Origin of the sequence: Pantoea sp. M_9, from assembly GCF_008631385.1 — a bacterium.
Lineage (GTDB): Bacteria > Pseudomonadota > Gammaproteobacteria > Enterobacterales > Enterobacteriaceae > Pantoea > Pantoea eucrina.
Genome location: NZ_VWUF01000003.1, coordinates 230,208 through 343,590, shown reverse-complemented (window position 1 = coordinate 343,590; position 113,383 = coordinate 230,208). Strand labels below are relative to the sequence as shown.

The window sequence follows — 113,383 nt, the reverse complement described above, 5'->3', positions numbered from 1 at the left end:
TCCGGACTGACCACGCAGCGCCAGTTAAGGGCGCCCATATCCTGAAAAGCAAAGCGTCCGCCGACCGGGATCGCCTGCGTGGCGCCAATGGCTACGTCAACCCGGCCATCAGCCAGCGCATCCCACACGCCGTTAAACACTTCATAGCTGATGATCAGCTCCATATCGGGAAAGTGGCGATAGAAATCTTTCACCAGCTGGCGCGTGCGCTGCGGCTTGACGATACAATCAACGGCAATAGTGAGCTGGCCGCGCCAGCCGTTGGCCAGCTGCTGACACTGCCGTCGCGTCGCCAGCATTTTTTTGATAACAGAGCGGCCTTCACGCACAAAATGCTCGCCGGCTGGTGTCAGAACCACTTCCCGATGCTGGCGTTCAAACAGCTCCACGGCAAGCCAGCTCTCCAGCTGCCTGATGGTATAGCTGATAGCAGAAGGCACGCGGTGCAGCTCCTGCGCTGCCGCGCTGAAACTGCCGGTGCGGGCGACGGCGTCCGCCACCTCAAGCGCATATTCAGACCACATATTTTTGCCTTCAAAAAATTTAACAGCACTCTGCAAATATTAGCGTTTCACAAAGCTGACTGCACCCTTTTACACTCCTCCGCGTTTCCCTGCCGAATGAGAAAATAGTGATGTCATCTAAAGGATTTCTGCCCTATCTGGCGCTGCTGAGCATGCTCGGCTTTCTCGCCACGGATATGTATCTGCCCGCATTCAGCGATATGCAGCGTGATTTTGCCACCGCTCCGGGTGTTATCAGCGCCAGCCTGAGCCTGTTTCTGGCGGGCTTTGCCTGTGCGCAGGTGGGCTGGGGACTCCTCTCTGACCGAATTGGCCGCAAACCGGTTTTACTGGCGGGCCTCTCAATATTTGCTCTGAGCTGTCTGGCCATGCTGTGGGCCGACAACGTCTGGCTGATGCTGGCACTGCGCTTTATTCAGGCTGTGGGCGTCTGTGCCGCCGCCGTGAGCTGGCAGGCGCTGGTTATCGATCGCTATCCTAAAGCGCAGGCCAATAAAGTGTTTGCCACTATCATGCCGCTGGTGGCTCTCTCTCCTGCTCTGGCTCCGCTGCTGGGTGCCTGGCTGATGAGTCATTTTCACTGGCGCACTATTTTCCTGGTGCTGACGCTGATTACGCTGGTGCTGCTGGCAGGTACCCTCAGACTTCGCTCGCCGCGTATCTCTCAGGCGGCGCGCGGCGATCAGCCTGGCTGGCTGACGCTGCTCGCTACCCGCGCCTACAGTGGCAATGTGCTGATTTACTCCGCCTGCTCTGCCAGCTTCTTTGCCTGGCTGACGGGCTCCCCCTTTATTCTGGCGGCCGCAGGCTTAACCCCGGCCGATATCGGGCTCAGCTATGTGCCGCAGACGATGGCTTTCCTGATTGGCGGTTTTGGCTGTCGTGCGCTGCTTAATCGCTTTCAGGGCGCGCAGCTGCTGCCGTGGCTGCTGCTGATTTACAGCCTGAGCATTCTGAGCCTCTTTGCCGTTGCGCTGCTTCCCGCGCCGTCGCTCTTTGCCCTGCTGCTGCCTTTCTGCGGTATGGCGCTGGCAAACGGCGCTATCTACCCGATTGTGGTTGCCAGCGCGCTGGCGCCGTTCCCGCACGCCAGCGGTAAAGCAGCCGGTTTACAGAATCTGCTGCAGCTTGGCTTATGCTTCCTTGCCAGCCTGATTGTCTCGGCTGGTTTGCAGCAGGCGCTTTATCACACTACGCTGGTAATGGTAAGTACGGTGGTGCTCGCCTGGATGGGCTTCGCCTGGCAGCGCGCAACAGCAAAATCAGCCGATATCGCCCATCCCTGCGAAGACAACGCATAAGCCGGTCTGGTGCTATTTTGCCAGAGAGCGATCTGCCCGCCGTCCGCGCGGCAGGTCGCTGTCTCTTCTGATATTCATAACAAGAACAGCGCTCCCGGTCTTACCGGGACAGCCTCTGCGTGCGGCCAGGCCGCTGCGCATTGCGTGAGTCCGGACTATTCATACCTCTGTTAATGTGGTTTAGCTGCGCACGGCACCACCCTGCGTTCTTTCACAGACCTGATGCAGATCCTTCTGTTTCCCGGGTCCTATTTACAAGGTGATGGAGAAGCTATGAGTTCATCATGTGCAGAAGCAGTCACTCCCGAAGAGAATGCGTGGTTTCGTATTGCCCGGGAGTTACTTGAACAGGCAGATATTCGCGTTAATGGTTCACGACCGTGGGATATTCAGGTTCATCATGCTGACTTTTTTAAGCGCGTGATACAGGAAGGCTCACTGGGTCTGGGCGAAAGTTACATGGATGGGTGGTGGACGTGCGAACGACTGGATATGTTTTTTCAGCGCGCGCTCAGACATCATCTCGATCACCAGCTGCCGCACCACTTCAAAGATACGCTGCGCATCGCCGCTGCACGGCTGACCAATCTGCAATCAAAAAAGCGCGCCTGGCAGGTCGGCAGAGCGCACTACGATTTGGGTAATGACCTGTTCAGCCTGATGCTGGACCCGTATATGCAGTACTCCTGCGGCTACTGGCATCATGCGGACACGCTGGAAGCGGCGCAGGAAGCCAAGCTGGATCTGATCTGCCGCAAACTGCAGCTTGAACCCGGCATGTCTCTGCTGGATATCGGCTGCGGCTGGGGCGGGCTGGCGGAGTTTGCTGCCCGCCGCTACGGTGTCAGCGTATATGGCGTCACTATCTCTCAGGAGCAGCAAAAGATGGCACAGCAGCGCTGTGCCGGGCTGGACGTCACGATACAGCTGCAGGATTATCGCGATCTTGAACAGCAGTTTGACCGCATCGTTTCCGTCGGGATGTTTGAGCACGTTGGCCCGAAAAATTATGCGACCTACTTCAGGGTGGTTAACCGCAACCTGAAACCCGGCGGCCTTTTTCTGCTGCACACTATCGGGGCGGTGAGAACCGATATGCGGGTAGATCCGTGGATCGATAAATATATTTTCCCGAATGGCTGCCTGCCCTCTGTGCGACAGATAGCGGACGCCAGTGAGCCTTATTTTATTATGGAAGACTGGCACAACTTCGGGACCGATTATGACACCACGCTCATGGCGTGGCATACGCGTTTCCTGGCGGCGTGGCCGCAGCTCTCTGCCCGCTATGATGAGCGTTTTAAACGTATGTTCAGCTACTATCTCAATGCGTGTGCAGGTGCCTTTCGCGCCCGGGATATTCAGCTGTGGCAGGTGATGTTCAGTCGCGGCTATGAAGGCGGGCTGCGCGTTGCGCGCTAGGTTAAAAAGGCGCGCAGCGCGCCTTTACTGAAGTTTATTCTGCCGGTCCGGCCGGCGCTGTTGCCGCGGCAATCAGGGCGGCTTCACGCTGCGCCATAACGCGCTCAACGGTATCCACAATCGCCTGCGTTTGCGGATCGATTTCGATATTGACCTTATGCCCCAGCTTTTTGCTTCCCAGCGTGGTGCGCTCCAGCGTTTCCGGAATCAGGTGGACGCAGAATTTGGTTTTGGTTACATCGCCGACCGTCAGGCTGATGCCATCAATACCGATATAGCCTTTGCGCAGAATATATTTTATCTGTTCTGCATCCTGCAGTCTGAACCAGACTTCGCGGTTATTTTCCGACTGAATGATTTTGCAGATTTCAGCGGTGGTCATAATATGACCCGACATCAGGTGTCCGCCAATTTCATCGCTGAATTTAGCCGCACGCTCAATATTGACTCTGTCACCCACCTGCAGCGCACCCAGATTGGTAATGCGCAGCGTCTCTTTGATCAGGTCAAAGCTAACCCGATCCTCTTCGATGGCCGTTACGGTCAGGCAGCAGCCGTTGTGCGCCACAGACGCCCCCAGCTCCAGCCCTGGCAGCAGGGCTGCATCAAGACGTACAGTATGAGTGCGAAACAGCTCTTTCTCTTCAATGGCGACGATTTCCGCCACGCCCTGCACAATACCCGTAAACATAACTATCCTCTCCACGCGTTTGTCTTAGCTTATCACAGCCTGCCAGCACAACTTAATTTGCGCATGCGCAATGGTTGCATAAAAGGCAAATAAATTTGTTATCATTATTTGTTCCGCGTGCGGGCTCTGGCTGCATTGAGCACGCATTCGCCGGGAATAATTTCTCTCTCTCTTAATTAAACAGGTGATACGTGCAGAAGTATTTAACAGAAGCGCGTCAGCTGCTGGCCCTCGCAATCCCGGTGATCCTCGCTCAGGTAGCCCAGACTGCGATGGGATTTGTAGATACCGTTATGGCCGGTGCGGTAAGCGCCACGGATATGGCCGCCGTTGCTGTTGGCACCTCTATCTGGCTTCCCGCCATTCTTTTTGGTCACGGTCTGCTACTGGCACTGACGCCAGCCGTTGCGCAACTCAACGGGTCCGGACGACGTGAACGCATTGCCGAGCAGGTGCGCCAGGGGTACTGGCTGGCGCTGGCCGTGTCGCTTGTCATTATGGTTGTGTTATGGAACGCGGGCTATCTTATCCGCGCAATGCATGACATTGACGCCGATCTGGCCATTAAAGCGGAAGGTTACCTGCATGCGCTGCTCTGGGGGGCACCGGGCTATCTTTTTTTCCAGGTGGCGCGTAACCAGTGCGACGGTCTGTCTAAAACCAAACCCGCCATGCTGCTGGGCTTTCTCGGGCTGCTGACCAACATTCCGCTGAACTACATCTTCATTTATGGCCACTTTGGTATGCCGCGTCTCGGCGGCGTGGGGTGCGGCGTGGCAACCGCCTCCGTCTACTGGGTGATGTTTCTGGTGATGCGCTTCTGGCTCCGGCGTATGCCGGCGATGCGCGATATTCGCATGGCCTCACGCTGGTCAGCGCCCTCGCGCGCTATTCTCACGCGGCTCTTTTCGCTGGGGTTACCGGTAGCGCTGGCGCTGTTCTTTGAAGTTACGCTGTTTGCCGTAGTGGCGCTGCTGGTTTCACCACTGGGCATTGTGAATGTCGCAGGACACCAGATCGCGCTTAACTTCAGCTCACTGATGTTTGTCCTGCCGCTGTCGCTGGGGGTAGCCACCACGATTCGCGTGGGTCACCGGCTGGGTGAAGGCTCGGCGGAAGGTGCACGCACCGCCGCCTGGACCGGTCAGGGCGTGGGCATTGCCATGGCGGCCTGCACTGCCCTGTTTACCGTCACGTTCCGTCACGATATCGCTGCGCTCTATACGGCGAACCCTGCGGTCATTACGCTGGCTGCCCAGCTGATGCTGCTGGCTGCGATCTATCAGTTCTCCGATTCGATTCAGGTTATCGGCAGCGGGATCCTGCGCGGTTATAAAGATACCCGCTCGATCTTTTTCATTACGCTGATCGCTTACTGGGTATTGGGACTGCCGGCAGGCTATATCCTGGCGCTGACTGACTGGATTGTTCCGGCGCTGGGTCCGGCCGGATTCTGGTGCGGCTTTATTGTGGGCCTGACCTCTGCCGCCGCGATGATGATCTGGCGTATTCGCCGTATGCAGCGTCTGCCTGCAGAGGTTATTCTGGCGCGGGCGGCGCGCTAAGTGGCTGAGCGGGCGTTTATCTGGCCCGCAATGCTGAAAAAAGCGACGCTTCGCACAGATGCTGGTCAGTCGTCCCGATTTTCTGTTTTTTTCCCTTGCCAGCTTTCCGGCGTACCGTTAATATTCGTCCCCGCTGTCGCCCTGACAGCGTGTTGCGCTCTTAGCTCAGTTGGTTAGAGCACCACCTTGACATGGTGGGGGTCGATGGTTCGAGTCCATTAGAGCGCACCANGCGCTCTTAGCTCAGTTGGTTAGAGCACCACCTTGACATGGTGGGGGTCGATGGTTCGAGTCCATTAGAGCGCACCACTTCGCTGTATCCTCTTCTTGCGCAACATCACTTTCCCTGATCCAGGTCGATATCCCCTGCTGCTTTTATATTGGTTTTCGCATACTTAGCGATTATACTATGGCTCGTTGTTTCACCTGAAAGGTTTCAGCGCTGACGTGCCTATGCCATCAATGTCTCTGATTTGCGCAACGCCGCTCTGCCGGCCTGCTTCTGCAACGCATAACTTCCCTGCACGCTCAGTTCCTGTCACCTATTCTTACTTCTGTATTATCCGTAGCCACAATCGTCACATTTTCACTTCGGTGCTCCGCGCATCGGATACCGACCTTTATCATCCATCACAACATACAGATATCTGACATGAAAAAGACCAAGATTGTTTGTACTATCGGGCCGAAAACCGAATCAGAAGAGATGCTGACCCAGCTGCTGGAAGCAGGCATGAACGTTATGCGTCTCAACTTCTCGCACGGTGATTACGCCGAACATGGTCAGCGCATCGCAAATATGCGTGCCGTCATGGAAAAAACGGGGCATCAGGCCGCGATTCTGCTGGACACCAAAGGACCGGAAATCCGCACCATGAAGCTGGAGGGTGGCAACGACGTTTCACTCAAGGCGGGCCAGACCTTTACCTTTACCACCGATCAGTCAGTGATTGGTAACCATGAGCGCGTCGCTGTTACCTATGCCGGTTTTACTGAAGATCTGAAAATTGGCAACACGGTTCTGGTCGACGATGGCCTGATTGGCATGACCGTTACTGAAGTCACGGAAAACAGCGTAGTGTGTGAAGTGCTGAATAACGGCGACCTCGGCGAAAACAAAGGCGTTAACCTGCCTGGCGTCTCTATCCAGCTGCCCGCACTGGCAGAAAAAGATAAGCGCGATCTGATTTTTGGCTGTGAGCAGGGAGTGGACTTTGTCGCCGCGTCGTTTATTCGTAAACGCTCTGACGTGCTGGAGATCCGCGAACATCTGAAAGCGCATGGCGGCGAGAACATTCAGATCATCTCTAAAATTGAGAACCAGGAAGGCCTTAACAACTTCGATGAAATTCTCGAAGCGTCTGACGGCATCATGGTTGCGCGCGGCGATCTGGGCGTAGAGATCCCGGTCGAAGAGGTTATCTTCGCGCAGAAGATGATGATCAAAAAGTGCAACAAAGCCCGTAAAGTGGTTATCACGGCCACGCAGATGCTCGACTCCATGATCAAAAACCCGCGCCCTACCCGTGCTGAAGCGGGCGACGTGGCTAACGCCATTCTTGACGGTACTGACGCCGTGATGCTGTCTGGTGAGAGCGCCAAAGGCCGCTATCCGCTGGAGTCGGTCACGATCATGGCCACCATCTGTGAGCGTACCGATCGCGTGATGAAATCACGCATCGACGAGCTGAAAGATTCCCGCAAGCTGCGTATTACGGAAGCTGTCTGCCGTGGTGCCGTTGAGACCGCAGAGAAACTGGAAGCACCACTGATTGTTGTAGCCACCGAGGGCGGTAAATCAGCAAAATCAGTACGTAAGTACTTCCCGGACGCAACCATTCTTGCACTGACGACTAACCAGACAACCGCCCGCCAGCTGATCCTGAGCAAAGGTATCGAGACTCGCCTGGTTGCCCGCATTGAATCAACCGATGATTTCTATCGTATTGGTAAAGAGCTGGCGCTGGAAAGCGGCTACGCGCAGAAAGGCGATGTGGTCGTGATGGTTTCAGGTGCCCTGGTGCCAAGCGGAACGACTAACACTGCTTCCGTGCATGTGATTTGATTTAACGTCACACTTTATTTAAACAAGCGCCTTAACCGGCGCTTTTTTTATTCCATCGCTAATCTATAATCAGAAAAATTCAAATCGAAAATAACTATTCAATATGTTGTGGAATTAAGGTTAATCCGATTAAATCCCTCTGTTTTCGCTAAATATTTTCATCATATTCTGCCAGATGCTGCTTCTTTGAGCGAACGATCAAATTTAAGCATGTTCTCATCAAAAATTTATTCTCAACTTAAAAAGCTTTGTGCAATACTTGTAACGCTACATGGAGATTAACTTAATCTAGAGGGTATAAAATGAAACGTACTAAACTGGTACTGGGCGCGGTAATCCTGGGTTCAACTCTGCTGGCTGGTTGCTCAAGCAACGCTAAAATCGACCAGCTGTCTTCAGACGTTCAGACTCTGAACGCTAAAGTTGACCAGCTGAGCAACGACGTGAACGCAGTGCGTTCTGACGTTCAGGCTGCTAAAGATGACGCAGCTCGCGCTAACCAGCGTCTGGACAACCAGGCTCACTCTTACCGTAAGTAAGAGTTCTGGTTTGAAAAATGGTGCCCTGGTGGCACCATTTTTTTTGTCCTGACTCCAGCGCCCGGTGGCGCTGTCTGACCGGCTGACCTCAGCCCTGTGGCTCTGCTGCACCCTGCTCTGCCGTCTCAGCGGCAACCGGCTCACCGCTGCTGACCAGCACCGGCATACCTGAACGGCGCGTCATCGCCTCCTCAATCAGCGCACTGTCGCTTTTCGCACTGCGGCTAAAGGCTTTCAGAGCGTTGCTGCGCACCAGCGGCTGCGTCTGCGGATCATCTTTTTCACTGCGCGACAGCGGCTGATGAACCTCAATATAGCGTTTACCGTCTGGTTCGATGGCGTACTTCACCGGCTGATTAACAATCTGAACGCGCGTGCCTGCCGGGACGCTGTTGAACAGCGCTTCAATATCAGCGGGACGCAGGCGAATGCAGCCGGAGCTGACGCGCATGCCGATGCCAAAGTCAGCGTTAGTGCCGTGGATCAGGTAGTGTCCCTTGCCATACGCCAGACGCAGGGCGAACAGTCCCATCGGATTATCAGGGCCGGCCGGAACCGTCACCGGCAGCGTCACACCCTCTTTCGCATAGCGCTTGCGAATATTTGGCGTCGGTGTCCAGGTCGGGTTGGGAATTTTCTGGCTGATACGCGTCACCATATCGGGCGTGGCAGCGCCTAACTGGCCAATGCCGATCGGATAGACCACCACGCGGTTTTCTCCCGGCGGATAGTAGTAGAGGCGCAGCTCAGCCAGATTCACCACAATCCCTTTGCGCGGCGCATCCGGCAACAGCATCTGCAGCGGCACGGTGATCTGCGTTCCTGCCGCCGGCAGCCAGGGATCAACACCGGGGTTTGCTTCCAGCAGGCCGAGCAGTCCCGTGCTGTAGCGCGCTGCCACGCTCTCCAGCGGCTGTTTGTTATCAGAGATAGTGGTCAGAACGTTTTCGCCGATCAGGCGGCTGTCGTCGGCAGGGAGAGCATATTCAGTAGCCATTGCAGGTGCAGAGAGTCCGAAGCAGGACAGCAGCAGTGCACCAGCTAAACGTAACGCAGGTTTCATGCAGGTTTCTCTTTCTGGATGGAAAAGACCCCGGCTAAACCGGGGTCTGAAGAGTGTACCTTAGCAGAGCTGCTGAGCGTTATGCCGGATAGCGCGGATCATCGCTTCCAGCCCCTGAGAACGCGTTGGCGTCAGGTGCTGAGTCAGCGCCAGTTCCGCAAACCAGTGGCGCACATCCAGCTCGAGGATCTCCTGCGGTTTCAGCCCCTGATAGAGGCTAAATACTACTGCAATCAATCCCTTAACAATAGCTGCGTCGCTATCCCCTTCAAACGCCATCGATCCGTCCGCCTGCGGCGTCATGCGGATCCAGACCTGGCTCTGACAGCCTGAAATGACATGCTCAGGCTGATGCAGCCTTTCAGAGGATTCTGGTAATTTTGCACCCAGCTCAATGATGTAAAGGTACTTCTCTTCCCAGTTAGCGCAACGATTAAAGTTGCGCACCAGCTTCTCTTTTTCCGGCAGGTTCGCCATCTGTTACTCCTGAAATCTGCTTAGCCCAGCAGGCGATGGATACGCGTCAGGCCAGCGGCCAGCCGATCCGCCTCATCTTCGGTGTTATAAAGCGCGAAGGAGGCGCGACACATCGCCGGTACGGCATAGTGGCGCATCAGCGGCATCGCACAGTGGTGACCGGTGCGAATGGCAATACCATACTGATCGAGGAAGCTGCCAACGTCAAAGGCGTGATGTTTACCCAGGTTGAAGGCGATCACCCCGCTGCGCTGCGCAGGGCCATAAAGCACGATGTCCGGTACTGAAGCGAGTTTGTCCAGCGCATAACGCATCAGCGCGCTTTCGCGTGCATGAATAGCGTCAAGACCCAGTTCACTTACCCAGTTCAGTGCGGCACCCAGACCGATGATACCGCCGGTATTAGGCGTACCCGCTTCAAAGCGCCACGGCGCGCTGTTCCAGGTGGTTCCCACCGGCAGCATGACCTGATCAATCATGGAACCCCCGCCTTCCCACGGCGGCATCTGCTCCTGCAGCGCTTTACGCGCATAGAGCACGCCAATACCGGTCGGACCATAGATCTTATGTCCGGAGAACACGTAGAAATCGCAGTCGATATCCTGCACGTCAACGGCGTGATGCATCACCGCCTGTGCGCCATCAATCAGTGTGATCAGGCCGGCTGCTTTCGCCTGAGCGACCAGCGCCTTAACCGGGTTAACGGTGCCCAGCACGTTAGAGACGTGCGTGACCGCCAGTAGCCGGGTGCGGCTGTCGATAAGCGAAGCAAGCTGTTCTGTAGCCAGTTCGCCGCTATCGTTAAGCGGCAGGACGCGGATCTCAGCACCGGTGCGCTGTGCCACCATCTGCCACGGCACGATGTTAGCGTGGTGCTCCATCTCGGTAATGATGAGATTGTCACCGGGCTGCAGCTGACTGCCGCCCCAGCTATTGGCTACCAGGTTAATGCCTTCGGTAGTGCCTTTAACAAAGATAATCTCTTCATGCGAAGCCGCATTCAGAAATGCCGCGGCCTGCGCACGTACCGCTTCCATATCGCTGGTGGCCTGGGCGCTCAGCGAATGGATGCCGCGATGCACGGCGGCATAGCCGTGCTGATAAAAATGACTTTCCGCGTTGATTACCGCGAGCGGACGCTGTGCGCTGGCCGCGCTGTCAAGGTAGGCCAGCGGGTGTCCGTTGACCTCACGACTCAGGATCGGAAACTCCGCTCTGACTCGTTCGGAATCGAAACTCATGAATGTACTCCAGGGAAACGCTGTGAGATGCGTGCCAGCACCGCCTGACGCAGGATGTCATCATCCAGCGTTTCGGTCAGTTCGGCGGCAAAAGCGTGGATGATCATCTGCTGCGCCGCTTCTTCAGCGATACCGCGCGAGCGCAGATAGAACATCTGCTCATCATCAATACGGCCGATGGTGGCACCATGACTGCATTTAACGTCATCGGCGTAGATCTCCAGCTGTGGCTTGGTATCGACTTCAGCCAGCCGGCCCAGCAGCAGATTGTTGTTGGTCATCTGGCCATCGGTTTTCAGCGCGTGCTGTGCCACTTTGATGTGACCATTGAAGACGGCACGGCCCTTTTCGCGCGAAATGGTTTTATGCAGCTGACGACTCAGGCAGTGGCCTTTGTTGTGCTCCAGATAGCTGCGGGTATCTGCGATTTCGCTGCCCACCGGCAGAACCAGGCTGTTCATTGCCAGCTCGCTGTTTTCGCCATTCAGCTGGGTGCTGGTGTTATGACGTGACAGACCTGCGCCCAGCAGGAAGCTGGTGCTGCTGACGCGCGCATCCTGCCCCATAACAATGTCATTATGCGCAAAGTGATAGCTGCTGCTGGTTTCAAAGGCGAGCTTGGTATGTTTCAGCTGCGCATTATCCGCCACGGCAAAGGTGATTCGTGCGCCGGTAAAGTGCGCCGCGTCATTCAGCGTGACATAGTGCTCAACGATTTCCGCTACCGCACTCTGCTCCAGCTCTACATGATGACGATGGTGCACGGTATTAAGCGCATCTGCCTGACCGCTGGTGATATGCAGCAGGTAGAGTGGGCGGGTAGCTGCTTTGCCGCGCGCCAGACGAATCGTCGTCACCTCTTCTGCCAGGCTCTCCGTCAGATGCAGGAAAATCTCCGGCTGTACCGGCGCCGGCAAATCGCGACGCTCCGCTGCCTGAACGTGCTGGATCTCAAACAGATCGGTTTCCGTGCTGCTCAGCGCAGGCTGGAAGCGGCCATCAACAAATACCAGTCGTACCGCATCCAGCGGCAGCGCCAGCGCATCCGCCTGCTCGCGGCTGAGGCTCTGCGCGGAAGGCAGCACAAAGTGCTGTCCCAGCAGGCTCTCCAGCGACGTATATTTCCAGTTTTCATGCTTGCGGGTAGGCAAGCCTTCACGCATCAGCTGCTGCCAGTGCTGCTGCGCCTGCAGCGAGCGCTGCTCGCCGCGAGACTCAAACAGATGGTGCCACTGCTGCAGGGCATTATCACTCTTCGTCGGTAAGCCAGCCATAGCCTTGCTCCTCCAGCTGTTTCACCAGTGAAAAGTCGCCAGACTTAACGATTTTACCCTGATAAAGAACGTGCACGTGATCCGGTTTAATGTAATCCAGGATACGCTGATAGTGCGTTACGATGATGAAAGAGCGCTTACCGTCGCGCAGGCTGTTAACGCCCTCAGACACGATTTTCAGGGCATCAATATCCAGACCCGAATCGGTCTCATCGAGAATGCAGAGCTCCGGCTCCAGCGCCGCCATCTGCAGAATATCATTGCGCTTCTTCTCACCACCGGAGAAGCCGACGTTAACTGAACGCGTCAGCAAATCTTCCGGCATTTTCAGCAGCTTGATTTTATCTTCGATAAAATCCTGGAAGTCGAAGCGATCCAGCTCTTCCTGCTCGCGATATTTGCGTACCGCATTAACAGAGGTCTGCAGGAAAAACTGGTTGCTGACACCCGGGATCTCTACCGGGTACTGGAACGCCATAAAGATGCCTTCTCCGGCACGCTCTTCAGGTTCCAGCGCCAGCAGATCTTTCTCTTTAAAGGTGACGGAGCCACCGGTGATCTCGTAATCTTCGCGACCCGCCAGCGTTGCTGAAAGCGTACTTTTGCCTGAGCCATTCGGGCCCATGATGGCGTGGACTTCACCTGGTTTAACTTCCAGGTTCAGACCGCGCAAAATCTCTTTATCTTCAACGCTAACCTGTAAATCTTTAATACTTAACATACTTATTCCTTCACATTGCTTCCGGCAACGCGTGTGGCATCAGCCGACACTGTGCTCAAGGCTGATCGCTAACAGTTTTTGTGCTTCCACGGCAAATTCCAGTGGCAGCTCGGAGAAAACATCTTTACAGAAGCCGTTGACGATCATAGAGATCGCATCTTCTTCGCTGATGCCGCGCTGCAGGCAGTAGAACATCTGATCTTCGCCAATACGTGACGTGGTGGCTTCATGCTCAAGCTGCGCTGTGTTGTTGCGCGTTTCCACATACGGGAAAGTATGCGCACCGCAATCGGGACCAATCAGCATCGAGTCACACTGCGTAAAGTTACGCGCATTGGTTGCCGTCGGCATGATTTTCACCAGACCGCGGTAGGTATTCTGGCTTTTACCCGCCGATATCCCTTTAGAGATAATGGTCGATTTGGTGTTTTTACCGATATGGATCATCTTGGTCCCGGTATCCGCCTGCTGGCGACCGCTGGTCAGCGCAACCGAGTAGAACTCACCTACGGAGTAGTCACCGCGCAGGATGCAGCTTGGATATTTCCAGGTAATCGCAGAGCCGGTCTCAGACTGCGTCCAGGACATCTTGCTGTGATCGCCTTCGCACAGGGCGCGCTTGGTAACGAAGTTGAGGATACCGCCCTCACCTTCACCGCCAGGGAACCAGTTCTGTACCGTGGAGTATTTTACTTCAGCATTTTTATGGATGATGACTTCAACGACCGCTGCGTGCAGCTGATAAGTGTCACGCACCGGCGCCGAGCAGCCCTCAATGTAGCTGACATAGCTGTCTTCATCTGCAATCAGAATGGTGCGCTCAAACTGACCTGTTTTCGCCGCGTTGATGCGGAAATAGGTCGACAGCTCCATCGGGCAGCGTACCCCTTTCGGGATATAAACAAAGGTGCCATCGGAGGCGACCGCTGAGTTAAGCGCAGCAAAGAAGTTATCGTTGTGTGGCACGACGGTACCCAGATACTTCTGTACCAGTTCCGGATGGTCATGGATCGCTTCACCAAATGAGCAGAAGATAATGCCCTGTTTGGCCAGCTTGTCGCGGTAGGTGGTTGAGACCGACACGGAATCGAAAATCGCATCGACAGCGACCTCTTTACCTTCACGCACCGGAACACCCAGCTGATTAAACGCGTCTTCCACTTCCTGAGTCAGGTAGTCACTGGAGGCCACGCTGCCCGACGCCTGGGTTGCACCCGGCTCAGACGCGCAGCTGTCGTCGCAGTTCCCGCATGACGGCGCAGAAAAGTAGCTGTAATCCTGGTAGTCGAGCTTGTCATAGTGCGCTTTTAACCAGTGTGGCTCTTCCATTTCCAGCCAGGCACGGAAAGCCTTGAGCCGGAACTCAAGCATCCACTCTGGTTCATTGCGTTTAGCCGAGATCGCACGCACGACATCTTCATTAATGCCGTGTGCCAGCTCATCGGTTTGTAACCGGGTAAAGAAGCCCTCTTTATAGTTGAGCTTGCCTTCCCAGGTCTGTACATCATCAGATGCTTCGCTATGTCGTGACATATTTCACTTACTCGACGCCAAAGCTTTCACCGCACCCGCAGGCGTGCTGAGCTTTAGGGTTATTGAATTTAAAGATCTGGTTCAGGCCTTCACGGACATAGTCCAGCTCAGTGCCGTCGACAAACGGCATTGCCTGAAGCGGCACAAAGAGTTTTGCGCCAAACTGCTCAAACTGCAGATCGTCATCGGCTGGCTCTTTTACCAGATCCATGACATAACCAAAACCGGCACAGCCAGATTGTTTCACGCTCAGCTTCAGACCCTTTACTTCCGGGTCCTGTTCAGCCAGAGTCAGAATCTGTTTCGCTGCCGACTCGGTCAGCGTAAGTCCTTTCCAGACAAAATCGTCAGGAGAAAAGGACGCGGCATTTACTGATGACATCGTTGTACCTCGCAAGTCTGGACCTTCTCAGGCTATCCCCCTATGGTAGTGATATCGCCTATCACTTCAACCTCTTGTTTTGCAGGGATAATCATCTCGTGCTGTTTTTTCTGCTTAATTATTAAGCATAGTCCCTTTAGTACGGCCTGTAGCAGACAGTTTTCATCCGGGACAAATATTACAACCTACTGATATCATAACATTTTATAAAAACCGGCCTTAAAGCAATTAACCTGTATACAGGTTACGCCTTTACCGAATGTAAAGAGATTGTTATTGCCGATTTTAGTAACAGGTTACAGACATCAATATATTTCTTTAGCGGGAATTGCATTCCTGACGCAGTTTAATATGATAATGATTATCATTAACTATTTAGGCGGCGCTATGACACGTACCGTTTCAGCCTGGTTACAACACAAAATCAGCGACTACCGATTTGCCGTGCGCGACATCACCGTAGATTTTTATCTGGCCGAAGCCAGACTCAACCGGCCAGAGTGCTCACTGGAGCAGCTGCGCCGGTTTAACGATACCTGCCTGGATATGGCGGAAATCTGCGATATCAACGGCGACGATCGCAGCTATCTGCACGCCATAGGCAAACTGCACCATCGCCTGATTCAGGAGATGGGCAACGATGACCGTGACCGGCTGTTTCGCCTGCAGGCGTATCAGTTCGCCCGCCAGTCGCTGACACATTTGTGCCAAAAGCTCGCACAAAGCGGCGACTGGGACCAGATAACGGACCTGCAGCGTGATTTTGTCCGCCACGCTGGCTGGATATTCTAATCCAGCTTTGTGACGGCTCCTACATTTTGTTTACATCAATTCCAGCAGCGCCTGTAAAGGATGACGCATGCCGTTGCCTTCGGCGCGTTTCACCTGGCTGCGACAGGAGAAGCCGGTCGCCAGACAGCGCTGGCGCGGCAGCCGCTGCAGCTGCGGATGCCAGGAGAGCGCATAAATGCCGAGCGAGTTCTCCAGATGCTGCGCCTCGTGGCCATATGTCCCCGCCATGCCGCAGCAGCCGGTATTGATATTTTCCAGCCGGGCACCGAAACGGGCAAATATCTTCTGCCATTGATCCGGCGTAGCGGGCAGCGCGGTCACTTCCGTACAGTGCGCAAACAGATACCAGGGCTCGCCGCTGACCGGCTGATTTACGCTATCAGCCAGCGCCTGCTGCAGCCACTCATGCACCAGCAGCACACTGAAATCACCGCGCTTGTTTTTCAGGACCTGCTGATACTCATCGCGATAGCAGAGCACCGTGGCAGGGTCGACCCCGACCATCGGGATCCCCAGTTTTGCCACCCGATTAAGCAGTTCGGCGGTTTTCGCCGCGGTACGGGCGAAGCGCTGCAGAAACCCCTTAACATGCTGCGCTTTCCCGTTGGGAGAGAAAGGCAGCAGCACCGGACGGTAACCCAGTTTTTCAATCAGTGATATAAAGTCGGTCACCAGCTGCGCTTCGTAGTAGCTGGTAAACGGATCCTGCACCACCAGCACGCACTGCTGCCGTGCCGCGCTATCCATCGCTTCCAGCTGCTCCAGCGTCAGGTTCATTGCCGGATGCCCGCTGAGACGCTGTTTAAGGTTAGGTGCGGAGAGCTGAGGCAAATCCACCATACCGATATGCGTTTTGCTGAATTCGCGCATCCACGGCTGCTGCAGGAAGAAATTGAACACCTTTGGCGCTTTGGCCATCAGCGGCGCATAGCTCTCTACGCTGGCCACCAGGTGATCGCTGACCGGACGCAGATAGCGCGTATGGTAAAGCTGTAAAAAGCGCGCGCGGAAATCGGGCACATCGATTTTAATCGGGCACTGGGTCGAACAGGCTTTACAGGCCAGACAGCCCGACATCGCCTCTTTTACCTCATGGGAAAAATCGTACTCTCCGCGGTTAGCGTGCCAGCTGTTACGCGTACGCTGAATCAGCATACGCAGGCTGGCGCCCTGCTGCGGCAGCGCCTGCTCAAGCTGGTCAGGATCAACGCCCTGCTCCGACAGCAGGCGCAGCCATTCACGCGTCAGCGTTGCGCGTCCTTTCGGCGAGTGAATACGATTGCGGGTGATTTTCATCGACGGACACATCGGGCTGCGCACATCAAAATTGAAGCAGAGGCCGTTGCCGTTGCACTCCATCGCGCCGCGCCAGCTGGTGCGTACCGTCAGCGGAATCTGACGATCCAGATCGCCGCGCATCGCGCCATTCACCTGCATCATCGGCGCATCGCTCTCCAGCGGCGTGCAGATTTTACCCGGATTCAGCCGGTTAGTGGGATCGAACGCGCGTTTAATACGACGCAGCTCAGTAAACAGCGTTTCACCGAAAAAAGCCGGACTATACTGCGCGCGGAAACCTTTGCCATGCTCCCCCCACAGTAACCCGCCGTACCGGGCCGTCAGCGCGACCACTTCATCTGAAATCTGCTTCATCAGCAGCACCTGCTGCGGATCGCACATATCCAGCGCCGGACGCACGTGCAGCACGCCCGCATCAACATGGCCAAACATACCGTAGCTCAGGCCGTGGCTATCCAGCAGCGTGCGAAACTCAGCAATATAATCGGCCAGCTGCTCCGGCGGCACCGCCGTATCTTCCACAAACGGAATCGGCTTGGCACGCCCCTGCGCATTGCCCAGCAGGCCAACTGCCTTCTTGCGCATCGCGTAAATACGCTCGACCTCAGCCAGTTCATTACAGATCTGATAACCTATAACGCCCCCCTGCCGCTCAGCCATCAGCGTATCCAGCCGGTCGCAGAGACGGGCGATCTGCTGTTCGATAAGTGCGCCGTCATCGCCGGCAAACTCCACGATATTCAGTCCCAGCATCGTTTTATCAGGGATATCGGTGATCAGCTCCTTAACGGAGTGCCAGACAATATCCTCCCGCGCCAGATTCAGCACTTTAGAATCCACCGTCTCCACTGACAGCGCCTGTGCTTCTACCATAAATGATGCGTTGCGCAGCGCGGAGTCGAATGACTCATATTTGACGTTGACCAGACGACGGACTTTGGGGATTGGCGTGATATCCAGACGCGCTTCCGTAATAAACGCCAGCGTGCCCTCGGCACCGCACAACAGCCGCGTGAGATCGACCTGCTGCATGTCATCACTGAAGACGTGGCGCAGATCGTAACCGGTCAGAAAGCGATTAAGCTTTGGAAATTTTTCCAGGATCAGCGCACGCTGCTCACGACAGCTTTGCAGTACCGTCTGGTAGATACGACCCTCAGGCGTCGGCGTTGCAGCGAGCTGCTCCGCCAGCGCCACCGGTATGGCGCGCGTATCAAGGATATCGCCGCCCAGCAGCACCGCGCGTAACCCCTCAACATGATCGGAGGTTTTACCGTATACCAGCGATCCCTGACCTGAGGCATCGGTGTTGATCATCCCCCCCAGCGTGGCGCGGTTACTGGTGGAGAGCTCCGGGGAAAAGAAGAAACCGTATGGCCTGAGCCAGGCGTTGAGCTGATCTTTCACCACTCCCGCCTCAACCCGCACCCAGCCCTGCTCGGTGTTGATCTCCAGAATGCGGTTCATGTAGCGCGACATATCAACCACAATGCCCTGATTCAGCGACTGTCCATTGGTGCCGGTGCCGCCGCCGCGTGGTGTAAACGTCAGGCTGGCAAAAGCGTCCTCACCGGCGAGCCGTGCAATCAGGGCGATATCTGCGGTCGAGCGCGGAAACAGTGCCGCATCCGGCAGAAGCTGATAGATGCTGTTATCCGTGGAGAGTGAGAGACGGTCGGCATAGCTGGTAGCGGCATCGCCGGTAAAACCCTGCTCTTTAAGCGCCTGCAAAAAGGCGAGAACTTGCTGAACCAGGCCAGGAGCCTGCGGAATTTGTGGGATCATGGTGTCGTGACCGGGATGTTGTAAACGTTTGCGTAGTAAGTTTTTAACGTCTGGTTGTATCACATTTTTTTCCTGCCTGCTGGCATTTCCCTTCCCCGCTTTTGCAGCCCTGCTTTCTCTGTTTAATTTTCAGGAAATAGCGCATGATGATCCCGGGCCAGGGGCCCTTCCTGAAGGATTAACTGAGGTTAAATCGCTGTTATGAAAAGCCTGCAACGCGGTGTGGATCTGCCGCAACTGCTGTTCTCACTGATGTTTATTTTGCTGATGATTATCGCCTGTCTCTGGGTGGTACAGCCTTTTATTCTGGGCTTTGCCTGGGCAAGCATGGTTGTTATCGCAACCTGGCCACTCATGATTCGCCTGCAGCATCTGCTGTGGGGACGCCGCTCCCTGGCCGTTATCGCCATGACAATTCTGCTGCTGCTGCTGTTTATCATTCCGATTGCGCTGCTGGTCAGCAGCCTGATTGACAACAGCGCCCCGGTTATCGCCTGGGCTACCCAGCGCCATCTGCTGATGCCGGAATTCGCCTGGCTGCGGGAGATCCCTTATGTCGGCAGCAAACTTTATGTCAGTTACCATAAGCTGGTAGATGGCGGCGGTTCAGCCATCATGCGTCAGGTGCAGCCCTATATTGGCCGCACCACGGGCTTCTTTGTCGCACAGGCGGGACATTTTGGCCGTTTTATGCTGCATCTGGCGCTGATGCTGTTATTCAGCGTGCTGCTTTACTGGCGCGGTGAGCAGGTTGGACAGGGTATCCGCCACTTCGCCTACCGTATGGGGGGACCCCGTGGCGATGCTGCGGTGCTGCTGGCTGGGCAGGCGATACGGGCCGTTGCGCTGGGTGTTGTCGTCACGGCGCTGGTGCAGGGAGTATTAGGCGGGATCGGACTGGCGATATCGGGTATACCTTATGCCACGCTGCTGACGGTGCTGATGATCCTGACCTGTCTGGTCCAGCTGGGTCCGCTGATTGTTCTGGTACCCGCCATTATCTGGCTCTACTGGAGCGGTGATACGACATGGGGCACGGTGCTGCTGGTCTGGAGCTGTATTGTCGGCACGCTCGACAACGTGTTACGTCCGGTGCTGATTCGCATGGGTGCCGATTTACCCATGATTCTGATCCTGTCAGGTGTGATCGGCGGCCTGATCGCCTTTGGCATGATTGGCCTGTTTATCGGCCCGGTCGTGCTGGCGGTCTCTTATCGCCTGGTTTCAGTCTGGATGCATGAGGCCCCGGCGCCGGATGATGATGTGGAAACGGCAATTGAAGCGCTGACAGAACATGAAGAGCTGCCCTGATAAGCCGGATGGTCGCATCGGCCTGAACATTCATGCCCGGGCATTTTTCAGGCACGCTGTTTTTCATAAACGGTTTTTAAGAAAAAACGTGCTTTTTAGCGCCTGACGCCGTTTCCCTGGCTGAAATGATTATTTTTCATACTGAATTGTCCGGTGCAGCGGGCAAAAAAGGCGACAAAAGATTATCAGCTTTAAACTAATAAGAGGATTCTTAAAGACTATAGCAGGCGCAATAAATAATATGTTTCTCATGTTGGAAATCAACCTACTGATTTTTAAACAACCTTTTTCCCCTGAGTAACGTAAAAGAATTGCTGTGTGTAGTCTTTGCCCATCCCCTGTGATGGGCTTTTTTTTGGCCTGTATTCAGCTCTTGCTGTAGCAGTGCGTGCTGTCTGAACAGGCGGGACGCTTAGCGACTAAAACTCAGGGTTATTGTGCTGAAACAGCGGCTCATCCGCAGCTTAAGCCTGCATTAATCATGGCGCGTACAGTATAACCCTACGCGCCATGTTCAGAGGTTAAGCGCGCTGAGCGGATTCAATCTCAGCCAGGCTCAGCCAGGTTTCCACCACGGTATCCGGATTAAGCGACAGGCTGTCAATGCCCTGATCCATTAGCCACGCGGCAAAATCCTGATGATCTGAGGGACCCTGTCCGCAGATACCGACATATTTGCCCTGTTTTTTTGCTGCCTGAATCGCCATTGAGAGCAGCGCTTTCACCGCTTCATTGCGCTCATCAAACAGAGCAGAAACGACGCCAGAATCGCGATCCAGCCCCAGCGCCAGCTGCGTCATATCGTTGGAGCCGATGGAGAAACCGTCGAAGTGCTGCAGGAACTGCTCTGCCAGCAGCGCGTTTGACGGGATTTCACACATCATAATCACCTTCAGACCCGCCTCACCGCGCTTCAGCCCGTGTTTCGCCAGCTCAGCCACGACCGCCTCCGCCTGATCAACAGTGCGTACAAAAGGCACCATGATTTCAACGTTACTCAGCCCCATCTCATTGCGCACCCGCTTCACGGCTTCGCACTCCAGCGCAAAACAGTCGCGGAAGCTGTCGGCAACGTAGCGCCCGGCACCCCGGAAGCCAAGCATCGGGTTCTCTTCTTCCGGCTCATAGCGCTCTCCGCCGACCAGATTGGCGTACTCGTTCGATTTAAAATCGGACAGGCGCACAATGACGCGCTTCGGCGCAAAGGCGGCGCCCAGGGTAGCAATCCCCTCTGTCAGACGCGCGATATAGAACTCAACCGGATCGTCAAAGCCTTTCATCATCTGGCGGATCTGCTGCTGTAGCTCCGGCGTCTGCTGATCAAACTCCAGCAGTGCTTTAGGATGCACGCCGATCATGCGGTTGATAATAAACTCCAGCCGCGCCAGGCCCACGCCCTCGTTGGGCAGACAGGCAAAGTCAAACGCGCGATCGGGATTACCGACGTTCATCATGATTTTAAGCGGCAGTTCGGGCATTGAGTCGACCTGAGAGCTGGCGATCTCAAAATCGAGCAGGTCATTGTAGACGTAGCCGGTATCGCCTTCGGCGCAGGAAACCGTCACTTTATGTCCGTCACGCAGGTGATCGGTGGCATCACCACATCCCACCACCGCCGGGATCCCCAGCTCACGTGCAATGATCGCCGCATGGCAGGTGCGTCCGCCGCGGTTGGTCACGATAGCCGACGCCTTTTTCATGATAGGTTCCCAGTCCGGGTCTGTCATATCGGTGACCAGCACGTCGCCCTTCTCAATGCGGTGCATTTCGCTGATATCGTGGATCACCTTGATTTCACCCGCACCGATACGGTGGCCGATGGCGCGTCCTTCAACCAGCACCTGGCCCGTGCCCTGCAGGCTGTAGCGCTCCATCACCTGACCATTCGAGCGTACGGTTTCCGGTCGCGCCTGTACGATATAGAGCTTGCCGGTATGCCCGTCTTTTGCCCATTCGATGTCCATCGGACGCTTGTAGTGCTGTTCAATCAGCACCGCCTGGCGTGCCAGCGCCTGCACTTCATCGTCGGTCAGGCTGAAACGATCGCGCGTCGCCTGCTCCACATCTTCAATGCGTACCTGCTCGCCATGCGTCTGAGAATCGGCATATACCATGCGGATTTTTTTAGACCCCATCGTCCGCCTGACAATTGCCGGGCGGTTTGCCGCCAGCGTCGGTTTATGCACGTAAAACTCATCCGGGTTGACTGCACCCTGTACCACCATCTCACCCAGCCCCCAGGCTGAAGTGATAAAGACAACCTGATCAAAACCAGACTCAGTATCAATGGTAAACATCACGCCCGAGGCGGCGAGATCTGAGCGAACCATACGCTGCACCCCGGCCGAGAGCGCCACGCCGCGATGATCGTAGCCCTGATGCACGCGGTATGAGATAGCCCGATCGTTAAACAGCGAGGCGTATACGTGCTTAACCGCCACCAGCACGGCATCGAACCCCTGCACGTTGAGGAAGGTCTCCTGCTGCCCGGCGAATGAGGCGTCAGGCATATCCTCGGCAGTTGCGGATGAGCGGACGGCAAAAGAGGCGTCGGCATCATCAGCAGAAAGTTGCTCATAAGCAGTACGAATAGCCGCTTCCAGCGCCGGCTGAAACGGCGTGTCCACGATCCACTGGCGGATCTGCTTGCCCGCCTGGGCCAGCGCCGCCACGTCATCAATATCCGTGATATCCAGTAGTGCATAAATGCGCTGGTTCAGTCCGCTTTGGTCGAGAAACTGATTAAACGCGTCAGACGTCGTGGCAAAGCCGTTCGGGACGGATACGCCCAGCGACGACAAATTGGTAATCATTTCTCCAAGAGAGGCATTTTTGCCTCCCACCCGATCAACATCATGCATGCCAAGCTGGTTATACCAGAGCACTAGCGATTGTTGGTCTTGATTGGACATTGAGATGATCCTTTTAAATGATTAAGGCACATGGAACATTTTGCTATTCGCCACAGCAGCCTGGCATAACTGGGTTATAAAGACTAAGTGTTGAATCGTTAAAGCAAAAAAAGAGAGACAAAATCAGACTATTACCTGCCGGGGCTGACGTTGCGCAAACGGCGCTATTATTGCTAACAGCTTGCTGCAATAATGAATTTTCCATTTTTATAGCATTATCAGCAGATTGCTGTTGCGCAAACGACATCAGTCAGAGTCTGCGCGTCATTTATGAAACTGTGGCGGGCGCTGGCGTTTATTTATCGCTTTTTCTTTACGATGCTATTAACGTCAGGTATGACCCTATTCCGGTCGGAGCACGGCGGCATATGGATATTTCATTTCGATTTAACTTGAAATGAAATTAGTTAATTCACTATTCATCCAGAGAGCATTTTTTAATGAGCACTGAACGCAGCGTGTTTTATATTTCAGACGGCACCGCCATTACAGCAGAAGTGCTGGGTCACGCGGTGCTCTCGCAGTTTCCGGTCGATACACACAGCGTTACTCTGCCGTTTGTAGAAAACGTGCAGCGGGCCCAGGCGGTAAAAGCGCAGATTAACGCGCTCTGGCAGCGCAGCGGCGTACGGCCGCTGGTCTTTTTTTCCATCGTTACGCCTGAAGTTCGCGACATCATTCTGGAGAGTGAGGGATTTTGTCAGGATATTGTGCAGGCGCTGGTGGCTCCCCTGCAGAGTGAACTGGGCGTCTCCTCTATGCCGGTGGCGCACCGCACTCACGGGCTGACCGCGAATAACCTGGGTAAGTATGATGCGCGTATCGCTGCGATTGACTACACCCTGGCGCATGATGACGGGATCTCACTGCGCGGACTCGAAGATGCTCAGGTGATCCTGCTGGGCGTTTCGCGCTGTGGCAAAACCCCGACCAGCCTCTATCTTGCCATGCAGTTTGGTATCCGCGCAGCCAACTACCCCTTTATTGCCGATGATATGGATAACCTTAAGCTTCCTCCTGCGCTGCGCGCGCATCAGCACAAGCTGTTCGGGCTGACCATCGATCCGGAACGGCTGGCGGCTATTCGCCAGGAGCGGGCGGAGAATACCCGCTACGCCTCGCTGCGCCAGTGCCGGCTGGAAGTGGGTGAAGTGGAAGCGCTGTTCCGTACGCATCAGATTCGCTACCTCAACAGTACCAACTACTCGGTCGAGGAGATCGCCACCAAAATCCTCGACATTATGGGGCTGGAGCGACATATGTACTGACTGACGCGCTAAGCGACCTGCGTATTTACTATCTCTGTGATTTTGCTGGTTGAATTCAGGACGCATTGGTTTATTGTGAACCTCATCACTTCCCGGTATATCACCGCTGCGAAGAACCTGTTTGAGAGCCACTATGAATAAAACTGATGAACTGCGTACGGCGCGAATTGGCAGCCTGATTACGCCCGCCGCGCTGGCCAGCCAGCACCCGCTATCGTCTGACATCGCAGAGAGCGTTACGGCCGCGCGCCAGCGTATTGCGCGCATTCTGACCGGCGAAGATCCGCGACTGCTGGTGATAATCGGACCCTGTTCGCTGCATGACCCGCGCGCTGCGCTGGATTATGCGGCACGCCTGCAGCAGCTGCGCGAGCGGTATCAGGATCGGCTGGAAATTGTCATGCGCGCCTACTTTGAGAAACCGCGTACCGTGGTGGGCTGGAAAGGACTGATTTCCGATCCCGATCTTGATGGCAGCTTTGACGTAAATCGCGGCATTGCTATTGCGCGTAAGCTGCTGCTGGATATCAATGCGCTGGGTCTGCCAACGGCGACTGAATTTCTTGATATGGTCATCGGCCAGTTTATAGCCGATCTCATCAGCTGGGGTGCCATTGGCGCCCGCACCACTGAAAGCCAGATCCATCGCGAAATGGCCTCTGCGCTCTCCTGCCCGGTAGGGTTTAAGAACGGCACGGACGGTAACGTACAGATCGCCGTTGACGCCATTCGTGCTGCCCGCGCCAGCCATATGTTCCTCTCGCCGGATAAAGCGGGCCAGATGACCATTTATCAGACCAGCGGCAATCCGCACGGCCATGTGATCCTGCGCGGCGGGCGTCAGCCAAACTATCATGCGGAAGATGTGGCGGCGGCGGCGGCCAGCCTGCGTGAGTTCAGCCTGTCTGAGCAGATGGTGATCGATTTCAGTCACGGCAACTGCCTTAAGCAGCATCGTCGCCAGCGTGATGTAGCGCGCGATATCGCCGCGCAGATCCGCGCCGGTTCGCGAGCGGTAGCGGGCGTTATGATTGAGAGTTTTCTGCAGGAAGGAAATCAGAAAGTGGTGGCTGGTCAGCCGCTGGTTTACGGCCAGTCGATTACCGATCCCTGCCTCGGATGGGACGATAGCGCGGCGGTACTGGCAGAGCTGGCTGCCGCCGTCGACAGCCGTTTCTGATATCAGCTGGAGCAGCTGACCTCCAGCGTTTTGCTCCACTCCGGCGGCCGCTGGCGCAACGCCGCGCTGCTGGCCGCTTCATCAAAGGGGCGCTGGAGCGCCAGATGCAGCTCTTTAAGGGCCGCAGTTTCGCCCCGCTCCACCTCTTCAATCACCTGCTGGGCGAGATAGTTGCGCAGCACGATCGCCGGGTTGGCCGCCTGCATCACTGCCTGTCGCTCGCTGTCGCTGGCCTCATCCTGCAGCAGCCGCTGCTGATAGCTGCTATACCAGCGATCAAACGCGTCGCGATCGATAAACTCATCGCGCAGCGGCGAGCGCCCCTCCTGCTGTTCGGTATAGCTGAGCTGACGAAACGTAAAGGTGTAATCGCTATGCTCATTGCTCATCAGCGCCAGCAGGTTGCTCAGAATCGTATTGTCCTCTGCCTGCGGCGTCAGCAGGCCAAGTTTCGCCCGCATGCGCTCGCCCCAGACGCGCATCAGTTCAGGCTCATAGTGACTCAGCGCCTGCTTCAGCTGCTCCGTGGTCAGCAATCCCGACAGCGCATGCGCCAGCCGGTTGAGGTTCCACAGGCCAATCGTTGGCTGATTGTTAAAGGCATAGCGGCCCTGATAGTCGCTGTGGTTACAGATAAAGGCGGGATCGTACTCATCGAGAAAGCCGTAGGGACCGTAATCCAGCGTCAGGCCGAGAATCGACATATTATCCGTGTTCATCACTCCATGAGCAAAGCCTGCGCTCTGCCACAGTGCGATCAGGCGGGCGGTACGTTCTGCCACATCCGTGAACCACAGCAGATAGCGATCCGGCTCCGCCTGAAGGTGCGGCCAGTGATGACGAATCGCATAGTCCGCCAGCTGGCGGACCTTATCCGTCTCCCCTGCGTAATAGAAGTGTTCAAAATGACCAAAACGCAGATGGCTCTCCGCAATACGCATCAGCATCGCACCGCGCTCCTGCGTTTCGCGCAGCACCGGTTCGTCACCGATGGCCAGCGCCAGGGCGCGCGTCCCGGGGATACCCAAATGGTGTAACGCTTCTGAAGCGAGAAACTCCCGCACGCTTGAGCGGATCACCGCCCGTCCATCTCCCATGCGGGAATAAGGCGTTAAGCCTGCGCCTTTCAGATGCCAGTCCAGCTTGCGTCCATCTTCCAGCTGCTGCTCACCCAGCAGCAGGCCGCGTCCGTCACCCAGCTGCCCGGCCCAGACGCCAAACTGATGGCCGCTATATACCTGGGCGAGCGGAGCCATGCCTGGCAGCAGCGCCTGACCGCTCCATACGCCGTGACCGTCCCCGGCAAACAGCTCCGCATCCAGCGCCATTTCCGCCGCCAGCGGCGCATTATGATAAAGGAGACGTCCTCCCGTCAGCGGCGTGGGCTGCAGCGATGTGTAATATCCGGTCAGCTCCTGCTGCCAGCTATTGATAAATTGCATATATACTCCAGAGGTGCTTAATAATGCAGCACCAGGATAGCGTGTAGAGAGTAAAGGATAGTCTGGCACGGGGCGCCCGGGAAAAACAGCGCCTGAATTACTGCTGCGAGGGCGTGGTCTGCGTCAGAAAAGGAGTGATGAGATCTTCTAACCGTTCCGCTTTAACCACCGGGAACACGTTACCCTGAATGTGCACGCCGGTCAGATCGCTGACTTTGCTCAGCAGGAGCGCATCATCGATACCAGAAATAATAATTTGCTGCGTATAGCCGCTGAAATTATCGATAACCGTCTGCATAAAAGGGATAAAGGAGGCGCGCTTCGCCAGATTCTGGATAAATAGTTTATCCAGCTTCAGGACGCTAAACAGCGAATCATAGACCGCCGTTGCCGGGGCTTTGCCAGCTCCAAATTGTGAAAGCGATAAACGGAATTGATGATTAAGTCGGGATAAAACCGGATGCGCTTTGCCGGCAGATAATTGCGGAAACGTTTCGCTGATCTCCATTACGATAAATGGCAGCTGTTTAAATTTCCTTAACAGAAGTTCACTCTCCAGCAGCGTTTCAGCCAGCGATTCATCAATTCTCATTAGCGCATCAACATGATTACGCTCAAAGAAAGCGCGGTGCTTTTCCAGGATTGAAAGCTGAGCCTGCAGCAGCCTTAACTGCTGATTTGCATCGAGCTGCGGCAACAGTAAATCCTGTGGCAACGTAATTGGCGCACTGTCATGAACAAACTGTGTAACCAGCTCAACCGCAGTGAGCTGGCCCTCCAGCGTATAAGCCGGATAAAACCAGGTTTCCGACTGATAGTCGGCCGAAATATGGACTTTCATTTTTTACAGCCAGAGGCAGTGGCAATGGACGCATCGTATATCAATGAAAAGAGTCAGGCAATAGCACCAAACGCCGGAAGAGAAGGTGTTTTAACGCCTAATGCAAGCTATTAATCATTAAATTATACTTAAGCCAAATACGCCGGGTTAATATCCACACTGATAAAATCTTTAGCTCTATTTTTAGTATCTATTTGTCAGGTGGTAAAGTACCAATTTTAATGAGAGCTTTATTTCAGCAAAAAAAGAACCCCTGGCGCGAATTAACGCCTCTTTTCACCGCGCTATTTCATTCATTCAGAATGCAACTTGTCATATTCTGCGCGCCTGCCAGAACACCCGCTGCCAGTAAACATTATTGAGTGAAGAGCGAATAACGCCTTTGCTGGTAGAAGCGTGTATGAAGGTATTGTTGCTGGCATAGATACCGACATGCAGCCCGTTTTCGCCGCTGCCGGTTTTGAAAAACAGCAGATCGCCAGGCAGCAAATCACGCGGATCGATACGGTTGCCGATTTTTGTCTGAGCACGCGTGGAGCGTGGCAGCGCGATGTCAAAGCGATCGCGGAACGTCAGCAGGACAAATCCGGAGCAGTCGATCCCACGCGGACTGAGGCCACCATAGCGGTATGGCGTGCCCTGCCAGCGGCTGAGCTGATAGTTAAGCCGGGTCTGCACGGCGGCCGGATCTGAGAGACGGGAATCAGGCGGAGGCGCATGATGACTGCACCCTGTGACCATCAGCACAAATAGCAGAATAAGTAACCGCATAGCCTGTTCCCTGTCAGCCCGATCCGGCAGACACTGTAGCCGTAAACGCGCGCGGTGCGCAAGTCAGGAGAGTAGCAGCAGGCGCCCCTGCGGCGTATCCACCTCTGTCACCTCTGTCTGATACAGCGGCGCAAGCCGGGCGGCCGTCAGCACCTCATGCGCCCTGCCCTGATATTTCAGCTCTCCCTGGTGCAGCAACCAGACACGATCTGCGTAGCGCAGCGTATGATTCAGGTCATGACTGCTGGTTATCACGCCGATGCCGGCGGCGCACAGCTGCTGCAGAAGCCGGGTGACTCCCTGCTGCTGCGCCACATCCAGCGCACTCATCGGCTCATCGAGCAGCAGCAGGCTGCCCTGCGGATTGATGTCAGGATGGATTTGCAGTATCACTGCCAGCAGGCGCACCCGCTGCCACTCCCCCCCGGAGAGCTGCGTCAGATAGCTCTCCAGTTTGTGGCGCAGACTCAGCTGCGACAGCAGACGTGCCAGAACGCTATTCAGCTCTGTGCCAGCACCACGCGGCAGATGCATCTGCAGGTAGTGCCAGACCGGCATCGCGCCGGGCGCAGGCTGCTGCTGAGGCAGCCAGCCACGCTGCTGAGCCAGCGCCTCGCCTGACAGCGCAGCAACAGCGGTGCCGTTAAGCCGCAGCTCTCCGCGCGGCGTCGCAAGACCGCTGAGCGCCTCCAGCAGGGTGCTCTTTCCGGCGCCGTTAGTGCCTACCAGATGCACCCACTCCCCGTGCGCGAGAGCAATATCCAGCGGCGCCAGCCGGCCGGGGCAGCTCAGACCGTGACACGTCAGCAGCATGTCAGGCGGTCAGCGCCTGCTCAATACGCTTAAGCACCTGCGGCGCATCCGGGGCCATATCGGGTGAAAAACGGGCGATAACGTTACCCTGTTTATCGATCAGGAACTTCTCGAAGTTCCACAGAATATCGCCCGGTGCTGCCGGCGCCCGGCCTTTCGCTATCATACGCTCAAGAAAACCGCTGTCTTCAGGACGTTCAGCTTCCGGCTGTGCGCTTATCAGCGTGCGATAGAGCGGATGGCGCTGCGCGCCGTTAACGTCTGTTTTATCAAACAGAGGAAACGTCACGCCATACGTGGTGCTGCAAAACGTCCGGATCTCTTCGTTAGTACCCGGCTCCTGTTCCAGAAACTGGTTGCAGGGAAAGCCCAGCACGCTAAAGCCCCGCGCCTGAAACGCTTTATGAAGCGATTCAAGCTGCTCATACTGCGGCGTCAGTCCGCAGCGGGAGGCGACATTCACGACCAGCAGTACGCGGTCACGCCAGGCCTCCAGCGTAGTGGCGGTACCGTCAAGGGTTTTCAGCGGGATTTGATACAACGTCATGGTGTTCTCCTGTGTCCGTCAGATAACGCCAGCCGCAGCTAGCGTGAAGATTTTACTAAAAGCAGAATGAACAGCGGTGCGCCCAGCGTCGCGGTCACCACGCCTATCGGCAGCTCAGCAGAGGTCAGCAGCAGCCGCGCAAGAATATCCGCCGCCAGCAGCACTGCCGCCCCCGCCAGTGCCGCTGCAGGCAGCAGATAGCGATGATCGCTGATGCCGCTTAACCGCAAAAGATGCGGGACAACCAGCCCGATAAAGCCGATCGCCCCCGCCAGCGCCACGCTGACGCCTGTCAGCCAGCCCATGGCCAGTACCAGCAGGTTACGCCACAGCTGCAGCGGTAAGCCGAGCTGCCGCGCAGACGTTTCGCCCAGCGCCAGCAGATTCAGCGTGCGCGCACTGCACAGCAGCGCGGCGATTACCGGTATCAGGCTGAGTATCAGCCAGCCATAGCGCCAGTCAACGCCGCCAAAGCCTCCCATCATCCAGTACATCAGCTGACGCAGGTCGAGCGTGGTACTGAAGTAGACCGCCCATGTCATCACCGCGCTGCAGATAATACCCAGCGCCACACCGGTAAGCAGTAAGCGACTGCTGGCAAGCTGACGATGGGCAAAATGCAGCAGGATCAGCGTAATCGTCAGGGCGCCAGCCATCGCCGCCAGCGCCAGACTCCACAGGGAGCCGCCGCCGAGCAGCACGCCCAGTACCACTCCCACACCGGCGCCGTTAGAGACGCCGAGCAGTCCCGGCTCAGCCAGCGGATTCGTAAACAGCGCCTGCATAACGGTACCGCAGAGCGCCAGCGCGGCGCCTGTCGCAATAACAGCCAGCGTACGCGGCAGACGGATCTGCCAGACAAACAGCTCGCCCTGCGGGGTAAACCATTCGGCAGGCAGCAGCCAGCGCTCGCCGGCGCACAGGCTGAACAGGCTGAGCAGCAGCAGCAGCGTGGCGAGCAGCAACAGAGTACGCCGGCTGCGGCGACCGGTCTGGCGGGCAAGTTGATCGAGCAGAGTCATAAGCGAGGCAGTAAACAGGAGAATGTCACGATTGTAGAGGGATTATGGCAAAAAGAAAGCTATCCCCTGCAGGCTGGCGCAGCAATAAAAAAGGCCGCTGAGCGGCCTTTTTATCATACTGAAATCAGTCAGCATCCTTCGGTGACGCGTTTTCAACGCGACTTTTCAGCTTTTGTCCCGGACGGAAGGTCACCACACGGCGCGCGGTGATAGGAATATCCTCTCCCGTTTTCGGGTTACGGCCCGGACGCTGGTTTTTGTCGCGCAGATCAAAGTTACCAAATCCGGACAGCTTAACCTGTTCTCCATTTTCCAGCGCGCGGCGAACTTCTTCGAAAAAAAGCTCGACCAACTCTTTGGCGTCGCGTTTGCTCAACCCGAGTTTTTCAAACAGATATTCTGACATTTCAGCTTTTGTAAGCGCCATAGGTTCAATCCCTCAAGGTTGCCTGGAATCGCTCTTTTAATGCTGCTACACATCTGGCAACGGTCGCAGCAATCTCCTCTTCTTCGAGTGTCCGGCTGGTATCCTGCAAAATCAGGCTAATCGCAAGGCTCTTTTCGCCTTCGTTCACGCCTTTACCACGGTACACGTCAAACAAGTTTACGCCAACTACCTGATTTACGCCAACTTTCTTACACTCTGCGATGATATCTGCTGCAGGGACGTTTTCTGCCACCACAACAGCGATATCACGGCGGTTAGCCGGGAAGCGTGAAATCTCACGCGCGTCAGGCAGGACGCGGTCTGCAACCTTATTCCAAAGCAGTTCAAACACTAAGGTACGACCGTTGAGATCCAGCTTGCGTTCCAGCTCCGGGTGAACCACCCCGATAAATCCGATTTGTTCATTGTCCAGCCAGATAGCCGCTGTTTGTCCGGGATGCAGCGCCGGATTGGCAGCCGCGCGGAATGAAATCGCTTCAGATTTGCCGGTTAATTCCAGCAGCGACTCTAAATCGCCTTTCAAATCATAGAAGTCAACCGGCTGACGCGCCAGATCCCAGTGCTCTTCGTCACGATGACCGCTGATTACGCCCGCCAGCATAAGATCCTGGCGAATGCCGAGATCGGCCTGTGTATCAGGTACAAAGCGCAGACCGCTCTCAAACAGGCGCACACGCCCCTGCTGGCGATTCTGGTTATAAACTACTGCGCTGAGCAGACCGGTCCAGAGTGACAGGCGCATCGCTGACATATCGCTGGAGATAGGGCTTGGCAGGATAAGCGCCTCTTCCCCCGGATGCAGCAGCTGCTGCACTTTAGGATCGACAAAGCTGTAGGTGATCGCTTCCTGGTAGCCTTTGTCCGTCAGCAGCGTTTTCGCCCGCTTCAGTGACAGGCTGGCTTCGCGATGCTGCGTCATAATCAGGCTGGCTTTTACCGGCACATCAGGGATGTTGTTGTAGCCGTAGACGCGGGCCACCTCTTCAACCAGATCTTCCTCAATCGCCATATCAAAACGCCAGGTCGGTGCCACCGCTTTCCACTCGCCTTCGCCCTGCGTCACCTCGCAGCCGAGACGGGTCAGGATATCTGTCACCTGATCGTCGGCAATAACGTGGCCAATCAGGCGATCGAGTTTTGTACGGCGCAGCGTAATCGTGGCGCGCGGCGGCAGTTTACTGTCATCGGTCTGATCAATAACCGGGCCGGCTTCACCACCGCAGATATCCAGCAGCAGGCGGGTCGCGCGTTCAATCGCTGTATGCTGCAGCGCCGGATCGACACCACGCTCATAGCGATGTGACGCATCAGTATGCAATCCGTGGCGGCGTGCGCGGCCGGTAATGGCCAGCGGATCGAAGTAGGCGCACTCAAACAGCACGTTACGCGTTGCTTCATTTACGCCTGAGTGCTCACCGCCAAAAATACCACCCATCGCCAGCGCCTGCTGATGATCGGCAATAACCAGCGTGTCACTCTGCAATTTTGCCTCGGTGCCATCCAGCAGGGTCAGCGTCTCATTCTCCTGCGCCATACGTACCACAATGCCGCCGCTGATGCGGTCGAGATCGAAGGCGTGCATCGGCTGACCCAGCTCAAGCAGAACATAGTTAGTGACATCGACCACCGGGTCAATTGAGCGAATGCCGCAGCGGCGCAGTTTCTCACGCATCCAGAGCGGCGTTTCAGCTTTGACGTTGATGCCTTTAACTACGCGTCCCAGGTAGCGCGGACAGGCGTCGGTAGCATCAATGCGAATCGGGAATGTATCAGTAATGGTCGCCGCAACCGGTTCTGCTGCAGGCGCCGTCAGCGGCAGTCCGTTAACCACGGCCACATCACGCGCCACGCCGGCGATGCTCAGGCAGTCCGCACGGTTTGGCGTCACGCTGATCTCGATAGTATTGTCATCCAGCTTCAGGTAGTCACGAATATCGCATCCTACTGGCGCATCGGCTGGCAATTCGATAATACCGTTGTGATCGTCGGAAATACCCAGCTCTGAGAAGGAGCAGAGCATGCCTTCAGAAGGCTCGCCGCGCAGTTTGGCCGCTTTGATTTTGAAGTCACCCGGCAGTACGGCACCCACGGTAGCCACTGCCACTTTCAGCCCCTGGCGGCAGTTAGGCGCGCCGCAGACGATATCCAGCAGGCGATCGCCGCCGACATTAATTTTGGTTACGCGCAGTTTATCCGCGTTCGGGTGCTGGCCGCACTCCACCACTTCACCCACCACTACGCCATGAAACGCGCCGGCAACGGGGTCAACACCATCAACCTCAAGGCCCGCCATGGTGATCTGTTCAGACAGCGCAGCGCTGTCCAGGGCTGGATTTACCCATTCGCGTAACCAGAGTTCACTGAATTTCATTGGATAACCTGCCCTTATTTAAATTGTTTGAGGAAACGTAAATCATTTTCGAAGAAAGCACGCAGATCGCTGACGCCATAGCGCAGCATGGTCAGACGTTCCATGCCCATACCAAAGGCGAAGCCGGAGTAAACTTCCGGATCGATGCCGACGTTACGCAGTACATTCGGATGCACCATGCCGCAGCCCAGTACTTCCAGCCATTTGCCATTTTTGCCCATTACATCCACTTCCGCTGAAGGTTCAGTAAAGGGGAAGTAGCTCGGGCGGAAGCGGATCTGCAGATTCTCTTCAAAGAAGTTGTTCAGGAAATCGTGCAGCGTTCCTTTCAGGTTGGTAAAGCTGATGCCTTTATCGACAATCAGGCCTTCCATCTGGTGGAACATCGGCGTGTGGGTCTGATCGTAATCATTACGGTAAACGCGGCCCGGCGCGATAATGCGGATAGGCGGCTGCTGGTTTTTCATGGTGCGGATCTGCACGCCTGAAGTCTGCGTACGCAGCAGGCGCGTGGCATCAAACCAGAAGGTGTCATGATCGGCGCGAGCCGGGTGGTGACCCGGAATATTCAGCGCGTCGAAGTTATGATAGTCATCTTCAATTTCCGGTCCGGTCACCACGGCGAAACCCAGCTCGCCGAAAAAGTTTTCGATACGGTCGATGGTACGCGTTACCGGATGCAGACCGCCATTTTCGCTGCGGCGTCCGGGCAGTGAGACATCAATCGTTTCTGCCGCCAGGCGCGCATTCAGCGCCGCGCTCTCCAGCGTATTTTTACGGGCGTTAAGATGATCCTGTACCTGCTGTTTTGCTTCGTTAATCACCGCACCTGCCGCCGGGCGCTCTTCAGCCGGCAGTTCACGCAGGGTGGTCATCTGCAGGGTAAGGTGCCCTTTTTTACCCAGAAATTCGACGCGTACAGCGTCCAGAGCGGCGATATCCGACGCCTCGTCGATGGCGGCCGTGGCACGGGCCACCAGGTCTGCGAGTTGGGACATGATTTCCTCTTCTTCCAGCCGGGCTGGTCAGTTCTTGTTGGGATCCGGGATCCGATTAAGTCTCGCCAGAAACAAAAAAGCCTCCACGAGGGAGGCTTTCAGCGCGATTTTTCGTTTCTTTTCTTATGCGCACAAGCCCCTGATGTTCAGGCGCTAAAGTAAAAAAAGAAACGGAAAAGAGCAGCGTGCATGCTTGCATTACCTTGAGAAAATTAAAAACCGCCCTATTGAAATGCCCGGCGGCGAAAATGTCAATCTTTTGCGTGAGTTGCAGGTAATAAAAAAGGGAGCAAGCTCCCTTTTTTACCTGACTTACGCCAGAGCTGATTTCGCTTTTTCTACCAGAGCAGCAAAGGCTGCTTTGTCGAATACAGCGATGTCAGCCAGGATTTTACGGTCAATCTCAATGGACGCTTTTTTCAGGCCATTGATGAAACGGCTGTAAGACATACCGTTCTGACGCGCCGCTGCGTTGATACGCGCGATCCACAGCTGACGGAACTGACGCTTACGCTGACGACGGTCGCGGTAAGCATACTGACCAGCTTTGATAACAGCCTGGAAAGCAACGCGGTAAACACGTGAACGTGCACCGTAGTAGCCTTTAGCTTGTTTTAAGATTTTTTTGTGACGTGCGCGAGCAATTACACCACGTTTTACGCGAGCCATGAGCTCTCCTTAATCATATTCTGTTTTGCCGGTGCTCTGCTGGTGATAAGCCTTACAGCGCGACAGGCGAATTAAAAAAATTTACTTATGCGTACGGCAGGCAGGCAATAACCAGACCCAGATCGCCTTTAGACACCAGGCCTTTTGGACGCAGGTGACGTTTACGCTTGGTAGACTTTTTGGTCAGAATATGACGCAGGTTTGCGTGCTTACGCTTGAAGCCGCCAGAGGCGGTCTTCTTGAAGCGCTTAGCCGCGCCACGTACAGTTTTAATCTTTGGCATTTTTACAAATATCCACTTCGCATTGTTAAAAAAATGAACCAGACAGGCGAATAAATCCCGCACAGCGCGAACGCTGCGCGGCATCATTACTTGAAAGCCTACTGTTTCTTCTTAGGTGCGAGCACCATAATCATCTGGCGGCCTTCGATCTTCGAAGGGAAGGACTCGACCACTGCCAGATCGATATCTTCACACAGATCTTTACGGACGCGGTTAAGCACTTCCATACCGATCTGCTGGTGCGCCATCTCACGACCGCGGAAACGCAGCGTGATTTTGGCTTTATCGCCCTCTTCCAGAAAGCGCATCAGGCTGCGGAGTTTTACCTGATAGTCGCCATCATCGGTACCAGGACGGAATTTAATTTCCTTAACCTGGATAACTTTCTGCTTCTTCTTCTGTTCCTTAGAAGACTTACTCTTTTCATAAAGGAACTTGCCGTAATCCATAATACGGCATACCGGCGGTTCGGCGTTCGGGCTGATTTCAACTAAATCTACGCCAGCTTCTTCAGCTTTCTCAATCGCTTCGCGTAGAGAGACAATGCCAAGTTGCTCGCCGTCAACGCCAGTGAGGCGCACTTCGGTGGCTCGGATTTCGCCGTTAATACGGTTTGGACGCGTCGGTTGTACTCGTTTTCCGCCTTTAATAACCTTATTCCTCTAATTGGTGAAGATGTCGGCTGCGAATCTCTTGTTGCAGCTTCTCAACAAACACATCTACGTCCATGCTCCCGAGGTCTTTACCACGGCGGGTGCGCACGGCAACTTTGCCTGCTTCCACCTCTTTCTCACCGCAAACCAGCATATAAGGGACGCGACGCAATGTGTGCTCGCGGATTTTAAAGCCTATCTTCTCGTTTCTCAAGTCTGCTTTGACACGAATGCCAGCATTTTGCAGTTTCTTTGTCAGTTCACTGACATATTCTGCCTGACTGTCAGTGATATTCATCACTACAGCCTGTACCGGTGCCAGCCAGCTCGGGAAGAAACCAGCGAACTCTTCAGTCAGAATACCGATAAAACGCTCCATAGAGCCCAGAATCGCACGGTGAATCATCACCGGTGTCTGACGGTCGTTGTTTTCACCCACATAGGTGGCATCAAGACGTTTTGGCAGAGAAAAGTCTAGCTGAACCGTACCACACTGCCAGGCACGATCGAGACAATCATACAGGGTGAACTCGATTTTCGGGCCGTAGAATGCCCCTTCACCCGGCTGATACTCAAAGGGGATATCATTCTCTTTCAATGCTTCGGCCAGGTCAACCTCTGCGCGATCCCACATCTCATCAGTACCAATGCGTTTTTCCGGACGGGTAGAGAGCTTCACGACGATTTTTTCAAAACCGAACGTGCTGTACATGTCGTACACCATACGAATACAGCTGTTTACTTCGTCGCGCACCTGATCTTCAGTACAGAATACATGAGCATCATCCTGCGTAAAGCCGCGTACACGCATCAGACCATGGAGCGCACCCGATGGCTCGTTACGGTGGCAGCTACCGAACTCTGCCATACGCAGCGGCAGATCGCGATAGGACTTCAGGCCCTGATTGAAGATCTGCACGTGACCCGGGCAGTTCATCGGTTTAATGCAATATTCGCGGTTTTCTGAAGAGGTAGTAAACATCGCCTCTTTGTAGTTTTCCCAGTGGCCGGTTTTTTCCCACAGCACGCGGTCCATCATAAACGGACCTTTTACTTCCTGGTAATCATACTCTTTCAGTTTGGTACGGACAAAAACTTCCAGCTCGCGGAAAATCGTCCAGCCGTCATTGTGCCAGAACACCATGCCCGGCGCCTCTTCCTGCATATGGTAGAGATCGAGCTGTTTACCAATTTTGCGATGATCGCGCTTTGCTGCCTCTTCCAGGCGCTGCAGATAGGCTGACAGCTGCTTCTTGTCTGCCCAGGCCGTGCCGTAAATACGCTGCAGCATTTTGTTATCGCTGTTGCCGCGCCAGTAGGCGCCTGCAATTTTCTGCAGCTTAAAATGGTGGCAGAAGCGCATGTTCGGCACATGCGGACCGCGGCACATATCCACATACTCTTCATGATGATAGAGGCCAGGACGATCGTCGTGACTGATATTCTCATCAAGGATTGTGGTTTTATAGCTTTCGCCACGCGCAGCAAAGACGTCGCGCGCTTCCTGCCAGCTGACTTTTTTCTTTACCACGTTGTAATTGGTTTCAGCCAGCTGGTGCATACGCTTTTCCAGCTGTTCCAGATCTTCCTGCGTCAGCGTGTGGTCGAGATCGACATCATAATAGAAGCCGTTATCGATGACCGGGCCAATCGCCATCTTGGTATCAGGCCACAGCTGTTTAATAGCATGACCCAGCAGGTGCGCGCAGGAGTGACGGATAATTTCCAGACCCGCTTCATCTTTTGCTGTGATGATTGCTACCTGAGCGTCGTCGGTGATGGGATCAACCGCATCCACCAGCTCACCGTTTACGCGACCGGCGATACAGGCTTTCGCCAGGCCGGGACCAATATCCAGCGCAATATCCATTACGCTGACCGGGTGGTCAAAAACGCGCTGGCTGCCGTCAGGAAGAGTAATTACTGGCATTTTATATCCTTAAATTGCAGTGGTAAGCCACACGAAAGCCTACATGCAACACTGTGTTTGGTGTGTGTACCCGGCGTGATGTCAGACCCACATTGTCGGAATGACGCCGGGCGCATAAAGCGGCCAATATGATAACAGCTTTCACCCTGCAGCAAAACCCGCCCTGCTGGCTAAGTCTAAGCAAACACGAAAAAAAACCGCCGTGCAGCCTGAGCCGGACGGCGGTTTTCTGATATGGCAGTTACATTGCGTAGGAGAGCTGAATCGTGGTTTTAGTATCGGTACGATCGGGCGCAGACTCCGGCGGGTTGTTGTTCCAGGTCACGTTGTAGCCCATCTTCAGCGCAAAGTGCTCATTGATGGCGACCTGCAGGGCCGTTTCTGAGTTCACCGTAGTATCTTCGCCGAAGCTGCTCAGCACGGATACGCCCTGAATGAATTTCGTGGTATCCGTCAGCTGCCACTGATAGCTGACTGCACCATAGCCCAGCGCTTTGGTCTCATGCCCGCCGTCGTGGAAGTCGTCGTAGCGTACGCCCGGACCAAATTCCGCGCGCAGAGAGTGCACCGGACCGTTGAGGAGCTGGCGACCATAACCGGCCGTCAGCACGTCGCGGGAATCATAACCATTCAGACGATCGCTCAGCCAGCTGGCCTGACCAAACAGATAATCAGCGCTGTTCATGTTGTAGCGGCTGCGGCCACCGATATTGTAGGTTTCAGATGAACGCTCATCGTTGGATGAGGTGTTGGCCGCGTTGCCCCACAGGCTGTAAGCCGTTGAGGTCTGATACCAGGTCATGCTGGTTGAGGCCGTCAGCGAAGAGCTGGTGGTGTTACCGGTCTGCGCCAGGTAACCGGCTGATGCGCTGCCCTCAAACGGCTGTTTGGCCGTTGAAGGATCATCCATTGAGGTAAAAACAGCATTATCAGCAAAAGCCTGGTGACAAAATGCTCCGGCAGAGAGCAGGAAAATAGCGGACAGCTTATTAAGAACTTTCATTAAGGGGTGATCCGTGCGGCAATTTAAAAACAGGTGAGTCTGCAGCGTTTTTACCGGCAATCAATGCAATTTACTGTAAGTTTTGTAAAAAATTATGAGACAGCCTCAGGCTGTTACCTGTACCAGCCAGCTTATACACTGCAGACGCGTTCACTAACGGCGCGCATTATAGGTGCCGTTCAGAGAAATAACAGCCCGCAACCACTATGAATTTTATCGCTGCTGACACAGCTTTACGCCGCAACTGAACAAAATTCGCTCTGAGGGGCGTGGTGAACTACGCTGAAATCTGTTTGGTTACAGTGAGGTGAGAAAATGAGCACGCTGGACGTTACGAGTTACGTTGTCACTTTTCACTATCAGGAGTCGGGACTGGGCGACCTGCAGTCGCTGACCAGTGCTATGGTCAATAGCGGATTTAGCACCACCCTGCACGATGCTGATGGGCATCCGCATGAACTGGGAACCAACAGCTTCGGCATTGTCAGTACGCTGGCCCCTGAAGCGGTTTCAGAGCAGGCAGCGCGTATCGCAGAGGTTGCGTTACATCAGTCTCCGCAGACAAAGGTCACAACGCTGCAGCAATTTTTGCAGAACCCTGCCTGATACGCCGGCAAGACTGGTTTTGCTTTTTTTTGCGCACTGTAATTGCAGCGATAACGCGATTAACGAGGAGCCTGCCATGTGGTCAGCCATTAGCCGCCTGTTAAGCGAACAGACTCAGCCAGCAGAGATTACGCAGCGCCAATCCCTGCCCGGCGGGGATATCCATCCCGCCTGGCGTATCCGCTATGGCGATCTGGATGTCTTCGTCAAGTGCAACACCCATGACCGGCTGGATCTGTTCCGCTGGGAGGCCGATCAGCTCAGTTTACTGGCGCGCACGCAGACAGTCCGGGTGCCGGCCGTCTACGGCGTCGGCAGCACGCGCGACGCCAGTTTTCTGCTGCTGGAATATATTCCGCCGCAGCCGCTCAGCGCGGAAGCGGGTTATCAGCTCGGGCAGCAGCTGGCGCGCCTGCATCAATGGAGTGAGCAGCGTCAGTTTGGACTCGATTTCGATAATAATATTACCACTACCCTGCAGCCCAATAGCTGGCTGCGGCGCTGGTCGCTGTTTTTTGCGGAGCAGCGTATCGGCTGGCAACTGCAGCTGGCAGCGGAACGCGGTGTAACCTATGGTGACATGAATCAGATTATTGACAGCGTTCAGCAGGCGCTGGCTCATCATCATCCGCAACCTTCGCTGCTGCATGGCGATCTCTGGCCCGCCAACTGTGCAGATAGCAGCAGCGGGCCATGGATTTTCGATCCTGCCTGCTACTGGGGCGACCGCGAGTGCGACCTGGCGATGCTGAGTTATCATCATGAGCTGCCGCGTGAGATCATGCAGGGCTATCACGCAGAGTGGCCGCTGGCCGAGGGATTCTCACAACGTCAGCCTGTGTATCAGCTCTATTACCTGCTGAACCGCGCGAACGTTTTTTCCGGCCAGTGGCAGGAGGAGGCGCAGTTTGCCGTCAGTCAGCTGCTCAGCGACGACAAACTGGCGCAGGATCGGGCCCGACCGGCCTGATGATTTAAAGCATGCCCAGCAGCGTCAGTAAAAAGTAGCCGGCAACAGCAATAATCACTGGCAGGATATAGAGCGGAAAAATCTGCAGCAGAATAGTGTGGTGCGGGACGCGAATTTTTTCCTCAAGCTGCGCGCGCGTGCGGCCTTCGCTGCTCTTTGCCTGCTCCAGAATCAGCTGATCTTCAATGCCTTCTTTAACATGCCGCGACTGGCGCCACATGCGCGCACCCGATGCCTGTAAAGCCATGCCGATGAAAATCAGCGCATAAACAATCCAGAAACCGATATTTGCCCCGCCGTGAAAATCGGGCACCGGCGAGTTGTGCCAGAACGGATTGAGAAACGACGTATTAAATTTAAGCATGTCCACCATGACATGGATAAAATCCAGTAATACGGCATCCAGTCCGGGCTGCTTTACGCTGTGCTGATATAAATAACCGAGCATGGAAACAATTGTCGACAGCAGTGCCGGAATGAAAATGATCCAGCCAGCCACGCGCTTAAGGATGGCGATTTGGCCAGCCTGTTGGTATGTCATGCAGACTTCCCTATACAGATAATTATTTTGCCCTAAGTCTACCTGCAGTCGGCGATTTTTTCCTGAAAAATGCGTTACCTGTCGCGTGCTGGTTTTCATTCTCTGGCGTGATAAGGTGGCGCAAACCGCTAAAAAGGATATTGTCATGCGCTATCGTCGTCCGGTGTACGCCGCTATTTTTGATATGGATGGTTTACTGATTGATTCTGAGCCGCTGTGGGATCAGGCTGAGATGGAGGTGCTGGCAAGCCTTGGCGTTGACGTCAGTCGTCGCGCGGAGCTGCCTGACACGCTTGGCCTGCGCATCGATCAGACCGTACGCATGTGGTATGAGGCACAGCCGTGGCAGGGTGCGACTCAGGCCGACGTCACGGCGCGTATTATCGACCGCACGCTATCGCTAATCGAAGCGCAGCAGCCGCTGCTGCCCGGCGTCAGTCAGGCGCTGCAACTCTGTCAGCAGCAGGGGCTGCGGATTGCGCTCGCTTCCGCTTCGCCGCTGGCCATGCTGGAGCGGGTGCTGGAGATGTTCCGGCTGCGGCCCTTCTTTTCTGCCCTCGCCTCGGCTGAAGTGCTGCCGCTGAGCAAACCTCACCCGCAGGTCTATCTGAATGCGGCAGCGGCGCTTGATATCGACCCGCTTAACTGTGTAGCGCTGGAAGACTCGTTTAACGGCATGATCGCCTGTAAAGCGGCGCGCATGCGTTCTATCGTAGTGCCTGCAGCTGCACATTACGCGGATGCCCGCTGGGCACTGGCAGATGTGCAGCTGCCGAGCCTGACAGAGTTACGCGCAGAGCATCTGTCTGACTGACCGCATAGTGTTTGGCGCTGTCTGATATAGCAGGCAGCCAGCGCGAAAATAATTCACTGTTCGTTACAGCGTCACCGTTCTCATTTACTGGATAAATCCCTATACTGGATGCATTGACAGTTTTGTATCCGGATTTAATCATGACGGCCGAAGGCCATATAATTTTTGCTATCGCCAGCGCTATTTTTGCCAAGCGTGCTGAGCTGACACCGGTTCTGGCTGCGGCGGACTGGTGGCATCTGGTGCCCGCTACGCTGCTGACCTGCCTGCTGCCGGATATCGACCACCCCCGATCCACGCTGGGCCAGCGTTTTCGCTGGCTCTCTCAGCCCATCGCGCGGGCGTTTGGACATCGCGGTTTTACCCACAGTTTGCTGGCAGTGGCTATCAGCCTGTGGCTGTTTAAAGTGAACGTGCCGGCAGACTGGTTTCTGCCGGCGGATGTGCTGCAGGGACTGACGCTGGGCTACCTGAGCCATATCGTTGCTGACATGCTGACGCCGGCAGGCGTTCCACTGCTGTGGCCCTGCCGCTGGCGCTTTCGCCTGCCCATTCTCAGAAGCCAGAGCGGTAATCAGCTGGAGCGGATGCTTTGTCTGGGACTGGTGGTTGCAGCACTCTGGTTTCCGGCTGGTATGCCTGCTTTTGGTGCAAACGGCTGGCCGCAGCAGCTGTTTGATACGCTGCAATCCAGCGTAAACCGGCTAATTAACCCGCTAAATGGCTAAAAAGCACGCTATATCAAACGAAAAGTTATAATCCATACTTTTTGGGTATAAGGCTGCACTTCATTGTACTGCTAACATCCCTGACATTCTCTGATAGAAATTTACGTTACGCTATGCCGCCTGCACTTTGCAGGGCGGCATCTTTCTGGAGTTAAGTATGGATTTCCCTCTTATTATTAACATAGTGGTCTTTGCCGCTCTGCTGGTGCTGCTTAACCGCATTGGCAACCAGAGCTGGAGCCTGTCAAAGCGCGTGCTGACCGGCCTGGTGCTGGGCGTGCTGTTTGGCCTGGCGCTTCAGGCGGTTTATGGCGAAAACAGCGCAGTGGTCAAGGATTCGATCGGCTGGTTTAATCTGGTCGGTAACGGCTATGTACAGCTGCTGCAGATGATTGTTATGCCGCTGGTATTCGCCTCAATACTGAGCGCGGTGGCGCGTCTGCATAACGCCTCCTCGCTGGGCAAAATCAGCGTGCTGACCATCGGGGTACTGCTGTTTACCACGGCTATCTCCGCGCTGGTCGGCGTGATGGTGACCGGCCTCTTCCACCTCAGCGCTGAAGGTCTGGTACAGGGTGCGCAGGAGACCGCGCGTCTGAATGCTATTCAGAGCAACTATGCGGGTAAAGTCGCCGATCTCAGCACGCCGCAGCTGCTGCTCTCTTTCATCCCTAAAAATCCGTTTGCCGATCTGGCAGGCGCGAACCCGACCTCCATTATCAGTGTCGTTATCTTTGCTGCTTTCCTCGGCGTCGCTGCGCTGCATCTGCTGCGCGATGATAAAGTGAAAGGTGAACGCGTACTGGCCGCGATTGATACGCTGCAGTCCTGGGTGATGAAGCTGGTGCGCCTGATCATGAAGCTGACGCCATATGGCGTACTGGCGCTGATGACCAAAGTGGTCGCCGGCTCTAACCTGCACGATATCGTTAAGCTGGGCAGCTTTGTACTCGCCTCGTATCTTGGTCTTGCGATTATGTTTGGCGTGCATGCGCTGCTGCTGTCGATCAACGGCATCAATCCGCTGCGCTTCTTCCGTAAGGTATGGCCAGTGATCACCTTCGCTTTCACCAGCCGCTCCAGCGCGGCCAGCATTCCGCTGAATGTGGAAACGCAGACGCGCCGTCTCGGCGTGCCGGAAGCGATTGCCAGCTTTTCCGCCTCCTTCGGTGCCACAATCGGTCAGAACGGCTGTGCCGGACTCTATCCGACAATGCTGGCCGTGATGGTTGCACCTACCGTCGGCATCAACCCGTTTGATCCGGTCTGGATCGCCACGCTGGTCGGGATCGTTACCCTGAGTTCCGCTGGCGTAGCCGGTGTGGGCGGCGGTGCTACCTTTGCTGCGCTGATTGTGCTGCCGGCAATGGGGCTGCCGGTGACGCTGGTCGCGCTGCTGATTTCCATTGAGCCGCTGATTGATATGGGCCGTACCGCGCTCAACGTGAACGGTTCAATGACGGCCGGTTCGCTGACCAGCCGCTGGCTGGGTCAGACCGACAAAAAAATTCTGGAGAGCGATGAGCACGCCGAACTGGCGCATCGCTAAGCGCTGACTTCAGCATGAAAAAGGGCCCGTCTCAGACGGGCCCTTTTTTATTCTGCGAAAAAGCGTTACTGCGCAACCTGCGGATCGGTGTCGTACTCTTTGCAGCTCTGGAAGCCGTAGTTCATCACGCGACCGGTGTCGTTGTAGCTGACAAAATAGGTCTGCAGTTTGCCATCGCGCTCGCCGATAACATAAGTCTGGCAGGTGCCGCGCGCGTGCGCCATGGTCACTTCGGTCGAAGCCGGACCCGCAATCTGACGCACCTGTTCACGCGTCATGCCTTTTTTAACATCTTTTACCACCGGTTTGGTGACATAACTTTCCGCGCGATCGTAAGTGGTACAACCAGACAGAGCAGCCAGCGTCATAGCGGCAGCGATACATCCCAGCACTTTATTCATTTTTTGTTCCTCATACTTTGTCCATGTCCGAATAAGCCTGGAACACAAATTCAGATTTATCAACCCGGTGGCGAAGCTTTTAGGTGCGCTCATCGCAATATATCCGGGGTAAAAAAGCTGTGCTGCGGCGCCCTGCTCCGTATAATCGCGCGGTTAACTTTTTACCCGACTCAGAGGCCCCATGACATCTGCACACCCTAACCGGCTGGTTTACGCTATCACGCTCGGACTCCTGGCGGCGCTCGGACCGCTCTGTATCGACCTCTATCTCCCCGCGCTGCCTGAACTGGCCCACGATCTGCACACGCCGACCTCCACCGCTCAGCTCAGTCTGACCGCCGGCCTGCTGGGCCTCGGGGCGGGACAGCTACTGTTTGGTCCCATGAGCGATAAGTTTGGCCGCATCCGGCCCCTGCTGCTGTCGCTGCTGCTGCTGTTTATTGCCTCTGTCGGCTGCGCGCTGGCAAAAGATATCCATTCGCTACTGATTGCCCGCCTGTTTGAAGGGCTGGCCGGCGCTGGCGGTGCCGTGCTGTCGCGCGCTATCGCCCGGGATATGTATAGCGGACACGAGCTGACACGTTTTTTTGCGCTGCTGATGCTGGTCAACGGCCTTGCACCGGTAGGGGCACCGGTGCTGGGCGGCGCGCTGATGACAATCATGAGCTGGCGCGGCATTTTTATCGTGCTGGCGGCGATCGCCATTCTGCTGATTCTGCTGGCGCGCTGGCAGCTGCATGAGACGCTGCCGCCTGCACGCCGTAGCCAGGGCTCGCTTTTTTCCGCCTGGGCGGCGCTGGGCCAGGTCGTTACGCATCGACCCTTTATGGGTTTTTGCCTGACGCAGGGCTTTATGATGTCAGGCATGTTTGCGTATATCGGCGCCTCGCCGTTTGTGCTGCAGCAGATCTACGGCCTCTCACCTCAGGCGTTCAGCCTCTGCTTTGCGGCCAACGGGTGCGGCCTGATTATCGCCTCACAGACCAGCGCACGACTCTGCCCGCTCTGGGGCGAATACCGGGTGCTTAAGGGCGGGCTGACGCTGGCATTTATCGCCTCCGCCACGCTGCTGACCGCCGCGCTGAGCGACGCTGCCCTGCCGGTTATTCTGGTGGCGCTGTTTTTCTCTATCGCCAGTAATGGTGTGATAGCCACTACCGCCGCGTCGCTGGCGATGCAGAGTCAGGGACATCGCGCCGGCAGTGCTTCTGCGGTTATCGGCGTCACCATGTTTACGCTGGGCGCCATCAGCGTGCCGGTTAGCGGCGTGGGCGGGACCTCGGTTATCAGCATGAGCGCCACGATTTTCGGCTGCTTTATGCTGGCGATCCTGATGTTTATCCTGCTGGCGCAGCGGCCTGAAAGCGCCTGATTCAGCAGCAAACCGTCTGCGCCGATCGCCGTTTGGCTTGTTGTTTTGCGGCCAAGGCGTTAGCTTTAGCTGATGTTACGCATCATGCCGTCAGGCTTCTGACTTGAGGAGAGGTTCATGTCACTGCAGCAGGAAATTATTCAGGCCCTTGGTGTTAAACCCGTTATCGATCCGCAGCAGGAGATCCGCGTCAGCGTCGATTTCCTGAAAGCGTACCTGAAAGCGCATCCTTTTCTGAAAACGCTGGTGCTGGGCATCAGCGGCGGGCAGGACTCAACGCTGACCGGTAAGCTGGCGCAGACGGCGGTCAGCGAGCTGCGTCATGAGACCGGCGATAAAGAGTACACCTTTATTGCCGTGCGTCTGCCGTACGGTAAACAGGCCGACGAGCAGGATTGTCAGGATGCGCTGGCGTTTATTCAGCCCGATCGTACCCTGGTGGTCAATATCAAAGAGGCGGTGCTGGCGAGCGAGCGCGCACTGCAGGAAGCGGGTATTGCGCTGTCAGATTTTGTCCGCGGTAATGAAAAGGCGCGCGAACGCATGAAGGCGCAGTACAGCATCGCCGGCATGACCAAAGGTATCGTGCTGGGCACCGATCACGCGGCGGAAGCGGTGACCGGTTTTTATACCAAGTATGGCGATGGCGGCAGCGACGTGAACCCGATTTTTCGCCTCAATAAAGGCCAGGGGAAACAGCTGCTAAAGGCGCTGGGCTGCCCGGATCACCTCTGGATGAAACATCCCACGGCCGATCTTGAAGACGATCGTCCTGGCCTGCAGGATGAGGTGGCGCTTGGCGTAACCTATCAGCAAATCGATGATTATCTGGAAGGCAAAACCATCGATGCCGAATCGGCGAAAATCATTGAGGGCTGGTACACTAAAACCGAACATAAACGCCGTATGCCGGTAACGGTGTTTGACGATTACTGGAAAAAGTAGCCCCTCCCTGCGACTCTCTCTCTGCAGAGGGAGAGTCGCGCCTCGCTTGCCACTGGCGATAAAAGCAGCACGCTGATACACTGTATACAAAACCAGTAAGCGGAGCATTCTTTGGTCAGACGAGCAATCAGCCATCGCCTCGACTTTGACGCGGCGGCAATCTATCAATATCCCGAACACCTGCGCCAGTGGCTTGAAGGGCTGCCTAAAGTGCCCGGCGTCTATACCTTTCACGGCGAGAGTGAAAATCTGCCTCTTTATATCGGCAAAAGCATTAATTTGCGCAGCCGGGTGATGGCACATTTTCGCACCACGGATGAAGCGAGCATGCTGCGTCAGGCGCGGCGCGTAAGCTGGATCCCTACTGCCGGCGATATTGGCGCGCAGCTGCTGGAAGCGCAGATGATCAAAACGCAGCAGCCGTTATTTAATAAGCGCCTGCGTAAAAATCGTCAGCTCTGCTCACTGCAGCTGGGAGAAGGCGCGCCGGAAGTCGTCTATGCAAAAGATGTCGATTTCTCTCGTTCACCCGATCTCTACGGGCTGTTTCGCAGCCGTTTTGCTGCGCTGGAGAAGCTCAAAAGCATGGCCGATGAGCTGCAGCTCTGTCACGGCCTGCTTGGGCTGGAGAGCCTGCGGCCGGGGCGCGGCTGCTTTCGCGCAGCGCTGAAGCGCTGTGCCGGCGCCTGCTGCGGAAAAGAGAGTGTCGAAGCGCACCAGCAGCGGCTCCGCGAGGGGCTGGAACGCTTTCGCGTAGTGTGCTGGCCGTGGGAAGGCCCGGTTGGCATGGTGGAGCGCGGCGCTGAGATGACACAAATCCATGTGATCGATCACTGGTTCTGGCTGGGTTCCGTCGCCACTGAAGCGGAAGCGCGCCAGCTGCAGCGCGCGCGCCAGGGGTTTGATCACGACGGCTATAAAATTCTCTGCCGTCCGCTACTTTCCGGCGAGTTCCCGCTGATAGAGCTATAAAAAAAACCGCCGACGCTGTTCAGGGCGGGACTCTGTCCTGAACAGCGCCGGCGGTCTTGATCCGGATCGGTTACGGTGTGCTTACTCGCCGTCAGCAGGCGGTGGTGGCATTTTACCATCGTGTGGCGCTTTTTCCGTCAGGCGCGTTTCGAAATTGGCGTTGTACTGCTTTTTCTGTTCCGGCGTCAGTACGTTGTAGATCTTGTTCTGGGTTTCCATCATGCGTACCGCATTCTCTTTGGCGTTTGCAGTCATCTTCTCAGCCTGTGCTTCCGCTTTGCTGCGATCGAAGCTGTCGGCGGCAATAATGGCATGGTTCGCGCGGCGTGCTTCCGTCGACGGACGCTGCATCTCTTTATGGCCATCCTGCATGATGGTGCGGATCTGTGTTTTCTGCGCATCGGTCAGAGTGATGCCTTTAAACATCTCCATACCGTGATGGCGCATCGGCTTATGCATCGGCTTTTCAGTACCGGCCGGCGGTGGCGTCAGGTTATCGGCCGCAGCGTGGACGATATTGGCGGCACCCAGTGCCATTGCGGTAGCCAGAAAAACAGAAGTCAGTTTACGCATAATATTGTCCTTTCTTGTCAGTTATATGACGACAGCCTGTGTCGCGTCTTCGGAAACAAGCATACGACGCTGAACGTCAACTACTCAGAACCTGAGTAAAGCCCTGAAAGCATAGAAGATAAATATCGCGCGATCGTGGAGAGATTGCGAAGAATTACGTGAGAAAATGCAAGGAAGTATGACAATAGCGGGAAAATGGCAGGAATTAAGGAGGAGTGTAATGAGTTTGCCCGCGCCGGGAAAGCAAAATGTTAAGCGATCGCTGTCAGCGGGCTGACGCCATCAGGCATCAGCCATGCTGCAGCCGTTTATTGCGCCGGCCTCTGTGCGTTCTCTTCCGTCAGCATCAGCCCGGCGCGTAATCCCGGTGCCACCTGCGGATTAGGAAACAGCACATACTCCTGCGCCTGCTGTACGTAATAGCGCGTGTCGCCCTCTTCTGCCAGCAGCGTGCCCTGAGGAAACGCGGTGAAATTCAGCGTGTCCGCGCTCATATGCAGCGTAAACCCCTCCCCCTGACGGGTGATTTGTTGTGAAACGTGATAGCGCCGCGGCTGCATATGCGGCTGCGGCCACGTTTCTCCCTCCAGCAGCGCAGCAAGCGCCCGCTGCACCGCCCTGAACTGCGTGAGGTCGTTTTCACCAAACGGCAGCGCCTTACCCAGTTCCAGCGTCGAACTCGCCGCGTGATGATGCTCGCAGCTGTAGTGGGTAAAGGTGCCGCCCGGCGCACGATGAAAAACCAGCGCCTCCAGCTCAGCTGCGGCCAGCCACTGCATAAACGTATCCGGCCATGGCCGCACATTCGCGGGCATAACGGCAAAGCGCGGATAATAAGAGCCGCGAATAGCGGTATGCAGATCAAGATGCCAGCGCGACGTCTGCCTGTGGCAGCTGCGCCAGAAGCACTCCATCACCTGTTCAAGCTGCAGGGCGCGCTGTGCTTCACTGGTTTCACTGACCCGCTGCCAGCGGCCACCAAACAGCCGGTTAAGATCGTACTGCTGATAGCGACGGCCGCTGCGCAGCGCCGCCGGATTACCCAGTATCACCAGCAGCCGCACTGCCAGCGGTTTTTCTCCGCTAAGCAGCGGCGCCAGCAGCTGCTCCACTATCTCCACCGGCGCGGTTTCATTGCCGTGGATCCCGGCGGACAGCACCAGCGCCCGGTCGCAGTGCGTCAGCGGCGTCAGCGAGAGGATCCCTTCCGCCTGCCACTGCCAGCGCAGATAAGCGGTCTCTCCCTGCGTGACGGCAGGCGGCGTGCCCGCCAGCGTCTGCTGCAAAAAACTGCGCATGTTTTCTCCTTAATCCTGCCTCAGCCTCAGCGCTGAAAGGCGTAGACGCTGCCCAGCTTCAGCAGCTGCGTCAGCGCATCCAGCGCGTCGCGCCCCTCCTGCAGCAGCGCCGGATCGGCCAAATCTGCCTGCGTGAGATAGTCGCGATAGTAACGCTCTGCCCACTGGCTGAGCTGCGTAAACAGCTGCTCGTTCATCATTACCGCCGGGTTGACCGCCCGCTGCTCCTCTGCCGTCAATACAACCCGCAGGCGCAGACAGGCTGGCCCGCCGCCGTTGCACATGCTTTCGCGCAGATCGAACACCGTGAGTTCGCGGATCGGTCCGCCGCTCTCTGCCAGCTCCGTCAGATAAGCCCAGACGCCCGGATGCTGTCGTGCCTCTTCGGGCAGTATCAGCCGCATACCGCCATCGGGGTGCTGCAGCAGCTGACTGTTGAAGAGATAGGTCGCCACCGCATCGCTGACGGATACGCGCGCGCGCGGCACCACGATGGCGGTAAACCCCGGCACCCGCTCTGCAAGCTGCTCCAGCAACGCAGGCTGATTGACGAAAGCCTCTTCGTGACAGAACAGCACCTGCTGATTACTGACGGCAATCACGTCGTTATGGAAAACGCCCTGATCGATCACCGCCGGATTCTGCTGTACGAAGAGCGTGCGCGCCTCATCAAGCTGATGCAGACGCGCGACCGCCCTGCTCGCTTCCAGCGTCTGGCGCGCCGGATAGCGTTCCGGCGTGATGCCGGCGTGCTGTCCTTCGCGCCCATAGACAAACAGCTGCAGGCCGGCGTCGCCGTAGCGCGCCCCGAAGCGATTGTGATTCGCGGCTCCTTCATCACCAAACAGCGCCACCTGAGGCAGCGCGTCATGCACGCAGAAGCGCTGCGGATCGCGAAAGATCGCCCGCAGCAGGTCAGCCGTTTCCGGGGCTTCAATGGACCGGTGAAACTTATTATTCAGATTGGCAACGGTAAAATGAACGCGTCCGTCACCGCTGTCCGCCGATGGCGAAACGGTGGCCGCGTTAGCAACCCACATCGCCGAGGCTGAACTGGCGGCTGAGAGCAGCTGCGGCGCCTGCTGCGCAGCGCGCGCCAGCACCTGCGCGTCACTGCCGTGAAAACCGAGCTGGCGCAGCAGCGGCAGATTAGGCCGCTCGTGCGGCGGGATCACACCCTGCAGATAGCCGAGATCGGCCAGCGCTTTCATTTTGCGCAGTCCCTGCAGCACCGCCAGCCTGGGATTAGAGGGCTGCAGCTGATTGCGGGTTGACGCCTCATTACCAAATGAGAGGCCTGCGTAGTGGTGCGTCAGGCCAACCAGGCCATCAAAATTGACTTCAGCTGCGTTCATGGCGCGCTCCCTGAGCAGAGAAATCAAGACCCGGCGAGAGTGTATCGGGCAGGGCCAGGCTGCTGCTCTCCAGGGTTGCCATCGGCCAGGCGCAGTAATCCGCTGCGTACCAGGCGCTGGCGCGGTGGTTGCCGGAGGCGCCAATGCCGCCAAACGGCGCGGTGCTGGCCGCACCGGTAAGCGGCTTGTTCCAGTTGACAATACCGGCGCGCGCCTCCAGCAGCAGCTGATCAAACTGCGCCCGCTGCGGTGAGATCAGACCGCATGAGAGGCCATAGCGCGTGGCGTTAGCCAGCGTAATCGCCTCACTGTAGTCGTCATAACGGATGATTTGCAGCAGCGGTCCGAACACCTCTTCATCCGGCAGCGCACTGACGTGGGTCATATCAATAATGCCTGGCGTAATCAGTGCGCGCTGGCGATCCGGCCACTGCATATTCAGCAGCACTTCCCCGCCCAGCGCCACGCGCTGCTGCCACGCCTGATAGATCTGTCCGGCGGCAGCAGGCGAAATGACGCTGCCCATAAATGGCTGTGGCTCCGCATTCCACGCCGCGGGCTGCAGCCGGGCGCTGACGGCCACCAGCCGCTGCAGAAACGCGTCGCCCGCCGCGCCACGTTTTACCAGCAGGCGACGCGCGCAGGTGCAGCGCTGCCCGGCAGAAATAAACGCTGACTGAATGGCGATATGTACGGCGCCATCGATATCCACCGGATCCTCCACAATCAGCGCATTATTACCACCCATCTCCAGCGCAAGCATCTTCTCCGGCTGGCCGGCAAACTGCCGGTGCAGGTGATATCCGGTAGCCGCGCTGCCGGTAAACAGGACGCCGTCAATCTGCTCTGCCTGTGCCAGCGCCTGGCCGCTTTCCCGTCCGCCCTGCACCATATTGATCACCCCCGCCGGGAGCGCTGCCTGCTGCCAGAGCTGCACGGTGCGTTCCGCAGTCAGCGGCGTCAGCTCGCTCGGCTTAAACACCACGCAGTTTCCTGCCAGTAGCGCGGGCACAATGTGGCCATTTGGCAGATGTCCCGGAAAATTATAGGGACCAAACACCGCCAGTACGCCGTGCGGACGGTGGCGCAGTGCGCTTTCACCCGTTTGCTGTTCGCCGGTACGGGCGTGATACGCTTTTACTGAAATGGCAATTTTATTGATCATCGCCTGCACTTCCGTCAGCGTCTCCCAGCGCGGCTTACCGGTTTCCTGAGAGATGATCTCCGCCAGCTCCACCTTATGCTGCTCCAGCAGCGCGGCAAAGGTTTCAATCCCTGCCTGACGTGTCGTAAACGGCAGGCGCGCCCAGTGCGGGAAGGCGGCGCGGGCGGCCGCACAGGCGGCGCTGACCTGAGCCGCAGAGGCGGCATTGCCCTGCCACAGCTGGTCACCGGAGACCGGATCGGCTTTCGTGAAGGCGTCACCGTCGCCGCGCAGCCACTGATTATTAATAAAGTGCGTCATGCCTGTTTCTCCTCACGGCAGAGTGTTACAACCCGTAGCGCATCACCATATTCACAGCACAGCGCCTGACGCTGGCTCTCACTGAGACAGACGTGACCGGCGGCGATATCGACCGGCAGCAGCGTGGCACGAAACTGCTGATAGTTGCTGTTAGCGACCAGGCAGAGCGGCCAGTGCGCCTGCGCATCACCGGCGCCTGCCGGCAGCAGCGTACTTTTGCGAATGGCCCGGATACGATCAATTTCACACTCCAGCGTCGGGCCACCATCAAAGATGTCGACATAGTTCTGATAGCGAAAACCTTCCGCTTCCAGCACCGCGCGCGCCGGCGCCGTTTTCGGGTGTACTTCACCAATGACGCGCTGCGCCGCCTCACTGAGATAGTGAATATAGAGCGGATGTTTTGGCATCAGTTCTGCGATAAACGCTTTCTGACCGGTACCGCTAAGAAAATCAGCCTGGCGAAAGGGCATAGAGAAGAAATGGCTGCCCACGCTCTCCCAGAAAGGAGAATGGCCGCTGTCATCGCTGACGCCGCGCATCTCTGCCACTACGTTGCGCATAAAGCGATCGCGGAAGTTCGCCATAAAAAGAAAGCGTGATTTAGAGAGTAAATAGCCGTTTCTGCCGTCGCGGTAGTCGGGATCGAGAAACAGCGTACAGAGCTCGCTGCTGCCGGTGTGATCGTTGCTGAGCGACAGCACCGGCAGACTGGCATACACGTTCAGCTCTCTGGAGGCGTGTACCTGCGTGCCAACCCGGAAGTTGTACCACGGCTCCTGCAACCCGACCGCCACTTCAATCGCGCAGATCCCCACGGCCCGGTTATCGTCACTGTCGGCCAGCACAAAGACGTAACCCTGTTCAGCGCGCGGCAGCGCCCCCTGCCAGGTCAGCAGTGAACGCTCAATACGCGCCTGCAGCGTGGCGCTGTCTTCCGGCAGCGAGGTAAGCCCGCCGCCGGTTTTGCCCGCCAGCAGGAGCAGCTGCGCCAGGTCATCATGTTCAACCGGGCGGATCACCATCATGATGTGGCTCCTCTGAGAATACGTTCACAGGCGCGCTCAAAGCGTGCCAGCCCCTGCTGCACCTCCTCCTGGCTGATGTTTAGCGCGGGCGCAAAGCGCACGACGCTGGCACCGGCAATCAGGACCATCACGCCCTCTTCGGCGGCCGTCAGGTTGAACTGTTTGGCTTTTCCGGCGAAATCGTCGTTGAGCACAGCCCCAATCAGCAGCCCGAGGCCGCGGATGGTTTTAAACACCGGCAGTCGCTGGTTAATCGCCTGAAGCTGATCAACAAACCACTGATGCCGCTCGGTCACGCCAGCGAGGAAAGCGGGCTGGTTGACCAGCTCCAGCACTTTACCCGCTACCGCGCCTGCCAGCGGGTTACCGCCATAGGTCGTACCATGTGTGCCCACCCCCATCACCTGCGCCAGATCCTCACGCGTCAGCATGGCACCAATCGGGAAGCCGCCGCCCAGCGCTTTTGCGGTACTCAGTACATCCGGCGTAACGCCATAGTGCATATAGGCGTAAAGCGATCCGGTGCGTCCCACACCGCTCTGCACTTCATCAAAAATCAGCAGCGCTTGATGGCGATCGCACAGCTCCCGCAGGCCGCGCAGGAAGGCTACATCGGCAGGCAATACGCCGCCCTCGCCCTGAATCGGCTCAACAATCACGGCGCAGGTGCTGTCGTTAATCAGCGCGGCGGCCGATTCCAGGTTATTAAACTGCGCATGCTGAATGGCCGGCGGCAGCGGTGCAAAGTCGCGCGAATAGGCGGGCTGGCCGCCAGCCGACACCGTAAACAGGGTGCGGCCATGAAAAGCGTTGGTGAATGCCACAATGCCGCTTTTTTGATCGCCGAAACGGTCGTGCGCCACTTTGCGCGCCAGCTTAAGCGCAGCTTCATTCGCCTCAGCGCCGGAGTTGCAGAAGAAAACGCGATCGGCAAAGGTGGCATCAATCAGCTGCTTTGCCAGCCGCAATACCGGCTCGTTGGTATAGCCATTGCCGGTATGCCACAGCTTTGCCGCCTGCTCTGTCAGCGCCTGCTGCAGCGCCGGGTGTGCATGGCCCAGCGCATTCACTGCGATCCCGCCAGCAAAATCGATATACTCTTTGCCCTGTTGATCCCACAACCGCGATCCTTCAGCCCGTACCGGCACAAAAGTTGCGGGTGCATAGACCGGCATCATCCATTGATCAAAATCGTGACGTGTAACCTGCAGTGACATAGCCGGATCTCCTGCCTCACCCCGGGTGAAGCTATTGTTTTAGAATTGTTAAGAGTGCGTAATCAGCAGCCCGACTATAAGGTGCAGCAAGCGTGCCAGCCAGAGGGCATAATGCATAAAAGGGAGTCAGCAACGAAATTTCAATGGGTTACGTCAGGGTGATATTCACTTATTTTGCATAAAAAGTGAATATTATGGTTGCGCCGCCGCTAAGGCAGCAAATTATTTAGCGGATTTATGCATTTATGGAAGGAAATATTGCTTTTGTGATCGCACAGCAAATATTTCGCCATAACAGGGCAGGTGGCGCGCGCTGGCAGCGCAGCACGCGCTATCGTGGTGCGAAAAAGCGCTTTCGCGCCCGGGTACGATCAGGGCGCCATGATATCGAAGCTGTCCTGGTTTTGTGGCTCCAGTGCTACCGGCGGCTGCAGCTGAAGATCGATCCAGTTTGACGTCACCCGCTGCTGTTTGCTGTCTTCAACCGTCACCGACAGACGATAGTGATTCGTTGCGCCTGGCGAATTGTCCCAGGCGGGCATAATAATGCTCCAGCCCTGCGGATCGTCAGGCCGGGTCCCCGGCGTCAGACTCAGCGCCTGCGTGTCGCCCTGCCAGCTTACTTTACGTACCGGATTCGCGCTGCGGATCTGCACTTTCAGCGGCAGACTCTCACCAGGATTCAGCTGCCACGGCGGCGTGGCGAGAAAAACAGAAAAGGTTTTTCGCTGGCGAAAAGCCAGAACCGGCGTCGAGCTGCGCGTCACCGTATCATAGCGGCTGCCGCGCAGCGAACGGGTGGCTGCAACGTTATCCGGGCTGAGCTGCTGACTGAGCGCCACGCCGAAGCGGTAGTTAAGATGCAGCCCGAGCTGATCCTGACTCTCCCCTTCGCTGCTGGTTTTGTGGCTGGCGGAAACGGTGACCAGCGGCACTGGCGTATAGGAGAGACCCAGCGTCAGCGCAGAGGGGTTGTGATACGTGTTGCCGGAGTTGAACAGATCCACGTTGTTGCCCAGGTACTGCTGCCAGCTGACGGAGACGCCCAGCTGACGATAAAAAGGCAGATAGCCGCGCGTGGTCACGTCATAGCCGCGCGCCAGCCGCTGCTGCTGAAACGGATTGCGGTTGCGCCAGCCTGAGAGCGGCGTGTAGTAATTGGCTGAAAAGCGTAAAAAGTCAGACCAGGCTTCCGTACCCACTGATGCCCGCTGCAGTCCGCTGTCAAACATACGATCGACAAATCCGTTATAACCGAGCAGCCAGTTGCCCGCCACCCAGCGCTGACCCAGACCGGCATTACCAATCAGCCCATCATCCGTCTGATGCACGCCCAGCTCGCTAAAGGTCAGATAGTTATAGCGATCGGCCCACGGCGTCAGCAGCGACGCCCCGCTGCCGCTGAAGTTGCCTTCCATGTCGACATTCAGATCGATCTGCGCCTGCCCGTAGGGCGACAGCAGCAGCTGACCTTCATCCGCCACCCGGGTGGCCACCTCATCGCGAAAGTGATTAAACGCCCAGATCCCGGCCTGCTGTCCGAGCGACGTCTCACTGTCACCGTTCTGGCTCGCTTCACCAATGCTCTTTGCAATGGTCGCCAGTTTTTTACTGAAGAGGTCAGTATCGGCGTGATAGCCCAGCGCCGGCAGGTTATCGGCCATTTGCCGGAAGTGAGCGGGATCGGTAAAGGGGGCATCATCCACGCGGGTAGCGGTCGTCAGCGCCAGCGCAGGCAGCGCTACGCCAGTCAGGCAGAGTGGCAGAAGTGTGCGGATAAGCAGTGGCAACATAAAATCAGCTATCGTTTCGGTAATAAAGTAGACGGCGATCACAAAACTGCAGATCTAACCTTATCACACTCTGCTGATTCTGCAGGCAATTTAGGAGGATTTACGAAAAGCGGTGCGGGCGTAGGGCAGAGCAGTGCAGAGACAGACCGGCTGCCTGTCTCTGCGCTGCGGTTAAAAACCTAAGCTGTCCAGCAGGTCATCAACCTGATCCTGACTGGAGACCACGCCAGGGGCATTGGCGTGGATCTGCGGACCGTTCAGCAGGCTGGTGGCCTCTTTGCGCGCCGCCGCGTTTGCCTCCGGCATGTTTTCCAGCAGCACCATCAGCAGCTGCCGTTCAATTTCCTGGATGACATCCATCATGCGCTTGATCACCTGACCCGTCAGGTCCTGAAAATCCTGCGCCATCATGATATCCAGCAGCTGCTTGTTGGTGAATGACGTGTGCTGCGGTACCTCAGCGAGAAACTCACGCGTATCCGAAACCAACTCGCGCGCATCAGCAAGCTCAATCGGGTTTTCAAACCACGCATCCCAGCGCCCTTTTAACTGCGTGGCGCCCGCTTCCATCTTATCCTGATGCGGCTGTGACGCTTCCACGCTATTCAGCGCGCGTTCTGCTGCCTGCGCCGTCATCTGTACTACATAATCCAGACGATCGCGGGCATCCGGGATCGCTTCTGCGGCTTCGGCAATCGCCTGATCCAGCCCGAGTTCACGCAGGCTGTCGCGCAGCATACGCGTCAGCGAGCCGATTCGGGCAATGATGTCGTGTGCCGAGGCTTCTTCAGTTGATTTCGGAAGGTCGCTCATCACATCTCCTTACATGCCCAGTTTTTCGAAAATTTTACCCAGCTTCTCTTCCAGCGTGGCGGCGGTGAAAGGTTTCACCACGTAGCCGCTGGCGCCAGCCTGAGCGGCAGCAATAATATTCTCTTTCTTCGCTTCTGCCGTAACCATCAGCACCGGCAGCTTGCTTAGCGTGGCGTCGGCGCGAATGGTCTGCAGCAGCTGCAGGCCATCCATGTTTGGCATGTTCCAGTCAGAGACCACGAAGTCGAAGCCGCCTGCGCGCAGTTTATTCAGCGCATCAACGCCATCTTCAGCCTCTTCAACGTTATTGAAACCCAGCTCTTTCAGCAGGTTGCGGACGATGCGACGCATGGTGTTAAAGTCGTCCACTACCAAAAAGCGCATATTTTTATCAGCCATATCTACTCCTGTGTTGTCTCGTCCGGCAGGACGGGCTCGTTAAATTCGCAATGCCTGTCCGGCGCTAATTTTTGCCAGCATATGCTGGCTGATGTGGCCCAGATCGACCACTTCGCTGGCGCCGCCCATCGCTATTGCTTCGCGCGGCATGCCAAATACCACACAGCTGGCTTCATCCTGCGCGATGGTCCAGGCACCTGCGCGATGCATTTCCAGCATCCCGGCCGCGCCATCATTTCCCATCCCGGTCAGAATGACGCCCACTGCATTTCGTCCTGCATTGACGGCCACCGAGCGAAACAGCACATCCACGGAGGGTTTGTGCCGGTTAACCGGCGGGCCATCATTGAGTTTTACAATGTAGTTCGCTCCGCTACGCCCCAGCTCCATATGCATCGCGCCTGGCGCGATGTAGGCGTGGCCCGGCAGAATACGTTCGCCATCCTCCGCCTCTTTCACGGTGATCTGGCAGAGCTTGTTCAGCCGTTCGGCAAACGAGCGGGTAAATCCCGGCGGCATATGCTGCGTGATCAGCAGCGCCGGACTGGTCGCCGGCAGCGGCTGCAGTACATGGCGGATCGCTTCCGTACCGCCGGTGGAGGAGCCGATCGCAATCAGCTTTTCACTGCTGAGCAGCGGACCCGCTTTCAGCGTGACCGGCGCCGGCGACACGGCGCGCGTATGCAGCTTCGCCCGTGCCGCACCGCGGATTTTGTCGGCGATCATCTGGCTGTAAGCCAGCATCCCCTCACGGATCCCCAGCTGCGGTTTCGTGACAAAATCCACCGCGCCCAGCTCCAGCGCGCGCAGCGTGACTTCCGATCCCTTACCGGTGAGAGAGGAGACCATCACCACCGGCATCGGCCGCAGACGCATCAGTTTTTCCAGAAAGTCGAGGCCATCCATGCGTGGCATCTCGACATCCAGCGTCAGCACCTGCGGGTTGTACTGTTTGATTAAATCCCGCGCCACCAGCGGATCCGGTGCCGTCGCGACCATCTCCATATCGGGATGGCTGTTGATGATCTCCGTCATCAGCTGGCGCATCAGCGCCGAGTCATCCACGCACATCACGGTGATTTTGCTCATCGTCTTTCCTTAGTCAGCCCATACACGGTCTGCCCGCGCAGCCAGAACTCTTTGCTGATCTGACTGAAGTTTTCTGAATGCCCGGCAAACAGCACTCCGCCCGGCTTCAGCAGCGGAACAAAACGGCGCAGGATTTTTTCCTGAGTCTCTTTATCGAAGTAGATCATTACGTTGCGGCAAAAAATTGCGTCAAACGGGCCAGGCAGCGCCCACTCATTAGCCAGCAGATTAAGCTGCGAGTAGTGCACCATACCTGCCAGTTCAGGGCGGACGCGCACCATGCCTTCATGCGGGCCGGTGCCACGCAGAAAGAAACGCTGCAGCTGCGATTGCGACAGCGTGCGCAGCTCCTCCTGGCGATAGACGCCCGCTACCGCTTTCTCCAGTACCTGCGTGTCGATGTCGCTGGCGTGAACCTGAAATTTGCCCGGCCCGGTGCCCAGCGTTTCAGCCAGCGTCATCGCAATCGAATAGGGCTCTTCTCCGGTTGACGCGGCGGTACTCCAGACGCTGTAGCTGCCGCTGCGTTTCCGGGCGTGCTCTGCCAGGATCGGGAAATGATGCGCTTCGCGAAAAAACGAGGTCAGGTTAGTGGTCAGCGCATTGATAAACGCCTGCCACTCTGCGCTGTTTGGATCCTGTTCAAGCAGCGCCAGATAGCGGCCAAAATCGTCGATATTCAGCGTCCGCAGCCGGCGAACCAGGCGGTTATAGACCATTTCACGCTTATGATCGGCCAGGACAATACCCGCGCGCTGATAGATCAGCTGGCTGATACGGCGAAAGTGCGTATCGGAAAGCGGCAGACGCTGCACCATCTGCGCAAGCAGCGTGGTCGGCTCATTTTGATCGAGGAACGTCGATTTCTTCATCTCGGGCCATCCGGCAACAAACTGTTAAGTGATAGTGCTCTGATTGCTACACTGCTGCCGGTTCTTACCGGGTAAGCGGGCCGCCCAAAGCGGCCCGGCGGCATTAAAAGGTTTCCCAGTTATCATCAGCGCCGCGTGCGCCAGTAGCGGGTGCCAGCGCTTTTTGCGCAACCGGCGATACCTTTTTTAACGCTGTAGATACGTTAACGGCCTGCGCGACAAATTCTTTACCAATATTGAACACGGCAACGGATTGTTTCAGGCGGCTGGCCTGCTCTTCCAGTGCGGCAGCGGCCGTCGCAGACTCTTCAACCAGCGCGGCGTTTTGCTGCGTTACCCGGTCCATTTCCGTCACGGCCACGCCTACCTGATCGATACCTTTGCTCTGCTCATCGGAGGCGGAAGCGATTTCACCCATGATATCGGTCACACGCGTCACGGCGCTGACGATCTCACTCATGGTTTCACCTGCGCTTTCGACCAGCACCGAGCCGGTATTGACGCGGCTGACAGAGTCCTCAATCAGCGCTTTGATCTCTTTGGCCGCCTGAGCACTGCGCTGTGCCAGACTGCGCACTTCACCTGCCACCACCGCAAACCCGCGTCCCTGTTCACCGGCGCGTGCCGCTTCCACGGCAGCGTTCAGCGCCAGGATATTGGTCTGGAATGCGATACCGTCAATCACGCTGGTGATGTCCGCAATTTTCTTCGAGCTGCCGGCGATATCTTTCATGGTGCTTACCACGCCATCGACCACTTTGCCGCCCTGCTGCGCGGTCTCTGAGGCGTTAAGCGCCAGCTGCGATGCCTGACGTGCATTTTCTGCATTCAGCTTCACCGTGGCGGTGAGCTGCTCCATGCTGGCAGCCGTCTGCTCCAGCGAAGCCGCCTGCTGTTCGGTACGTGAAGAGAGGTCGTTATTGCCCATCGCGATTTCACTCGCGCCGGTATAGATAGCGTCGGATCCATCGCGTACGGTACGCACCGTGCGCGCCAGCTCCTGCTGCATCTCTGCCAGCGAACTGAGCAGTTCGCCCACTTCGTTACGTACGCTGACGTCAACGCTCTGGGTCAGATCGCCCCGGGCAATGTGGCGGATATGTTCAATGCTCTGCTTGAGCGGCCGGATTAGCGCCGAGCGCATTCCGCTCCAGACCAGCATAATCACCAGCAGCGTCACCAGCAGGGTGCACAGTACCAGCATAATGGCGTGACGATATGCGCTCTCATTGGCGTCAACGCCCTGCTGCGCCAGGCCAAGGTTAGTAGTGAGCCAGGCGTTGTAATCCTTTTCAAATTTGTCCTGCAGACTCTGCGTAGGCTGATCGACAAACCCTTTGAAGTTGCCTGAGCCGAGAAAAACCACCAGCTCAGCCAGCGCATCGCGGTAGGCTTTATAGTTGGCCTGCAGCGCCAGCACGTTTGCTGCACTCTTGCCCTGCTCCGAAAGGCTGGCATTAAAATCGGCAAAGCCCGCATCGGCGGTTTGCAGCTCCTCATTGGCGAGCGCAACCAGCTCTTTCACCGTGGCCCCCGATCCCGCCATCTGGCTATCCTGTAGATAGCGAATACCGGCGCGGTTCAGCGTATTACGCGCCTGCACCAGCGATACCCAGGAGGTGCCCATGGCGCGCTGCAGGGTACTGAGGCGCTGGTTATAGGCAAAATTATCTTTATCGGCTTTTACCGTTGAGAAGAACATCCCACCGGAAAAGAGCTGCAGCAGCGCAAACAGCGCCAGCACGCAGAGCAGGCCGGAAACAACACGAATACGACTAAACATAAACACCTCATTGGTTGGCGGATCGCTGTAGTTATCGGCGTGGATGAGGGGATCTTTATGCACGTGGCGCGCAGTTTATGCGTTGGGTGCAGAGGTGACAGTAAGGCAGACCGGGCCAGGCGCGCAGTAATGTGCACCCTGCGGGGTTACCGGGATTGGATGCGCAGTGTATGGGGGCGTAGGGTCGGCATTCATGCCGACCTGGTAAAATCCCTTAAAACGTTTCCCAGTTCGCATCGCTGGCCGGGGCGGCGGTGGCGGTTTTGCGCACCGGGCTGCGCAGCGGCTGCGGTTTTCTGCTCTCTGTCAGACGCTGAGCGGCTGGCGCTGCAGTTCGCGGAATATGAAACACGGCAACCGACTGACTCAGACGACTCGCCTGCGCTTCCAGTGACGCGGCGGCGGCAGCGGACTCCTCGACCAGAGCCGCGTTCTGCTGCGTCACGCGATCCATCTCAGTGACCGCGTGCCCCACCTGATCGATACCGCGACTCTGTTCATCTGACGCCGAGGCGATCTCGCCCATGATATCGGTGACGCGCGTGACGGCACCGACAATATCGCTCATGGTGTCACCGGCGGTCCCGACCAGCTGCGAACCGGCGTTAACCCGCGTGACCGACTCTTCGATTAACCCTTTAATCTCTTTCGCCGCCTGAGCGCTGCGCTGTGCCAGACTGCGCACCTCACCCGCTACGACAGCAAAGCCGCGACCCTGCTCGCCGGCGCGTGCCGCTTCAACGGCAGCGTTGAGCGCCAGAATATTCGTCTGAAACGCAATCCCGTCGATAACGCTGATAATGTCGGCAATCTTCTTTGAACTGCCGGCAATATCACTCATGGTACGCACCACGCCTTCCACCACATCACCGCCTTTACGGGCGGTATCAGAAGCGCTTAGCGCCAGCTGCGACGCCTGACGGGCATTTTCAGCGTTCTGTTTTACCGTTGCAGTCAGCTGTTCCATACTGGCAGCCGTCTGTTCCAGCGAGGCCGCCTGCTCTTCGGTACGGGCGGAAAGGTCATTGTTGCCCGCTGAGATTTCGCTGGCACCGGTGAAAATAGCGTCAGAGCCGTCGCGCACATCGCTGACGGTACGCACCAGCGACTGCTGCATCTCATGCAGGCTGGCCGCCAGCTGGCTCATCTCATTGCGCCCTTCCACCTGAATCGGCTGGGTCAGGTCGCCGGATGCGATATGACGGATATGTCCCAGCAGCGCGTGCAGCGGACGGATCAGCACCACCCGCAGGCCAAACCAGCAGCCCGCGATCACCGCGATTACCACAACCATCACCGCGGCCAGCAGCCACATCATGGTGGTAAAGGCGCGCTGGTTCTGGACGACGCCTTTCGCCGCAAGTTCCGCCTGGGCAGTACGCCACTCTTCATAGGTCGCTTTCATTTTGACCTGGCGCGCCTCAATATTCTGCGCAAACATGCCCTGCAGATCGTTGGCTTTCAGGCGATCGAGCATCGCTTTCAGACCGTCGTTAAACGCGTTGTAGTCAGACTCCAGCCGTTCGGTTAAGACTTCCGGCAGACCTGGTGTGGAAGGAAGGTTGTAGTAACGCTGGTAGTGATCTGCAGCCACGCTCAGCTGCTTTTCCGTCTGGGCAATCAGCGCATTGAGCTGTCCGCCGTTGGTTTGCGCTGCCATGCTGCCCTGCATACGCAGCATGGCGCGGTTGAGCACGGTGCGGGTCTGATTAAGCTCAATCCACGCATCTGACATAGCGGCAACATTATTGGTAGAGGTCTGTGCGACGGCAAACGCCTCTTTATCTTTGTTCAGCGCTGACCAGAACAGGCCGCCCGAGAGCAGCTGCAGCGCGCCAAAAATCAGCAGCACGGCGATCAGACTGGTAACGACGTTGATACGTTTTAACATGGTGTCTCCAGGAAGAATTTTGACACCCTGTTATCGACGCCAGCCGCGATTAATTGAGACGGTTTACGCTTCTTTGCACCTGTCCGGCCCTATTGAAGCTTTTGATCCTGATTAATAACTAAAAAAACTGCCCTCCGTCACGCGCGACGGAGGGCATAACGGCAGTCAGAAGGTTTCCCAGTGGCTCTCTGCGCCTGCGGTCGTGGCCGCACGGCGCGGTGCGGCGGCGACCGCAACCGCAGGCGGGGCAATCTGCGGATGGCGCACGCCAGTCGCCTGCGCAGCGCCTCGCGTAATGCGGAACAGCGCCACCGACTGGCTGAGGCGGCTGGCCTGCGCCTCCAGCGAAGCAGCAGCTGAGGCCGACTCTTCAACCAGCGCCGCGTTTTGCTGAGTGACCCGATCCATTTCGGTGACCGCGTGGCCCACCTGATCGATACCGCGGCTCTGCTCATCAGAGGCTGAAGCAATTTCGCCCATGATATCGGTGACGCGCGTCACCGCACTGACTATTTCACCCATGGTCTCACCGGCGCTCTCTACCAGCACCGAACCACTGTTAACGCGCCGGACTGAATCTTCAATCAGCCCTTTGATCTCTTTGGCCGCCTGAGCGCTGCGCTGCGCCAGACTGCGTACTTCACCGGCCACGACGGCAAAGCCGCGCCCCTGTTCGCCAGCGCGGGCAGCTTCCACCGCAGCGTTAAGCGCCAGAATATTGGTCTGAAAGGCAATGCCATCAATGACGCTGATAATATCAGCAATTTTCTTTGAACTGCCGGCAATATCTTTCATTGTCGAGACCACCCCCTCAACAACCGTGCCGCCTTTTTGCGCCGTGCCTGAAGCGGTCAGCGCCAGCTGCGACGCCTGACGGGCATTTTCAGCATTCTGCTTCACCGTGGCCGTCAGCTGCTCCATGCTGGCCGCCGTCTGCTCCAGTGATGCAGCCTGCTGCTCGGTGCGCGCCGACAGATCGTTATTACCGGCTGAGATTTCACTGGCACCGGTAAAGATCGCATCCGCGCCGTCGCGCACGTCGCTGACCGTGCGCGTCAGCGCCTGCTGCATCTCATGCAGGCTGGTGGCCAGCTGGCTCATCTCATTGCGCCCGGTGATGGTAATCGGCTGGGTAAGATCGCCCTGCGCAATATGCCGGATATGCTGAATGCTCTGATTAAGCGGCTGGATAAGTATCCGGCGCAGCCCGAACCAGCACAGCACCCCGACGGCAATCACAACGGTCATCACGGCACCAATCAGCCAGAGCATACGGGCATAGGCCGCGCTGTTTTCTTCTGCGCCAGCCTGCGTAAGACGGTTCTGGTCGGCCCGCCAGCGCGTGTAATCAGCGTAAAAGGCGCTCTGGCTGGGCGCTACCGGCGCTTTATACGCCTGCACCATATCTTTATTTTGCAGTGCAGCCTGCATCGCAGCCAGCGCCTGACTGTAAGCGCTATAGCTCTGCTCCAGCTGCTGATTAAGCTGTTTATCCAGCCCCGGCGTATCGGGCAGAGTGCGGAACAGAGTAAAGTTGTCCGCAGCACGCTGCTGGAAATCCCGGCTTTGTAAGTAAAGTTCGCTGACATCCGCCTCTTTCCCCTCCAGTTTGCCGGTAGTGATGCGCAGCAGCATACGCGTCAACACCACCCGGCTCTGGTTAAGGCTCATATAAGCATCGGTGATCGCCGCAAGATTCTGCGCCGAGAGCTGAGAGGCAGAAAAACTGGTTTTGTCATGATGCAGTGCCCGGATAAACAGCGATCCGGACGTCAGCTGCAGGGCAGCAAAAAGTACCAGTACCACCAGCAGGCTGGTGACAACACGAAGTCGGGTAAACATAATGGGGTCCATCGAAACAGGATAGTGGTAAAGAAAACGGGCCGCTCTGAGGCGGCCCGGCGGTCATATTTATACGCTGCGCAGCGTATCCATCAGCGCCATCTCTTCGCTGCTGAGCAGCTTTTCAATGTCGACCAGAATCAGCATGCGCTCGCCCAGCGCGCCGAGTCCGGTCAGATACTCGGTAGACATCGTCACGGCGAACTCCGGTGCCGGCCGAATCTGTTCATGCGTCAGCGACAGCACATCGGAAACGCCATCCACCACAATGCCGACCACGCGATGCGCCAGATTGAGCACAATCACCACGGTGTTATCGTTGTACTCGACGTCCGGCTGCGAGAACTTCACGCGCAGGTCGATAATTGGCACGATAACGCCGCGCAGGTTGGTCACCCCTTTGATAAATTCCGGCGTATTGGCGATGCGCGTCACCTGATCGTAGCCGCGGATCTCCTGCACTTTAAGAATATCGATGCCGTACTCTTCATCACCCAGGGTGAAAACCAGAAACTCCTGGCCGACGGTTTCGCCAGCGATTTTGGTCACGGTTGCCATGTCAGTCATTTTTTTGCCCTTTATTTATCAGTTATGCTGCGGCACCGGCCACACGCTTTTCACGGTTCAGCGACTGCAGTGCGGAGACGTCCACAATCAGCGCTACGCTGCCATCTCCCAGAATGGTGGCAGCAGAGATACCCGGCACTTTGCGGTAGTTACTCTCCAGGTTTTTCACCACCACCTGATGCTGACCAATTAACTGATCGACCAGCAGCGCATAGCGGCGGCCCGCACTCTGCAGAATAACCACAATCCCCTGCGTCGCATCGGTTTTGGCATTCTGCACATCAAAGACGTTCCACAGTTCAACCAGCGGCAGATATTCGCCGCGCACTTCCAGCACGCGCTCTCCGCCAGCCAGCGGCTTCAGCTCTTCTGCCGTTGGCTGCAGCGATTCCATAACGGCGTTCAGCGGCAGGATAAAGACTTCATCCGCTACGCGCACCGACATGCCATCCAGGATTGCCAGCGTCAGCGGCAGCAGAATACGAATGGTTGTGCCTTTGCCCTGTTTCGACGCAATTTCGACATGGCCACCCATCTCCTGGATGTTACGTTTCACCACGTCCATACCCACGCCGCGTCCGGAGACATCGGTGACCTGCTCAGCGGTAGAGAAGCCAGGAGCAAAGATCAGCATGCCGACTTCTTCATCACTCATGCTGTCGCTGACCGGCAGCCCTGAAGAGAGCGCTTTAGCCAGAATGCGCTCGCGATTCAGGCCGGCTCCGTCGTCGATCACCTCAATACAGATATTACCGCCCTGGTGCTCAGCAGAGAGCGTCAGGTTACCCGTGGCGGTTTTATTGGTTGCCAGGCGTTTTTCCGGCGTTTCGATACCGTGATCCAGACTGTTGCGCACCAGGTGAGTTAACGGATCGATAATGCGCTCAATCAGACTCTTATCCAGCTCGGTTGAGCTGCCCAGCAGCGTCAGCTCAACCTCTTTACCGAGCTTGCTCGCGAGGTCGCGTACCAGACGCGGGAAGCGGCTGAACACATACTCCATCGGCATCATACGAATCGACATTACCGACTCCTGCAGGTCGCGCGCGTTGCGCTCCAGCTGGCCCATGCTGTTGAGCAGATCGCCATGGGCGACCGGATCCAGCGCACCGGAACGCTGCGCCAGCATCGACTGGGTAATGACCAGCTCGCCGACCAGGTTAATCAGCTGATCCACCTTCTCCACCGCCACGCGAATACTGCTGGACTCGCTCGCTTTGGCCGGCGCCGCGGCGCGTTTGCTTTCACGTTTTACTGCCGGTGTGATATCCGTTACCGTCGCGCTCTGCGGCGGCGCGGTTACCGTTTCATCTGCTGCTACAGCAAGCGGGGCGGCGGCCTCTGCCTGCGGGAAGCGGATCTGCGCTTCATCGATGACAAAACAGAGCACCGCAACGATGTCATCTTTATCCACACCTTCAATTGTGGCTTCCAGTGAATGCGTGCCTTTAACGACGTCGGTTACGCTGCCGAGATTGCTCAGCTCCTCCAGCATCAGCTCTGGCTCTTTCTCTTTGAGATCGACCAGCTGCAGGCGCAGGCCGCGGCTGGCAGCCGTCGCCGCCGCAGGGATATCGACTACCGCAGCAGCAGGCGCTTCAGGCAGAATACCTTTCGCTTCCAGTGCCAGTTGACGCAGCGCCTCGCAGATGTAGTTAAAGCTCTCCGCATTAGGCTCCTGCGCAGTTTTATACGCATCGAGCTGTTCCTGCATAATATCTTTGGTTTCCAAAAACAGGTTGATGATGTCGGTGCTGAGCTGCATTTCGCCGCGGCGCGCACCATCCAGAATGTTCTCCAGGATATGAGTTGTCTCCTGTAAAACCGTAAAGCCAAACGTGCCCGCCCCGCCCTTGATAGAGTGTGCGGCACGAAAAATGGCATTTAACTGTTCGGCATCGGGCTCCTGGGGATCCAGTCCCAACAGGTGTTGCTCCATGTCCGCTAACAGCTCATCGGCCTCGTCAAAAAACGTCTGGTAAAAATCGCTGATGTCCATGCTCACGGGATCACCTCGGCTGTGAGGGTTGGTCTGGTGTTACCACACCCGCAGCGGGCGCTGCGGTGACGGCGGGCGCTGCCGGAGCCGCCGGAGCGGTCGGTGCGGTCGCTGCCGACGCAGCCGGTCCGGCTGGTGCAGTGATAGTGGGAATCATTTGTGCCGGATCGCTGACCTGAACGGCATCGCTTTCGGCATTCTCTTTTTCAATGGCGGCTTCAGTATCATGATTTAATACCAGCAGGCTGATACGGCGGTTGACCGCATCATCAGCGCCACGGTTTTTAAGCTTCATCGTGGCGGCCATCCCCACGACGCGCAGCATTTTGTTGCTGTCCAGGCCCCCGATAACCAGCTCGCGGCGGGACGCATTTGCCCGATCGGCGGAGAGCTCCCAGTTACTGTAGCCGCGTTCACCGCTGGCATACTGAAAGTCATCGGTGTGACCAGAGAGGCTGATTTTGTTCGGAATATCGTTCAGCAGCGGCGCAACCGCGCGCAGAATATCGCGCATATAGGGTTCAACTTCAGCGCTGCCGGTTTTAAACATCGGGCGGTTCTGGCTGTCGATAATCTGAATACGCAGCCCCTCCTCCACCATGTTAATAATCAGATGCGGTCGCAGCGCTTTCAGGCGCGGATCGGCTTCAATCAGCTGATCGAGCTTTTCGCGCAGCCGGTTAAGACGGATCTCATCCAGCTGGCGCTTTTGTGCATCCATATCCACCTGCTTCCTTACTTCGCCTTTCTGCTGGGTCGGATCGTCGCCGCCCCCCGGGATCGGGCTCTCGCTGTCGCTGCTGCGTGGTCCGCCAGTGACCGCAACTTTAAGCGGAGTTTTGAAATACTCGGCGATCTGAACCAGCTCCTGCGGATTGGCAATTGAGATCAGCCACATCACCATAAAGAATGCCATCATCGCCGTCATAAAGTCGGCATAGGCAATTTTCCATGAGCCGTGGCTGCCTTCATGCTTTTTATGTTTGCGCCGTTTAACCAGCACAATCGGGCGATTATCATGCTTCATGAATTCTGGTCCGAAGTCTGTTTAGCCGGGTTTTTAGCGTTGCGCACGTGCTCTTCCAGTTCAGTGAACGAAGGACGCTCGGTTGAATAGAGCGTTTTACGTCCAAACTCGACGGCGATCTGCGGGGCATACCCGTTCAGGCTGGACAGCAGCGTAACCTTGACGCACTGCATCATCTTGGTGGTCTCGGCGCACTTCTGACGCAATACCGACGCGAGCGGTGAAATAAAGCCGTAGGCCAGCAGGATGCCGAGGAAGGTGCCCACCATGGCGTGCGCAATTAGCGCGCCCAGCTCTGCCGCCGGACGATCGGCTGACGCCAGCGCATGCACGACCCCCATTACCGCTGCAACAATGCCGAATGCCGGTAAGCCATCGCCGATGGCAGATAAACTTTGCGCGGGTACTTCGCACTCATGCTCATAGGTCTCGATCTCTTCATCCATCAGCGCTTCAATTTCAAATGCATTCATGTTTCCGCTGACCATCAGACGCAGGTAGTCGGTAATAAAATCCACTAACTGTTTATCGGTTAAAATACGCGGATAATTAGCAAAAATTTCGCTCTGCGAGGGATCTTCAATATCGCGTTCCAGCGACAGCATGCCCTGCTGACGGGATTTCGCCATCAGCCGATAAAGCAGCGCCATTAAATCCATATAGACCGCTTTATTATATTTGGAGCCGCGCATCAGCAGCGGCAGCGCCTTAAGCGTCTTCTTAATAGACTTACCGTTATTACCGACCAGAAATGCGCCGACACCTGCCCCGCCAATGATCAGCAGTTCAGATGGCTGATAAAGCGCTCCTAAATGGCCGCCGACCATCAGATAACCGCCCAGCACGGAACCAAGGACCACGATATAACCCAGAATAATCAGCACAAAAACATCCTTACGTCCGTAACGTGTTGGTGGAAGTTAAGCCAGAGGGCCGCAGGCGATATTCACAAATCGGAGGCAAAAAAAAGCAGCGGGGGTAACCCGCTGCTGGATGGCTTCCACAATGCGAACATACTTAAACGGCGCGTTTAACCTGTTCATCCAGCAGTTGTGGAAAGGTATCGGCAGTATCTGCAGAAAGTTTACGTCTTTTTACGGCACGTGAAGGCGGCTGGCACAGGCTGCAGACAAAGCTGCCTGCGGGCTGATGTGCATGATTAATAAAGCTGCCGTGACAGCTTTTGCAGTCAGAGAGTTCCAGCATCCCACTTTCAACGAATCGCACCAGGGTCCAGGCGCGCGTCAGCGCCAACAGCGGGCCCTCGTCCGATTGCGGACACTGCTCAAGGTAGAGACGGTAGGCCTGAATGACAGCCTCCACGCCGCTGCTTAAGCCGGTTTTGAGTAAAAACTGCCAGGCGTTACAGAACATTGAGGCGTGAATATTCTGTTCCCACGTCATGAACCAGTCGGTAGAGAATGGCAGCATGCCTTTTGGCGGCGGCGCACCGCGCAGCTCTTTATATAATTTAATTAAGCGACCGCGACTTAATTGCGTTTCACTCTCCAGCATCTGCAGACGGGCACCCAGCGTGATCAGCTCCATAGCCAGCTGAATATCACGCGCTTCCTGAACGATACTTTTATCGCTCATTATACAGCCCTCTTTTTGGTGCTGGTTTCAGTTTTTGAAACGCTGCGCAGCAGACGGCTGGATAACAGGATCCCGGTGTGAATTTGCTGCAGATCGTCAACCCGTGACTCCTGAGTAAGACGATTAATCAAATTGTGATCGGTAAAGCGGAACTGACATACCAGCTGATTCGTTTCAGCCAGCTTTACCATTTCAGGTAAAGTGAGCTGAGCGAGTGCATCCGCCATTGCTTCATCAATACCCAGACGAAACATCGCTGACGGTTTTTCCTGGTTAATTAAGCGCTGCGCGAGCAGTAAATATGACAGATTGATGTCATATATATGTTTTAGTAATTCTGATGTACCCATTTTTTCCATCCTGATAGACGCGACATATATACGGCCACAGAATTTAATCTCTATGGTTCGGGTTGCTGGTTGGTAAATCTAAAGATGGCAAAAAATAAAATCAGGCATAAGCCAACATATATTTAATTGTTTCATTTCCTACCGGGACATTCAGTAGTAGCAGTCAAAATTCCAGGCCATTTTTTTCCTGAGTCTCAACTTTCTTCCCTGATGTCTTTTTATCGTTTTTTAAGACTAATCTGAAAACAACGCAAATCTATATGGTCTCTATCCGACATACAACGTGACCGGACCGGAATTTTAGATAAAGTGTGATCTGGATCACACTTTTAAGGCAAATTTTTTAACCGAAGCTTCAGGGATGCTTGCGTATTGTCTATTTTTTGCTCAAATTTCAAATTTTTCGCTAATATTTCCTAAGGAATTTCTCATATTTCCATTTAGTCGACACAGGTCACGTTATGCCGATCCTTTCGTTGTCATGTTGCGGTTATCTCATCATATCTCGCTACACTGGCTCTCTGTTGCAGCACAAAACACCAGAAAACCCCTGGTTTAATAAGTTTTAAATTAATCACTTACAGGGAATATTGCCTGAAGGCACCACTCTTGCACCGTAAGGGGCATGTAAAACGTGATGGCGCGTGACAAACGAAGTGTCAAGATAACGTCAGCAAAGGTGAGAAAACGGGTGTGGATGTAACTGGTTGTTACATTAGCAAAATGAATGGGTGGTACAGAAAACGCACTGATGTATAACTAACATCGGCCTGGCCAGCAAAAACTTTAGCGCTGATAACAAAACTTACAAAATCATGCCTATTTTTGCGCCGAATGCCGCACATTGCTCGCTCATCAACCGGTTAGCGTCACAAGGTATGAAATCGATTTCTTCTGTATTGCCGCTTCGGTTTCATCGCTTTTTGCCGGAGCACATCCGGATAGGCCGTTCGGCAGCAGTTGGCAGACTGACAAATATGCTTAGCCAGGTTTCTCTTTTTAATAACGCTTTTTGGCAAACGCACGGCAATAAAAAAGGGAGTGCGTTAACGCACTCCCCCGAGACCGCTTTCGGTTAACGGTTATGCCAGTTTCTGAAACGTGGCAACTTTATTTGCCGTCCCGTGATCGTCGCCGCGCGCGGGCAGCGCATTAAGATCGTGCAGGAACGTTTCGCGCCAGTGTGAAATATCCTGTTTACGCAGTACCGCCATCATATCGTTATAGCGGGTAATGCGTTCCGTACGCGACATAGTGAGTGCTTTATCCAGCGCAGCAGCCACTTCATCACGATCGTAAGGATTCACAATAAGCGCTGACGTCAGCTCGTTCGCTGCACCGGCAAAGCGTGACAGGACCAGCACGCCCGGGTCATCCGGATCCTGTGCCGCTACATACTCTTTCGCCACCAGGTTCATACCGTCGCGCAGGGGTGTTACCAGGCCGACATCGGTGAGGCGAAAAATTTTCATCAGCAGACGGCGATCAAAATGCTGGTTGAGGTAGTAGAGAGGCGTCCACCCCAGCGTGCCATATTTACCGTTGATGCGGCCCGCTTCAGTCTCCAGCTGGTGGCGGATATCCTGATAGGCCTGCACGTCGCCGCGTGAAGTCGGCGCAATCTGCGAGTAACGTATTTTCCCGCGGTGCTGCGGGAAGTTTTCCAGCAGCGCTTCATAAGCCAGAAAACGCTCGGGCAGGCCTTTGGAGTAGTCGAGGCGCTCACAGGCGATGATATTTTTGGCATCGCCCAGTTCGCGCTTCATCGCAGCCATCTTAGGCGGCAGCGGCCCTTCGGCCATCTCTTTGATCGCGTCAGGTTCAATACCGATCGGATAGACTTCGGTCATAAAGGTGTTGCCGAAAGCCCGATGCTTTTTCTCGCCTTTATTTTGCAGCTGCGTCTGCTGGCTGAGGCTGTCGAGAAACGCAACCCGGTCCGATTCGGTCTGGAAGCCCAGCAGATCGTAATCGCTCAGCATCTCCAGCAGCTCCTGATGCGGCGGCAGCGCATTGAAGATTTCCGGCGTCGGGAAAGGAATATGTAAAAAGAAACCGATTCGGTTGGTCACGCCCAGCTTGCGCAGCTCGGCGGCAAACGGCAGCAGATGGTAATCATGGATCCATAGCACATCATCAGACTGAATAAGCGGTTTGAGACGATGAGCCAGCGCCGTATTCACCCGGCAGTACCCTTCCCAGGCTTCACGCTGATATTGCACCAGATCGAGCCGATAGTGGAAGGCGGGCCAGATCACCGTGTTAGAAAACTGACAGTAATATTGATCGTAATCGTTCTGATTGAGCGGGAATGAAGCGTAGGTGATCCCATCGTGCTCCAGTTTTGCCAGCGGCTCTTCCTCTTCACCCGAATATTCGCTGATCTCTCCGTTCCAGCCAAACCATAAACCCCCGGTGTTTTTTAGCGCGTCAAGAATACCTACGGCCAGACCGCCTGCGCTGCTTTTACTTCCGTCGGGGATAGCAATACGGTTAGATACCACGACTAAACGACTCATAACCTGAACTCCTTACCAATATTGTCATGCTCTAATTGTAATAATAGTTGCTCCAGCCACTGCCAGACAGCGCCGGTATCCGGCAGCCGGTAACGCGCTTCACTGGAACCTTCGCCAACTTTGACGGAGATACCCTGTAGCGCATTGACCGCAAGAAAGCCTTTTTCATCAGTGAGATCGTCACCCACAAACACCGGAATACGTCCTGCAAAAGGCGCTTCCTGCATAAAGGCGTTAATAGCTGCGCCCTTATCGATTCCCTCAGGTTTGATTTCAACCACGCATTTGCCCGGCTGCAGCGTCAACTCAGAGAAGCGGCTAACGATCTGTTCCGCCAGCTGCATAATTGCCTGTTCATGCTCAGGGGCATTGCGGAAATGCAGCGCAAACGCCATACCTTTTGCCTCCAGCACTGCCCCTGGCCACTGGCTGAATGCCTGTTCCAGCTCATCATGCAGCGCTGAGGCAACCGTATCTGGCAGCGCATGACGATGGATCTGGCCAGTTGCATCGCGGCGCTCTGCGCCGTGCACGCCCGCCGCTGGCGCTTCAAGCGGCGCTGCCAGTTTATCCAGCTGGAATATTGGCCGTCCGGATACCAGCGCCAGTGCACCGTGGCTGAGATTAGAGATCTGCTGCAGATGCTGACGAACGCGGGCGGGAATGGTGACCTGATCGGGCTGTGCTTCAATCGCTGCCAGCGTGCCGTCAACGTCAAAAAAGAAGGCGTAAAGGCCGCCGCTTAACGACGGCAGGGTATTGGTCTCGCTTACCACAGATGTCACGTCTCCTCCTTTTATGAGTAAAACATCAGGATGTTCAGAGGCGTGCTGCAGATAAAATTCTTAGGGTAAACCACTAATAAATGCGCAACCTTTCCAGTTTAACGCCATGTATAACTGCATAACCTGACGCACAATGAACATCGGCAGCAATAAGTGTAGACCTTATTCTGCCTTTTGCCATAAAAGTTGCTGACCGGAAAAATAACTCCCGATGTACCGCCACGCTTTGCGTTTTAATAATCAGCGAAAAGATAATAAAAAAAGAATAAATATGTACAGCAGCAGGAAATATGTATGATTTTTTCTCCTGCACTAATTCAGATTATTCCTGTAGCCAGCAACGGCGCCCTGTAAATATTAAAAAAAGGATTAAGCCTGGAATGAGCGCCTTTTCATCCTGTATAAAGAAATTCTTAAAAAGCGCTGCGTGCCCCGTTTTTTTACCGCTTCAGTTGCAGCGGAATTGACCTGAATGGTGCATTTATGCACACTGACGCGGGTCAACGATATCGATGATAAAGAGCGATAAGATGGTGCAAAACTACAGTCAGCGCGTCCATTTTTACTACTGCATTCTGGTTGCGCTTAAAATCCATGCTCAGTCCAAAAAAAGCGCTCATCTGCGGGGGAAAAATAATTTCCTGCTGAAGTGGCTGCGTAATGCGCAGAACAATACAATTTTCCATCCGGATATTACCAGTGAGATTGAGTGGCTGCGCGGCAAGATCATCAGCGCCGGACCCGATGCCGATCTGGAGCCGATGCTGCAGTACGTTTATGAAACAGCTAAACGCGCGGAGAATTTACGTTACGGCTTCTGAGCCCGCCTCCGGCTTATGTTAAGAGAGAGGCAATTTTACGGCTGATTGCCTGCAGGAGCTTATTCACCAGTGACAAAGATGCAGGCGAATAAAAGAGGTTTTTAATATTTTCGTCGCTGCTCTTTTTGCGCTGCCGCTGCGCTGACCCGCTCTCCCTGCCAGCCATCACTTCCAGCCTGCCGCCATGCAAAATGTGATACCGCTTAAGCCCTTATTACGCGGTTTCAGCAGATCGCTATCACATCCCGCACGTCATTCGCGTATTATCGCCCGTCAGGAGTGTGTACCACTCTGCGTCGCACGTGACGCAGACTTCATGGAGAATCCGCATAATGGCAATGACTATTCGTCACGCCCGGCCGGAAGACGCCGGCTTACTGCAGCAGCTGGGGCGTATGACCTACAGCGCGCACTTTAAACACCTGTGGGTCTCTGCAGACGAGATGGATGCGTTTATCAGTAAAGAGTACGGTATGGATGCGCTTACCAGTAGCCTGTCTGATGCCAGTGAGTGCTGGCTGATTGCCGAGTCAGCGCAGCCTATCGGTTTTGCCAAAGTAAAGTGGAGCGTGCCGGTGCCCGATTCCGGGATGCGGGGTGCTCAGCTTTGCAAACTCTATCTCGATCCGCAGGAAACGGGCAAAAACGTCGGAAGACGAATGTTTGAGAGCATTATTGCCAGCGCGCGCAGCCGGCAGGAGGGTTACCTGTGGCTAGAAGTTATGGATGCCAATGTCAGAGCCAGAAAATTCTATGAGGCGTTTGGCATGCAGCATATTAAAGATATTCCTTTTGTTACCGCCTCACAGCAGAGCGTGTTGCAGATTCTGGGGATGCTGATTTAAGCCACCTGCCCTGTGTACCTGACTCAGGGCGAAAAGCCTCTCCGGCTCACATATCTGATTAATTTTGCCAATTATTCCGGATAACCGGATTTAATTGCTCCGGCGTCACTGGCCTGTTTAATTCGCTATGCTGCTAATTTGATGACGCTTTTTAATGCTGGCTGCAGCGTTTATAATTTCCCTGCCTGTTAAATAACAATAAAAAACAAAGAGTTAATATTATTTACCGCTTCGCTTGCGCAGACTGCATTCACCATTATTCTTTAAAACGTACCACGCACATAACTGCAATGATTCATCATGTTATTAAACACTCTTCAAGAGGCTATATCATGACTCAGCACAGAGGCGGTTCAGGTAACTTCGCAGACGATAAGCAGAAAGCATCTGACGCGGGCAAAAAAGGTGGACAGAAAAGCGGCAGCGGAAGCGGCGGCAGCTTTAAAGATGACCCTAAAAAGGCATCTGAAGCAGGCAAAAAAGGTGGCCAAAGCAGCCGTAAAGGTTCCTGATTAGCCAGGCAGCACAGGGATGTGCTGCAGTTCGACTCTTCGCCCTCTTCTCAATCTCTCCGCTTTAATCTGCCGTTACGCTTGCTGTTTCTCCCGCCGCAGACAACTCTTAAAGTCGTTTTACTTTCCCGGTTTTGCTCCAGACTTAACTTTTAATACTGAAAGGATTTACGCCCGTCATGAAACGTTTTTTATGCTCGCTGTTCAGCAGCCCTGAATCCTTATTGCAGGTCATGACACAACAGGATGTCACTGAATCGATGGAGGATGGAGACAGAATTATCATCGATGAAGATGGCAACGCCTCGGTCAATCCGCTCAGTCCTGAAGTACATAAAGATTTTGCTGAACACATTTCAACTCTGAAGGAAATTTAAATGGGCACGGCGATTTTCATGGTACTGATGGTATGCGGTTACTGGTATACCAGCCGCGATATGTCCAGCCGGCTAAAAATAAAGCGCTCATTCGGCTGGGATGTCTATTTTCTGATTGCCCTTTACGGCTGCATCTTTGTTGTACAGGGGGTGCTGGCAACGGCCATTATCTGGCTCCTGCTGCTGGGCGCTTCATTTGCGAATAACACGCTCGGCCTGAGTGCTGCACATCATGCTAACTGGCACGTCGATTTTATGACCTGGAGCTTTCTGGGCATCCAGGCACCGGTGGTCATTATGCTGACCTTTGCGGTGATGTTTTGCGTTTACCGCTCTAACTGGGCCGGCAGCGCCCGCCTGACCCCTGGCAGCCGTAAAGAGCTATATCAGCGCCTCTCCCGTTCTAACGGTATTGAACAGATGCTGCTGCACTGCATGGAAGAGGGTGAACTGGCATGGGTTACGCTGAAGTCCCGCCGGATTTACATTGGCATGATCCACGCCGCCACCTTTGAATTCCCCGGCACGGCAAATATCGTGATGATCCCGATGCTCAGCGGCTATCGCGATGCGCGCACGCTGAATCTGGCGATTGAGCACAACTATAGCCGCTGGTATCACGAACATGAGATCAGTTTCCTCTCCTCACCGAAAAGCGCCCTTGATTTTCGTAAGGTGCTGATGGTTGATCAGATTGAGAGCCTCTCCCTGTTCGACCCGGCCAGCGCCTCCGCGCTGGCTCTGGGCAAAAAACGTTATCAGCGCCGCCGCACGCCGTCTAATCGTCCCTGAGAGATGACGCTGAGGACGCAGCGGCCCGCCAGCGCCAGCTGCGTACCTCAGGCACATCTTCACCATACTCCCGCACCCAGGCGTGATGCGCAGCAAGACGCGCCTGCAGATCCTCCAGCAGATCCGGATGCTCTTCAGCCACGCCGGGCGCATGCAGCAGCGCAGCCTGCGCCAGATGATAGCGATCGAGCCTGTTCAGCACGGTCATATCAAAAGGCGTGGTGGTGGTGCCCTCTTCGTTGAATCCATGCACGTGGAAATTACGATGATTATTACGCTGATAAGTGAGCCGATGGATCAGCCCCGGATAGCCGTGGAACGCAAAGATAACCGGTTTGTCAGAGGTAAACAGATGCTCAAACTCCGCCTCGCTTTTACCATGCGGATGCTGCTCATTACTCTGCAGCGCCATCAGATCAACAACGTTTACCACGCGCACGCGCAGCGACGGCAGTAACTCCCGCAGCAGATCGACCGCTGCCAGCGTTTCCATAGTCGGTACATCGCCTGCACACGCCATCACCACGTCAGGTTCACTCGTACAGCTGGCCCACTGCCAGATGCCCATGCCCGCTTCACAGTGCGCAATCGCGCTATCGATATCAAGCCACTGCGGTGAGGGCTGCTTGCCCGCTACAATGACATTGATGCGATCCCAGGTGCGCAGACAGTGATCGCCCGTCCAGAGCAGACAGTTGGCATCAGGCGGCAGCCAGACGCGCACTATGTCTGCCTTTTTGTTCACAACGTGATCGAGAAAACCAGGATCCTGATGGCTGTAGCCGTTGTGATCCTGACGCCAGACGTGAGACGAAAGCAGATAATTCAGGGAAGAGACTGGCTGCCGCCACGGCAGTTTGCGCGACACTTTCAGCCATTTAGCGTGCTGGTTAAACATGGAGTCGACAATATGAATAAACGCTTCATAGCAGTTAAACAGGCCGTGACGCCCGGTAAGCAGATAGCCCTCCAGCCAGCCCTGACACTGATGCTCGCTCAGAATTTCCATCACGCGCCCGTCGCGTCCCAGCTGTTCATCCCACGGCTCCAGCGGCGCCATCCAGCTGCGGCTGGTGGCGTCAAATACCGGCGACAACCGGTTTGAAGCGGTTTCATCCGGACCAAACAGACGGAAATTATCGCTATTGAGGCGAAAAATTTCGCGCAGATAGAGGCCAAACTGATGCGTCGCTTCGCCCTGCTCTGCGCCCGGTGCGCTGAGCCCGAGCGCAAACTGCCGGATATCCGGCGTGACAAGCGGCCGCCGCAGCCGCCCGCCGTTGGCGTAAGGGGTCGCACTCATCCGTTTATCGCCCGCCGGAGCCAGCGCCCGCAGCTCAGCGTTTAGACGTCCGCTGGCGTCAAACAGCGTTTCAGGCTGATAACTGCGCAGCCACGCTTCGAGGATCTGCCGATGCGCTTCATCCTCACGACATCCGGCGACCGGCACCTGGTGCGCACGCCAGAACCCTTCGACTCTCTTGCCATCAACCTCTTTGGGTCCTGTCCAGCCTTTCGGCGTGCGCAGCACGATCATCGGCCAGCGCGGTATCTCTTCACTATGGGCGCCACTGCGCGCCCGCTGCTGGATGGATGCGATAGTATCAAAAGCGCGATCCAGCGTAGCGGCCATCTTCTGATGCATGCGCTGTGGATCATCGCCACAGACAAAGAGCGGCTCATAGCCATACCCGCTGAAGAGCTGCTGCAAATCTTTGTCGCTGGTGCGCCCCAGCAGCGTCGGATTAGCGATCTTGTAGCCATTGAGGTGAAGAACAGGCAATACAGCCCCGTCACGCTGCGGATTAAGAAAATGGATCCCGTGCCAGCTGGCGGCCAGCGGACCGGTCTCTGCTTCACCGTCACCAATAACGCAGGGCACAATTAAATCCGGATGATCGAATGCGGCACCAAAAGCGTGTGAGAGCGAATAGCCCAGCTCTCCCCCTTCATTGATTGAGCCAGGCGTTTCAGGCGCCGCATGGCTCGGAATGCCGCCGGGAAAAGAGAATTGTTTGAACAGACGCTGCATACCCTGCTCATCGTCACTGACCTGGGGGTAGATTTCACTATAGGTCCCCTCCAGCCAGCTATTGGCTACCATGCCGGGGCCGCCATGTCCGGGGCCGCAGACGTAAAGCAGGTCAGCGTTGCGCTGGCGAATAACGCGGTTGAGGTGGGCATAGATGAAATTGAGTCCGGGCGTGGTCCCCCAGTGTCCCAGCAATCTTGGTTTAATATGCTCAGGCAGCAGCGTTTCACGCAGCAGCGGATTCGCCATCAGGTAGATTTGGCCCACAGACAGATAATTAGCTGCTCGCCAGTAGCGATCAAGCAGTTCCAGTTCAGCCGTGGTCACAGAGTCGGTCATCACCTCTTCTCCTCGTTACAGGGTAATAACTAACCTTAATCGAGAAAACAACATGCTGCGAATCAGTCCGCCGAAGATATTCAGCTGATGCTTCAATAAATTAATTGCTAACCGAAGCGCATGATTATATTTAAGCGATGCGGTAATTATCGCTGCGCTTAAATATAATAAATACTATAAAATCAAACTATGCAGATAATTCTTACAAGCAAATAATCAAACCGCCCCGCTTGCAGATTAAAGAAACGTGATTACTATTAAATACGCAGCTCGCACATGATTGGTTATTTAGATCATGTCATTATCAACTCATGAAGAGGAAATATACTATGACTCAACATCGAGGCGGTTCAGGTAATTTCGCAGATGACAAACAGCGGGCATCTGAAGCGGGTAAAAAAGGCGGACAGAATAGCGGCGGAAGTTTCAGCAATGACCGTGAAAAGGCGTCTGACGCTGGCAAAAAAGGGGGTCAGAGCGGCAATCGCGGCTCCTGACAGCTGATGTCAGGGATGAACCCTGCTGCGCAGGGATCGCGCGTTTAATGATTATTGCGCTTCAGAGGACGCTAATCCCGGCTGTCTGAAATCTCATATTAATGAATAAACTGCATGCGTTATTTGACGCCTGCCTGGCTGTTTATTACTGCACGGAGAATACTCATGAAAGTTGAATCTTTGCTCGACCTTTTTATTCACGATCTCTCAGATGTTTATAGTGCAGAAAAACAGATAACCCGCGCGCTGCCCAAAATGGCGCGTGCAGCTTCTGATGAAACGCTTAAAGCAGCATTTAAACAACATCTGGAAGAGACTCAGGGGCAAATTGAGCGCCTTGATCAGGCAGTAGAAGCACACGAAGAATTACGTATTAAACGCATGAAGTGCCATGCGCTGGAAGGTCTGGTAGAGGAAGCGCAGGAGCTTATCGACGCAACTGAAGCGGGCCCGGTGCGTGATGCTGGCCTGATAGGCGCGGCGCAGAAAGTTGAACACTACGAAATTGCCACTTACGGCACGCTGGTGGCCATGGCCAAAAAACTGGGCCTCGATCAGGCCGCCAGTCTGCTCGCAGAAACGCTGGCTGAAGAAAAATCTACCGATGAAAAACTCACAACTATTGCGGAACAGCAGTAACGCACTATTACAAGGGCCAGCCCATCGGCCTGACTGTTAACACTGAGGTGAGCCATGTTTCGACACGTTAAAAAATTGCAGTATACCGTCAGGGTAAGTGAGCCTAATCCCGGACTGGCTAATCTGCTTCTGGAGCAGTTTGGCGGTCCGCAGGGCGAACTGGCAGCCGCCATGCGCTATTTTACCCAGGGCTTAGGAGATGACGATCTCGGACGCCGTGACATGCTGATGGACATTGCGACCGAAGAGCTGAGCCATCTTGAAATTATCGGTTCGCTGGTAGGCATGCTCAATAAAGGGGCCAAAGGCAAGCTGGCTGAAGGCACGGAAGCGGAGGGCGAACTTTATCGCTCTATTACCGGTGCAGGTAATGACAGTCATCTTACCTCTATTCTCTATGGTGGCGGCCCGCCGCTGACAAACTCAGGGGGCGTGCCATGGACCGCGGCGTATATCGATACTATCGGCGAAGTGACGGCGGATTTGCGCTCCAACATCGCTGCTGAGTCCCGCGCTAAGATTATTTATGAACGCCTGATTAATGTAACTGATGACGTTGGCGTAAAAGACGCGCTGGGCTTTCTGATGACGCGTGAAGCCGCCCACCAGCTCTCTTTTGAAAAGGCGCTCTACTCTATCCGTAATAACTTTCCGCCGGGTAAACTGCCGCCAATCGAAGAGTATGCGCATACCTATTTCAGTATGTCTGACGGGGATGATGTACGCGGCAGCTGGAATTCAGATGAGAATTTCAACTACGTCGCCGATCCGCAGCCTGCCGTGGATGGCGGTGATGGTCATGCCTCAGTGGTGCTCTCTGCGGATGAAGCGGCAGCGCTGAAGGCTATGGCCACCAGAACAGCCTCCAATCCTGATGTTAATCCGGAAACCGGTGCTGAACTGGGCAGTGAAAAGCCACAGACGTAACCCGTAAGGAGAGAACAATGCATCATAAACCTGTACAGCGTGCCCATGCAGGTTATCAGCCTGATAACGATGAGCCTGAACTGCCTGATGATGATGCGGGCAGTGCGCCAGAATCAGGTGATAAGCAGCCTGAATAAACATGACTCCTTCTGACCGCCTTCGGGCGGTTTTTTCATCATAAGAGCAATTTTTTTAACGGCCTGAGCCAGCCTGAGGAGCCACCTTAATAAGCGAGACGGTAAAAGCACGCTAATTAATACAGCAAACTCAGCACGTTAAAATTTTTATTTTTTATTCTGGCGTTTTTCTGATTCTGGTCTATGTTCCTTTAGTCAGGTTAGTACCAATAATCACTATAAGAAGTTAAGGAACTTTTATGGATTTCGCTCGTTTTAAAACCCGTTTACAGCAATGGGAGCATTTGCACTTCACCAGCGTAGAATTACAGCAGCGCGATGGCAGATTTGAAATTTACGCTACTGCAGCAGAGCATCAGACGCTCAGCCAGCTCTTTATCTGCAATGCGAGTAATGAGTCTGCCGCGCAGGAAGAGATAAAACAGCTGCAAAGCTGGCTACAGAAAATTAAGTCCGGCAGAAGCAAGCGGCTGAATGCGCGCCCGGTTCGTCAGGTAACGGTAAATGTCCCTGGCACAGGTATCAGTCGTTAAACAACAGAACCTATTTCGCAGCGCTGACAATTCGCGTACAACTTTAAACTGAATGGCTTAAATAAAGCGCGCTACTTTCAATTAACTGTACACACAAGCCAAAAGTGTACAGAAAAGAGAGCAACGCCTGAGCCGGATCGAAGTGAAATGCAAAAAGCTCTTCATGGATTGAAGAGCAGAAAGCGTGGTCAGGCGTCCTCTGGCGTATAGCCAACGACAATTTCCAGCGTGCGACGCAGAACGTCAGCTTCAGCGCTGCCGCTGGTCGACTCCAGCGCCATAATCAGGTAAAGAATAATCGACTTGTTAGTCACTCGTCCCTCGGTGGCAAGGATGCTGCGTATTACGCCATCCAGCACCTGTGACTCATCGCTTAACGCATGGCCGGCATCGCGAAAATGCGCAGCCAGCTCATTATCAGGCAGCATATTGTATAAGTTTTGAAGGTCTGCCATTTTTCCGTCTCAAACTATTGAAGATAAGGCCGCAATATACCTTATCGGGCTGAATTAATGTTTACGGCTATTGCCGGATGACTGGTCGTTGCTAAACAGGGGATGAACGTTATCTTTTTCCGGTTCGTTTCGTTGTTGCTGACCAAGAGAAATGCTGGTCCGGACCTCTTTCAGGGCCATACTGATTGCTGTGCGATACTCTTCATCAGTGGCCTGCATCTGCATATTCTGCAGCTCTGCCATCAGTGCGTGGGTGTTAACGGGCCCGGAACGCTGAAGCAGCGTCAGGGCGGCTTCACCGATGATTTCGTCTATACTCTTCTGGTGTTTGCTCATCTTCATAGTGAATCTCTGTTTGCCGCCACTTCAAAGGGAAGCACGACAGTAAAACAGCGCCACGCAGTGCGTGGCGCGATACAGCTCGTCACAGGTTATACATGAGGTAGTGCACTCTTCCCTGTTTACTTAGTCTGACTATAACCCGGTGGTCAATCTGGTGTTAGCTTTCCCGCTCAAACAGTAAGCCGATAAGCTGATGATAGTGCTGCTCTTCTGCTGCTTCTGTTGCCAGTTCAAGGCGGCGCAGCAGCTTAGTGCAGATAGATTTGCGATTCAGATTGCGGCCTTCACGCAGAATCTCCACGACAATTTGTCCCAGTGTTTCCTGCTGAGAAGGCAGCGATGCTTTACTGAAATAGTTGGCAATCGCCTCAACTGAGTTCGGAGCATATCCGTTCTGGCGCATAAGTGACTCCCGTAAATGTTAAAATTAACAATAAAAAAGTGGAAACCTAACCTGCTGTACAGGATTTCCAAAAAACTTGTACAAAGAATAATAAATGGCAGGGTAAGATTTTTTTGCAAAAAGTGCTATTGAAAGAGGGTTGAGATAACTTTACGCGTATCTTCAGGAAAGGAAATCAGTGAGGAGTGGGCTCATCGCCGCTACAGGCTGACGATGAGCAGGGGGCTTAATGGCGGCGTGCACTATTGCCGGAGCCGGCAACGGTANAAAAAGTGCTATTGAAAGAGGGTTGAGATAACTTTACGCGTATCTTCAGGAAAGGAAATCAGTGAGGAGTGGGCTCATCGCCGCTACAGGCTGACGATGAGCAGGGGGCTTAATGGCGGCGTGCACTATTGCCGGAGCCGGCAACGGTAATGCTGTCCGCTCGCTCTGACAGCGCTTTTAACGGCGAATCAGAACGACGGTCAGCCTGCTCTGTAGAGCGATGATCCAGCAGCCACTGCTGCGCCTTATGGATCTGTCTGTCGCGCGCCGTATCTGTTTCGCGACAAGCCATCTGGTGCAGTTCAGCCGTCAGGGATGCCAGAGTCACATCTGCACGTCGCATCATTAATGCCCAGGCGGCTTCCCCAATAACCGGATACTCATTTTTCATACTTTACCTCCTGAGAATGTGAGCTTGCGCCAGGTTCTCAGGTTTTAGTATAGACCACTACTGGCAAATGTCGTCCGTTATGACTACACGCCTGACGGCATTACGCCACACGATATTTATCTTTTTGTCAGGTCTGTTATTTATCGCCCTGCCCTTACCCCGCTACGCTTATTCCCCCATGAAAAAGCGTAATTATCTAAACCACAGAAACCCGCCAGCTCAATAAGCAGGGATTTCGATTTAACCCGCCACGCTTAATATCGCCTGCTACCACATCAATATTAACCAGATAAAAAAGAGCCACCATCTATAATAATCATCATCAGGTAACGCTTATTTAAGCGAAGCGTGGATAATCGACCACTAAATAATAAATCGGGATGCATATATGGATCGGGAATTAATCGAAACGGCAACTATTCTGGGCGATCTTCTGCTTGAACGAAAACTGACTGTCACCACCGCAGAATCCTGTACTTCAGGCTGGGTCGGCTCTACCCTCGCGGCCGTCAGCCAGAGCAGTCAGTTTTACAGCAGCGGCTTTATCACTTACACCAATCGGGCGAAACACCGAATACTGAACGTCAGTGAAGAGACGCTGGCACGTGACAGCGCCGTCAGCGAAGCCGCAGTACGTGAAATGGCCGCAGGCGCGAAAGCGCTTTCCGGCGACGATAGCAGCATTGCAGTGAGCGGTTATGCCGGACCAGACGGCGGTGAGGATGGTACACCAGCCGGTACCGTCTGGTTTGCCTGGGGCTTGCCTGATGGCACTCTTCAGACCTGTTGTCAGCGTTTTTCCGGCAAAAGCGAAGAAGTAGTCCGGCAGGCAACAAAATATAGTCTCGAGCAGCTGACGGCACGACTCTGCGCTCTGTTCAGCCAGTCCGCCCCGGACAGCTGAGTGCGTTTTACCTGAACAGCCTGTGCGGTCTGCGATTATCGGGTTGAATTCCGCCCCGTTCACCCGCACTCTTATGCTTTCGACCTGACAGGAGTAAATGTAATGGCAACCGAATATGCGATCGTTGCGGGCGGCTGTTTCTGGTGTACCGAAGCCGTTTTTAAAGATGTAATTGGTGTTGAATCGGTTGAGAGCGGCTATACCGGTGGCCAGCGCCCCGATCCGACTTATGAGCAGGTATGCAGCGGGGCAACCGGTCATGCTGAAGCTATCCGCATCGGGTTTGATCCGGCGCAGATAAGCTACGGCGATCTGCTGGATATCAGTTTTGCCACGCACGATCCTACCCAGCTTAACCGTCAGGGAAATGATATCGGAACGCAGTACCGCTCAGCCATTTTCCCTGCTAATGCTGAACAGGAAGCAGAAGCGATTGCAGCCATTGCGCGCGCGCAGGAAGATCATGACGTGCCGGTAGTGACAACCGTAGAACCGCTCAAAACCTGGTATCCGGCGGAAGCCTACCATCAGGACTACTGGGAAGGTGCGGGACAGCGCAACGGCTACTGCATGGCAGTTATCCCGCCTAAACTGCAGAAGCTGCGTAAAAGCTTCGCCAGTCGTGTGAAGACCGCTTAAGTTCTGCATACCCTCTTATCTGCAGGCCATTATTCAGCGTGGCCTGTTATATTTTCCGCAACCGCGCCGCCATTATCCGTCATAATAGGTTCCTTTTCCGCTAAGTGAACGCCATCATGACGCCTTCAGTCCCTGCTACGCCGATGCGCCGGCGGACGATGAAACTTAATACGCTGGTCACGTTGATGCTGAGCGCCGTGATTGTTCTGGTGCTGTGTACCGTGCATATGTTCTATTTCTTTCAGATCGGTGCCTCTACCCGGTCACAGCTGGAAGATAAAGCGATGGCCGTCGCCCGTACGCTGGCCACCTCGCCAGATGTTCAGCGGGCGCTGCTGCTCTCCCCCGCTGAAGCTCATCTGCAGCCGGTCGCAAAAGCGGTTGAGACCAGTAATAACCTGCTGTTTATCACCATCACCAACATGGCGGGCATACGCTACTCCCATCGCAATCCGGAACTGGTTGGTCAGCATTTCATCGGCAACGATATTCAGCCTGCACTGCGCGGTCAGGAAAATGTTTCTGTCAACCAGGGGTCACTGGTTCGGGCACTGCGTGTTTTTACCCCGGTGTTCAATGCACAGCATCAGCAGATTGGGGTGGTGGCTATCGGTATTTCACTGGATGCCGTTACCGATCAGATTAACCAGAGCCGCTGGATCATTCTGTGGACTATCCTGATCGGCGCGCTGGCGGGGGCGCTGGGTACGCTGATTCTGGTGCGCGTGCTGAAACGTATTCTGTTCGGGCTGGAACCCTATGAAATTTCTACCCTGTTTGAGCAGCGTCAGGCCATCCTCAATTCAGTCAAAGAGGGCGTGGTGGCGATGGACGATCGGCATGAAGTGACGCTGATTAATCAGGCTGCCTGCCATCTGCTGAGTGACGCAGCGCAGGCGCAGCATGCGCCTGACGAAAGCTGGCGCGCTGACACCGCCGCGGTCGAACCGCAGCTGCGCAGCGTATTGCAGAGCGGACGAGCGCGGCGCGATGAGGAGATCAACGTGAATGGCCGACTGCTGCTGACCAATACCGTTCCGGTACGCACGGCGGAGCGGATTATTGGCGCGGTCTGTACGTTCAGGGATAAAACGGAAATCAGCCAGCTGATGCAGCGCTTAAGCGGCATGGTAAACTATGTCGATGCCCTGCGTGAACGCTCGCACGAGTTTATGAACAAGCTGCATGTGATCCTCGGCCTGCTGCATATGAAAAACTATGCGCAGGTTGAATCGTATATCCTGAAAACCGCCAATAACTATCAGACAGAGATTGGCTTTTTGCTGGATAAGATCAAATCCCCGGTGATTGCGGGGATCCTGTTAAGTAAAATCAATCGCGCCTCAGACTGCGGTCACCGGCTCACTATCAGCGATGCCAGCTACCTGCCAGACAGCGGCAGCGAAGCGCAGATGGCGGCGCTGATTACCGTAACCGGCAATCTGGTAGAGAACGCGCTTGATGCGCTGCGGGAGCAGACTGAAGGAGAGATCCACCTGATGCTCCATTATCAAAACGGCTGGCTGACCTGCGAAGTGAGCGACGACGGACCGGGCATTGATGCAGCGCATCTGGCGACCATTTTTGATAAAGGTTTCTCTACCAAAGGTGAGAACCGCGGAGTCGGACTGTTTCTGCTTAAGCAGCAGGTGGAAAGCCTTGGCGGCAGCGTCAGCGCAGAGTCTGAGCCCGGCGTATTCACGCAATTTTTGGTCCAGCTACCCTGGGATAAAGGAAATTAAACCGCATGATTAATGTTTTAGTGGTTGACGATGATGCCATGGTTGCCGAACTCAACCGCAGTTTTATCGGTCAGGTACCCGGTTTTCACTGCTGTGGTACGGCGGCAACGCTGCAGCAGGCGCGCGATTTTTTATTCAACAGCGATACGCCGATCGATCTGCTGCTGCTGGATATCTATATGCAGCAGGAGAATGGCCTGGAGCTGCTGCCTGAGCTGCGGAAAGCGCAAAGCCCGACAGAGGTGATTATTATCTCCTCCGCGGCCGATGCAGAAAATATCAAAACATCGCTGCACTACGGAGTAGTCGATTACCTTATTAAGCCGTTTCAGTTTCCGCGTTTTGAAGAGGCGCTGACCAGCTGGCAGCAGAAAAAATCGCTGATGGATAATCATCAGCACTATCAGCAGGCTGACGTCGATCTGCTGATCCACGGCAATCCGGCGACGCATCACGATAATAAGCGTCTGCCCAAAGGCCTGACGCCACAAACACTGCGCACGCTCTGTCAGTGGATAGATGCGCACCCCGCGCAGGAATTCTCCACCGATGAGCTGGCTGCCGAGGTGAATATTTCACGCGTTTCTTGCCGCAAATACCTCATCTGGCTGGCGCAGATCAATATTCTGTTTACCAGCATTCATTATGGCGCCACCGGACGTCCGGTCTATCGCTATCGTCTGCAGCCGGAATATCGCTCGCTGCTGCAGCAATATTGTCAGTAGTGCAGTTTCCATGTGGTATCAACTGGCCGGAATCGGTAGTGACGCGGTGACGAGCAGACGATCTGCCGATCGCGGGTGACAAAAATGGCATCGATATCGGACTGGCTGGCGAGCCAGTTCAGTCCCTGTTCTGTGCCCATGCCATACAGCAGCGTGGTATAGATGTCGCCATCCAGCGATCGGTCACTTATCACCGTCACGCTTAACAGTTCATTATCCAGCGGATAGCCGGTACGCGGGTCAAAAATATGGTGCCAGCAGCGCCCCTGCTGTTCAAAATAACGCTCATAGATCCCGGACGTGACGACTGATTTCTCCCGCACCTCGATTACGCCAAGCAAAGCGTTATCATCAGCAAAGGGCTTTTTCAGGCCAATTTGCCACCCCTGCGGTTCATGCGGGGGCGCACCCAGCGTCTGCACATTGCCGCCAAGATTGATCAGCGCCTGCGTCACTCCCTGCTGACGCAGCCACTGCTGGACCCGATCGGCAATATAGCCTTTGGCTATGGCACCGAGATCGATCTCCATACCGCGCTGCGGCAGATAAACCGACTGCGCCGCGGCGTCCAGCACGACCTGATGCGGGTTGGTAAGAGGCAACAGCGCGGTGATGTCAGCGGCTGCGGGCACGCTGTTGCCCTGAAAACCAATTTTCCAGCGCTTAACTATCGGACCAATGGCGAAGTTGAACGCGCTGTCCCGCAGCGTGCTGACCGTATGGGCCACCTGAATCAGATTAAACACTGCGGGACTGACCGTCACCGGCCGCTCGCCGGCAGCATGGTTAATCGCCATAACCTCTGACTGCACCCGGTTGACGGTAAACAGATTCTCCTGCTGTGCAATCAGGCGAAACACCTGCTGTGCCAGCGCGGCATTATTTTCAAAGAGTTTCAGCAGCACAGGCGATCCCATCTGAACGGCTGAATAGCTGTAGACACCTGCCTCGTTAGCCATAATTGCCTCATTACTACCGGCGCCCGCGCAGACGGACACCGGTGCAGGTTAATTACCTAAGGCGAGTTTAGCGGCGTTATGCCCCGCTTTGATACCAAAGATGATGATATCCGCTACGGCATTCCCGCCGATGCGGTTGGCGCCGTGAATACCGCCGACCACTTCCCCGGCAGCCCAGGCACCGGTGATCGGCTGATTCTGCGCATCCAGCACTGCGGTTTCCGTGTTGATGGTGACGCCACCCATAGTGTGGTGAACGCCAGGCGCCACGCGAATAGCGTAATAAGGCCCCTGATTAAGCGGATGGCGCAGCGCCGTTTTACGGCCAAAATCTTCGTCATGCTGGTTAATCACACACTCATTGTAGCGACCCAGCGTACCCTGCAGTGATTCCTGGTCCATATTGAGCTTAACCGCCAGCTCGTGCGGCGTAGGTGCGCTGATGACAAATCCTTTGGCGATATATTCGTCAGCGGCTTTGTTATTACGGCGCACCTGCTCATCGAAGATGATCCAGGCACTTTTCTCCGGCAGCGCAATAATCTCCGCCGAGACTTTATCGCGCGTCTCCATTTCGTTATAGAAGCGCTTGCCCGCCTGGCTTACCAGAATTGCCCCGCCGCCGCGCATCGCTTCTGAAATCAGATAAGAAGTGGTCTGTTCAACCGTGGGATGGATCTGAATCTCGCCCATATCAACCGTACCGGCGCCAATATGCTGCAGCATCGCGATGCCGCTGCCGGTGGCTCCGGCGTGGTTGGTCGTGACAAAGCCATCCAGTTCCGGACGATACTTCACTACCATCTCCCGGTTGGCGCTGAAGCCACCGGTGGCGACAATCACACTTTTTNGAATGCGGCTGTCGTTATATTCATCTACCACCTTAACCCCGGTAACCACGCCGTTTTCACAGAGGATTTCAGCAACTGAGGTCTCAAGCAGCACCTCAATATTGCGCTGATTAACATTTTTCACCAGCCCGCTGATCAGGAAGCCGCCTACCGCTGAGCGATCTTCAGGCCGGTGCGTACGGTCAATGCTCATCCCACCCGTGATGGTGATATCGCTAAGCTCAATCTGCTTCGCTGCCAGCCACTCGATGGCTTCCGGCGCGCGTTCGACAAACTCATGCAGCAGCTGCGGATTATTTTTACCTTTACCGCCTTTCAGCGTCTCTTCATAAAACAGCGCTTTGCTGTCTTCAATGCCTTTCAGCTTCTGATAGCGCGTCTCGGCGGCGTTCATCCCCACTGACGCCTTAATGGTATTCCCGCCAATGGTGGGCATTTTTTCAATCAGTACCACGCGGGCGCCGTCGTCGTGCGCCTGAATAGCCGCCGCGAGACCTGCGCCACCGGTGCCGATGACCACAACGTCGTAATTGACCGGCGCGTTCGGGTTGCCCCCTTCCTCAATCACATACTCTTTGCTGGAGGTCGCCAGCGCACGCGACACCGCTTTTTTCAGCGCCTCGCTTTGCGTAGTGGCCCCGGTCACCGCATCAACGTGCGGACTGTTTGCAACCAGAATACGCTCGCGCAGGCTTTCAAACGTACTGGTGAAGTCAACATCCAGCGCCGGATCCGGCACCAGTTCAATGTCAGTGATGCGATCGGTATCCAGCGTGACGTTGATTTTCAGCTTCAGCGCTTCCGCCTCTACCTTCGCCTGATACACCCCGGCTTTATATTTGCGATGGCCGTCGCTGACGTCGCGGATCATGGCGTCCACCAGCGAGAAGCGCCAGAGCGGCTCCGGAATTGTCAGCTCCTCGCGTTTGCTACTGTCGATGTAAAGTTCAAGGTGCTCATTGTTAATAATGCGGTCCGCCCAGTTGGGCCAGGCGATACAGGCTTTCCCGACGGCAACCAGATCGAAGCCCGACTCCAGCGCCAGCTCGGCATCCGCTTTATTCACCACGCCGCCGACGCCAATCACCGGAATGCGGGCCAGCTGCGCTGAACGCTGCGCAATGTATTTGGTAATCAGAGGCGTGGGGTCGCTGGTGTCAACAATGGAAGGACGCAGCAGCTGACCGACGGAGAAGTGCACGTAATCAAGGCCGCGCGCGGCGAGCTTCTCCAGCAGATAGAGGGTGTCATCCCAGCGAATACCGGGCACCTCAATCTCTTCCGGTGAAAAGCGATAGCCGATAATAAAGTCTGCGGCAGCGAAGCGATCGGCCATCTGATGCGTGATTTCCAGAACCTCCAGCGGAAAGCGCGCCCGGTTATCGCGACTGCCGCCCCATTTGTCACTGCGCTGGTTGGAGTTGGGCGAATAGAACTGCTGAATCAGATAGGTATTGGCACCGTGAATTTCCACGCCATCAAAACCCGCTTTGATGGCACGGTTCACCGCATCACCAAACTTTTTGATCATGACATCGACTTCATCTGCGGTCAGCGCCTGCGGTGTGGTGGCCCCTTCGCGCGGTGCGGCGATGGCGCTGGGCGCGACAGGCGTTTTCCCGCCAATCAGCGCCGGCTCAACCATGCGGCCACCGTGGTAAATCTGCAGGATAGCTTTAGAACCCTGAGATTTGATCGCGTGGGCTATTCTGGCCAGTCCCGGGATCTTGTTGTCGCTGTCGATGGCGATGGCGCCAGGAAATGCCGGACCACGATTATCGATAAACGCACACTCTACGATGACGGTGCCGATTGTGCCGGCACGCACCCGATAATAGTCAACCAAATCGCTGGTGACGCCACCGTCGTAATAGCCGGTACAGGTTGTCATGGGTGCCATCACCAGACGGTTTTTCAGCACGGCACCTTTAGGCAGGGTAAGGGGTTTCAGCAGCGGGGTAAGCGTGTTCATGATAAGCGACTCCGAAAATCAAAAATGAAATTCAATTCCTGGCAGTGTGACCGGTTAAATAATTAAAGTGGTCCGACTTCATGCTGTAAATATAACATTTAATTTAGTTACATAACTTATATCATTAGTTATATAAATTACCGATAAGGAAAGCCTATTTTCAGCAGGGAAGGAGCGTAACGCGTTCCGCTAAGTTTCGTTCAAAAGTTGATTAAAATCAAAGTTAATTCAATTCACAAAAATAAACTATATATTTCATAGTGTTAAAATTGAAATAGCTGTCAGGTATCGGAAAAAAACGCGTCTCACCCTGCATGATATCGTTAGTGCTGCTCTGAATAATCGTCATAACACCCTGAAAATAACGCAGATAAAAATAAGCGCTTTATTTTATTGATCTGGATCAAAATAGGTATTTTAATTAATCGCATCATAGCGGCATAAATTAGATAATTCGCGAAACAAAATTGCTTTCTGCTTTAACGCAAGCGTCACGAACTTCCTGTACTGATGCCGCAAAATGGATCATCCAGGTATAAAGGCGTCGGTACTGATATCGCATTCTTCTCAACGTGCAGACAAAAACTATGAACCTATCAACGCAATCGCATGAACCCACCAAAGTGCCGCCTGCGGCACCGGGTAAAAAAAATCGCCTGCTGATGCTCTGCCTGCCGGTACTGGTTGCACTCCTGTTGCTGCTGGTGCCGACGCCTGCCGGACTGGAGCCCTACGCCTGGCACTTCTTCGCCATCTTTGTCGGTGTGATCGTCGGCCTGATTTTTGAGCCGCTGCCGGGCGCCGTGATTGGGCTTACCGGTGTGGTGGTCATCGCGCTGTTTAGCCAGTGGGTGCTGTTTAGCCCGGCAGAGCTGGCCGACCCGGCATTCAAAACGGCAGCGCAGTCGTTCAAATGGGCAGTCAGCGGCTTCGGCAACTCTACGGTCTGGCTGATTTTTGGCGCCTTTATGTTTGCAGCCGGCTACGATAAAACGCAGTTTGGCCGCCGGCTGGCGCTGATTCTGGTGAAATATCTAGGTCGCCGCAGTCTGACGCTGGGCTACGCGATTACTTTCGCTGACCTGCTGCTGGCGCCGTTTACGCCGTCTAACACTGCCCGCAGCGGCGGGACTATCTACCCGATTATTGCTAACCTGCCGCCGCTCTATGGCTCTAAGCCTAATGACCCCAGCGCCCGCAAAATCGGCTCTTATCTGATGTGGGTGGCTATTACCGCAGCCTGTATCACCAGCTCGATGTTTCTCTCTGCGCTGGCCCCTAACCTGCTTGCGCTGGCCCTGGTTAAGAGCGTTATTGGTTTCGATATCAGCTGGGGTATGTGGTTCCTCGCTTTCCTGCCGCTGGGGATCCTGCTGATTCTCACCATGCCGCTGCTCGCTTACTGGCTCTATCCGCCGGAAGTCAAAGTCAATGATGAGGTACCGCGCTGGGCGACCGCCGAGCTGGAAAAGCTGGGCCGCCTGTCGCGCAATGAGATCCTGCTGCTGCTGTTTGTCGTCGCGGCGCTGATGATGTGGATTTTCGCAACGGCATGGATCGAGCCCGCTATGGCCGCGCTGCTGGTGATTGTGCTGATGCTCTGGACCGGCGTACTTAACTGGAGTGATATCACCAGCAATAAAGCTGCCTGGAACACCTTTGCCTGGTTTGCCACGCTGGTTGCGCTGGCCGATGGTCTGGCACGCGTCGGTTTTATTGCCTGGCTGGGCAAAGAGGGGGCGGTGCTGCTACAGGGTTACGATCCTCAGGTCTCCGCAGTGGTGCTGCTGATTGCCTTTTATCTGCTGCACTATCTGTTTGCCAGCACCACGGCGCATACCACCGCCCTGCTGCCCGCCATGCTGACTATCGCCGCCTCAATTCCAGGCATTAATATGCCGGTGTTCTGCCTGATGATGTGTACCTCGCTGGGTGTGATGGGCATTATCACCCCTTACGGTACCGGCCCAAGCCCTATCTATTACGGCAGCGGCTATCTGCCGACCAAAGATTACTGGCGGCTTGGCACCATCTTTGGCGCTCTCTTCCTGGTGGCGCTGATGGTTATCGCTTATCCCTGGATGGTTATGATGTTCTGATGATGTTGCTTTGATGTTAAAAAACGCAGCCGCGTCAGCCTGTTTCAGTGTTACTATGCTCGCCAGTCAGCTCCTGATACGGGCTGGCGAGAGAAAATAGCACCACAGATCGCCTAATTTGCCGCCCGCCGCGCAGGCGGGCAACACGAAGCTAAGTGAGCCAACATGTCGAACAAACCCTTCTATTACCAGAACCCCTTTCCTCTCGCCAAAGATGATACTGAATATTACCTGCTGAGCCGCGAGCACGTTTCGGTCGCCAGCTTTGAGGGCGAGGAGGTGCTGAAAGTCGCACCTGAAGCGCTGACGCTGCTGGCTCAGCAGGCGTTTCATGACGCCTCTTTTATGCTGCGCGCCTCACACCAGCAGCAGGTTGCCGCTATTCTGGCGGATGATGAAGCGAGTCAGAATGACAAGTATGTTGCGCTGCAGTTTCTGCGTAACTCAGAAATCGCTGCCAAAGGCGTACTGCCAACCTGCCAGGATACCGGCACCGCAATTATCATGGGTAAAAAAGGCCAGCGCGTCTGGACCGGCGGCGGCGATGAAGCGGCGCTGTCGCAGGGCGTTTATAACACCTATATCGAAGATAATCTGCGCTATTCGCAGAACGCCCCGCTGGATATGTATAAAGAGGTCAATACCGGCACCAACCTGCCGGCCCAGATCGATCTCTACAGCGTGGATGGCGATGAGTATAAGTTCCTCTGCATCGCTAAAGGCGGTGGTTCAGCGAACAAGACCTACCTCTATCAGGAAACCAAAGCGTTAATCACGCCAGCAAAATTAAAAAACTACCTGATTGATAAAATGATGTCGCTCGGCACCGCTGCCTGTCCGCCCTACCATATTGCATTTGTGATCGGTGGCACCTCTGCGGAGAGCACGCTAAAAACGGTTAAGCTCGCCTCAACGCACTACTATGACTCTCTGCCAACGGAAGGCAACGAGCACGGTCAGGCGTTTCGCGATACCGCACTGGAGCAGGAGCTGCTGGAAGCGTCGCAGCAGCTCGGACTGGGCGCGCAGTTTGGCGGTAAATATTTTGCTCACGACATTCGCGTCGTCAGACTGCCGCGTCACGGTGCCTCCTGCCCGGTAGGCATGGGCGTCTCCTGTTCTGCTGACCGTAACATCAAAGCTAAAATCAACCGTGATGGCATCTGGATTGAGAAGCTGGAAGATAATCCGGGACGCTATATTCCGGAAGCGCTGCGCCAGCAGGGCGAAGGCGAAGTGGTGCAGGTAGATCTTAATCGCCCGATGCAGGATATTCTGGCCCAGCTCTCCGCTTATCCGGTCGCTACCCGCCTGTCGCTGAACGGCACCATTATTGTGGCGCGCGACATCGCCCACGCCAAGCTTAAAGAGCGTATCGATAATGGCGAAGGGCTGCCGCAATACATCAAAGATCATCCGGTCTACTATGCCGGTCCGGCCAAAACGCCGGAAGGACACGCGTCCGGGTCACTTGGCCCTACCACCGCGGGCCGGATGGATTCCTATGTTGATCTGCTGCAGTCACACGGCGGCAGCATGGTGATGCTGGCCAAAGGTAACCGCAGCAAACAGGTGACTGACGCCTGCCATAAGCATGGCGGATTCTACCTGGGCAGTATTGGTGGCCCGGCAGCGGTACTGGCGCAGCAGAGTATTAAAAGCCTTGAGTGCGTTGAGTATGCCGAACTGGGCATGGAAGCGATCTGGAAGATTGAAGTGGAAGATTTCCCGGCGTTTATTCTGGTCGATGACAAAGGTAACGATTTCTTCCAGCAGATCCACAATCAGTGCTCTGCCTGCGTAAAGTAGAGCGCTGAAGCAGACCCTGTAAAAAATCCGCGGCACCAGGCTGCGGATTTTTTATTACTCTGAAAGCACTTTCTTATGCGCGCAGCGACATTTCCCGTGTGGCGTCGCGTTCGGCACTCTGCTGGCGCGCGTGCTGCAACGCATCATAAGCGGGCAGATTAACGCTGATAATATCCTGTTCGACCGCATCCAGCACCTCATCGTGCTGCTCCATATAGTCATATCCTGCGTTCATGATCTCTCCTTTGCGCAGAGGCGTTTCTCATATCCTGTCCTGCAAAGATGACAGGTGTATGAAAATATAGCCTCTGCAGCGACCGCCGGTACGAAAATCAGAAGAACCCGAGCGGCTGTGTGCTATAGCTCACCAGCAGATTTTTAGTTTGCTGATAGTGATCCAGCATCATTTTATGCGTCTCCCGCCCGATGCCCGATTTCTTATAGCCGCCAAACGCAGCGTGAGCCGGATAGAGATGGTAGCAGTTAGTCCAGACGCGTCCGGCTTTGATTGCTCTCCCCATACGGTATGCGCGGTTAATATCCCGCGTCCAGACGCCAGCGCCAAGCCCGTAAATCGAATCATTAGCAATGGCCAGCGCCTCCGCTTCATCTTTAAACGTCAGTATGCCGACCACCGGTCCGAAAATCTCTTCCTGAAATACGCGCATGCTGTTGTTGCCTTTCAGCAGCGTAGGCTGAATATAGTAGCCGCCGCTGAAAGCCTCACCAATCTGCTCGACGTTACCACCGTGCAGCACTTCCGCCCCCTCCTGCTGCGCAATCTCAAGATAAGAGAGGATCTTATCAAACTGCTGCTGCGACGCCTGAGCGCCAATCATGGTTTCCGTATCCAGCGGATCGCCACGTTTAATGGTTTTGATGCGCTTCATTACGGCCGCCATAAAGGGCTCAAAAATCGATTCCTGCACCAGCGCGCGTGACGGACAGGTACAGACCTCACCCTGGTTCAGGAAGCCGAGCACAACACCCTCTGCCGCTTTCTCAATAAAGCTCTCTTCCGCCTGCATGATATCTTCGAAAAAGATATTTGGTGATTTTCCACCCAGCTCCACCGTGGACGGGATCAGGCTTTTTGCCGCCAGCTCCAGAATATGGCCGCCGGTCGCTGTTGAGCCGGTAAACGCGATTTTGGCAATGCCCGGATGCGATGCCAGCGCTTCGCCCGCCTCTTTGCCGTAGCCGTGCACCACGTTAATGACGCCGGGCGGGACCAGATCTTTGATCAACTCAACAAACAGCGTGATGGAAAGCGGCGTCTGCTCGGCTGGTTTTAGCACCACGCAGTTGCCTGCGCCCAGCGCCGGAGCCAGCTTCCAGGCGGCCATTAACAGCGGGAAGTTCCACGGAATGATCTGCCCCACCACGCCCAGCGGTTCATGGAAGTGATAGGCGGCCGTGAACTCATCGATTTCAGCGGCGCTGCCTTCCTGCGCCCGGACACAGCCGGCAAAATAGCGGAAATGATCCACCGCCAGCGGCAGGTCAGCGGCCAGCGTTTCGCGTACCGGCTTGCCGTTATCCCAGGTTTCATTAACGGCGATATATTCCAGATTCTGCTCCAGGCGGTCAGCAATCTTCAGTAACACCAGCGAGCGCGCCTGCGGTGAAGTCTTGCCCCACTGCTCTGCCGCCGCCTGAGCCGCCGCGACCGCATTATCAACATCTGCCCGATCGGAACGCGGGAATTCGCCGATTGCGCTGCCGTTAACCGGTGAGGTGTTGGTAAAATAGTGACCGTTAACCGGCGCAGTAAACTCGCCGTTGATAAAGTTGCCATACTGCGATTGCAGAGTGATCAGAGAACCCTGTTCTCCCGGAGCAGCGTAACGCATGGTATTTCCCCTTACAGAGCGAATGGAAGTTAACAACTTTTAAACTGTTGATTAACATTGCGCGATCGTTTTTAGCCTGTCAGGTCTGCAGACGGGAAACTGTGAGCCGGCGCGGGAAATCGGTGTTAAAGCGGGACAGAATCGCTTGTGCCGGAATGTTCTGAGTTTGGCTTTTTTGCCGCGCTAAAGCGAAACCTGAGCGTTATCTGTGGTCAATACCCTGCAGACCACAGATTCAGGAGAGAAAGATGCTGGCTTCAGCCATGATGCTAATGCGGGCCAAAGCGAACTTTGTACAGCAGTTTATTCGCGATCCGCGCACAATCGGCAGCGTCACCCCTTCATCAGCGGCGTTATGCCGCTGTATGTGCAATGCGGTAGAGTGGGATAGCAGCCTGCGGGTGGCTGAACTGGGCGCCGGTGATGGCGTGCTGACCCGCCAGCTGCTGTCACGGATGGTACCGGCCGCGCAGCTTGACGTGTTTGAAATTAATCCGCAGCTGGCAGCAGAACTTCGTCAGTGGCACGATCCGCGCATGCGGGTTCAGGCACACTCAGCGGAGCTGCTGCAGGGTGAGTATGACGCTGTATTTTCCGGCCTGCCGCTGCTGTCGCTGCCTGCGGCCACGCGTCATACCATTCTGAGCGCGGTGCATAAGGCGCTGGCGCCCCGGGGCGTATTTGTCCAGTTTCAGTACACCTCGCTCACCCGGCACGATCTGTCGCGCTATTTTGTCTGGCAGCGGCAGCGGGTGCTGAAAAATATGCCGCCCGCCTGGGTCTATCGCTGTCAGCGCTGCGACGCTTCCTGATCCCGGGGCCGTACCTGCTGCCAGAAGCGCTGCAGCAGCGTACGCGCCCAGTCAGTATCACCCATTACCGCGCTATCCGGCTGTACGTCAGCCGGTGTACAGGCCGTCATGATCTCGCGACTGAACTCCGGATGAAACTGAACGGAAAATGCCTGCGGCGAGTAGCGTAACACCTGACACGCATCCAGCGCTGAGCGCGCCAGAACCGTGGCCTGCGGCGGCGGGACCAGTACCGACTGCCGGTGCGACAGCCAGGCGGAAAAGTGCGCCGGCAGCCCGTTCAGCCAGGCATCCGAAGCGGTCCGCGTGACGGTCTGCAGCCCGCGCTCCCAGCCGCGGGGATTATCACCCACCTCCCCCCCAGCGCATACGCCATCAGCTGATGGCCGTAGCAGACGCCAAGCAGCGGCAGCTGCGCCTCCATTGCGCCGCGTATCCAGGCCGCAGTGCGCTCACTCCATCCGGCGTGATCGGTCACCATCGCCCAGGAGCCGCTAAGGATCGCCCCGCTAATCTCCTGCCAGCCGGGAAGCGCGTCACCCCGGTGCGGACGCACGATAATATAGTCATCCGCCTGCAGCTGCAGCGCGTCAATAAACCACGCAGGCTGTTCGCCAATTTTCGCCACCACCTGAGGGGGCGGAACTTCAAGCTGTATTAATGCCAGGGGTAAGGTATAACGCTCCGTCATTGCCGGCAGGCTCCTCTGCTGCGTCCGCTGTTAAGCGCTACTGTGACAGCAATTGCCAGCCGTGTCTTATGTTATTCCGCAACATGCTTATGCAGAAGCTGATGTCAGGATAGCGCCCGGATAATAGTATGTTGTAATTATATAGCGGCGCTTTTGCTGTTGAGTGCTAAACCGCCGGGTTGGTATGTCCTGTGCGGCAGGCTTCATGCCATTATTAAGCGTAAGTTCATTTTTCTGTGAAGGATAACAGCGTGGCCGTACGGCATTTTTTTCTGATTCTGTTTGTGGTTTCGACCTGGGCGTTTAACAACGTGGCGGTTAAGTGGGGCCTTCTGGAGCTGCCGCCGCTGTTTCTGACGTGGATGCGTTTTGTCGTGGTCGCTCTGATCCTGGTGCCCTTTTGTCGTATTACGCGCGCGCAGCTGCCGTGGCTCATCACCCTCGCGTTTACCTTTGGCTTTATGCATTTCTCGCTGCTGTTTGTCGGCATGCGCTATACCGATGCCGGTACGGCAGCTATCGTTGTACAGCTGGGCACACCCATTGCGATGCTGCTGGCGATGGCGATCCTGAAAGAGAAGCTGCGGCTGGTGCAGCTGTGCGGCATTGCTATCTCTCTGAGCGGCGTGGCCGTGCTCTCCGGCAGCCCGACTATCCCCGCCTGGTGGGTACTCTGTATCCTGCTCTGCAGCGCGTTTGGCTGGGCGGTCAGCAACATGATTGTTAAAAAGTCGCCGCCCATTAGTCCGCTGACGCTGACCGGCTGGATCTCATTCCTCGCCGTGCCGCTGGTTGGCGCTGCCTCATGGCTGACAGAGTCGAATCAGTTCAGCGCCCTGCAGGCGGCGGGCTGGCACGGCTGGTTCGGCATTCTTTACAGCGCTATCGCCTCTTCGATTGTTGCCTATACGCTGTGGTACGCCCTGCTGAAAAAATATAATGTTAATCTGATCATGCCCTATTCGCTGCTGACGCCGGTGCTGGCTGTCATCATGGGCGTGACGGTGCTGGGCGACAGCATGAACAGTTTCAAAGTATTTGGCGCATCGCTGGTGGTGCTGGGCACCGCCATTGCCGTGCTTAACCTGCGCAATCTGCGCATGCACGCACGTTTTCCGCGTCTGCGCCGGCGTTAGTCTCTCTTCGCTTAGCCTGCATCCGCCGGAGTCTGCAGGCTTTAGCCGCACGTCACTGCTTTTGTGCAGCTGCAGCGAACGCCTCCGGCAGCGCCCCCTGCGCGGAACGATTACGCCTGCGGCGTATCGTCTTCGCTCAGCTCATCATACATTGTCTGGATCGCCTCGCGGCTCAGCTCAGCCAGCGTGCGATAAAACGCCGTGGTGGCGTGCGCTTCAACTTTGCCAAGGAACGCACCGCACCACGGCAGCAGATAAGATTCAAACAGCGCGCGCTGCGCGTCAGATTCATCTTCTGCAGACTGATCTTCCAGCCACGACGCCGCCAGCAGCAGTACGCCAAAGTGATCGGCGGGCGCGTCACTGAGCGGCATGCCGCGCGCGCTGAGAAACGCCCGGATCTCCGTTTCCGGCGCGCCTTCCGGCCACTGTGACGCGTAAGGCGGCACGCTGCACTCCTGACCGACAAACAGCGCGTTGTAATCCGCTGCCAGCGCCTGCGGATCGCTGCTCTGCTGCAGACGCGTCAGCAGCGCATCCTGCTCCAGCGGCCACTGTGCCTGCATTTTGCCTTCGCGCAGCAGCGTAAACAGCGGCATCAGCAGCGGATCCTGGGGCTGACGGTTAAACAGGGAGCCGATCACCCGGCAAAGCATAGAAAACTCATTCATCTGGCAGCATTCCTCACTACAACATTAAAAATCCAGTAATTCCGCGATCCGTTTACCGCTGCGCTGCTCCAGAAAGTCGAGCAGGCGGCGCGGCGTGACATTTAACACCCCATCTTCAGGGAAATCCACCTCGCGCGTAATGCGCAGGCAGTGCTCAAAATGTCCCAGCGTAAAGGCGGTGTGGGAATCGGAGCCAAATGCCAGCCACCCGCCCGCTTCGCGCACCGCCTCCGCAATCGCGCGGCAGTTAGGTTCACTGCCCGGACGCGAATGGGTAAACGAGGAGTTATTGATCTCCAGCGCCACGTTGTAGTGGGCCGCGGCTTCAGCAATGGCGCGGATATCCACCGGGAACCTGGGGTTGCCCGGATGGCTGATGATATGCACCAGCCCGCCTGCCATCGCTGCGATCATCGCCTCAGTATGGTGCGCTTTATCGCGCGGCGTATAGACCGGCTCGTGAAAGCCCGCCACGATCAGATCCAGGGCATCCAGCATCGGCCCGCTGCAGTCGATTTCACCCTGCTGGTTCTTAATGTTCGCTTCAATTCCGCGCAGGATCCCGACGCCGTCAACAACCCGCGGCCAGATGCGCATATTAATGAAATGCCAGTGATGCGGCGCATCCGCCATATCGGGGCCGTGGTCGGTAATGGCAAATAGCTTCAGGCCGTTCTGTTTCGCCTGGGCGACATAGTCGTGCAGCGTGCTGTAGGCGTGCGTGCTGGCAACGGTGTGCATGTGCAGATCAACGGGATACATAGTTTGCTCCTCTGAGATAAGTTAATAGCCGCGCTGGCGATCCACGCGCCCCGGGGGCTGCTGCCCTTTTTCCAGCTGCTGAATCGCGCTGGCGATGGCGTCCATCGCCTGCTCCGGCAGCGTAATGGCAGCACTGTGTGGCGTGAGGGTAACGTGCGGATGCTGCCAGAGCGCATTTTCCGCCGGCAGCGGCTCCTGCTGAAAGACATCCAGCGCGGCGGCGGCAAGTTGCCCGCTGTTGAGCGCTGCCAGCAGATCCGCTTCAACCACATGCGCGCCGCGCGCCAGGTTAAGAAAATATGCGCCGTGCGGCAGCGCGCGCAGGAAATCAGCGTTAACAAGATTGGTGGTTTCCGGCGTGGCGGGCAGCAGATCAATCACGACCTGGCAGCCGGCAAGAAAGTCGTGCAGCGCGGCGGCACCGTGGAAGGCGCGCACGCCAGGCAGGCTCTTCGGCGTACGACTCCAGCAGCGCAGCGGGAATCCCCACTGCTGCAGGCTCTCCAGCACGCTGCGGCCCAGTACGCCCGCGCCAAGCACGCCAATGGTGAAGGCGTCACGCGCCGGCAGCGGCAGCGGCTGCCAGCAGTGCGCCTGCTGCTGGCGCTGATAGTCAGCAAAGCGGCGATACCAGCCCAGCACGCACCAGTTCGCATACTCCTGCATCTGCTGTGCCATGCCGGTATCCTCAAGGCGATACAGCGGCACCTGCGCGCTGAGCCTGTCAGGGTGCTGACGCTGCTGCTGCAGAAGTTCATCAACGCCCGCCCCCATCGCGAACAGCCCTTTCAGGCTACGCTCCGCCAGCATCTCCACCGGCGGCGAACGTACAACGGCATAATCCGCACGGCCATTATCGCCCGGCTGCCACAGCCGGATTTCCGCGTCCGGCAGCCGCCGGGCGAGTCCCGTCAGCCAGCGCTGCGCCTCCATTGACGGGTGATACCAGATAATCTTCATACGCCTCCTTATTTTCTTTCAGCCTCCGGTAAACCGCGCGGCGGAGCAAGTAAAAAACCGTCAGCGGCAACAATTTCCCACGTAATTACCCGGCAGCGCTTCACATTTCCATCGCCCTGCAGCGCCAGCCAGCGCGATAGCGACTAAAGTTGTTTGAGTGGTCAATACGTTAGCGCACCACGTTTTCGGACAAGGAGAAAAACCGATGAGAAAAAATGTCATATTGATGCCCGCGCGCCTCTCTCTGCTGCTTACCACTGCCCTGCTGGCAACCAGCACGCTGGCCCATGCCGAAACCGGAAGCCGGATGCTGAGCCAGCAGCCGCAGCCGCCCGATGTACGTCTGGGTCCGCTCTTTAGCGCCGTGCAGAAAGCGCAGTTCTATCCCGATCAGAAAACCTTTGCTGACGCGATCCCGAAATACGATCCCGCCTCGATTCTCGCTGACTGGCAGATGCAAAAGAAGCAGCGCAATTTTGATCTTAAACGCTTCGTTGACATGAACTTTACCCTGCCCAAAGAGCAGGACAAATATGTACCGCCCGCCGGGCAGAGCCTGCGTGAGCATATCAACGGCCTGTGGCCGGTGCTGACGCGCAGCACGCCTGATGCCAGCCAGTATGATTCACTGCTGCCGCTGCCGAAGCCTTACGTTGTGCCGGGCGGGCGCTTCCGCGAGGTCTATTACTGGGACAGCTATTTCACCATGCTGGGCCTGGCGGAAAGCGGTAACTGGGACCGCGTGCAGGATATGGTCGATAACTTTGCCACCGAACTCGATCGCTACGGGCATATCCCTAACGGCAACCGCAGCTATTACCTCAGCCGGTCGCAGCCGCCGTTCTTTAGCCTGATGGTAGACCTGCTGGCCACGCATAAAGGCGATGAGGTTTACCGGCACTATCAGCCGCAGCTGCAGAAAGAGTATGACTACTGGATGGCTGACAGCGACAGCGTAGCGGCCGGCCACGCCAGCAAGCGGGTGGTAAAACTCTCCGATGGCACCCTGCTTAACCGCTACTGGGACGCGCGCGACGTGCCGCGTACAGAATCCTGGCTGGACGATGTGAAGACAGCAGAAAAAACCCCGGAACGTGACAAACCGCAGCTCTGGCGCGATCTGCGCGCCGGCGCGGCGTCGGGCTGGGATTTCAGTTCGCGCTGGTTTACCGATGCGCATAATCTCGCCTCCATCCGCACCACAGCGCTGGTGCCGGTCGATCTCAACAGCCTGCTGTTTCATCTGGAGCAGACGCTGTCAAAATCAGCCCGGCTGGCAAAACAGGATGACCAGGCGAAAGCCTTTGCCGCGGCGGCAGAAAAACGCCAGGCCGCGATCAATCGTTATCTATGGGATGAGAAACAGGGCTGGTATGCCGATTACGATTTCAGTAAAAAACAGGTTCACAACCAGCTGACGGCGGCCGCTCTTTTCCCGCTCTATATGCAGCTGGCCGGAGACAAGCAGGCTGAACGTACCGCTTCTGCAGTAGAAAAACAGCTGCTTAAACCTGGTGGTCTGGTGACAACCACAGTCAATAATGGCCAGCAGTGGGATGCGCCTAATGGCTGGGCTCCGCTGCAGTGGGTCGCGGTAGAGGGGCTGGAGCATTACAACCAGCCGCAGCTGGCACGACAGATTGGCCAGCGCTTCCTGCAAAACGTCCAGCAGACCTATGACAAAGAGCATAAGCTGGTGGAAAAATATGTGGTTGAGGGCGCGCAGCTGGGCGGCGGCGGCGGCGGTGAATATCCGCTGCAGGATGGTTTTGGCTGGACCAACGGCGTGACGCTGATGCTGCTGGATAAATATTGCCCGAAAGAAAAAACCTGTAACAGCGCCAGTGATATCCCTGATATGCCGGCGCTGCAGCACGCGAATTAATTTCGCGCCGGCTACAGCCGAAAAAAAACCGCAGCCCCGGGGCCGCGGTTTTTTTTATGCGGGCAGAATTAACTGCGCACTTTGCGGTAGATAAACAGTACGACAATGGCACCGATCACCGCGACAACAAAGCTGCCGAAGTTAAACCCGTCAACTCTGCCAAAACCAAACAGGGTACTGATCCAGCCGCCGACAACCGCACCGATAATACCCAGTACCACAGTCAGGATGAAGCCGCCGCCATCTTTACCTGGCATAATCCACTTAGCGAGAATACCGGCGATCAGACCAAAAATAATCCATGAAAGAATACCCATTTGTTGCTCCTTACGTTATGAATCAAGGTGTTCACTGCGATAAGTATAGACGGGATTTTTTTCCCTGCAGCGCAACTGCCGCTTTAATCATCAGCCAGCCGCTAAAGATTCAGAGCGTTACGCCGATAATCGTCGCATAACGATGATATGCGCAGCAGCGGGGAGCAGGATGTGAAAGATGCCGATAACGAACAGTATCTCAAGCGGGGTACGTTAGCGGTTTTGAATGTGATGAGGGATCTGTCGCGCTACCAAACTCCGCTGATGGTAACGTTTAATCGCGGGCAGTTTATCAGCCGCCTGCTGGTTGCCGATGAGGAGTGCATTATTTTCGATCTGGGCAGCAATGCGCTGAGCAATGAGTGGGTGCTGGAGAGTCCCGACTTCAGCGTCTGCGCCGAAACCTACGGCGCCAAAATTGAGTTCACCCTCGCTGCCCTGACGCTGGTTGAGTATGAAGGCTTACCCGCATTCAGCGCGCCGCTGCCGGCGTGCGCCTGGCAAATCCAGCGCCGCGAATTTTTCCGCATCAACGCCCCGCTGGAGCCGGTTTTCTGGTGTTACACCCAGTGGCCGGACGGCAGTCAGGCGCGCTTTCGCCTGCAGGATCTTTCGCTGGGCGGGGTCGGGGTATTGCCGGAAGGGCCGCTGCCGGAGGGCCTTGCCCGGGGAGATAAGTTCAGCCAGCTGCGGGTTGAGCTGGGTGAATTTGGCCAGTTTGAGGTCACCGCAGAGCTGCTTCATATTGGCGAGCGCAGCGTAGTCCGTAAAGGCGAAGCCTGCGTGATACCGCGGCTAAGCTTTCGTTTCACCGCCATTGAACCCGTGCAGGAGCGCCAGCTGCAGCAGGTGATCTTCGCGCTTGAACGGCTGGCACGCGATAAGGCGAGCCGCTTTCAGTAACTGCCGTTACGCCTGCAGGATATCTCAGACAGGCTATGCTTCTCCTTGCCCTTTATTTTAACCAGCGCCCGGCAAGGAGAAACTCCCCCATGGAAAACTGGCTTTCAGCCTCTGGCTGGCAACGCATTTTTCTTAATCAAACCCTCTGGATCAATAGCGCCATCATCCTCTTTGGTACTCTTATCGTCTGGTGGCTGCTGCGCACCGCTATCCGCTTTGTCTCAAATCGTATCGCCCGCTACAGCGAACAGCGCCATGTGCGCTTCACCGCCATCCTTGTTGAGATCCTGCGCAGCACCAGCCAGTCGCTGCTGCTGATCTTCTCCCTGCTGATTTCGCTGAAGTTTGCGGACCTGCCAGCCAACTGGAGCGTGGCGATTGCCCACAGCTGGTTCCTCGCGCTGATTTTGCAGTTCACGCTGTGGATTGACTGCGGCATCCGTTTATGGCTGAAAAGCATGCTGCGCGATCCGCTGCACGTGCGTAATCCGGTCACCACCGTGATCCTCGGCATTCTGCTGCGGGTGGTGGTATGGGTAATGATGCTGCTGGCGATCCTCTCCAACATGGGGATCGACATTACCGCACTGGTGGCCAGTTTAGGCGTCGGCGGTATCGCCATTGCACTGGCGATTCAGACCGTGCTGAGCGATGTGTTTGCGTCGCTGGCGATCGGCTTTGATAAACCGTTTGAGCACGGTGATTTTATTGTGTTCGGCGATATCGCAGGTTCCATTGAGCATATTGGCCTGAAAACCACGCGTCTGCGCAGCCTCGGCGGCGAACAGATCGTCTGCTCTAACACCATTCTGTTACAGCAGACGATCCACAACTACAAACGTATGCAGCAGCGGCGCATCGTGTTTAAGTTCGGCATTAACTACGGTACACCGGCGGAGAAAGTGCGGCAGATTGGCGGCATGGTGAAAACGATTATCGAAGGCGTGCCCAATACCCGTTTTGATCGGGCGCACTTTCTCTCGTTTGATGAGTCGCAGCTGACGTTTGAAGTGGTCTATTTTGTGCTGAGCGCGGATTACAATGTTTACATGGATATTCAGCAGGAGATTAACCTGCAGCTGATGGCGCAGCTGGAGCAGAAGCAGATCCGCTTCGCCTTCCCGATGCGCCGCGTCGAGTTTACCGGTGGAGTGCTGCCGCGTATTAATCTCAGCGATGCATCCAATGAAGCACCGGCACAGAGCGCGCAGCGTTAAGCTGCGCGCACCGCGCTAGCCAATAGTGCGGTAGGCGGTGGTCACTTTCCACAGATAGCGCGGTGCCTGCGCGGCCGGATGTTTGTTTTGCACATGCTGGTAAAACTCATCCGGCGACATCGCGTTAATCATCGCAATGGCGCGGTCGCGATCGCGTGAGAAGGTGCGCAGTAGCGCGCCGGCTCCGTTGGCATAGGAGACAATGGTGGCGTAGCGCAGCGTCAGCGGATCGCGGATACCGGCCAGTGCCGACTCCTGCAGAATACGCAGATAGGCGACGCCAATATCGATGTTTTTAGCCGGATCGCGCAGCTCGGCCGTTGAGGGCTGCCCGCGACGGCCCTGCACGCGATAAACTTCGCGCCCCGCCGTCGAGGCCTTGATCTGCATCAGGCCCACCGCGTTAGAGCGGCTCACTGCAGCAGGATTACCGCCCGATTCGACACTGATAATGGCGCTGATTAACTTCTCATCAACGCCATAATGAGTGGCAGCATCTTCTGTAAACAGCGCCCAGGCATCATTAATTTTTGAGGGCGGAGCCTGAGTGAGAGGCGTATTGCGCTCAGGCACTCTGGGTTTTTCCGGTTCACTGGCACAGCCTGCCAGCAGTAAAGCAGAGAGCATAAGTAGTCGAAATTTCACTGTTTTTCAGGTTCCGCTATAAGAGAGGCGCAGGCTATCATAGCCATGACGGCCGGCAGTAAAACTACCGTTATTCTGAAAATGACAAAATTCATTTTGCTGTCGTGACGCCGTTCACGCAGTTTGTCACTATGGACACATAAGCAGAGAGCAGGAAAAGCGTAATGCACCCAGCCCGTTCCTTTCGTTTAATCGCCCCTTCTGGCTATTGCCACAACCAGGACGCTGCCCGGCGCGGCATTGAGCGGCTTCAGCATGCAGGCCACCGGGTGGAGAATAGCGCAGTGGTTGCCCGCCGCTTTCAGCGCTTTGCCGGTACGGACGCAGAACGCCTGGCGGATATCAATGCGCTGGCGGCGTCAGACACGCTGCCGGATATTATTCTGGCGGTGCGCGGCGGCTACGGTGCGACCCGCCTGCTGGACAAGCTGGATTATCGCGGTATCGCGCAGCGTCTGAACAGTGAGCCGGTTGCGCTGTGCGGCCACAGTGACTTTACCGCTATTCAGCTGGCGCTGCTGGCGCAGACCGGCCTGATAAGCTTCAGCGGCCCAATGCTGGCCGGTAATTTCGGCGCGGATCCCGTTTCAGCGTTTACCGAACACCATTTCTGGCAGGCCGTTTCCTCTCCGGAACTGAAAGTGGACTGGCAGAGCGAAAGCCCGGACTGCGGCAGCTGGCAGGGCCGCCTGTGGGGCGGTAACCTGGCGATGATCTGCACGCTGATTGGCACCCCGTGGCTGCCTCAGATTGAAGACGGCATTCTGGTGATTGAAGATGTTAATGAACATCCGTTTCGCATCGAACGCATGCTGCTGCAGCTGCAGCAGTGCGGCATTCTGGCACGTCAGCAGGCGATTATTACCGGTAGTTTTACCAGTACCTCTCTCAGCGCCTATGATAACGGCTTCGGTTTCGACACGGTCTGGCAGCGCCTGCGCGATGAGTATCAGCTGCCGGTGATAAGCGATCTGGCGTTTGGACACGCGCCTGATACCGTCACGCTGCCGCTGGGTGCGCATGCTACGCTTGATGTAAATGCCGGTAACGCGCGGCTCAGCATCACCGGACATCCGGTGCTGCGATAAGACTACATGCAGGAGATCGCCCTCTGAAGCCGCTTTATGAAGACTTATGGATCTCCACGCCGGAATTTCCCGCTGAAGAGACCGCTAATGACCTGATGATGCATGGCTTTATGCTGCGGCATCCACGCGGCAACCTGCTGATTGGCCGGGTTGAGAATCCGCTCGATCATGAGTTTCTGGCAGAGGCGGGTGGCGTTATTCGTCACTATCTTACGCACTGGCATGAGGCGGCGCCGGGAGCACGCCTTATTCAGCAGCGCTTCAGCAGTGCGCTTTACTGCCACAGCCGCTCACTGGGTCCGGTTAGCCTGGTGGTTGAGCCGGATGAAACCTTTACCCGCAGGGAGGTGCATTTTGGCGACTTCCATCTGCTGCCAACGCCGGGCCATACGCCGGGCAGCAGCAGCTATCTTTACCACTCCCCGCTCGGGCAGACCTATCTGTTTGTCGGCGACACCCTCACCTGCGACTACAACCGCTGGATCAGCGTGCTCAAGCCTGACAGTAATCCTGCCGAGCTGCAGCAGTCGCTGGAACTTTACCGCACGCTGCGGCCCGATGTGGTGCTGATGAGCACCACGCGGGGTCACCTTTCATGGGTAAAGACTGATCTGTCCGGCTGGCTGGCAGCGATTGACGAAGCGGAGCAGTCGCCGCTGGATCTGCGACAGCAGCCGCTGCTGTAATCAGAGAGCTTTGGTGAGATAGTGGCGCTGATGATGACGCGGATAGTTATCCAGGCTGAACCGGAGCTGATAACCCTGTTTTTCATAGAACGGACGCGCCTGAAAGCTTGCCGTATCCACCTGCGCATAGACGCAGCCCCGCGCCCGCGCTTCGTTCTCTGCCGCCGTTATCAGCCGGGTGCCGGCGCCCTGCCCGCGCAGCGCGTCACTGACCCACAGCATGTCGATACGCAGCCAGTTACCACAGGTTGATCCTGTCAGGCCTGCTATTTTCCCGCCATCTGCATCATGAATAAACACGCCCAGCGCTTTGATCTCGCTGACATCAATAAAGCGGCTGTTGAACGCGTTAAGACCCTGTCTGATGTCGTCGAGATCCTGCGCAGTGACGCTGTCGGTGACGCTGAGTGACATGGTGTTGTTCCTGTGCGGTGTTATGAAGAGGCGTGCTGACGATCGTCATAACGATCGAGAGAGACGATAGCGGCATCGCGCTTTACTGAACGCTGACAGGGAACCAGTTTGTCGCTCTGCGCATAAACGAAAAAGGTTTCACCGCTCTCTTTATTAATGACCAGTCGGTCGCCGTTGCGGAAGCGCGTGATGGCGACGCTGTCGCCCCCTTCGAGGTGAAGGCGCTGTTGTCCCGCGGCCACCTGAAAATGCCGTTTCGGCCACATCAGCGTGCTGAGTCCGTAACTGGCGCGGGATACCGTCATCGTGGCCCGCCCCGGACAGGTGATCTGAAATTCACTTTCGCTCCATGCCGGCGCAACCTGACACGCCAGCAGTCCCGCGGCTATAACCAGAATTTTCATGCTGTTTTTCACCTGAGTTTAATGTCGTAACTTGCAGGGTAACATAGCGGGAAACAGATTAATGCATGGCGTGCCGCGCATCAGAGCAGGCACGCCGGACGGCTACATAGTGATAAAGCAGAAATAACGCCGATATTGCATCGGCCTGAAGCTTACTCTGCGGCCACCTGAGCCGCCACCAGCATGAGTGCCAGTCCGGCATCTTCTGGATCGAATTTATGCATCACATCGTGGATCGCCGCAACACAGTTTATGACCTGTTTTTTCTTATCGGCGTCCAGCTGATCTATCGCCTGCTGAAGAATCATTAAGCTGGCTTCTTCTTCTCTCATTCATTTACCCTGTCTTTTTNTGCACTGCGCTGGCAAGAATACCGTTTATCTGCTACCAAAGTCACCCCCCTGACCTGCTTACCGCTTAACAGTTAAACAAAATGCAAATGGGAAGTGCAGCCAGACCTGCTATGCTCATATAAGCGATACGCGTTATCGTGCCACTGTCAGACAGGGAAAGAACCAGGATCAGGACCATGTTAAAACTGACTTATTTCATCATTATTATTGCGCTGACAGGCTGTAGTTCGACGCCAAAAGGAGTGGATTGTCCTGGTGAGGTGACCACGATTTATGGTCAATCGCTGGGCAGTACTCACGCCTGGATTTTTGATCTGGCGACCGCTTTCTCTGTAAGAAGTGACAACGTCACAGTAAGCAGCGGCCCGCTCCACTCCACTGACCGCTTCCGCTATATCCCCTCTGCCGTTACGACTGAAGGTTTTTATGCCCAGCGCCTGAGCGATAAACAGTTCCGGCTTATCAATCCTTACGAAAACACCATGATCACCTGGCAGTGTCCTTAGCCCGTGCACCCCGCCGCAGGATAGTTTATTGTCAGGGTTTACGCTTGCGGCAGATACCGATAATGGAAAAGAGTCTCGATAATAACGGCTACATCGATTTCCCCTTCCCGGCCACCACCAATGAAGATGGCTCAGTCAATCCCTGCGGGTTTGATCTGACGCAGCAGCCTGAGCGGATCGACGAAATTAAAGCGGGTAACGATTCTGAAAATATGCGCCGGCTGCTGGAAGAGGTGAATCTGCAGGAGGGACTCTTTATGACGCTCGCCTGCGATCGTCAGCAGCGTGAAGACAGCGTCTGCGGTTTTATTGACATCGCTTTTCGTCCGGATGTACCGCATACGCATGATGAAGCAGAACAGCTGGAAGCGCGCTTTGAGCACTATCTCGGCTGTCAGGAGAGTCAGCATGAGATGCCTGCCGGCTCGCTGGTCAACTATGCGCGCACCGTGCTGGACTGGGGCTGGTCGCCGCTGCACCTGCGCCAGCAGCGCTATGAAAAAGTGACCGTCCGGTTCTACTGCCAGCAGCCTGAGGATGCTGAGTGGTGTTGTGACCATTTACGCCATTTTCTGGTGAGCTGGTACCCCTCATGGCGCTGCCGTCAGGGGTAAACCGTTCCTGAACAAACATTGTTAAACAGAGATTGTTACATAACCTTTACCGCTGTCGGGTTGCCGGTCCATCATTCTCTGACTACGCTGAAAGTGACATTCACCACTATCAGGGAGTCAACATGACTGACAAAGCGGAAGCAAAATTGAATGAAGCAGCAGGTGCAGTTCAGGAGAAATTTGGCGAACTGACGGGTTCTTCCCGTCATCAGGCAAAAGGTGCAGCACGGCGCTATCCGGCGCAGGCGAGCTATGCCGTACAGGATGCAGCTGATTGCGTGGTGAGGTCGGTCCGTGACAATCCGACTACGGGTCTGGCCGTGGCTGCCAGCATCGGCGTGATCGTCGGTTTCCTGCTGGGCCGCAAATAATCTGGTCAGCGGGGCCAGCCGGCCCCGCTGTTCCTGCACTTACGCCGCCGCGCGTCGTGCTTTATATCGCGCTACCATGGTACGCAGCGCCTGATAGATCAATCCCGCATACAGACTCATTACCACGGCCATGCCCGGCTCTTTTCCCTGCGCCTGCCAGGAGACAAACCACATAAACACGCCCCACAGCAGTGAAAAAAGCAGCCAGCCTTTCACAAACTTCACGATACCCTGCATAGTCTCTCCCCCGATACTGAGCGCTGACGATAGCGGCTTCTGCTGCAAAAGGCACGGCTATCCGGTTCAGGATGTTAACTGCTTCAAACTATGCGACTGGCCAGCGCGCGGATGGCACGGGTAATTATCTGATGCCGCTCGTCAGTCAGGGGGGCTTAGTGGTATAACTGCAGCCGCAGTCAGCGGTGCTGAACTATTTTCTGACTGAGACCGCAATTGCGCACGCGTCGCTTATCGCCCCGTACGGCTTTATGCTTGAATTCCCGCCATCCCGGACCGGCTACTGATTAACATGAGCTACTTCTATACATTCCAGAATTTTCTTGCCGGTGACACGGCGCTTGCGGCAACCGTCAGCTTGCTGCTGCTGGTCGCGGCGGCGATGATTGCGCACTTTATCTGTAAATTTTTTGTGGTAAAGGTGGTGCGTAAAGTCTTTTTCAGCGCGCATAAAAATCAGGTACCGCTGGATAAAGATGTCCGCCTGTCGGAAAAACTCTCTAATTTTATCCCGGTCATTATCGTCTACTATCTGCTGCAGTTTATGCCGGGTC

The 113,383-nt window shown here is 55.7% G+C and carries 111 protein-coding genes, 2 tRNA genes, 1 other RNA gene, 1 pseudogene and 1 other annotated feature (2 of these 116 only partly in view); of the genes and pseudogenes, 46 read left to right on the top strand and 69 right to left on the bottom strand.

All coding sequences use genetic code 11. The features are described 5' to 3' along the window. On the bottom strand, nt 1-524 hold the 5' portion of the coding sequence (punR, locus tag F3I15_RS08470) for a DNA-binding transcriptional activator PunR (protein WP_150017440.1). Its footprint begins 388 nt before the window's first position; 524 of the gene's 912 nt are visible here — the first part of the coding sequence; its start codon is at nt 522-524; its stop codon lies off the left edge, out of view. Nucleotides 525-631: 107 nt separating this feature from the next. On the opposite strand from punR, the gene punC reads away from it, so the two are divergent. Next, a complete protein-coding gene (gene punC, locus F3I15_RS08465; protein ID WP_150017439.1) occupies nt 632-1,825 on the top strand; it encodes a purine nucleoside transporter PunC in 1,194 nt (397 codons plus the stop codon). 273 nt (nt 1,826-2,098) lie between these two features. After that, entirely contained in the window at nt 2,099-3,247 is a 1,149-nt protein-coding gene (gene cfa / locus F3I15_RS08460) for a cyclopropane fatty acyl phospholipid synthase (protein WP_150017438.1), read from the top strand. Nucleotides 3,248-3,281: 34 nt separating this feature from the next. Here the strand turns inward: cfa and F3I15_RS08455 are convergent, their stop codons facing one another. Then, on the bottom strand, nt 3,282-3,938 hold the full coding sequence (locus tag F3I15_RS08455; RefSeq protein ID WP_039384122.1) for a riboflavin synthase: 657 nt from the start codon (nt 3,936-3,938) through the stop codon (nt 3,282-3,284). Nucleotides 3,939-4,129: 191 nt separating this feature from the next. On the opposite strand from F3I15_RS08455, the gene F3I15_RS08450 reads away from it, so the two are divergent. From F3I15_RS08450 to F3I15_RS08430, 5 genes are all read left to right on the top strand, one after another. Continuing rightward, complete coding sequence (locus F3I15_RS08450) at nt 4,130-5,503, top strand: MATE family efflux transporter (RefSeq protein ID WP_150017437.1); 1,374 nt, start codon at nt 4,130-4,132, stop codon at nt 5,501-5,503. A 154-nt stretch (nt 5,504-5,657) separates the two neighbouring features. Further along, nucleotides 5,658-5,734: transfer RNA gene (locus tag F3I15_RS08445), tRNA-Val, on the top strand. A gap of 1 nt (nt 5,735) precedes the next feature. Beyond that, a tRNA-Val gene (locus F3I15_RS08440) sits at nt 5,736-5,812 on the top strand. A gap of 343 nt (nt 5,813-6,155) precedes the next feature. Then, nucleotides 6,156-7,568 carry a pyruvate kinase PykF gene (gene pykF, locus F3I15_RS08435; RefSeq protein ID WP_039384119.1) on the top strand — a complete coding sequence of 471 codons (1,413 nt, stop codon included), beginning with the start codon at nt 6,156-6,158 and terminating at the stop codon, nt 7,566-7,568. Between the two features lie 302 nt (nt 7,569-7,870). Beyond that, nucleotides 7,871-8,107, top strand: a complete 237-nt coding sequence (locus F3I15_RS08430; RefSeq protein ID WP_039384115.1) for a major outer membrane lipoprotein — start codon at nt 7,871-7,873, stop codon at nt 8,105-8,107. Between the two features lie 88 nt (nt 8,108-8,195). Here F3I15_RS08430 and F3I15_RS08425 read toward each other — a convergent pair whose 3' ends face one another. From F3I15_RS08425 to sufA, 7 genes are read right to left on the bottom strand one after another with little or no spacing between them, the layout of a single operon-like run. After that, nucleotides 8,196-9,170 carry a L,D-transpeptidase family protein gene (locus tag F3I15_RS08425; RefSeq protein WP_150017436.1) on the bottom strand — a complete coding sequence of 325 codons (975 nt, stop codon included), beginning with the start codon at nt 9,168-9,170 and terminating at the stop codon, nt 8,196-8,198. A gap of 60 nt (nt 9,171-9,230) precedes the next feature. After that, on the bottom strand, nt 9,231-9,647 hold the full coding sequence (sufE, locus tag F3I15_RS08420) for a cysteine desulfuration protein SufE (RefSeq protein WP_150017435.1): 417 nt from the start codon (nt 9,645-9,647) through the stop codon (nt 9,231-9,233). A 20-nt stretch (nt 9,648-9,667) separates the two neighbouring features. Beyond that, on the bottom strand, nt 9,668-10,888 hold the full coding sequence (gene sufS / locus F3I15_RS08415; protein WP_150017434.1) for a cysteine desulfurase SufS: 1,221 nt from the start codon (nt 10,886-10,888) through the stop codon (nt 9,668-9,670). Next, nucleotides 10,885-12,162: a Fe-S cluster assembly protein SufD gene (sufD, locus tag F3I15_RS08410; protein ID WP_039384107.1), complete on the bottom strand. Its 1,278-nt coding sequence runs from the start codon at nt 12,160-12,162 to the stop codon at nt 10,885-10,887. The genes sufS and sufD overlap by 4 nt, the downstream gene beginning before the upstream one ends. Further along, nucleotides 12,137-12,883 carry a Fe-S cluster assembly ATPase SufC gene (gene sufC, locus F3I15_RS08405; protein WP_039384106.1) on the bottom strand — a complete coding sequence of 249 codons (747 nt, stop codon included), beginning with the start codon at nt 12,881-12,883 and terminating at the stop codon, nt 12,137-12,139. The genes sufD and sufC overlap by 26 nt, the downstream gene beginning before the upstream one ends. A 39-nt stretch (nt 12,884-12,922) precedes the next feature. Next, complete coding sequence (sufB, locus tag F3I15_RS08400) at nt 12,923-14,416, bottom strand: Fe-S cluster assembly protein SufB (protein ID WP_039384104.1); 1,494 nt, start codon at nt 14,414-14,416, stop codon at nt 12,923-12,925. A gap of 7 nt (nt 14,417-14,423) precedes the next feature. Beyond that, entirely contained in the window at nt 14,424-14,798 is a 375-nt protein-coding gene (gene sufA, locus F3I15_RS08395; RefSeq protein ID WP_150017433.1) for a Fe-S cluster assembly scaffold SufA, read from the bottom strand. 387 nt (nt 14,799-15,185) lie between these two features. On the opposite strand from sufA, the gene F3I15_RS08390 reads away from it, so the two are divergent. After that, nucleotides 15,186-15,590, top strand: coding sequence for a hypothetical protein (locus F3I15_RS08390; RefSeq protein ID WP_150017432.1), 405 nt, complete (start codon nt 15,186-15,188; stop codon nt 15,588-15,590). Between the two features lie 30 nt (nt 15,591-15,620). Here the strand turns inward: F3I15_RS08390 and F3I15_RS08385 are convergent, their stop codons facing one another. Next, entirely contained in the window at nt 15,621-18,674 is a 3,054-nt protein-coding gene (locus F3I15_RS08385) for an FAD-binding and (Fe-S)-binding domain-containing protein (RefSeq protein WP_150017431.1), read from the bottom strand. A gap of 201 nt (nt 18,675-18,875) precedes the next feature. Here F3I15_RS08385 and ydiK point away from each other — a divergent pair, with 201 nt between their 5' ends. Together ydiK and rprA are read left to right on the top strand one after the other, a co-directional pair. Further along, nucleotides 18,876-19,985, top strand: coding sequence for an AI-2E family transporter YdiK (gene ydiK / locus F3I15_RS08380; RefSeq protein ID WP_150017430.1), 1,110 nt, complete (start codon nt 18,876-18,878; stop codon nt 19,983-19,985). A gap of 250 nt (nt 19,986-20,235) precedes the next feature. Beyond that, nucleotides 20,236-20,344, top strand: an RNA gene (rprA, locus tag F3I15_RS08375) — antisense sRNA RprA. A 162-nt stretch (nt 20,345-20,506) separates the two neighbouring features. Here the strand turns inward: rprA and ppsA are convergent. Then, on the bottom strand, nt 20,507-22,897 hold the full coding sequence (gene ppsA / locus F3I15_RS08370; RefSeq protein WP_150017429.1) for a phosphoenolpyruvate synthase: 2,391 nt from the start codon (nt 22,895-22,897) through the stop codon (nt 20,507-20,509). A 440-nt stretch (nt 22,898-23,337) separates the two neighbouring features. Between ppsA and F3I15_RS08365 the strand changes: the two genes are divergently transcribed. Continuing rightward, entirely contained in the window at nt 23,338-24,165 is an 828-nt protein-coding gene (locus tag F3I15_RS08365; RefSeq protein WP_039384092.1) for a pyruvate, water dikinase regulatory protein, read from the top strand. 133 nt (nt 24,166-24,298) lie between these two features. Next, nucleotides 24,299-25,345, top strand: coding sequence for a 3-deoxy-7-phosphoheptulonate synthase (locus F3I15_RS08360; RefSeq protein WP_150017428.1), 1,047 nt, complete (start codon nt 24,299-24,301; stop codon nt 25,343-25,345). A 2-nt stretch (nt 25,346-25,347) separates the two neighbouring features. Here F3I15_RS08360 and F3I15_RS08355 read toward each other — a convergent pair whose 3' ends face one another. From F3I15_RS08355 to F3I15_RS08280, 15 genes are all read right to left on the bottom strand, one after another. Then, nucleotides 25,348-26,787: a YdiU family protein gene (locus tag F3I15_RS08355; RefSeq protein ID WP_150017427.1), complete on the bottom strand. Its 1,440-nt coding sequence runs from the start codon at nt 26,785-26,787 to the stop codon at nt 25,348-25,350. A gap of 97 nt (nt 26,788-26,884) precedes the next feature. After that, nucleotides 26,885-27,628 carry an EAL domain-containing protein gene (locus F3I15_RS08350; RefSeq protein WP_150017426.1) on the bottom strand — a complete coding sequence of 248 codons (744 nt, stop codon included), beginning with the start codon at nt 27,626-27,628 and terminating at the stop codon, nt 26,885-26,887. Nucleotides 27,629-27,940: 312 nt separating this feature from the next. Beyond that, a complete protein-coding gene (locus F3I15_RS08345; protein WP_150017425.1) occupies nt 27,941-28,399 on the bottom strand; it encodes an NlpC/P60 family protein in 459 nt (152 codons plus the stop codon). Nucleotides 28,400-28,462: 63 nt separating this feature from the next. After that, nucleotides 28,463-29,212 carry a vitamin B12 ABC transporter ATP-binding protein BtuD gene (gene btuD, locus F3I15_RS08340; protein ID WP_150017424.1) on the bottom strand — a complete coding sequence of 250 codons (750 nt, stop codon included), beginning with the start codon at nt 29,210-29,212 and terminating at the stop codon, nt 28,463-28,465. A 1-nt stretch (nt 29,213) separates the two neighbouring features. After that, on the bottom strand, nt 29,214-29,759 hold the full coding sequence (locus tag F3I15_RS08335; protein WP_150017423.1) for a glutathione peroxidase: 546 nt from the start codon (nt 29,757-29,759) through the stop codon (nt 29,214-29,216). 38 nt (nt 29,760-29,797) lie between these two features. Beyond that, nucleotides 29,798-30,781 (bottom strand): vitamin B12 ABC transporter permease BtuC, encoded by a 984-nt coding sequence (gene btuC, locus F3I15_RS08330; RefSeq protein ID WP_150017422.1) that lies wholly within the window; start codon nt 30,779-30,781, stop codon nt 29,798-29,800. Nucleotides 30,782-30,905: 124 nt separating this feature from the next. Then, nucleotides 30,906-31,208, bottom strand: coding sequence for an integration host factor subunit alpha (gene ihfA / locus F3I15_RS08325; RefSeq protein WP_021506246.1), 303 nt, complete (start codon nt 31,206-31,208; stop codon nt 30,906-30,908). 4 nt (nt 31,209-31,212) lie between these two features. Further along, complete coding sequence (gene pheT / locus F3I15_RS08320) at nt 31,213-33,600, bottom strand: phenylalanine--tRNA ligase subunit beta (protein WP_150017421.1); 2,388 nt, start codon at nt 33,598-33,600, stop codon at nt 31,213-31,215. 14 nt (nt 33,601-33,614) lie between these two features. Beyond that, nucleotides 33,615-34,598 carry a phenylalanine--tRNA ligase subunit alpha gene (gene pheS / locus F3I15_RS08315; protein WP_150017420.1) on the bottom strand — a complete coding sequence of 328 codons (984 nt, stop codon included), beginning with the start codon at nt 34,596-34,598 and terminating at the stop codon, nt 33,615-33,617. Nucleotides 34,599-34,668: 70 nt separating this feature from the next. After that, nucleotides 34,669-34,794: a sequence feature (Phe leader region), on the bottom strand. Beyond that, nucleotides 34,745-34,789: a pheST operon leader peptide PheM gene (pheM, locus tag F3I15_RS18210; protein ID WP_139074214.1), complete on the bottom strand. Its 45-nt coding sequence runs from the start codon at nt 34,787-34,789 to the stop codon at nt 34,745-34,747. (Overlaps the previous feature by 45 nt.) 116 nt (nt 34,795-34,910) lie before the next feature. Beyond that, nucleotides 34,911-35,267: a 50S ribosomal protein L20 gene (rplT, locus tag F3I15_RS08300; RefSeq protein ID WP_039384062.1), complete on the bottom strand. Its 357-nt coding sequence runs from the start codon at nt 35,265-35,267 to the stop codon at nt 34,911-34,913. 85 nt (nt 35,268-35,352) lie between these two features. Further along, a complete protein-coding gene (gene rpmI, locus F3I15_RS08295; protein ID WP_010275699.1) occupies nt 35,353-35,550 on the bottom strand; it encodes a 50S ribosomal protein L35 in 198 nt (65 codons plus the stop codon). A gap of 98 nt (nt 35,551-35,648) precedes the next feature. Then, nucleotides 35,649-36,200 (bottom strand): translation initiation factor IF-3, encoded by a 552-nt coding sequence (infC, locus tag F3I15_RS08290; protein ID WP_039384061.1) that lies wholly within the window; start codon nt 36,198-36,200, stop codon nt 35,649-35,651. 4 nt (nt 36,201-36,204) lie between these two features. Then, complete coding sequence (gene thrS / locus F3I15_RS08285; RefSeq protein ID WP_039384058.1) at nt 36,205-38,133, bottom strand: threonine--tRNA ligase; 1,929 nt, start codon at nt 38,131-38,133, stop codon at nt 36,205-36,207. Between the two features lie 241 nt (nt 38,134-38,374). Next, nucleotides 38,375-39,136, bottom strand: coding sequence for a YdiY family protein (locus tag F3I15_RS08280; RefSeq protein ID WP_150017419.1), 762 nt, complete (start codon nt 39,134-39,136; stop codon nt 38,375-38,377). A 315-nt stretch (nt 39,137-39,451) separates the two neighbouring features. Here F3I15_RS08280 and ghoS point away from each other — a divergent pair, with 315 nt between their 5' ends. Both ghoS and F3I15_RS08270 read left to right on the top strand, forming a co-directional pair. After that, nucleotides 39,452-39,742: a type V toxin-antitoxin system endoribonuclease antitoxin GhoS gene (ghoS, locus tag F3I15_RS08275; RefSeq protein WP_150017418.1), complete on the top strand. Its 291-nt coding sequence runs from the start codon at nt 39,452-39,454 to the stop codon at nt 39,740-39,742. Between the two features lie 76 nt (nt 39,743-39,818). Beyond that, complete coding sequence (locus tag F3I15_RS08270) at nt 39,819-40,712, top strand: fructosamine kinase family protein (RefSeq protein WP_150017417.1); 894 nt, start codon at nt 39,819-39,821, stop codon at nt 40,710-40,712. Nucleotides 40,713-40,716: 4 nt separating this feature from the next. Here F3I15_RS08270 and F3I15_RS08265 read toward each other — a convergent pair whose 3' ends face one another. Further along, the gene (locus F3I15_RS08265; RefSeq protein WP_150017416.1) at nt 40,717-41,253 is read right to left on the bottom strand and encodes a YniB family protein; all 537 of its coding nucleotides are present in this window, start codon (nt 41,251-41,253) and stop codon (nt 40,717-40,719) included. 145 nt (nt 41,254-41,398) lie between these two features. Between F3I15_RS08265 and hxpB the strand changes: the two genes are divergently transcribed. The 3 genes from hxpB to F3I15_RS08250 all read left to right on the top strand — a co-directional run bounded on the left by hxpB (nt 41,399) and on the right by F3I15_RS08250 (nt 44,344). Beyond that, nucleotides 41,399-42,067, top strand: a complete 669-nt coding sequence (hxpB, locus tag F3I15_RS08260; RefSeq protein ID WP_150017415.1) for a hexitol phosphatase HxpB — start codon at nt 41,399-41,401, stop codon at nt 42,065-42,067. Nucleotides 42,068-42,207: 140 nt separating this feature from the next. Then, nucleotides 42,208-42,795 carry a metal-dependent hydrolase gene (locus F3I15_RS08255; RefSeq protein ID WP_150017414.1) on the top strand — a complete coding sequence of 196 codons (588 nt, stop codon included), beginning with the start codon at nt 42,208-42,210 and terminating at the stop codon, nt 42,793-42,795. 157 nt (nt 42,796-42,952) lie between these two features. Beyond that, a complete protein-coding gene (locus tag F3I15_RS08250; RefSeq protein ID WP_071668767.1) occupies nt 42,953-44,344 on the top strand; it encodes an L-cystine transporter in 1,392 nt (463 codons plus the stop codon). A gap of 65 nt (nt 44,345-44,409) precedes the next feature. Here F3I15_RS08250 and osmE read toward each other — a convergent pair whose 3' ends face one another. Continuing rightward, the gene (gene osmE, locus F3I15_RS08245; protein WP_150017413.1) at nt 44,410-44,745 is read right to left on the bottom strand and encodes an osmotically-inducible lipoprotein OsmE; all 336 of its coding nucleotides are present in this window, start codon (nt 44,743-44,745) and stop codon (nt 44,410-44,412) included. 181 nt (nt 44,746-44,926) lie between these two features. Here osmE and F3I15_RS08240 point away from each other — a divergent pair, with 181 nt between their 5' ends. The 3 genes from F3I15_RS08240 to cho all read left to right on the top strand — a co-directional run bounded on the left by F3I15_RS08240 (nt 44,927) and on the right by cho (nt 48,034). Further along, nucleotides 44,927-46,117: a multidrug effflux MFS transporter gene (locus tag F3I15_RS08240; protein ID WP_150017412.1), complete on the top strand. Its 1,191-nt coding sequence runs from the start codon at nt 44,927-44,929 to the stop codon at nt 46,115-46,117. Between the two features lie 117 nt (nt 46,118-46,234). Further along, complete coding sequence (nadE, locus tag F3I15_RS08235; RefSeq protein WP_150017411.1) at nt 46,235-47,062, top strand: ammonia-dependent NAD(+) synthetase; 828 nt, start codon at nt 46,235-46,237, stop codon at nt 47,060-47,062. 111 nt (nt 47,063-47,173) lie between these two features. After that, nucleotides 47,174-48,034, top strand: coding sequence for an excinuclease Cho (gene cho / locus F3I15_RS08230; RefSeq protein ID WP_150017410.1), 861 nt, complete (start codon nt 47,174-47,176; stop codon nt 48,032-48,034). 81 nt (nt 48,035-48,115) lie between these two features. Here the strand turns inward: cho and spy are convergent, their stop codons facing one another. From spy to otsB, 22 genes are all read right to left on the bottom strand, one after another. Next, nucleotides 48,116-48,607, bottom strand: coding sequence for an ATP-independent periplasmic protein-refolding chaperone Spy (gene spy, locus F3I15_RS08225; RefSeq protein ID WP_150017409.1), 492 nt, complete (start codon nt 48,605-48,607; stop codon nt 48,116-48,118). Nucleotides 48,608-48,915: 308 nt separating this feature from the next. After that, nucleotides 48,916-49,905 (bottom strand): succinylglutamate desuccinylase, encoded by a 990-nt coding sequence (gene astE / locus F3I15_RS08220; protein ID WP_150017408.1) that lies wholly within the window; start codon nt 49,903-49,905, stop codon nt 48,916-48,918. Between the two features lie 26 nt (nt 49,906-49,931). Continuing rightward, a complete protein-coding gene (astB, locus tag F3I15_RS08215) occupies nt 49,932-51,260 on the bottom strand; it encodes an N-succinylarginine dihydrolase (protein WP_150017407.1) in 1,329 nt (442 codons plus the stop codon). Next, nucleotides 51,247-52,725, bottom strand: coding sequence for a succinylglutamate-semialdehyde dehydrogenase (astD, locus tag F3I15_RS08210; protein ID WP_150017406.1), 1,479 nt, complete (start codon nt 52,723-52,725; stop codon nt 51,247-51,249). The genes astB and astD overlap by 14 nt, the downstream gene beginning before the upstream one ends. Then, nucleotides 52,722-53,753 carry an arginine N-succinyltransferase gene (astA, locus tag F3I15_RS08205; protein ID WP_150017405.1) on the bottom strand — a complete coding sequence of 344 codons (1,032 nt, stop codon included), beginning with the start codon at nt 53,751-53,753 and terminating at the stop codon, nt 52,722-52,724. Before astA ends, astD begins: the two co-directional genes overlap by 4 nt. Beyond that, nucleotides 53,750-54,970: an aspartate aminotransferase family protein gene (locus F3I15_RS08200; protein WP_150017404.1), complete on the bottom strand. Its 1,221-nt coding sequence runs from the start codon at nt 54,968-54,970 to the stop codon at nt 53,750-53,752. Before F3I15_RS08200 ends, astA begins: the two co-directional genes overlap by 4 nt. 371 nt (nt 54,971-55,341) lie before the next feature. Continuing rightward, entirely contained in the window at nt 55,342-56,763 is a 1,422-nt protein-coding gene (locus F3I15_RS08195; RefSeq protein WP_150017403.1) for a YchO/YchP family invasin, read from the bottom strand. A 171-nt stretch (nt 56,764-56,934) separates the two neighbouring features. After that, the gene (gene cheZ / locus F3I15_RS08190; protein WP_150017402.1) at nt 56,935-57,576 is read right to left on the bottom strand and encodes a protein phosphatase CheZ; all 642 of its coding nucleotides are present in this window, start codon (nt 57,574-57,576) and stop codon (nt 56,935-56,937) included. A gap of 9 nt (nt 57,577-57,585) precedes the next feature. Beyond that, the gene (gene cheY / locus F3I15_RS08185) at nt 57,586-57,975 is read right to left on the bottom strand and encodes a chemotaxis response regulator CheY (protein ID WP_039384013.1); all 390 of its coding nucleotides are present in this window, start codon (nt 57,973-57,975) and stop codon (nt 57,586-57,588) included. 39 nt (nt 57,976-58,014) lie between these two features. Further along, nucleotides 58,015-59,064: a chemotaxis response regulator protein-glutamate methylesterase gene (locus F3I15_RS08180; RefSeq protein WP_150017401.1), complete on the bottom strand. Its 1,050-nt coding sequence runs from the start codon at nt 59,062-59,064 to the stop codon at nt 58,015-58,017. Continuing rightward, entirely contained in the window at nt 59,061-59,936 is an 876-nt protein-coding gene (gene cheR / locus F3I15_RS08175; protein WP_039384010.1) for a protein-glutamate O-methyltransferase CheR, read from the bottom strand. The genes F3I15_RS08180 and cheR overlap by 4 nt, the downstream gene beginning before the upstream one ends. A gap of 103 nt (nt 59,937-60,039) precedes the next feature. Next, entirely contained in the window at nt 60,040-61,719 is a 1,680-nt protein-coding gene (locus F3I15_RS08170; RefSeq protein ID WP_150017477.1) for a methyl-accepting chemotaxis protein, read from the bottom strand. Nucleotides 61,720-61,933: 214 nt separating this feature from the next. Further along, the gene (locus tag F3I15_RS08165) at nt 61,934-63,610 is read right to left on the bottom strand and encodes a methyl-accepting chemotaxis protein (protein WP_150017400.1); all 1,677 of its coding nucleotides are present in this window, start codon (nt 63,608-63,610) and stop codon (nt 61,934-61,936) included. A gap of 165 nt (nt 63,611-63,775) precedes the next feature. Further along, entirely contained in the window at nt 63,776-65,452 is a 1,677-nt protein-coding gene (locus F3I15_RS08160) for a methyl-accepting chemotaxis protein (RefSeq protein ID WP_150017399.1), read from the bottom strand. Between the two features lie 69 nt (nt 65,453-65,521). Further along, nucleotides 65,522-66,019: a chemotaxis protein CheW gene (gene cheW, locus F3I15_RS08155; RefSeq protein WP_150017398.1), complete on the bottom strand. Its 498-nt coding sequence runs from the start codon at nt 66,017-66,019 to the stop codon at nt 65,522-65,524. 22 nt (nt 66,020-66,041) lie between these two features. Beyond that, nucleotides 66,042-68,018, bottom strand: a complete 1,977-nt coding sequence (cheA, locus tag F3I15_RS08150) for a chemotaxis protein CheA (protein ID WP_190314976.1) — start codon at nt 68,016-68,018, stop codon at nt 66,042-66,044. A gap of 10 nt (nt 68,019-68,028) precedes the next feature. Continuing rightward, nucleotides 68,029-69,045 (bottom strand): flagellar motor protein MotB, encoded by a 1,017-nt coding sequence (gene motB / locus F3I15_RS08145; protein WP_150017396.1) that lies wholly within the window; start codon nt 69,043-69,045, stop codon nt 68,029-68,031. Beyond that, nucleotides 69,042-69,929, bottom strand: coding sequence for a flagellar motor stator protein MotA (gene motA / locus F3I15_RS08140; RefSeq protein WP_150017395.1), 888 nt, complete (start codon nt 69,927-69,929; stop codon nt 69,042-69,044). The genes motB and motA overlap by 4 nt, the downstream gene beginning before the upstream one ends. Before the next feature lie 133 nt (nt 69,930-70,062). Next, a complete protein-coding gene (gene flhC / locus F3I15_RS08135; protein ID WP_071668763.1) occupies nt 70,063-70,641 on the bottom strand; it encodes a flagellar transcriptional regulator FlhC in 579 nt (192 codons plus the stop codon). After that, nucleotides 70,641-70,991 (bottom strand): flagellar transcriptional regulator FlhD, encoded by a 351-nt coding sequence (gene flhD, locus F3I15_RS08130; protein ID WP_065649518.1) that lies wholly within the window; start codon nt 70,989-70,991, stop codon nt 70,641-70,643. Before flhD ends, flhC begins: the two co-directional genes overlap by 1 nt. A 1,082-nt stretch (nt 70,992-72,073) precedes the next feature. Beyond that, nucleotides 72,074-73,510: an alpha,alpha-trehalose-phosphate synthase gene (gene otsA / locus F3I15_RS08125; RefSeq protein WP_108569269.1), complete on the bottom strand. Its 1,437-nt coding sequence runs from the start codon at nt 73,508-73,510 to the stop codon at nt 72,074-72,076. Continuing rightward, on the bottom strand, nt 73,507-74,295 hold the full coding sequence (gene otsB / locus F3I15_RS08120; RefSeq protein ID WP_150017394.1) for a trehalose-phosphatase: 789 nt from the start codon (nt 74,293-74,295) through the stop codon (nt 73,507-73,509). Before otsB ends, otsA begins: the two co-directional genes overlap by 4 nt. Before the next feature lie 530 nt (nt 74,296-74,825). Here otsB and F3I15_RS08115 point away from each other — a divergent pair. The 5 genes from F3I15_RS08115 to F3I15_RS08095 all read left to right on the top strand — a co-directional run bounded on the left by F3I15_RS08115 (nt 74,826) and on the right by F3I15_RS08095 (nt 77,642). Beyond that, nucleotides 74,826-75,116 carry a DUF2913 family protein gene (locus F3I15_RS08115; protein ID WP_150017393.1) on the top strand — a complete coding sequence of 97 codons (291 nt, stop codon included), beginning with the start codon at nt 74,826-74,828 and terminating at the stop codon, nt 75,114-75,116. 332 nt (nt 75,117-75,448) lie between these two features. Beyond that, nucleotides 75,449-75,961, top strand: a complete 513-nt coding sequence (locus tag F3I15_RS08110) for a GNAT family N-acetyltransferase (RefSeq protein ID WP_150017392.1) — start codon at nt 75,449-75,451, stop codon at nt 75,959-75,961. A 332-nt stretch (nt 75,962-76,293) separates the two neighbouring features. Then, nucleotides 76,294-76,473 (top strand): KGG domain-containing protein, encoded by a 180-nt coding sequence (locus F3I15_RS08105; protein ID WP_039383978.1) that lies wholly within the window; start codon nt 76,294-76,296, stop codon nt 76,471-76,473. Nucleotides 76,474-76,652: 179 nt separating this feature from the next. Beyond that, nucleotides 76,653-76,850: a hypothetical protein gene (locus tag F3I15_RS08100; RefSeq protein WP_150017391.1), complete on the top strand. Its 198-nt coding sequence runs from the start codon at nt 76,653-76,655 to the stop codon at nt 76,848-76,850. Further along, entirely contained in the window at nt 76,851-77,642 is a 792-nt protein-coding gene (locus F3I15_RS08095; protein ID WP_150017390.1) for a hypothetical protein, read from the top strand. On the opposite strand, the gene F3I15_RS08090 is transcribed toward F3I15_RS08095, so the two are convergent. Continuing rightward, nucleotides 77,629-80,013, bottom strand: coding sequence for a phosphoketolase (locus tag F3I15_RS08090; RefSeq protein ID WP_150017475.1), 2,385 nt, complete (start codon nt 80,011-80,013; stop codon nt 77,629-77,631). The two genes, F3I15_RS08095 and F3I15_RS08090, sit on opposite strands and share 14 nt — an antisense overlap. A gap of 329 nt (nt 80,014-80,342) precedes the next feature. Here F3I15_RS08090 and F3I15_RS08085 point away from each other — a divergent pair, with 329 nt between their 5' ends. The 4 genes from F3I15_RS08085 to F3I15_RS08070 all read left to right on the top strand — a co-directional run bounded on the left by F3I15_RS08085 (nt 80,343) and on the right by F3I15_RS08070 (nt 82,746). Further along, nucleotides 80,343-80,510 (top strand): general stress protein, encoded by a 168-nt coding sequence (locus F3I15_RS08085; RefSeq protein ID WP_150017389.1) that lies wholly within the window; start codon nt 80,343-80,345, stop codon nt 80,508-80,510. Nucleotides 80,511-80,675: 165 nt separating this feature from the next. After that, nucleotides 80,676-81,149 (top strand): ferritin-like domain-containing protein, encoded by a 474-nt coding sequence (locus tag F3I15_RS08080; RefSeq protein WP_150017388.1) that lies wholly within the window; start codon nt 80,676-80,678, stop codon nt 81,147-81,149. A gap of 54 nt (nt 81,150-81,203) precedes the next feature. Further along, on the top strand, nt 81,204-82,076 hold the full coding sequence (locus F3I15_RS08075) for a manganese catalase family protein (protein ID WP_039383967.1): 873 nt from the start codon (nt 81,204-81,206) through the stop codon (nt 82,074-82,076). Between the two features lie 376 nt (nt 82,077-82,452). Continuing rightward, the gene (locus F3I15_RS08070) at nt 82,453-82,746 is read left to right on the top strand and encodes a hypothetical protein (protein WP_190314963.1); all 294 of its coding nucleotides are present in this window, start codon (nt 82,453-82,455) and stop codon (nt 82,744-82,746) included. A gap of 188 nt (nt 82,747-82,934) precedes the next feature. On the opposite strand, the gene F3I15_RS08065 is transcribed toward F3I15_RS08070, so the two are convergent. The 4 genes from F3I15_RS08065 to F3I15_RS08050 all read right to left on the bottom strand — a co-directional run bounded on the left by F3I15_RS08065 (nt 82,935) and on the right by F3I15_RS08050 (nt 84,604). Then, nucleotides 82,935-83,201: a biofilm development regulator YmgB/AriR family protein gene (locus F3I15_RS08065; protein WP_150017387.1), complete on the bottom strand. Its 267-nt coding sequence runs from the start codon at nt 83,199-83,201 to the stop codon at nt 82,935-82,937. 54 nt (nt 83,202-83,255) lie between these two features. Next, nucleotides 83,256-83,543 carry a hypothetical protein gene (locus F3I15_RS08060; RefSeq protein WP_150017386.1) on the bottom strand — a complete coding sequence of 96 codons (288 nt, stop codon included), beginning with the start codon at nt 83,541-83,543 and terminating at the stop codon, nt 83,256-83,258. Between the two features lie 157 nt (nt 83,544-83,700). Next, entirely contained in the window at nt 83,701-83,946 is a 246-nt protein-coding gene (gene ycgZ / locus F3I15_RS08055) for a regulatory protein YcgZ (protein WP_150017385.1), read from the bottom strand. A 376-nt stretch (nt 83,947-84,322) separates the two neighbouring features. Then, entirely contained in the window at nt 84,323-84,604 is a 282-nt protein-coding gene (locus F3I15_RS08050; RefSeq protein ID WP_150017384.1) for a hypothetical protein, read from the bottom strand. A 388-nt stretch (nt 84,605-84,992) separates the two neighbouring features. Between F3I15_RS08050 and F3I15_RS08045 the strand changes: the two genes are divergently transcribed. The 4 genes from F3I15_RS08045 to dcuR all read left to right on the top strand — a co-directional run bounded on the left by F3I15_RS08045 (nt 84,993) and on the right by dcuR (nt 88,614). Next, nucleotides 84,993-85,508 carry a CinA family protein gene (locus F3I15_RS08045; RefSeq protein ID WP_150017383.1) on the top strand — a complete coding sequence of 172 codons (516 nt, stop codon included), beginning with the start codon at nt 84,993-84,995 and terminating at the stop codon, nt 85,506-85,508. A 102-nt stretch (nt 85,509-85,610) separates the two neighbouring features. After that, nucleotides 85,611-86,147, top strand: a complete 537-nt coding sequence (gene msrA, locus F3I15_RS08040; protein WP_150017382.1) for a peptide-methionine (S)-S-oxide reductase MsrA — start codon at nt 85,611-85,613, stop codon at nt 86,145-86,147. A gap of 116 nt (nt 86,148-86,263) precedes the next feature. Beyond that, nucleotides 86,264-87,889: a sensor histidine kinase gene (locus tag F3I15_RS08035; RefSeq protein WP_150017381.1), complete on the top strand. Its 1,626-nt coding sequence runs from the start codon at nt 86,264-86,266 to the stop codon at nt 87,887-87,889. A 5-nt stretch (nt 87,890-87,894) separates the two neighbouring features. Further along, complete coding sequence (dcuR, locus tag F3I15_RS08030; protein ID WP_150017380.1) at nt 87,895-88,614, top strand: two-component system response regulator DcuR; 720 nt, start codon at nt 87,895-87,897, stop codon at nt 88,612-88,614. On the opposite strand, the gene F3I15_RS08025 is transcribed toward dcuR, so the two are convergent. Both F3I15_RS08025 and F3I15_RS08020 read right to left on the bottom strand, forming a co-directional pair. Beyond that, nucleotides 88,608-89,573 carry an FAD:protein FMN transferase gene (locus F3I15_RS08025; RefSeq protein ID WP_150017379.1) on the bottom strand — a complete coding sequence of 322 codons (966 nt, stop codon included), beginning with the start codon at nt 89,571-89,573 and terminating at the stop codon, nt 88,608-88,610. The genes dcuR and F3I15_RS08025 overlap by 7 nt on opposite strands. A gap of 48 nt (nt 89,574-89,621) precedes the next feature. Further along, the gene (locus tag F3I15_RS08020) at nt 89,622-92,396 is read right to left on the bottom strand and encodes a flavocytochrome c (protein WP_150017378.1); all 2,775 of its coding nucleotides are present in this window, start codon (nt 92,394-92,396) and stop codon (nt 89,622-89,624) included. A gap of 587 nt (nt 92,397-92,983) precedes the next feature. On the opposite strand from F3I15_RS08020, the gene F3I15_RS08015 reads away from it, so the two are divergent. Together F3I15_RS08015 and fumA are read left to right on the top strand one after the other, a co-directional pair. After that, nucleotides 92,984-94,495 (top strand): anion permease, encoded by a 1,512-nt coding sequence (locus F3I15_RS08015; RefSeq protein ID WP_150017377.1) that lies wholly within the window; start codon nt 92,984-92,986, stop codon nt 94,493-94,495. 165 nt (nt 94,496-94,660) lie between these two features. Continuing rightward, nucleotides 94,661-96,304 (top strand): class I fumarate hydratase FumA, encoded by a 1,644-nt coding sequence (gene fumA / locus F3I15_RS08010; protein ID WP_150017376.1) that lies wholly within the window; start codon nt 94,661-94,663, stop codon nt 96,302-96,304. 73 nt (nt 96,305-96,377) lie between these two features. Here fumA and F3I15_RS18205 read toward each other — a convergent pair whose 3' ends face one another. Together F3I15_RS18205 and F3I15_RS08005 are read right to left on the bottom strand one after the other, a co-directional pair. Then, nucleotides 96,378-96,539 (bottom strand): hypothetical protein, encoded by a 162-nt coding sequence (locus F3I15_RS18205; RefSeq protein ID WP_190314980.1) that lies wholly within the window; start codon nt 96,537-96,539, stop codon nt 96,378-96,380. A gap of 97 nt (nt 96,540-96,636) precedes the next feature. Further along, nucleotides 96,637-98,157, bottom strand: a complete 1,521-nt coding sequence (locus F3I15_RS08005) for an aldehyde dehydrogenase family protein (RefSeq protein WP_150017375.1) — start codon at nt 98,155-98,157, stop codon at nt 96,637-96,639. A gap of 248 nt (nt 98,158-98,405) precedes the next feature. Here F3I15_RS08005 and F3I15_RS08000 point away from each other — a divergent pair, with 248 nt between their 5' ends. Continuing rightward, entirely contained in the window at nt 98,406-98,969 is a 564-nt protein-coding gene (locus F3I15_RS08000; RefSeq protein WP_150017374.1) for a class I SAM-dependent methyltransferase, read from the top strand. Here the strand turns inward: F3I15_RS08000 and F3I15_RS07995 are convergent. Further along, nucleotides 98,948-99,660: pseudogene (locus F3I15_RS07995) on the bottom strand (glutamine amidotransferase). The gene F3I15_RS08000 and the pseudogene F3I15_RS07995 overlap by 22 nt on opposite strands. A gap of 251 nt (nt 99,661-99,911) precedes the next feature. Here F3I15_RS07995 and F3I15_RS07990 point away from each other — a divergent pair. Further along, entirely contained in the window at nt 99,912-100,796 is an 885-nt protein-coding gene (locus F3I15_RS07990) for a DMT family transporter (RefSeq protein WP_150017373.1), read from the top strand. Between the two features lie 110 nt (nt 100,797-100,906). Here F3I15_RS07990 and F3I15_RS07985 read toward each other — a convergent pair whose 3' ends face one another. Genes F3I15_RS07985 through ghrA form a run of 3 tightly spaced genes read right to left on the bottom strand, consistent with a single transcriptional unit; the run spans nt 100,907 to nt 103,189 of the window. Continuing rightward, nucleotides 100,907-101,467 (bottom strand): molecular chaperone, encoded by a 561-nt coding sequence (locus F3I15_RS07985; RefSeq protein ID WP_150017372.1) that lies wholly within the window; start codon nt 101,465-101,467, stop codon nt 100,907-100,909. Nucleotides 101,468-101,491: 24 nt separating this feature from the next. After that, complete coding sequence (locus F3I15_RS07980) at nt 101,492-102,229, bottom strand: phosphatase (protein WP_150017371.1); 738 nt, start codon at nt 102,227-102,229, stop codon at nt 101,492-101,494. Between the two features lie 21 nt (nt 102,230-102,250). Then, complete coding sequence (gene ghrA, locus F3I15_RS07975; protein WP_150017370.1) at nt 102,251-103,189, bottom strand: glyoxylate/hydroxypyruvate reductase GhrA; 939 nt, start codon at nt 103,187-103,189, stop codon at nt 102,251-102,253. A gap of 205 nt (nt 103,190-103,394) precedes the next feature. On the opposite strand from ghrA, the gene treA reads away from it, so the two are divergent. Further along, nucleotides 103,395-105,074, top strand: coding sequence for an alpha,alpha-trehalase TreA (treA, locus tag F3I15_RS07970; RefSeq protein WP_150017369.1), 1,680 nt, complete (start codon nt 103,395-103,397; stop codon nt 105,072-105,074). Nucleotides 105,075-105,142: 68 nt separating this feature from the next. Here treA and F3I15_RS07965 read toward each other — a convergent pair whose 3' ends face one another. Beyond that, complete coding sequence (locus tag F3I15_RS07965) at nt 105,143-105,391, bottom strand: GlsB/YeaQ/YmgE family stress response membrane protein (protein ID WP_039383925.1); 249 nt, start codon at nt 105,389-105,391, stop codon at nt 105,143-105,145. A gap of 171 nt (nt 105,392-105,562) precedes the next feature. Here F3I15_RS07965 and F3I15_RS07960 point away from each other — a divergent pair, with 171 nt between their 5' ends. Both F3I15_RS07960 and F3I15_RS07955 read left to right on the top strand, forming a co-directional pair. Next, nucleotides 105,563-106,294, top strand: a complete 732-nt coding sequence (locus F3I15_RS07960; protein ID WP_150017368.1) for a flagellar brake protein — start codon at nt 105,563-105,565, stop codon at nt 106,292-106,294. Between the two features lie 89 nt (nt 106,295-106,383). Next, complete coding sequence (locus tag F3I15_RS07955) at nt 106,384-107,511, top strand: mechanosensitive ion channel family protein (RefSeq protein ID WP_150017367.1); 1,128 nt, start codon at nt 106,384-106,386, stop codon at nt 107,509-107,511. Nucleotides 107,512-107,526: 15 nt separating this feature from the next. Here the strand turns inward: F3I15_RS07955 and emtA are convergent, their stop codons facing one another. Beyond that, nucleotides 107,527-108,156, bottom strand: coding sequence for a membrane-bound lytic murein transglycosylase EmtA (gene emtA, locus F3I15_RS07950; protein ID WP_150017366.1), 630 nt, complete (start codon nt 108,154-108,156; stop codon nt 107,527-107,529). Nucleotides 108,157-108,320: 164 nt separating this feature from the next. Between emtA and ldcA the strand changes: the two genes are divergently transcribed. Both ldcA and F3I15_RS07940 read left to right on the top strand, forming a co-directional pair. Then, nucleotides 108,321-109,244: a muramoyltetrapeptide carboxypeptidase gene (gene ldcA / locus F3I15_RS07945; RefSeq protein ID WP_150017365.1), complete on the top strand. Its 924-nt coding sequence runs from the start codon at nt 108,321-108,323 to the stop codon at nt 109,242-109,244. Nucleotides 109,245-109,267: 23 nt separating this feature from the next. After that, nucleotides 109,268-109,930 (top strand): MBL fold metallo-hydrolase, encoded by a 663-nt coding sequence (locus F3I15_RS07940; protein ID WP_094111809.1) that lies wholly within the window; start codon nt 109,268-109,270, stop codon nt 109,928-109,930. Here F3I15_RS07940 and F3I15_RS07935 read toward each other — a convergent pair whose 3' ends face one another. The 3 genes from F3I15_RS07935 to F3I15_RS07925 all read right to left on the bottom strand — a co-directional run bounded on the left by F3I15_RS07935 (nt 109,931) and on the right by F3I15_RS07925 (nt 111,080). Then, the gene (locus tag F3I15_RS07935) at nt 109,931-110,344 is read right to left on the bottom strand and encodes an N-acetyltransferase (RefSeq protein ID WP_150017364.1); all 414 of its coding nucleotides are present in this window, start codon (nt 110,342-110,344) and stop codon (nt 109,931-109,933) included. It abuts the gene before it with no gap. A gap of 20 nt (nt 110,345-110,364) precedes the next feature. Then, nucleotides 110,365-110,748, bottom strand: coding sequence for a hypothetical protein (locus F3I15_RS07930; RefSeq protein ID WP_150017363.1), 384 nt, complete (start codon nt 110,746-110,748; stop codon nt 110,365-110,367). Between the two features lie 152 nt (nt 110,749-110,900). Next, on the bottom strand, nt 110,901-111,080 hold the full coding sequence (locus F3I15_RS07925; RefSeq protein ID WP_150017362.1) for a hypothetical protein: 180 nt from the start codon (nt 111,078-111,080) through the stop codon (nt 110,901-110,903). Nucleotides 111,081-111,277: 197 nt separating this feature from the next. Between F3I15_RS07925 and F3I15_RS07920 the strand changes: the two genes are divergently transcribed. From F3I15_RS07920 to F3I15_RS07910, 3 genes are all read left to right on the top strand, one after another. After that, the gene (locus F3I15_RS07920; RefSeq protein WP_150017361.1) at nt 111,278-111,607 is read left to right on the top strand and encodes a hypothetical protein; all 330 of its coding nucleotides are present in this window, start codon (nt 111,278-111,280) and stop codon (nt 111,605-111,607) included. A gap of 62 nt (nt 111,608-111,669) precedes the next feature. Then, nucleotides 111,670-112,221: a hypothetical protein gene (locus F3I15_RS07915; RefSeq protein ID WP_150017360.1), complete on the top strand. Its 552-nt coding sequence runs from the start codon at nt 111,670-111,672 to the stop codon at nt 112,219-112,221. A gap of 122 nt (nt 112,222-112,343) precedes the next feature. Then, nucleotides 112,344-112,592, top strand: a complete 249-nt coding sequence (locus F3I15_RS07910) for a YqjD family protein (protein WP_065649559.1) — start codon at nt 112,344-112,346, stop codon at nt 112,590-112,592. Between the two features lie 39 nt (nt 112,593-112,631). On the opposite strand, the gene F3I15_RS07905 is transcribed toward F3I15_RS07910, so the two are convergent. Next, entirely contained in the window at nt 112,632-112,829 is a 198-nt protein-coding gene (locus tag F3I15_RS07905) for a DUF6404 family protein (RefSeq protein WP_039383907.1), read from the bottom strand. Nucleotides 112,830-113,121: 292 nt separating this feature from the next. Between F3I15_RS07905 and F3I15_RS07900 the strand changes: the two genes are divergently transcribed. Next, on the top strand, nt 113,122-113,383 hold the 5' end (the start) of the coding sequence (locus F3I15_RS07900) for a mechanosensitive ion channel family protein (RefSeq protein WP_150017359.1). Its footprint extends 995 nt past the window's final position; 262 of the gene's 1,257 nt are visible here — the first part of the coding sequence; the start codon lies at nt 113,122-113,124; its stop codon lies beyond the right edge, outside the window.

What these genes read in the sequence shown, in the direction of transcription:
- cfa (WP_150017438.1), top strand. Translation starts at nt 2,099, where the DNA reads ATGAGTTCATCATGTGCAGAAGCAGTCACTCCCGAAGAGAATGCGTGG.
- F3I15_RS08455 (WP_039384122.1), bottom strand. Translation starts at nt 3,938, where the DNA reads ATGTTTACGGGTATTGTGCAGGGCGTGGCGGAAATCGTCGCCATTGAA.
- pykF (WP_039384119.1), top strand. Translation starts at nt 6,156, where the DNA reads ATGAAAAAGACCAAGATTGTTTGTACTATCGGGCCGAAAACCGAATCA.
- F3I15_RS08430 (WP_039384115.1), top strand. Translation starts at nt 7,871, where the DNA reads ATGAAACGTACTAAACTGGTACTGGGCGCGGTAATCCTGGGTTCAACT.
- F3I15_RS08425 (WP_150017436.1), bottom strand. Translation starts at nt 9,170, where the DNA reads ATGAAACCTGCGTTACGTTTAGCTGGTGCACTGCTGCTGTCCTGCTTC.
- sufE (WP_150017435.1), bottom strand. Translation starts at nt 9,647, where the DNA reads ATGGCGAACCTGCCGGAAAAAGAGAAGCTGGTGCGCAACTTTAATCGT.
- sufS (WP_150017434.1), bottom strand. Translation starts at nt 10,888, where the DNA reads ATGAGTTTCGATTCCGAACGAGTCAGAGCGGAGTTTCCGATCCTGAGT.
- sufD (WP_039384107.1), bottom strand. Translation starts at nt 12,162, where the DNA reads ATGGCTGGCTTACCGACGAAGAGTGATAATGCCCTGCAGCAGTGGCAC.
- sufC (WP_039384106.1), bottom strand. Translation starts at nt 12,883, where the DNA reads ATGTTAAGTATTAAAGATTTACAGGTTAGCGTTGAAGATAAAGAGATT.
- sufB (WP_039384104.1), bottom strand. Translation starts at nt 14,416, where the DNA reads ATGTCACGACATAGCGAAGCATCTGATGATGTACAGACCTGGGAAGGC.
- sufA (WP_150017433.1), bottom strand. Translation starts at nt 14,798, where the DNA reads ATGTCATCAGTAAATGCCGCGTCCTTTTCTCCTGACGATTTTGTCTGG.
- F3I15_RS08390 (WP_150017432.1), top strand. Translation starts at nt 15,186, where the DNA reads ATGACACGTACCGTTTCAGCCTGGTTACAACACAAAATCAGCGACTAC.
- F3I15_RS08385 (WP_150017431.1), bottom strand. Translation starts at nt 18,674, where the DNA reads ATGATCCCACAAATTCCGCAGGCTCCTGGCCTGGTTCAGCAAGTTCTC.
- ydiK (WP_150017430.1), top strand. Translation starts at nt 18,876, where the DNA reads ATGAAAAGCCTGCAACGCGGTGTGGATCTGCCGCAACTGCTGTTCTCA.
- ppsA (WP_150017429.1), bottom strand. Translation starts at nt 22,897, where the DNA reads ATGTCCAATCAAGACCAACAATCGCTAGTGCTCTGGTATAACCAGCTT.
- F3I15_RS08365 (WP_039384092.1), top strand. Translation starts at nt 23,338, where the DNA reads ATGAGCACTGAACGCAGCGTGTTTTATATTTCAGACGGCACCGCCATT.
- F3I15_RS08360 (WP_150017428.1), top strand. Translation starts at nt 24,299, where the DNA reads ATGAATAAAACTGATGAACTGCGTACGGCGCGAATTGGCAGCCTGATT.
- F3I15_RS08355 (WP_150017427.1), bottom strand. Translation starts at nt 26,787, where the DNA reads ATGCAATTTATCAATAGCTGGCAGCAGGAGCTGACCGGATATTACACA.
- F3I15_RS08350 (WP_150017426.1), bottom strand. Translation starts at nt 27,628, where the DNA reads ATGAAAGTCCATATTTCGGCCGACTATCAGTCGGAAACCTGGTTTTAT.
- F3I15_RS08345 (WP_150017425.1), bottom strand. Translation starts at nt 28,399, where the DNA reads ATGCGGTTACTTATTCTGCTATTTGTGCTGATGGTCACAGGGTGCAGT.
- btuD (WP_150017424.1), bottom strand. Translation starts at nt 29,212, where the DNA reads ATGCTGCTGACGTGTCACGGTCTGAGCTGCCCCGGCCGGCTGGCGCCG.
- F3I15_RS08335 (WP_150017423.1), bottom strand. Translation starts at nt 29,759, where the DNA reads ATGACGTTGTATCAAATCCCGCTGAAAACCCTTGACGGTACCGCCACT.
- btuC (WP_150017422.1), bottom strand. Translation starts at nt 30,781, where the DNA reads ATGACTCTGCTCGATCAACTTGCCCGCCAGACCGGTCGCCGCAGCCGG.
- ihfA (WP_021506246.1), bottom strand. Translation starts at nt 31,208, where the DNA reads ATGGCGCTTACAAAAGCTGAAATGTCAGAATATCTGTTTGAAAAACTC.
- pheT (WP_150017421.1), bottom strand. Translation starts at nt 33,600, where the DNA reads ATGAAATTCAGTGAACTCTGGTTACGCGAATGGGTAAATCCAGCCCTG.
- pheS (WP_150017420.1), bottom strand. Translation starts at nt 34,598, where the DNA reads ATGTCCCAACTCGCAGACCTGGTGGCCCGTGCCACGGCCGCCATCGAC.
- rplT (WP_039384062.1), bottom strand. Translation starts at nt 35,267, where the DNA reads ATGGCTCGCGTAAAACGTGGTGTAATTGCTCGCGCACGTCACAAAAAA.
- rpmI (WP_010275699.1), bottom strand. Translation starts at nt 35,550, where the DNA reads ATGCCAAAGATTAAAACTGTACGTGGCGCGGCTAAGCGCTTCAAGAAG.
- thrS (WP_039384058.1), bottom strand. Translation starts at nt 38,133, where the DNA reads ATGCCAGTAATTACTCTTCCTGACGGCAGCCAGCGCGTTTTTGACCAC.
- F3I15_RS08280 (WP_150017419.1), bottom strand. Translation starts at nt 39,136, where the DNA reads ATGAAAGTTCTTAATAAGCTGTCCGCTATTTTCCTGCTCTCTGCCGGA.
- ghoS (WP_150017418.1), top strand. Translation starts at nt 39,452, where the DNA reads ATGAGCACGCTGGACGTTACGAGTTACGTTGTCACTTTTCACTATCAG.
- F3I15_RS08270 (WP_150017417.1), top strand. Translation starts at nt 39,819, where the DNA reads ATGTGGTCAGCCATTAGCCGCCTGTTAAGCGAACAGACTCAGCCAGCA.
- F3I15_RS08265 (WP_150017416.1), bottom strand. Translation starts at nt 41,253, where the DNA reads ATGACATACCAACAGGCTGGCCAAATCGCCATCCTTAAGCGCGTGGCT.
- hxpB (WP_150017415.1), top strand. Translation starts at nt 41,399, where the DNA reads ATGCGCTATCGTCGTCCGGTGTACGCCGCTATTTTTGATATGGATGGT.
- F3I15_RS08255 (WP_150017414.1), top strand. Translation starts at nt 42,208, where the DNA reads ATGACGGCCGAAGGCCATATAATTTTTGCTATCGCCAGCGCTATTTTT.
- F3I15_RS08250 (WP_071668767.1), top strand. Translation starts at nt 42,953, where the DNA reads ATGGATTTCCCTCTTATTATTAACATAGTGGTCTTTGCCGCTCTGCTG.
- osmE (WP_150017413.1), bottom strand. Translation starts at nt 44,745, where the DNA reads ATGAATAAAGTGCTGGGATGTATCGCTGCCGCTATGACGCTGGCTGCT.
- F3I15_RS08240 (WP_150017412.1), top strand. Translation starts at nt 44,927, where the DNA reads ATGACATCTGCACACCCTAACCGGCTGGTTTACGCTATCACGCTCGGA.
- nadE (WP_150017411.1), top strand. Translation starts at nt 46,235, where the DNA reads ATGTCACTGCAGCAGGAAATTATTCAGGCCCTTGGTGTTAAACCCGTT.
- spy (WP_150017409.1), bottom strand. Translation starts at nt 48,607, where the DNA reads ATGCGTAAACTGACTTCTGTTTTTCTGGCTACCGCAATGGCACTGGGT.
- astE (WP_150017408.1), bottom strand. Translation starts at nt 49,905, where the DNA reads ATGCGCAGTTTTTTGCAGCAGACGCTGGCGGGCACGCCGCCTGCCGTC.
- astB (WP_150017407.1), bottom strand. Translation starts at nt 51,260, where the DNA reads ATGAACGCAGCTGAAGTCAATTTTGATGGCCTGGTTGGCCTGACGCAC.
- astD (WP_150017406.1), bottom strand. Translation starts at nt 52,725, where the DNA reads ATGACGCACTTTATTAATAATCAGTGGCTGCGCGGCGACGGTGACGCC.
- astA (WP_150017405.1), bottom strand. Translation starts at nt 53,753, where the DNA reads ATGATGGTGATCCGCCCGGTTGAACATGATGACCTGGCGCAGCTGCTC.
- F3I15_RS08200 (WP_150017404.1), bottom strand. Translation starts at nt 54,970, where the DNA reads ATGTCACTGCAGGTTACACGTCACGATTTTGATCAATGGATGATGCCG.
- F3I15_RS08195 (WP_150017403.1), bottom strand. Translation starts at nt 56,763, where the DNA reads ATGTTGCCACTGCTTATCCGCACACTTCTGCCACTCTGCCTGACTGGC.
- cheZ (WP_150017402.1), bottom strand. Translation starts at nt 57,576, where the DNA reads ATGAGCGACCTTCCGAAATCAACTGAAGAAGCCTCGGCACACGACATC.
- cheY (WP_039384013.1), bottom strand. Translation starts at nt 57,975, where the DNA reads ATGGCTGATAAAAATATGCGCTTTTTGGTAGTGGACGACTTTAACACC.
- F3I15_RS08180 (WP_150017401.1), bottom strand. Translation starts at nt 59,064, where the DNA reads ATGAGCAAAATCACCGTGATGTGCGTGGATGACTCGGCGCTGATGCGC.
- cheR (WP_039384010.1), bottom strand. Translation starts at nt 59,936, where the DNA reads ATGAAGAAATCGACGTTCCTCGATCAAAATGAGCCGACCACGCTGCTT.
- F3I15_RS08170 (WP_150017477.1), bottom strand. Translation starts at nt 61,719, where the DNA reads ATGTTTAGTCGTATTCGTGTTGTTTCCGGCCTGCTCTGCGTGCTGGCG.
- F3I15_RS08165 (WP_150017400.1), bottom strand. Translation starts at nt 63,610, where the DNA reads ATGTTAAAACGTATCAACGTCGTTACCAGTCTGATCGCCGTGCTGCTG.
- F3I15_RS08160 (WP_150017399.1), bottom strand. Translation starts at nt 65,452, where the DNA reads ATGTTTACCCGACTTCGTGTTGTCACCAGCCTGCTGGTGGTACTGGTA.
- cheW (WP_150017398.1), bottom strand. Translation starts at nt 66,019, where the DNA reads ATGACTGACATGGCAACCGTGACCAAAATCGCTGGCGAAACCGTCGGC.
- cheA (WP_190314976.1), bottom strand. Translation starts at nt 68,018, where the DNA reads ATGGACATCAGCGATTTTTACCAGACGTTTTTTGACGAGGCCGATGAG.
- motB (WP_150017396.1), bottom strand. Translation starts at nt 69,045, where the DNA reads ATGAAGCATGATAATCGCCCGATTGTGCTGGTTAAACGGCGCAAACAT.
- flhC (WP_071668763.1), bottom strand. Translation starts at nt 70,641, where the DNA reads ATGAGCGATAAAAGTATCGTTCAGGAAGCGCGTGATATTCAGCTGGCT.
- flhD (WP_065649518.1), bottom strand. Translation starts at nt 70,991, where the DNA reads ATGGGTACATCAGAATTACTAAAACATATATATGACATCAATCTGTCA.
- otsA (WP_108569269.1), bottom strand. Translation starts at nt 73,510, where the DNA reads ATGAGTCGTTTAGTCGTGGTATCTAACCGTATTGCTATCCCCGACGGA.
- F3I15_RS08115 (WP_150017393.1), top strand. Translation starts at nt 74,826, where the DNA reads ATGGTGCAAAACTACAGTCAGCGCGTCCATTTTTACTACTGCATTCTG.
- F3I15_RS08110 (WP_150017392.1), top strand. Translation starts at nt 75,449, where the DNA reads ATGGCAATGACTATTCGTCACGCCCGGCCGGAAGACGCCGGCTTACTG.
- F3I15_RS08105 (WP_039383978.1), top strand. Translation starts at nt 76,294, where the DNA reads ATGACTCAGCACAGAGGCGGTTCAGGTAACTTCGCAGACGATAAGCAG.
- F3I15_RS08100 (WP_150017391.1), top strand. Translation starts at nt 76,653, where the DNA reads ATGAAACGTTTTTTATGCTCGCTGTTCAGCAGCCCTGAATCCTTATTG.
- F3I15_RS08095 (WP_150017390.1), top strand. Translation starts at nt 76,851, where the DNA reads ATGGGCACGGCGATTTTCATGGTACTGATGGTATGCGGTTACTGGTAT.
- F3I15_RS08090 (WP_150017475.1), bottom strand. Translation starts at nt 80,013, where the DNA reads ATGACCGACTCTGTGACCACGGCTGAACTGGAACTGCTTGATCGCTAC.
- F3I15_RS08085 (WP_150017389.1), top strand. Translation starts at nt 80,343, where the DNA reads ATGACTCAACATCGAGGCGGTTCAGGTAATTTCGCAGATGACAAACAG.
- F3I15_RS08080 (WP_150017388.1), top strand. Translation starts at nt 80,676, where the DNA reads ATGAAAGTTGAATCTTTGCTCGACCTTTTTATTCACGATCTCTCAGAT.
- F3I15_RS08075 (WP_039383967.1), top strand. Translation starts at nt 81,204, where the DNA reads ATGTTTCGACACGTTAAAAAATTGCAGTATACCGTCAGGGTAAGTGAG.
- F3I15_RS08070 (WP_190314963.1), top strand. Translation starts at nt 82,453, where the DNA reads ATGGATTTCGCTCGTTTTAAAACCCGTTTACAGCAATGGGAGCATTTG.
- F3I15_RS08065 (WP_150017387.1), bottom strand. Translation starts at nt 83,201, where the DNA reads ATGGCAGACCTTCAAAACTTATACAATATGCTGCCTGATAATGAGCTG.
- F3I15_RS08060 (WP_150017386.1), bottom strand. Translation starts at nt 83,543, where the DNA reads ATGAAGATGAGCAAACACCAGAAGAGTATAGACGAAATCATCGGTGAA.
- ycgZ (WP_150017385.1), bottom strand. Translation starts at nt 83,946, where the DNA reads ATGCGCCAGAACGGATATGCTCCGAACTCAGTTGAGGCGATTGCCAAC.
- F3I15_RS08050 (WP_150017384.1), bottom strand. Translation starts at nt 84,604, where the DNA reads ATGAAAAATGAGTATCCGGTTATTGGGGAAGCCGCCTGGGCATTAATG.
- F3I15_RS08045 (WP_150017383.1), top strand. Translation starts at nt 84,993, where the DNA reads ATGGATCGGGAATTAATCGAAACGGCAACTATTCTGGGCGATCTTCTG.
- msrA (WP_150017382.1), top strand. Translation starts at nt 85,611, where the DNA reads ATGGCAACCGAATATGCGATCGTTGCGGGCGGCTGTTTCTGGTGTACC.
- F3I15_RS08035 (WP_150017381.1), top strand. Translation starts at nt 86,264, where the DNA reads ATGACGCCTTCAGTCCCTGCTACGCCGATGCGCCGGCGGACGATGAAA.
- dcuR (WP_150017380.1), top strand. Translation starts at nt 87,895, where the DNA reads ATGATTAATGTTTTAGTGGTTGACGATGATGCCATGGTTGCCGAACTC.
- F3I15_RS08025 (WP_150017379.1), bottom strand. Translation starts at nt 89,573, where the DNA reads ATGGCTAACGAGGCAGGTGTCTACAGCTATTCAGCCGTTCAGATGGGA.
- F3I15_RS08015 (WP_150017377.1), top strand. Translation starts at nt 92,984, where the DNA reads ATGAACCTATCAACGCAATCGCATGAACCCACCAAAGTGCCGCCTGCG.
- fumA (WP_150017376.1), top strand. Translation starts at nt 94,661, where the DNA reads ATGTCGAACAAACCCTTCTATTACCAGAACCCCTTTCCTCTCGCCAAA.
- F3I15_RS18205 (WP_190314980.1), bottom strand. Translation starts at nt 96,539, where the DNA reads ATGAACGCAGGATATGACTATATGGAGCAGCACGATGAGGTGCTGGAT.
- F3I15_RS08005 (WP_150017375.1), bottom strand. Translation starts at nt 98,157, where the DNA reads ATGCGTTACGCTGCTCCGGGAGAACAGGGTTCTCTGATCACTCTGCAA.
- F3I15_RS08000 (WP_150017374.1), top strand. Translation starts at nt 98,406, where the DNA reads ATGCTGGCTTCAGCCATGATGCTAATGCGGGCCAAAGCGAACTTTGTA.
- F3I15_RS07985 (WP_150017372.1), bottom strand. Translation starts at nt 101,467, where the DNA reads ATGAATGAGTTTTCTATGCTTTGCCGGGTGATCGGCTCCCTGTTTAAC.
- F3I15_RS07980 (WP_150017371.1), bottom strand. Translation starts at nt 102,229, where the DNA reads ATGTATCCCGTTGATCTGCACATGCACACCGTTGCCAGCACGCACGCC.
- ghrA (WP_150017370.1), bottom strand. Translation starts at nt 103,189, where the DNA reads ATGAAGATTATCTGGTATCACCCGTCAATGGAGGCGCAGCGCTGGCTG.
- treA (WP_150017369.1), top strand. Translation starts at nt 103,395, where the DNA reads ATGAGAAAAAATGTCATATTGATGCCCGCGCGCCTCTCTCTGCTGCTT.
- F3I15_RS07965 (WP_039383925.1), bottom strand. Translation starts at nt 105,391, where the DNA reads ATGGGTATTCTTTCATGGATTATTTTTGGTCTGATCGCCGGTATTCTC.
- F3I15_RS07955 (WP_150017367.1), top strand. Translation starts at nt 106,384, where the DNA reads ATGGAAAACTGGCTTTCAGCCTCTGGCTGGCAACGCATTTTTCTTAAT.
- ldcA (WP_150017365.1), top strand. Translation starts at nt 108,321, where the DNA reads ATGCACCCAGCCCGTTCCTTTCGTTTAATCGCCCCTTCTGGCTATTGC.
- F3I15_RS07935 (WP_150017364.1), bottom strand. Translation starts at nt 110,344, where the DNA reads ATGTCACTCAGCGTCACCGACAGCGTCACTGCGCAGGATCTCGACGAC.
- F3I15_RS07930 (WP_150017363.1), bottom strand. Translation starts at nt 110,748, where the DNA reads ATGAAAATTCTGGTTATAGCCGCGGGACTGCTGGCGTGTCAGGTTGCG.
- F3I15_RS07925 (WP_150017362.1), bottom strand. Translation starts at nt 111,080, where the DNA reads ATGAGAGAAGAAGAAGCCAGCTTAATGATTCTTCAGCAGGCGATAGAT.
- F3I15_RS07920 (WP_150017361.1), top strand. Translation starts at nt 111,278, where the DNA reads ATGTTAAAACTGACTTATTTCATCATTATTATTGCGCTGACAGGCTGT.
- F3I15_RS07915 (WP_150017360.1), top strand. Translation starts at nt 111,670, where the DNA reads ATGGAAAAGAGTCTCGATAATAACGGCTACATCGATTTCCCCTTCCCG.
- F3I15_RS07910 (WP_065649559.1), top strand. Translation starts at nt 112,344, where the DNA reads ATGACTGACAAAGCGGAAGCAAAATTGAATGAAGCAGCAGGTGCAGTT.
- F3I15_RS07905 (WP_039383907.1), bottom strand. Translation starts at nt 112,829, where the DNA reads ATGCAGGGTATCGTGAAGTTTGTGAAAGGCTGGCTGCTTTTTTCACTG.